At 70.4% G+C, this 111,677-nt stretch carries 109 protein-coding genes, 4 tRNA genes and 1 other RNA gene (2 of these 114 only partly in view); 45 read left to right on the top strand and 69 right to left on the bottom strand.

What is annotated here, in order from left to right:
- The 10 genes from carB to efp all read right to left on the bottom strand — a co-directional run.
- A protein-coding gene (carB, locus tag ABG090_RS06240) for a carbamoyl-phosphate synthase large subunit (RefSeq protein WP_347757401.1) crosses the window boundary here: on the bottom strand, positions 1–225 show its 5' end (the start). 3,048 nt of this gene lie to the left of the window's left edge; only the first 225 of its 3,273 coding nucleotides appear in the window; it begins with the start codon at positions 223–225; its stop codon lies off the left edge, out of view.
- On the bottom strand, positions 225–1,370 hold the full coding sequence (gene carA, locus ABG090_RS06235) for a glutamine-hydrolyzing carbamoyl-phosphate synthase small subunit (protein WP_347757399.1): 1,146 nt from the start codon (positions 1,368–1,370) through the stop codon (positions 225–227). The genes carB and carA overlap by 1 nt, the downstream gene beginning before the upstream one ends.
- Positions 1,367–1,873 carry a hypothetical protein gene (locus ABG090_RS06230; protein WP_347757397.1) on the bottom strand — a complete coding sequence of 169 codons (507 nt, stop codon included), beginning with the start codon at positions 1,871–1,873 and terminating at the stop codon, positions 1,367–1,369. Before ABG090_RS06230 ends, carA begins: the two co-directional genes overlap by 4 nt.
- Positions 1,870–3,201 (bottom strand): dihydroorotase, encoded by a 1,332-nt coding sequence (locus ABG090_RS06225; RefSeq protein ID WP_347757395.1) that lies wholly within the window; start codon positions 3,199–3,201, stop codon positions 1,870–1,872. The genes ABG090_RS06230 and ABG090_RS06225 overlap by 4 nt, the downstream gene beginning before the upstream one ends.
- Positions 3,198–4,148 carry an aspartate carbamoyltransferase catalytic subunit gene (locus tag ABG090_RS06220; protein ID WP_347757393.1) on the bottom strand — a complete coding sequence of 317 codons (951 nt, stop codon included), beginning with the start codon at positions 4,146–4,148 and terminating at the stop codon, positions 3,198–3,200. The genes ABG090_RS06225 and ABG090_RS06220 overlap by 4 nt, the downstream gene beginning before the upstream one ends.
- Positions 4,145–4,714 carry a bifunctional pyr operon transcriptional regulator/uracil phosphoribosyltransferase PyrR gene (gene pyrR, locus ABG090_RS06215; protein WP_347757519.1) on the bottom strand — a complete coding sequence of 190 codons (570 nt, stop codon included), beginning with the start codon at positions 4,712–4,714 and terminating at the stop codon, positions 4,145–4,147. The genes ABG090_RS06220 and pyrR overlap by 4 nt, the downstream gene beginning before the upstream one ends.
- Positions 4,715–4,856: 142 nt before the next feature.
- Positions 4,857–6,095: an FAD-dependent oxidoreductase gene (locus tag ABG090_RS06210; protein ID WP_347757392.1), complete on the bottom strand. Its 1,239-nt coding sequence runs from the start codon at positions 6,093–6,095 to the stop codon at positions 4,857–4,859.
- A 102-nt stretch (positions 6,096–6,197) separates the two neighbouring features.
- Complete coding sequence (locus tag ABG090_RS06205; protein ID WP_347757390.1) at positions 6,198–7,922, bottom strand: DUF222 domain-containing protein; 1,725 nt, start codon at positions 7,920–7,922, stop codon at positions 6,198–6,200.
- 194 nt (positions 7,923–8,116) lie between these two features.
- A complete protein-coding gene (gene nusB, locus ABG090_RS06200; RefSeq protein WP_347757388.1) occupies positions 8,117–8,551 on the bottom strand; it encodes a transcription antitermination factor NusB in 435 nt (144 codons plus the stop codon).
- Position 8,552: 1 nt separating this feature from the next.
- Positions 8,553–9,116 carry an elongation factor P gene (gene efp / locus ABG090_RS06195; protein ID WP_347757386.1) on the bottom strand — a complete coding sequence of 188 codons (564 nt, stop codon included), beginning with the start codon at positions 9,114–9,116 and terminating at the stop codon, positions 8,553–8,555.
- Positions 9,117–9,202: 86 nt separating this feature from the next.
- Here efp and ABG090_RS06190 point away from each other — a divergent pair, with 86 nt between their 5' ends.
- Positions 9,203–10,096 (top strand): class I SAM-dependent methyltransferase, encoded by an 894-nt coding sequence (locus ABG090_RS06190; RefSeq protein ID WP_347757384.1) that lies wholly within the window; start codon positions 9,203–9,205, stop codon positions 10,094–10,096.
- Positions 10,097–10,133: 37 nt separating this feature from the next.
- Here ABG090_RS06190 and ABG090_RS06185 read toward each other — a convergent pair whose 3' ends face one another.
- The 12 genes from ABG090_RS06185 to ABG090_RS06130 all read right to left on the bottom strand — a co-directional run bounded on the left by ABG090_RS06185 (position 10,134) and on the right by ABG090_RS06130 (position 21,779).
- Positions 10,134–10,568: a type II 3-dehydroquinate dehydratase gene (locus ABG090_RS06185; RefSeq protein WP_347757382.1), complete on the bottom strand. Its 435-nt coding sequence runs from the start codon at positions 10,566–10,568 to the stop codon at positions 10,134–10,136.
- Between the two features lie 162 nt (positions 10,569–10,730).
- On the bottom strand, positions 10,731–11,087 hold the full coding sequence (locus tag ABG090_RS06180) for a VOC family protein (protein WP_347757380.1): 357 nt from the start codon (positions 11,085–11,087) through the stop codon (positions 10,731–10,733).
- Positions 11,088–11,330: 243 nt separating this feature from the next.
- Positions 11,331–12,392, bottom strand: coding sequence for a 3-dehydroquinate synthase (gene aroB / locus ABG090_RS06175; RefSeq protein WP_347757378.1), 1,062 nt, complete (start codon positions 12,390–12,392; stop codon positions 11,331–11,333).
- 73 nt (positions 12,393–12,465) lie between these two features.
- A complete protein-coding gene (locus tag ABG090_RS06170) occupies positions 12,466–13,008 on the bottom strand; it encodes a shikimate kinase (protein ID WP_347757376.1) in 543 nt (180 codons plus the stop codon).
- A gap of 16 nt (positions 13,009–13,024) precedes the next feature.
- Complete coding sequence (gene aroC / locus ABG090_RS06165; RefSeq protein WP_347757374.1) at positions 13,025–14,221, bottom strand: chorismate synthase; 1,197 nt, start codon at positions 14,219–14,221, stop codon at positions 13,025–13,027.
- A 2-nt stretch (positions 14,222–14,223) separates the two neighbouring features.
- On the bottom strand, positions 14,224–15,054 hold the full coding sequence (locus ABG090_RS06160) for a shikimate dehydrogenase (protein ID WP_347757372.1): 831 nt from the start codon (positions 15,052–15,054) through the stop codon (positions 14,224–14,226).
- Between the two features lie 37 nt (positions 15,055–15,091).
- Positions 15,092–16,177 carry an endolytic transglycosylase MltG gene (gene mltG / locus ABG090_RS06155; protein WP_347757370.1) on the bottom strand — a complete coding sequence of 362 codons (1,086 nt, stop codon included), beginning with the start codon at positions 16,175–16,177 and terminating at the stop codon, positions 15,092–15,094.
- Position 16,178: 1 nt separating this feature from the next.
- A complete protein-coding gene (gene ruvX / locus ABG090_RS06150) occupies positions 16,179–16,655 on the bottom strand; it encodes a Holliday junction resolvase RuvX (RefSeq protein ID WP_347757368.1) in 477 nt (158 codons plus the stop codon).
- A gap of 14 nt (positions 16,656–16,669) precedes the next feature.
- The gene (gene alaS / locus ABG090_RS06145) at positions 16,670–19,327 is read right to left on the bottom strand and encodes an alanine--tRNA ligase (RefSeq protein WP_347757366.1); all 2,658 of its coding nucleotides are present in this window, start codon (positions 19,325–19,327) and stop codon (positions 16,670–16,672) included.
- A 75-nt stretch (positions 19,328–19,402) separates the two neighbouring features.
- On the bottom strand, positions 19,403–19,582 hold the full coding sequence (locus ABG090_RS06140; protein WP_347757364.1) for a hypothetical protein: 180 nt from the start codon (positions 19,580–19,582) through the stop codon (positions 19,403–19,405).
- A gap of 115 nt (positions 19,583–19,697) precedes the next feature.
- Positions 19,698–20,327 carry a 30S ribosomal protein S4 gene (rpsD, locus tag ABG090_RS06135; protein WP_092919596.1) on the bottom strand — a complete coding sequence of 210 codons (630 nt, stop codon included), beginning with the start codon at positions 20,325–20,327 and terminating at the stop codon, positions 19,698–19,700.
- Between the two features lie 123 nt (positions 20,328–20,450).
- A complete protein-coding gene (locus tag ABG090_RS06130) occupies positions 20,451–21,779 on the bottom strand; it encodes a replication-associated recombination protein A (RefSeq protein ID WP_347757362.1) in 1,329 nt (442 codons plus the stop codon).
- A 131-nt stretch (positions 21,780–21,910) separates the two neighbouring features.
- Here ABG090_RS06130 and ABG090_RS06125 point away from each other — a divergent pair, with 131 nt between their 5' ends.
- Positions 21,911–22,684: a peptidylprolyl isomerase gene (locus ABG090_RS06125; RefSeq protein ID WP_347757360.1), complete on the top strand. Its 774-nt coding sequence runs from the start codon at positions 21,911–21,913 to the stop codon at positions 22,682–22,684.
- A gap of 90 nt (positions 22,685–22,774) precedes the next feature.
- Entirely contained in the window at positions 22,775–24,259 is a 1,485-nt protein-coding gene (locus ABG090_RS06120) for a DUF349 domain-containing protein (protein WP_347757358.1), read from the top strand.
- Between the two features lie 77 nt (positions 24,260–24,336).
- Here the strand turns inward: ABG090_RS06120 and ABG090_RS06115 are convergent, their stop codons facing one another.
- From ABG090_RS06115 to ruvA, 6 genes are all read right to left on the bottom strand, one after another.
- Entirely contained in the window at positions 24,337–26,574 is a 2,238-nt protein-coding gene (locus ABG090_RS06115) for a bifunctional (p)ppGpp synthetase/guanosine-3',5'-bis(diphosphate) 3'-pyrophosphohydrolase (RefSeq protein WP_347757356.1), read from the bottom strand.
- A gap of 20 nt (positions 26,575–26,594) precedes the next feature.
- Positions 26,595–27,566, bottom strand: coding sequence for a protein translocase subunit SecF (gene secF, locus ABG090_RS06110; protein ID WP_347757354.1), 972 nt, complete (start codon positions 27,564–27,566; stop codon positions 26,595–26,597).
- Positions 27,566–29,233, bottom strand: a complete 1,668-nt coding sequence (gene secD / locus ABG090_RS06105) for a protein translocase subunit SecD (protein WP_347757352.1) — start codon at positions 29,231–29,233, stop codon at positions 27,566–27,568. Before secD ends, secF begins: the two co-directional genes overlap by 1 nt.
- A gap of 3 nt (positions 29,234–29,236) precedes the next feature.
- Positions 29,237–29,617: a preprotein translocase subunit YajC gene (locus tag ABG090_RS06100; RefSeq protein WP_347757350.1), complete on the bottom strand. Its 381-nt coding sequence runs from the start codon at positions 29,615–29,617 to the stop codon at positions 29,237–29,239.
- A 64-nt stretch (positions 29,618–29,681) separates the two neighbouring features.
- A complete protein-coding gene (gene ruvB, locus ABG090_RS06095) occupies positions 29,682–30,707 on the bottom strand; it encodes a Holliday junction branch migration DNA helicase RuvB (protein WP_347757348.1) in 1,026 nt (341 codons plus the stop codon).
- On the bottom strand, positions 30,704–31,300 hold the full coding sequence (gene ruvA, locus ABG090_RS06090; RefSeq protein ID WP_347757346.1) for a Holliday junction branch migration protein RuvA: 597 nt from the start codon (positions 31,298–31,300) through the stop codon (positions 30,704–30,706). Before ruvA ends, ruvB begins: the two co-directional genes overlap by 4 nt.
- Before the next feature lie 70 nt (positions 31,301–31,370).
- Between ruvA and ABG090_RS06085 the strand changes: the two genes are divergently transcribed.
- Positions 31,371–31,565, top strand: a complete 195-nt coding sequence (locus ABG090_RS06085; protein ID WP_347757344.1) for a hypothetical protein — start codon at positions 31,371–31,373, stop codon at positions 31,563–31,565.
- A gap of 12 nt (positions 31,566–31,577) precedes the next feature.
- Here the strand turns inward: ABG090_RS06085 and ruvC are convergent, their stop codons facing one another.
- From ruvC to thrS, 8 genes are all read right to left on the bottom strand, one after another.
- Complete coding sequence (gene ruvC, locus ABG090_RS06080) at positions 31,578–32,150, bottom strand: crossover junction endodeoxyribonuclease RuvC (RefSeq protein WP_347757342.1); 573 nt, start codon at positions 32,148–32,150, stop codon at positions 31,578–31,580.
- A gap of 5 nt (positions 32,151–32,155) precedes the next feature.
- A complete protein-coding gene (locus tag ABG090_RS06075) occupies positions 32,156–32,920 on the bottom strand; it encodes a YebC/PmpR family DNA-binding transcriptional regulator (protein ID WP_347757340.1) in 765 nt (254 codons plus the stop codon).
- A gap of 60 nt (positions 32,921–32,980) precedes the next feature.
- Entirely contained in the window at positions 32,981–33,580 is a 600-nt protein-coding gene (locus ABG090_RS06070) for a hypothetical protein (RefSeq protein WP_347757338.1), read from the bottom strand.
- A gap of 38 nt (positions 33,581–33,618) precedes the next feature.
- On the bottom strand, positions 33,619–34,554 hold the full coding sequence (locus ABG090_RS06065; protein WP_347757336.1) for a DMT family transporter: 936 nt from the start codon (positions 34,552–34,554) through the stop codon (positions 33,619–33,621).
- Between the two features lie 28 nt (positions 34,555–34,582).
- Complete coding sequence (gene pdxT / locus ABG090_RS06060) at positions 34,583–35,188, bottom strand: pyridoxal 5'-phosphate synthase glutaminase subunit PdxT (RefSeq protein WP_347757334.1); 606 nt, start codon at positions 35,186–35,188, stop codon at positions 34,583–34,585.
- 2 nt (positions 35,189–35,190) lie between these two features.
- Positions 35,191–36,081 carry a pyridoxal 5'-phosphate synthase lyase subunit PdxS gene (gene pdxS / locus ABG090_RS06055; RefSeq protein ID WP_347757332.1) on the bottom strand — a complete coding sequence of 297 codons (891 nt, stop codon included), beginning with the start codon at positions 36,079–36,081 and terminating at the stop codon, positions 35,191–35,193.
- 34 nt (positions 36,082–36,115) lie between these two features.
- Positions 36,116–36,634, bottom strand: coding sequence for an HIT domain-containing protein (locus ABG090_RS06050; protein ID WP_347757517.1), 519 nt, complete (start codon positions 36,632–36,634; stop codon positions 36,116–36,118).
- A gap of 137 nt (positions 36,635–36,771) precedes the next feature.
- Positions 36,772–38,682 carry a threonine--tRNA ligase gene (gene thrS, locus ABG090_RS06045; RefSeq protein ID WP_347757515.1) on the bottom strand — a complete coding sequence of 637 codons (1,911 nt, stop codon included), beginning with the start codon at positions 38,680–38,682 and terminating at the stop codon, positions 36,772–36,774.
- 448 nt (positions 38,683–39,130) lie between these two features.
- Here thrS and ABG090_RS06040 point away from each other — a divergent pair, with 448 nt between their 5' ends.
- The 12 genes from ABG090_RS06040 (at position 39,131) to ABG090_RS05985 (ending at position 46,149) form a co-directional block, all read left to right on the top strand.
- On the top strand, positions 39,131–40,174 hold the full coding sequence (locus ABG090_RS06040) for a site-specific integrase (protein WP_347757330.1): 1,044 nt from the start codon (positions 39,131–39,133) through the stop codon (positions 40,172–40,174).
- Positions 40,175–40,252: 78 nt separating this feature from the next.
- Complete coding sequence (locus ABG090_RS06035; protein ID WP_347757328.1) at positions 40,253–40,597, top strand: hypothetical protein; 345 nt, start codon at positions 40,253–40,255, stop codon at positions 40,595–40,597.
- Between the two features lie 518 nt (positions 40,598–41,115).
- A complete protein-coding gene (locus ABG090_RS06030) occupies positions 41,116–41,313 on the top strand; it encodes a helix-turn-helix domain-containing protein (RefSeq protein WP_347757326.1) in 198 nt (65 codons plus the stop codon).
- Positions 41,310–41,747 (top strand): hypothetical protein, encoded by a 438-nt coding sequence (locus ABG090_RS06025; RefSeq protein WP_347757324.1) that lies wholly within the window; start codon positions 41,310–41,312, stop codon positions 41,745–41,747. The genes ABG090_RS06030 and ABG090_RS06025 overlap by 4 nt, the downstream gene beginning before the upstream one ends.
- An 11-nt stretch (positions 41,748–41,758) precedes the next feature.
- Positions 41,759–42,946, top strand: coding sequence for an AAA family ATPase (locus tag ABG090_RS06020; protein WP_347757322.1), 1,188 nt, complete (start codon positions 41,759–41,761; stop codon positions 42,944–42,946).
- Complete coding sequence (locus ABG090_RS06015; protein WP_347757320.1) at positions 42,943–43,107, top strand: hypothetical protein; 165 nt, start codon at positions 42,943–42,945, stop codon at positions 43,105–43,107. Before ABG090_RS06020 ends, ABG090_RS06015 begins: the two co-directional genes overlap by 4 nt.
- A complete protein-coding gene (locus tag ABG090_RS06010; protein ID WP_347757318.1) occupies positions 43,104–43,373 on the top strand; it encodes a hypothetical protein in 270 nt (89 codons plus the stop codon). Before ABG090_RS06015 ends, ABG090_RS06010 begins: the two co-directional genes overlap by 4 nt.
- Positions 43,370–44,170, top strand: a complete 801-nt coding sequence (locus ABG090_RS06005) for a hypothetical protein (RefSeq protein ID WP_347757316.1) — start codon at positions 43,370–43,372, stop codon at positions 44,168–44,170. Before ABG090_RS06010 ends, ABG090_RS06005 begins: the two co-directional genes overlap by 4 nt.
- A gap of 1 nt (position 44,171) precedes the next feature.
- Positions 44,172–44,663: a hypothetical protein gene (locus ABG090_RS06000; RefSeq protein WP_347757314.1), complete on the top strand. Its 492-nt coding sequence runs from the start codon at positions 44,172–44,174 to the stop codon at positions 44,661–44,663.
- A gap of 15 nt (positions 44,664–44,678) precedes the next feature.
- Positions 44,679–45,509, top strand: a complete 831-nt coding sequence (locus ABG090_RS05995; protein ID WP_347757312.1) for a hypothetical protein — start codon at positions 44,679–44,681, stop codon at positions 45,507–45,509.
- On the top strand, positions 45,506–45,652 hold the full coding sequence (locus tag ABG090_RS05990; protein WP_347757310.1) for a hypothetical protein: 147 nt from the start codon (positions 45,506–45,508) through the stop codon (positions 45,650–45,652). Before ABG090_RS05995 ends, ABG090_RS05990 begins: the two co-directional genes overlap by 4 nt.
- A 164-nt stretch (positions 45,653–45,816) precedes the next feature.
- Complete coding sequence (locus ABG090_RS05985; protein WP_347757308.1) at positions 45,817–46,149, top strand: terminase; 333 nt, start codon at positions 45,817–45,819, stop codon at positions 46,147–46,149.
- Positions 46,150–46,580: 431 nt separating this feature from the next.
- On the opposite strand, the gene ABG090_RS05980 is transcribed toward ABG090_RS05985, so the two are convergent.
- The 7 genes from ABG090_RS05980 to ABG090_RS05950 form a co-directional block, all read right to left on the bottom strand.
- Complete coding sequence (locus tag ABG090_RS05980) at positions 46,581–46,817, bottom strand: hypothetical protein (RefSeq protein ID WP_347757306.1); 237 nt, start codon at positions 46,815–46,817, stop codon at positions 46,581–46,583.
- Positions 46,818–47,216: 399 nt separating this feature from the next.
- On the bottom strand, positions 47,217–47,747 hold the full coding sequence (locus ABG090_RS05975; RefSeq protein ID WP_347757304.1) for a GNAT family N-acetyltransferase: 531 nt from the start codon (positions 47,745–47,747) through the stop codon (positions 47,217–47,219).
- Positions 47,734–47,919, bottom strand: coding sequence for a hypothetical protein (locus tag ABG090_RS05970; RefSeq protein ID WP_347757302.1), 186 nt, complete (start codon positions 47,917–47,919; stop codon positions 47,734–47,736). The genes ABG090_RS05975 and ABG090_RS05970 overlap by 14 nt, the downstream gene beginning before the upstream one ends.
- Positions 47,920–48,047: 128 nt before the next feature.
- Positions 48,048–48,206: a hypothetical protein gene (locus ABG090_RS05965; protein ID WP_347757300.1), complete on the bottom strand. Its 159-nt coding sequence runs from the start codon at positions 48,204–48,206 to the stop codon at positions 48,048–48,050.
- Positions 48,207–48,340: 134 nt separating this feature from the next.
- Positions 48,341–48,415 (bottom strand) — tRNA-Val (locus ABG090_RS05960).
- Positions 48,416–48,428: 13 nt separating this feature from the next.
- A tRNA-Cys gene (locus ABG090_RS05955) sits at positions 48,429–48,499 on the bottom strand.
- 37 nt (positions 48,500–48,536) lie between these two features.
- Positions 48,537–48,608, bottom strand: a tRNA-Gly gene (locus ABG090_RS05950).
- 145 nt (positions 48,609–48,753) lie between these two features.
- On the opposite strand from ABG090_RS05950, the gene ABG090_RS05945 reads away from it, so the two are divergent.
- Positions 48,754–48,826, top strand: a tRNA-Val gene (locus ABG090_RS05945).
- A 63-nt stretch (positions 48,827–48,889) separates the two neighbouring features.
- Here the strand turns inward: ABG090_RS05945 and ABG090_RS05940 are convergent.
- On the bottom strand, positions 48,890–49,357 hold the full coding sequence (locus ABG090_RS05940; protein WP_347757298.1) for a hypothetical protein: 468 nt from the start codon (positions 49,355–49,357) through the stop codon (positions 48,890–48,892).
- Positions 49,358–49,412: 55 nt separating this feature from the next.
- Between ABG090_RS05940 and ABG090_RS05935 the strand changes: the two genes are divergently transcribed.
- Positions 49,413–50,090, top strand: coding sequence for an SDR family oxidoreductase (locus tag ABG090_RS05935; RefSeq protein ID WP_347757296.1), 678 nt, complete (start codon positions 49,413–49,415; stop codon positions 50,088–50,090).
- Positions 50,091–50,397: 307 nt separating this feature from the next.
- Here the strand turns inward: ABG090_RS05935 and ABG090_RS05930 are convergent, their stop codons facing one another.
- A complete protein-coding gene (locus ABG090_RS05930; protein ID WP_347757513.1) occupies positions 50,398–51,624 on the bottom strand; it encodes an ammonium transporter in 1,227 nt (408 codons plus the stop codon).
- Between the two features lie 176 nt (positions 51,625–51,800).
- Here ABG090_RS05930 and ABG090_RS05925 point away from each other — a divergent pair, with 176 nt between their 5' ends.
- Positions 51,801–53,009 (top strand): Na+/H+ antiporter NhaA, encoded by a 1,209-nt coding sequence (locus ABG090_RS05925; protein WP_347757294.1) that lies wholly within the window; start codon positions 51,801–51,803, stop codon positions 53,007–53,009.
- A 4-nt stretch (positions 53,010–53,013) separates the two neighbouring features.
- Here the strand turns inward: ABG090_RS05925 and zapE are convergent, their stop codons facing one another.
- Positions 53,014–54,015: a cell division protein ZapE gene (zapE, locus tag ABG090_RS05920; protein ID WP_347757292.1), complete on the bottom strand. Its 1,002-nt coding sequence runs from the start codon at positions 54,013–54,015 to the stop codon at positions 53,014–53,016.
- A gap of 118 nt (positions 54,016–54,133) precedes the next feature.
- Here zapE and ABG090_RS05915 point away from each other — a divergent pair, with 118 nt between their 5' ends.
- A complete protein-coding gene (locus ABG090_RS05915) occupies positions 54,134–55,024 on the top strand; it encodes a sulfurtransferase (RefSeq protein ID WP_347757290.1) in 891 nt (296 codons plus the stop codon).
- The gene (locus ABG090_RS05910) at positions 55,021–55,452 is read left to right on the top strand and encodes a SufE family protein (protein ID WP_347757288.1); all 432 of its coding nucleotides are present in this window, start codon (positions 55,021–55,023) and stop codon (positions 55,450–55,452) included. The genes ABG090_RS05915 and ABG090_RS05910 overlap by 4 nt, the downstream gene beginning before the upstream one ends.
- 95 nt (positions 55,453–55,547) lie before the next feature.
- On the opposite strand, the gene ABG090_RS05905 is transcribed toward ABG090_RS05910, so the two are convergent.
- A complete protein-coding gene (locus ABG090_RS05905) occupies positions 55,548–56,726 on the bottom strand; it encodes an alpha/beta fold hydrolase (protein WP_347757286.1) in 1,179 nt (392 codons plus the stop codon).
- A 22-nt stretch (positions 56,727–56,748) separates the two neighbouring features.
- Between ABG090_RS05905 and ABG090_RS05900 the strand changes: the two genes are divergently transcribed.
- The 5 genes from ABG090_RS05900 to ABG090_RS05880 all read left to right on the top strand — a co-directional run bounded on the left by ABG090_RS05900 (position 56,749) and on the right by ABG090_RS05880 (position 63,596).
- Complete coding sequence (locus tag ABG090_RS05900) at positions 56,749–57,345, top strand: DUF3000 domain-containing protein (protein ID WP_347757284.1); 597 nt, start codon at positions 56,749–56,751, stop codon at positions 57,343–57,345.
- A gap of 28 nt (positions 57,346–57,373) precedes the next feature.
- Positions 57,374–58,579: an HRDC domain-containing protein gene (locus tag ABG090_RS05895; protein ID WP_347757511.1), complete on the top strand. Its 1,206-nt coding sequence runs from the start codon at positions 57,374–57,376 to the stop codon at positions 58,577–58,579.
- Positions 58,580–58,651: 72 nt separating this feature from the next.
- Positions 58,652–59,857 (top strand): thiolase family protein, encoded by a 1,206-nt coding sequence (locus tag ABG090_RS05890; protein ID WP_347757509.1) that lies wholly within the window; start codon positions 58,652–58,654, stop codon positions 59,855–59,857.
- The gene (locus ABG090_RS05885) at positions 59,857–61,998 is read left to right on the top strand and encodes a 3-hydroxyacyl-CoA dehydrogenase NAD-binding domain-containing protein (RefSeq protein WP_347757283.1); all 2,142 of its coding nucleotides are present in this window, start codon (positions 59,857–59,859) and stop codon (positions 61,996–61,998) included. Before ABG090_RS05890 ends, ABG090_RS05885 begins: the two co-directional genes overlap by 1 nt.
- Before the next feature lie 35 nt (positions 61,999–62,033).
- A complete protein-coding gene (locus tag ABG090_RS05880; protein WP_347757281.1) occupies positions 62,034–63,596 on the top strand; it encodes a class I SAM-dependent methyltransferase in 1,563 nt (520 codons plus the stop codon).
- On the opposite strand, the gene ABG090_RS05875 is transcribed toward ABG090_RS05880, so the two are convergent.
- From ABG090_RS05875 to dut, 7 genes are all read right to left on the bottom strand, one after another.
- Positions 63,583–64,377 (bottom strand): ADP/ATP-dependent (S)-NAD(P)H-hydrate dehydratase, encoded by a 795-nt coding sequence (locus ABG090_RS05875; RefSeq protein WP_347757279.1) that lies wholly within the window; start codon positions 64,375–64,377, stop codon positions 63,583–63,585. The two genes, ABG090_RS05880 and ABG090_RS05875, sit on opposite strands and share 14 nt — an antisense overlap.
- The gene (locus ABG090_RS05870; protein WP_347757277.1) at positions 64,374–64,745 is read right to left on the bottom strand and encodes a hypothetical protein; all 372 of its coding nucleotides are present in this window, start codon (positions 64,743–64,745) and stop codon (positions 64,374–64,376) included. Before ABG090_RS05870 ends, ABG090_RS05875 begins: the two co-directional genes overlap by 4 nt.
- A gap of 75 nt (positions 64,746–64,820) precedes the next feature.
- Positions 64,821–66,827 carry a 1-deoxy-D-xylulose-5-phosphate synthase gene (dxs, locus tag ABG090_RS05865; protein WP_347757275.1) on the bottom strand — a complete coding sequence of 669 codons (2,007 nt, stop codon included), beginning with the start codon at positions 66,825–66,827 and terminating at the stop codon, positions 64,821–64,823.
- 310 nt (positions 66,828–67,137) lie between these two features.
- Complete coding sequence (locus ABG090_RS05860; RefSeq protein WP_347757273.1) at positions 67,138–69,954, bottom strand: aconitate hydratase; 2,817 nt, start codon at positions 69,952–69,954, stop codon at positions 67,138–67,140.
- A 108-nt stretch (positions 69,955–70,062) separates the two neighbouring features.
- On the bottom strand, positions 70,063–70,839 hold the full coding sequence (locus ABG090_RS05855) for a DUF3159 domain-containing protein (RefSeq protein ID WP_347757271.1): 777 nt from the start codon (positions 70,837–70,839) through the stop codon (positions 70,063–70,065).
- Entirely contained in the window at positions 70,839–71,435 is a 597-nt protein-coding gene (locus ABG090_RS05850) for a DUF3710 domain-containing protein (protein ID WP_347757270.1), read from the bottom strand. Before ABG090_RS05850 ends, ABG090_RS05855 begins: the two co-directional genes overlap by 1 nt.
- Positions 71,432–71,884 (bottom strand): dUTP diphosphatase, encoded by a 453-nt coding sequence (dut, locus tag ABG090_RS05845; RefSeq protein ID WP_347757268.1) that lies wholly within the window; start codon positions 71,882–71,884, stop codon positions 71,432–71,434. Before dut ends, ABG090_RS05850 begins: the two co-directional genes overlap by 4 nt.
- Positions 71,885–71,953: 69 nt before the next feature.
- Here dut and ABG090_RS05840 point away from each other — a divergent pair, with 69 nt between their 5' ends.
- Positions 71,954–72,409 (top strand): DUF3093 family protein, encoded by a 456-nt coding sequence (locus tag ABG090_RS05840; RefSeq protein ID WP_347757266.1) that lies wholly within the window; start codon positions 71,954–71,956, stop codon positions 72,407–72,409.
- Between the two features lie 102 nt (positions 72,410–72,511).
- Here ABG090_RS05840 and ABG090_RS05835 read toward each other — a convergent pair whose 3' ends face one another.
- Positions 72,512–72,799, bottom strand: coding sequence for a DUF4193 family protein (locus tag ABG090_RS05835; RefSeq protein WP_347757264.1), 288 nt, complete (start codon positions 72,797–72,799; stop codon positions 72,512–72,514).
- 234 nt (positions 72,800–73,033) lie between these two features.
- On the opposite strand from ABG090_RS05835, the gene sepH reads away from it, so the two are divergent.
- The 4 genes from sepH (at position 73,034) to ABG090_RS05815 (ending at position 77,883) form a co-directional block, all read left to right on the top strand.
- Complete coding sequence (gene sepH, locus ABG090_RS05830; protein WP_347757262.1) at positions 73,034–74,278, top strand: septation protein SepH; 1,245 nt, start codon at positions 73,034–73,036, stop codon at positions 74,276–74,278.
- A gap of 112 nt (positions 74,279–74,390) precedes the next feature.
- On the top strand, positions 74,391–75,758 hold the full coding sequence (locus ABG090_RS05825) for an MFS transporter (protein ID WP_347757260.1): 1,368 nt from the start codon (positions 74,391–74,393) through the stop codon (positions 75,756–75,758).
- 104 nt (positions 75,759–75,862) lie between these two features.
- The gene (locus ABG090_RS05820) at positions 75,863–76,777 is read left to right on the top strand and encodes an NAD(P)-binding domain-containing protein (protein WP_347757258.1); all 915 of its coding nucleotides are present in this window, start codon (positions 75,863–75,865) and stop codon (positions 76,775–76,777) included.
- Entirely contained in the window at positions 76,777–77,883 is a 1,107-nt protein-coding gene (locus ABG090_RS05815) for a zinc-binding dehydrogenase (protein WP_347757256.1), read from the top strand. Before ABG090_RS05820 ends, ABG090_RS05815 begins: the two co-directional genes overlap by 1 nt.
- Positions 77,884–78,007: 124 nt before the next feature.
- On the opposite strand, the gene ABG090_RS05810 is transcribed toward ABG090_RS05815, so the two are convergent.
- Positions 78,008–79,030 carry an alkaline phosphatase family protein gene (locus ABG090_RS05810; protein WP_347757254.1) on the bottom strand — a complete coding sequence of 341 codons (1,023 nt, stop codon included), beginning with the start codon at positions 79,028–79,030 and terminating at the stop codon, positions 78,008–78,010.
- Between the two features lie 77 nt (positions 79,031–79,107).
- Between ABG090_RS05810 and ABG090_RS05805 the strand changes: the two genes are divergently transcribed.
- Positions 79,108–81,540 carry a DNA topoisomerase IV subunit A gene (locus ABG090_RS05805; RefSeq protein WP_347757252.1) on the top strand — a complete coding sequence of 811 codons (2,433 nt, stop codon included), beginning with the start codon at positions 79,108–79,110 and terminating at the stop codon, positions 81,538–81,540.
- Positions 81,541–81,675: 135 nt separating this feature from the next.
- Here ABG090_RS05805 and ABG090_RS05800 read toward each other — a convergent pair whose 3' ends face one another.
- The gene (locus ABG090_RS05800) at positions 81,676–83,769 is read right to left on the bottom strand and encodes a DNA topoisomerase IV subunit B (protein WP_347757250.1); all 2,094 of its coding nucleotides are present in this window, start codon (positions 83,767–83,769) and stop codon (positions 81,676–81,678) included.
- Between the two features lie 208 nt (positions 83,770–83,977).
- Between ABG090_RS05800 and ABG090_RS05795 the strand changes: the two genes are divergently transcribed.
- On the top strand, positions 83,978–84,199 hold the full coding sequence (locus ABG090_RS05795) for a hypothetical protein (protein WP_347757248.1): 222 nt from the start codon (positions 83,978–83,980) through the stop codon (positions 84,197–84,199).
- An 80-nt stretch (positions 84,200–84,279) separates the two neighbouring features.
- Here ABG090_RS05795 and ABG090_RS05790 read toward each other — a convergent pair whose 3' ends face one another.
- From ABG090_RS05790 to ABG090_RS05765, 6 genes are all read right to left on the bottom strand, one after another.
- On the bottom strand, positions 84,280–85,077 hold the full coding sequence (locus ABG090_RS05790; RefSeq protein ID WP_347757246.1) for an amino acid ABC transporter ATP-binding protein: 798 nt from the start codon (positions 85,075–85,077) through the stop codon (positions 84,280–84,282).
- Positions 85,067–85,723 (bottom strand): amino acid ABC transporter permease, encoded by a 657-nt coding sequence (locus tag ABG090_RS05785; RefSeq protein WP_347757244.1) that lies wholly within the window; start codon positions 85,721–85,723, stop codon positions 85,067–85,069. The genes ABG090_RS05790 and ABG090_RS05785 overlap by 11 nt, the downstream gene beginning before the upstream one ends.
- 58 nt (positions 85,724–85,781) lie before the next feature.
- Positions 85,782–86,612: an amino acid ABC transporter substrate-binding protein gene (locus ABG090_RS05780; protein ID WP_347757242.1), complete on the bottom strand. Its 831-nt coding sequence runs from the start codon at positions 86,610–86,612 to the stop codon at positions 85,782–85,784.
- Between the two features lie 104 nt (positions 86,613–86,716).
- Positions 86,717–88,177 carry an RNA polymerase sigma factor gene (locus ABG090_RS05775; RefSeq protein WP_347757240.1) on the bottom strand — a complete coding sequence of 487 codons (1,461 nt, stop codon included), beginning with the start codon at positions 88,175–88,177 and terminating at the stop codon, positions 86,717–86,719.
- Between the two features lie 166 nt (positions 88,178–88,343).
- Entirely contained in the window at positions 88,344–89,672 is a 1,329-nt protein-coding gene (locus ABG090_RS05770; protein ID WP_347757238.1) for an MFS transporter, read from the bottom strand.
- Positions 89,669–90,589: a PAC2 family protein gene (locus tag ABG090_RS05765; RefSeq protein ID WP_347757236.1), complete on the bottom strand. Its 921-nt coding sequence runs from the start codon at positions 90,587–90,589 to the stop codon at positions 89,669–89,671. Before ABG090_RS05765 ends, ABG090_RS05770 begins: the two co-directional genes overlap by 4 nt.
- 45 nt (positions 90,590–90,634) lie before the next feature.
- Here ABG090_RS05765 and ABG090_RS05760 point away from each other — a divergent pair, with 45 nt between their 5' ends.
- The 3 genes from ABG090_RS05760 (at position 90,635) to sucB (ending at position 95,553) form a co-directional block, all read left to right on the top strand.
- Positions 90,635–92,086 (top strand): leucyl aminopeptidase, encoded by a 1,452-nt coding sequence (locus tag ABG090_RS05760; protein ID WP_347757234.1) that lies wholly within the window; start codon positions 90,635–90,637, stop codon positions 92,084–92,086.
- A 103-nt stretch (positions 92,087–92,189) separates the two neighbouring features.
- The gene (lpdA, locus tag ABG090_RS05755; protein WP_347757232.1) at positions 92,190–93,563 is read left to right on the top strand and encodes a dihydrolipoyl dehydrogenase; all 1,374 of its coding nucleotides are present in this window, start codon (positions 92,190–92,192) and stop codon (positions 93,561–93,563) included.
- A gap of 22 nt (positions 93,564–93,585) precedes the next feature.
- Positions 93,586–95,553: a 2-oxoglutarate dehydrogenase, E2 component, dihydrolipoamide succinyltransferase gene (gene sucB / locus ABG090_RS05750; protein WP_347757230.1), complete on the top strand. Its 1,968-nt coding sequence runs from the start codon at positions 93,586–93,588 to the stop codon at positions 95,551–95,553.
- 87 nt (positions 95,554–95,640) lie between these two features.
- On the opposite strand, the gene ABG090_RS05745 is transcribed toward sucB, so the two are convergent.
- Positions 95,641–96,960 carry a hypothetical protein gene (locus ABG090_RS05745; protein WP_347757228.1) on the bottom strand — a complete coding sequence of 440 codons (1,320 nt, stop codon included), beginning with the start codon at positions 96,958–96,960 and terminating at the stop codon, positions 95,641–95,643.
- Between the two features lie 92 nt (positions 96,961–97,052).
- Here ABG090_RS05745 and ABG090_RS05740 point away from each other — a divergent pair, with 92 nt between their 5' ends.
- Complete coding sequence (locus ABG090_RS05740; RefSeq protein ID WP_347757226.1) at positions 97,053–97,742, top strand: DUF4191 domain-containing protein; 690 nt, start codon at positions 97,053–97,055, stop codon at positions 97,740–97,742.
- 101 nt (positions 97,743–97,843) lie between these two features.
- Positions 97,844–99,268: a type I glutamate--ammonia ligase gene (gene glnA, locus ABG090_RS05735; RefSeq protein ID WP_347757507.1), complete on the top strand. Its 1,425-nt coding sequence runs from the start codon at positions 97,844–97,846 to the stop codon at positions 99,266–99,268.
- Positions 99,269–99,361: 93 nt separating this feature from the next.
- On the opposite strand, the gene ABG090_RS05730 is transcribed toward glnA, so the two are convergent.
- Positions 99,362–102,277, bottom strand: a complete 2,916-nt coding sequence (locus ABG090_RS05730; RefSeq protein ID WP_347757224.1) for a bifunctional [glutamine synthetase] adenylyltransferase/[glutamine synthetase]-adenylyl-L-tyrosine phosphorylase — start codon at positions 102,275–102,277, stop codon at positions 99,362–99,364.
- 3 nt (positions 102,278–102,280) lie between these two features.
- A complete protein-coding gene (locus ABG090_RS05725) occupies positions 102,281–103,612 on the bottom strand; it encodes a glutamine synthetase family protein (RefSeq protein WP_347757222.1) in 1,332 nt (443 codons plus the stop codon).
- A 62-nt stretch (positions 103,613–103,674) separates the two neighbouring features.
- On the opposite strand from ABG090_RS05725, the gene panB reads away from it, so the two are divergent.
- Both panB and ABG090_RS05715 read left to right on the top strand, forming a co-directional pair.
- The gene (panB, locus tag ABG090_RS05720; RefSeq protein ID WP_347757221.1) at positions 103,675–104,556 is read left to right on the top strand and encodes a 3-methyl-2-oxobutanoate hydroxymethyltransferase; all 882 of its coding nucleotides are present in this window, start codon (positions 103,675–103,677) and stop codon (positions 104,554–104,556) included.
- 4 nt (positions 104,557–104,560) lie between these two features.
- Positions 104,561–105,070: a DUF1697 domain-containing protein gene (locus tag ABG090_RS05715; RefSeq protein ID WP_347757219.1), complete on the top strand. Its 510-nt coding sequence runs from the start codon at positions 104,561–104,563 to the stop codon at positions 105,068–105,070.
- 3 nt (positions 105,071–105,073) lie between these two features.
- On the opposite strand, the gene ABG090_RS05710 is transcribed toward ABG090_RS05715, so the two are convergent.
- Positions 105,074–105,277, bottom strand: coding sequence for an SPOR domain-containing protein (locus ABG090_RS05710; protein ID WP_347757217.1), 204 nt, complete (start codon positions 105,275–105,277; stop codon positions 105,074–105,076).
- Between the two features lie 110 nt (positions 105,278–105,387).
- Here ABG090_RS05710 and map point away from each other — a divergent pair, with 110 nt between their 5' ends.
- The 5 genes from map to ABG090_RS05685 all read left to right on the top strand — a co-directional run bounded on the left by map (position 105,388) and on the right by ABG090_RS05685 (position 111,048).
- Complete coding sequence (gene map / locus ABG090_RS05705; protein WP_347757215.1) at positions 105,388–106,257, top strand: type I methionyl aminopeptidase; 870 nt, start codon at positions 105,388–105,390, stop codon at positions 106,255–106,257.
- Positions 106,258–106,334: 77 nt separating this feature from the next.
- Positions 106,335–107,090: a polyphosphate--glucose phosphotransferase gene (gene ppgK, locus ABG090_RS05700; protein ID WP_347757213.1), complete on the top strand. Its 756-nt coding sequence runs from the start codon at positions 106,335–106,337 to the stop codon at positions 107,088–107,090.
- Positions 107,091–107,303: 213 nt separating this feature from the next.
- Complete coding sequence (locus ABG090_RS05695) at positions 107,304–108,089, top strand: DeoR/GlpR family DNA-binding transcription regulator (RefSeq protein WP_347757211.1); 786 nt, start codon at positions 107,304–107,306, stop codon at positions 108,087–108,089.
- Positions 108,086–109,072, top strand: a complete 987-nt coding sequence (locus tag ABG090_RS05690) for a hexose kinase (protein ID WP_347757209.1) — start codon at positions 108,086–108,088, stop codon at positions 109,070–109,072. Before ABG090_RS05695 ends, ABG090_RS05690 begins: the two co-directional genes overlap by 4 nt.
- On the top strand, positions 109,072–111,048 hold the full coding sequence (locus tag ABG090_RS05685) for a fructose-specific PTS transporter subunit EIIC (RefSeq protein WP_347757207.1): 1,977 nt from the start codon (positions 109,072–109,074) through the stop codon (positions 111,046–111,048). Before ABG090_RS05690 ends, ABG090_RS05685 begins: the two co-directional genes overlap by 1 nt.
- Positions 111,049–111,128: 80 nt before the next feature.
- On the opposite strand, the gene rnpB is transcribed toward ABG090_RS05685, so the two are convergent.
- Both rnpB and ABG090_RS05675 read right to left on the bottom strand, forming a co-directional pair.
- Positions 111,129–111,510: RNase P RNA component class A (gene rnpB / locus ABG090_RS05680), an RNA gene on the bottom strand.
- Positions 111,511–111,542: 32 nt separating this feature from the next.
- Positions 111,543–111,677: the final stretch of a hypothetical protein gene (locus tag ABG090_RS05675; protein ID WP_347757205.1), read on the bottom strand. 606 nt of this gene lie beyond the right edge of the window; 135 of the gene's 741 nt are visible here — the last part of the coding sequence; its start codon lies beyond the right edge, outside the window — the gene reads right to left on this strand; it ends in the stop codon at positions 111,543–111,545.

The following is a 111,677-nucleotide window of genomic DNA, read 5'->3' as shown; positions in this document are numbered from 1 at the left end:
CTCGATCACCTCGGGCGTGATCGGCTCGATGTAGGTCGCGTCGGCGAAGTCGGGGTCGGTCATGATCGTCGCCGGGTTGGAGTTGACGAGGATCACGCGCACGCCCTCCTCGCGCAGCACGCGGCAGGCCTGCGTGCCGGAGTAGTCGAACTCCGCGGCCTGGCCGATCACGATCGGCCCGGAGCCGATGACGAGGACGGAGTTGATGTCGTCGCGCTTGGGCATCAGGCCCCCTTCTTCGCCAGCACCAGCTGGCGGAACTGATCGAACATGTGGCGGGCGTCGTTCGGCCCTGCCGCGGACTCCGGGTGGTACTGCACGCTGAAGGCGGGGATGTCGAGCGCGCGGAGACCCTCGACCACCCGGTCGTTGAGCGACACGTGGCTCACCTCGACGCGGCCGAAGCCGGTCGGGCTGACGAGCTCGTCGCCCGCGACGGCGTCGACCGCGAAGCCGTGGTTCTGGCTGGTGATCTCGACCCTGCCGGTCGCGATGTCGAGCACCGGCTGGTTGATGCCGCGGTGACCGAAGGGCAGCTTGTAGGTGCCGAAGCCCAGGGCGCGCCCGAGCAGCTGGTTGCCGAAGCAGATGCCGAAGAACGGCAGCTCCTCGCGCAGCAGACCCTGCAGCAGCTCGACCTGCGCGTCGGAGGCGGCCGGGTCGCCGGGACCGTTCGAGTAGAACGCGGCGACAGGCTGGTGCGAGAGCACCTCCTCGAGCGTCGAGTCCTGCGGCAGCACCACGACGTCGAAGCCCTGCTCACGCAGGTAGGTGAGCGTCGAGGCCTTCACGCCGAGGTCGAGCACCGCGAGCGTGCCGATCGAGTCGGTGAGCGCCTCCAAGCGGTAGGGCTCCCGGGTGCTGACGTCCGCGGCGAGGCTGCGACCGGCCATGGCAGGGCTCTCGCGCACGGCGGAGAGCATCGCCTCGTCGCTCGTGAGCGCGTCGCCCGAGAACACGCCGGCGCGCATCGCGCCCACGTTGCGCAGGCGGCGGGTGATGGCGCGCGTGTCGACGCCGGCGATGCCGACGACGCCGTCGCGCTCGAGCTGCGCGCCGAGCGGCTCCTCAGAGCGCCAGTTCGACGTGATCCGGCTGGCGGCGCGCAGGACGTAGCCCGTCGGCCACATGCGGCGGGACTCGTCGTCCTCCTTGTTCACGCCGGTGATGCCGATGTGCGGCGACGTCTGCACGACGATCTGGCCGGCGTAGCTCGGGTCGGTGAGCGTCTCCTGGTACCCGGTCATGCCGGTCGCGAAGACGGCCTCGCCGAGCGCCTGCCCGGTGGCGCCGTACGCGGTGCCGCGGAAGATCGTGCCGTCCTCGAGGACGAGCGCCGCGGGCCCGGCGGGTGTGGATGCTGCGGTCATGGGGTGGTCCCTTCCCCGGTCGTGGTGGTCTTGGGGCCGCGCACGAGGCTGCTGAGCGCCTCGAGCACGGGAGCGTCATCGCCGATGACGCGGAGGTAGGTGTCGACATCCGCTCCGAGCGTGTGCGCGATCACGAGGATCCCGCCAGGCTCGACGACGCGGTCGATGGTCCAGGTGGCGCGGTCGACGGCGCGGATGCTGGACGCCGGGATGCGCACCTCGCGCCGGTCGGCGAGCAGCTGCACGCCCTCGGCGTCGATCGCGAGCTGCGTGCGACCGCGGAAGCCCAGGCCGTGCGCGAAGATGCGCTCGTACGGGTCACCGGCGCGTGTCGTCGCGATGTAGAGCGCCTCGGTGACGAGCGTCGGCAGCGCCTCGATCCAGCCCTGCGGCTCGACGATGTCGCGCTGGCGGCGGCGCTTCGTCCACAGGCCGAGCACGACTAGCAGCGCCACGAGCGCCACGAACGCCGCGCTCAGCAGCGCGAAGAGCTCCTTGGTCATGCACGCACCTCCGCGGCCTGTGCGCGCTGGTCGACGATCGCTCCGCCGTCGACGGTGCGCCGGCCGCCATGCCAGACGTGCAGGACCCGACCGGGCAGCTCGGTGCCCAGGAAGGGCGAGTTGGTCGAGCGGCCATGCAGGCTGGCGATCTCGACCGTGCTGCGCGCGGCCGCGTCGACGAGCACGAGGTGCGCCGGCGAGCCGATCTCGAGCGGGGCGTCGTACCCGGGCTCGCTGCCGATCGCGGCCGGCGCGGTCGACATCACCCGTGCGACATCGGCCCAGTCCAGCAGCCCGGTCTCCACGCAGGCCTGCTGCACCACGCTCAGCGCCGTCTCGAGTCCGACCATGCCGAAGGCGGCATCCGCGAACGCCGTCTGCTTGGCCTCCGGGGTGTGCGGGGCGTGGTCGGTCGCGACGATGTCGATCGTGCCGTCGGCGAGGGCCTCGCGCAGCGCCCGCACGTCGCGGTCGGCGCGCAGCGGCGGGTTGACCTTGAAGCGGCCGTCGTAGCCGCGCACGAGCTCCTCGGTGAGCAGCAGGTGGTGCGGCGTGACCTCTGCGGTGATTGCGATGCCGCGCGCCTTGGCGGCGCGCACGACCTCGACGGTCTCGACGGTCGACACGTGGCAGACATGCAGCCGCGCGCCCGTCGCCTCGGCGAGCATTGCGTCGCGCGCCACGATCGACGCCTCCGCGACCGACGGCCACCCGGTGAGGCCGAGCTCGGCCGCCAGCGGGCTCTCATGCATCACGGAGCCGCGGGTGAGCGCGGGATCCTGCGCGTGCTGCGCGATCACGGCGCCCAGCGACGCCGCATGCTCGAGCGCGCGGCGCATGAGCTCGGCGTCGGCGACGCAGTGGCCGTCGTCGCTGAAGACCGTGACCCGTGCCGCGCTGCCCGCGAGCATGCCCATGTCGGCCAGCCGCTCCCCCGCGAGCCCGACGCTCACGGCGCCGATCGGTCGCACGGTCGCGAGACCGGCCTCCAGGCCCAGTCGGTGCACCTGCTCGACCACAGCCTGCGTGTCCGCGACGGGCGTCGTGTTCGCCATCGCGAAGACGCACGTGTAGCCGCCGGCGGCTGCGGCGCGCACGCCGGTGGCGATGGTCTCCGCCTGCTCGCCGCCGGGCTGGCGCAGGTGCGTGTGCAGGTCGACCAGGCCGGGCAGCGCGATGAGGCCGGATGCATCCACGACCTCGGCGGCATCGCGATCAATGGCCGCGGGGTCGACGAAGGCGCCGTCGACGATCGCGAGGTCGCGCACCTCCCCGCCCAGGATCGAGGCGCCCGTCAGGAGCGTGGTTCGGGGCTGCGTCGTGGTCATCGTGAGCCTCCCTGGTCGGATGCCAGCAGCGAGTAGAGCACGGCCATGCGCACCGAGACGCCGGCGGTGACCTGCTCGAGCACGGTCGACGCGTCGCTGTCGGCGGCACGGCTCGAGAGCTCGAGGCCGCGGTTCATGGGGCCGGGGTGCATGATCTGCGTCTTCGGGATGCGCGCGAGGCGCTCGTCGGTGAGCGACCAGCCGGTGATGTACTCGGCCGCGCTCGGCGCGACCTTGCCCGCCTGCCGCTCGAGCTGCACGCGCAGCAGCATCAGGGCGTCCGGCTGCTCGGCGAGCACGCGATCGAGGCTGGTCTCGGCGCGCACGCCGAGCCGCTTGCCATCTGCAGCGGGGAGCGGCAGCAGCGAGGGCGGGCCGACGAGGGTCACCTCGGCGCCGAGCGCCGGCAGCAGCAGCGCGTTGGAGCGCGCGACGCGCGAGTGGGCGATGTCGCCGACGACGGCCACCCGCACCCCGTCGAGCCCTCTGCCTCGAGCGGCGTCGCCGTGGATCCGGCGGCGCAGCGCGAAGGCGTCGAGCAGCGCCTGCGTCGGATGCTCGTGCGTGCCGTCGCCGGCATTGACGACCGGGCGCCCGATCCAGTCGGCGAGCAGCGCCGGAGCGCCGGATGAGCCGGAGCGCACCACGACGCCGTCGACGCCCATGGCCGCGATCGTCAGGCCGGTGTCGCGCAGCGACTCGCCCTTCGATGCGCTCGAGCCCTTGCCCGAGACGTTGATGACGTCGGCCGAGAGCCACTTGCCGGCGATCTCGAACGACGAGCGCGTGCGGGTCGAGTCCTCGAAGAACAGGTTCACGACCGTGCGACCTCGCAGCGCCGGCAGCTTCTTCAGCTCGCGATCCTGGATCTGATGCATGTCCTCGGCGAGGTCGAGCAGCGCGATCGCCTCGTCGCGGGGCATGCCCGCGGTCAGCAGGTGCTTCATGCGGCGCCGCTCGCGGCCGAGGCGTCCTGGATCAGCACGGCATCCCGACCGTCGACCTCGTCGAGCAGGATCGAGACGTGCTCGCTGCGCGCGCTCGGCAGGTTCTTGCCCACGGAGTCGGCGCGGATCGGCAGCTCACGGTGGCCGCGGTCGACGAGCACCGCGAGCCGCACGGCACGCGGGCGGCCGAGATCCGAGAGCGCATCGAGCGCGGCCCGGATCGTGCGGCCGGAGTAGAGCACGTCGTCGACGAGGACGACGACACGATCGTCGATGCCGTCGGCGGGGATGTGCGTGGGGTGCGACGCGCGAGTCGGGCGCGCGCGCAGATCGTCGCGGTGCATCGTGATGTCGAGCGCGCCCGTGCGTGCGGCGAAGTCCTCGCCCGTGATCTCGCTCAGCCGATCGGCGAGCCGCGCCGCGAGATGCACGCCGCGCGTGGGGATGCCGAGCAGGATGAGATCGTCTGCGCCGTGATTCGCCTCGAGGATCTCGTGGGCGATGCGGGTGAGGGCCCTGGCGATCTCATCGGGGCCGAGCACGGTTCTCGCGGGCGCGTTCGTCACAGGCTCGTCGGCGGTGGGCCCGTTGGTGTTGGGCTCGTTGTTGGTGGGCGCTGTGCGCTGAGTCACTGCGACTCCCTTCTCCGCCTCACAGGACGGTCTCCGCCTCACAGGACGGGCTTCAAGGTTGTCTGATGGCTCCACTCTATCGCGCGACGTGCTCCGGTCGGAGCCCGATGCCGATGAAGCGGCCCATCACGTGCCGCAGCGCAGGCAGGTGCTGCAGCACGCGCAGCGGCACCGGCACCGGCACGCGCTCGCCCGGCTCGGCCAGTCGCGCGAGCACCGTCTCGAGACGACGCTGGAACGCCTGCGTCATGCGGGCCGGTCGTTCTCGACGACGCTGGATGCCGCGCAGCAGCGCCGGAGTCGGTCGCGCGCGGCGCAGGCGCGGGACGAGCGCGTTCGCGGCGGCGACCGCATCCTGGATCGCGAGGTTGATGCCCACGCCGCCGGCCGGCGACATCGCGTGCGCGGCGTCGCCGATCGCGAGGAGTCCGTCGCGATACCAGCGCTCGAGACGCTCGATGCGCACGTGCAGCACCCGCACCTCGTCGAGCCGCAGCGCCGACATCCGCTGCCGGAACACCGGAGCCAGCAGCCCGACCCTGCGCCGCATCGCCTCGAGAGAGGCCTCGTCGGCGCGCCAGGCATCCTTCCGCACGATGTGGGCGCACTGGTAGAAGTCGCCGCGTGGGATCGAGAGCACCGCGCCGTCGCCGGCCAGCAGGAACGGCAGCTGCTCGTCGGCGGCTCGCGGCAGGCGGAACCACAGCACATCGATCGCGCTCCTCGCTCCCACCGGCGTCAGGCCCGCTGCGGTGCGGAGCGCGGAGTCGCGCCCGTCGGCCAGCACCGTGAGCTTCGCCCGGATCTCGACCGGCCCATCGGGGCCCTCGGCGACGACGCCCGCGATGCGTTCGCCGTCATGCAGCAGTGCTGTGCCAGCGGTGCGCATGCGGAGCGAGAAGCCGGTGTGCTCGCCGCCGGCCTCGGCGAGCAGGTCGAGGAAGTCCCACTGCGGCATGAAGGCGACTGCTTTGCGCTCGGTCGGCAGCCGCGTGAAGTCCGCGAGCACGAGGTCGCGGCCCGAGAACGACAGCCTCACTCGCGGCAGATCCGCGTGCGGGCGCGCGAGGAAGCGATCCAGCAGGCCGAGCTCGTGCAGCACCTCCTGGGTCGAGGGGTGGATCGTGTCGCCGCGGAAGTCGTGCAGGAAGTCGCCGTGCTGCTCCAGCACGGTCACGCGCACCCCGCCGCGTGCCAGCAGCAGGCCGAGCATGAGCCCGGCCGGTCCCCCGCCCACGACGACGCAGTCGCGCTCGAGCCGCTCGAGCCGCTCGGTGCGCTCGGTGCGCTCGGTGCGCTCGACAGCCTCATGCATGCTCCTATGGTGCGCGCGTTCGCGCGAAGGCACGAGGGGTCAAAGGGTGAACGACTCGCGGTGCCGTGTCGCCGGCTGCCCCGAAGAGCCGAGCAGTGGCGCTCATCGCCGCATGACGATCCGTGCCCGAGGCAGGTGATCGCATGCCGCCAGCGCGCGTCCGCGGGTGCCTCGGACGTGCAGGCGATGCCCGACTGACGCCTCGACCAGGCTGGGGATCCGTCGACGATGCCGAGCGCCCGCGACTCGCGGAGCGGCATCCCGCGGGCTCCGGCCGCCCTGCGCCCGCACGTGGTGCGGTGCCGCCGCATCGTCTACCGACCGCTCGATGATCCGCTCGTACCGCGGCACTGGGCCGTTGCTCGCGGCGGTGATCGCGCCAGCGGTGGCCGGGGCGCGTGTCGTGCGTGCGTAGCGGTCTGGTGGTCGGAGTGCTGCGACGATGCGCCAGCTGCCGGGCTGGTCTCCTGCGCGTTCGACGTGGAGGCGGCCGGCGTGGATCTCGTGGTGGTGGTAGCTGCAGACGAGAATGCCGTTGTCGATGTCGGTGTCGCCGCCGTGCTGCCACCAGATGATGTGGTGGGCTTCGGTCCAGGCGACGGGCATGCCGCAGCCCTTGACGCGGCAGCCGCGGTCGCGGATGGCGAGCGCGCGGTGCTGGGCGCGACTGAAGAGGCGTTGGGTGCGGCCGAGCGCGAGCACGTGGCCGGTCTCGTCGACGACGCTGTGCTGCACCTGCGCGGAGCACAGCAGCCGGTCGACGGTCTCGATCGGGAGGAGGTCGCCGGTGTGCTCGATGCGGAGCGTGCGCTCGGGGTGCTCGGTGCCGAGCAGGTAGGCGGTGTAGGCGGCGATGTTGCCGTGGAAGACGAGCGTGGGCGGCTCGCCGCCAGCGGTGGGCGCGGTGCCGGAGGCGGCGTGCTGCCGCACCAGCGCCATGAACGCGTCGTGCCGCCGCTGCTCGCGCGTGCGGTCATCCACCACGCCACCGTCCGCGTCACCGTCGCCTTCGCCACTGCCTGCGGCGGGGTCGGTGCCCGGGTCGGTGTCGTGGAACGCGACCTGCACGCGGGGGCTGGAGTAGGCGTCCATGAACGCTTTCAGCGCGGAACCGTCTTCCGGCGGAGACAGTAGCGTGGTCTGCCAGATGCCGTCGGGGCGCTGGCGTTGCCGCACGCTGCGCATCGCCCGCAGCCGCTCGTCGGCAGGCAGTGCACCATCGGGGTCGAGCAGCGCCGCGTAGGCGCGCGCCTGCGTCACCAGCAGCTCCGGCACCAGCGGTCCGGTCGGGTCGGTCGCCACCTCCACCAGCTGCGCCTCGGCCCACGCCAGCTGCTCCAGATCGGCGCGCGGCGCCGCCGGCTCGAGCGTGCCGACGATCGCGCGCGCCTGCGCCACCGACACTGCGCCCTCGCCGAGCGCGCCCGCGACGTGGGGATAGCGAGCCGCGAGCTCGGCGCCAGTCAGGCTCACCGACGCAGTCGTGGCGGCGGCCAGCGCGAGCAGTCCTTGCGCGTCACCGGCGCGGACGCCGAACGCGTGCGCGACCGCTTCCTTTGCGCTGCGCTGCCCGAGCCGCCGACACAGCGCCTCCTCCGCGGGCCCGGTCGAGCGTGCCGCGACCTGCTCGACCACTCGCAGCTGCAGACCACCGACCACCCGCGACAGCTCGGCCGTGCGAGCCAGCAGCGCCGCGATCTCCTCGTGCGGTGCCCGCGACAGCGAGTCGGCGTCGGCGAGCGCGGCACGCGCGGCCTCGACCGCCACCCCCACCTGCTCGATGCTCGTCACCTTCGACTCCTGCCCGTCGCCGGGGAGCGCATGCACCCCGTCTACTCGAACGTTTGTTCGAACAGGCTATCTCGCACCGCCCACATCCCGCGGCTCCCCCGCAGCGGCTGTGGAGAAGTCGCTTCGAGCTCACAGGCTGCAGCGGGGCGCACCGGAGTCGGGCGCACCGGAGTCGGGCGCACCGGAGCAGGGCGCATCGGGTCGGCAGCGCTGGGGCCGGCCCCCACAAGTCAGCCTCGCTGCGCCGCGATCTTTCCGAGCACGCCGTTGATGAACGAGCCAGAGCGGTCTGTCGAGAGCTCATTGGCGAGGTGCACGGCCTCCGAGATGACGACGCTCACCGGAGCGGTCTCGTGCTCGAGCTCCCATGCGCCGACCCGCAGGATCGCGAGGTCGGTGCGCGGCATCCGATCGATGGGCCAGTGCTCGCTGGACGACGCGATGAGCTCGTCGAGCGCCTCGGTCTCGTCGGCGACCCCAGCCACGAGCTCGTGGGCGAAGGCGAACCAGCCGTGCGAGGCCCAGCCGAGCCTGTCTGCAGTGTCGCGCAGCACCGTCGTCGGCGCCTCACCGCGCGCATTCGCCGAGTACAGCACCTCGACGGCGTGCTTGCGAGCCTTGCGGCGCGACGGATAGGACTCGGTCGCGGGGTTCGTCGCCGACACGTCAGTCGTTGATCCGGCCGAGGTAGCTGCCGTCGCGCGTGTCGACCTTGACGCGGGTGCCCTGCTCGACGAACAGCGGCACCTGGATCTCGGCGCCCGTCTCGACCGTGGCCGACTTCGTGCCGGCGCTCGAGCGGTCGCCCTGCAGGCCGGGCTCGGTGTAGGTGATCTCGAGCACGACGGATGCGGGCAGCTCGACCTGCAGCGCCTCGCCCTCGTGCATCGAGATGGTCGCGGTGCCGTTCTCGAGCAGGAACTTGGCGCCGTCGCCGACGGTCTCGGCCGGGATCGGCAGCTGCTCGTACGTGTCGTTGTCCATGAACACGAAGTCGGTGCCGTCGTTGTAGAGGAACTGGTAGTCGCGACGGTCGACTGTTGCGAACTCCATCTTCTGGCCTGCGTTGAAGGTCTTGTCGACCGTCTTCTGGCTGCGCGCGTTGCGCAGCTTGGTGCGCACGAATGCACCGCCCTTGCCGGGCTTGACGTGCTGGAACTCGATGACGGTCCAGAGCTGACCGTCGAGGTTGAGCACCGCGCCGTTCTTGATGTCGTTCGTGGTTGCCATGCCGAGATCCATTCCGTCGATTGATGACCCTGGCAGGGGCCGACAGACGAGTGTACCTGGCGCGCGAGGGCTCGTAGAGTTGCCCCGTGCAGGATCTCACCGACGCGCAGCACTCCGACGGCCATCGTGTCTCGCACGCGGACGCATCCGCGGTCAATCGAGCGAACTGGGATGACCGGGTGCCCATCCACGCCCGGCACTACGACGGGCTGCGCATCCTGCCGGGAAACCCGAGCGCACTCACCGACGTCGTGCGGCGCGATCTGCCGGTGATCGCGCGGCTGCTGGGCGCCGCCGCCGACGATCCGCGTCCGCTCGCGGGACGGTCGCTGGCGCACCTGCAGTGCCACATCGGCACCGACACCGTCTCGCTCGCGTATGCGGGCGCATCCGTCATCGGCCTCGACTTCTCCACCGTCGCCCTTGAGGTCGCGGCCGAGCTCTCGACGACCTGCGGCGTCGACGCCCGCTGGGTGCACAGCGACGTGCTCGACGCGGCCTCGGCGATCGGGACGCAAGTGGATGTCGTGTACACGTCGATCGGCACCATCTGCTGGTTCCAGGATCTCGAGCGCTGGGCAGCGCAGATCGCGCAGCTGCTCGTGCCCGGCGGGCTGCTGTACTTCCGCGACGCCCATCCCGCGATGCTCGCCCTCGACGATGCGGACGCGGATGCGCTCACCCTCGCCTACCGCTACTTCCCGAACGGCACCGCCCTCGAATGGATCGACGACACCACCTATGCGAGCGACGGCGAGCGGGTCGCGCACCCGAGGACCCTCGAGTGGCCGCACTCGGTCGCCGAGATCGTGACGGCACTGCTCGATGCGGGGCTGCGGATCGTCGCGCTCGACGAGGGCACGGTGCTCGAGTGGGACGCGCACCCGCGCATGGTCGCCGTCGACGGCGGCTACGCCCTCCCGGACGGTGAGCGGCTGCTGGTGCCCGCCTCCCTCACGGTGGCGGCCGTCCGCGACTGAGGCGCTACGCCGCAGTGCAGCGTCAGCGGCTCAGCGCTCAGCGCCCGACGATCGCCAGCGCGGCCAGGCGGTAGCCATCGATGCCGAGGCCCGCGATCACCCCGGTCGCGACCGCAGAGACGACCGACGTGTGGCGGAACGTGTCGCGCGCGTGCGGGTTCGAGATGTGCACCTCGATCAGCGGCGCGACGCCCTGCAGCTGCGCGCATGCGTCGCGGAGCGCGTAGGAGTAGTGCGTGAACGCTGCCGGGTTGAGGATCACGGGAGTGCGCGTGTCGACGGCTTCGTGCAGCCAGCCGACCAGCTCGGCCTCGTCGTCGGTCTGCCGCACATCCGGCTCGACCGGGGCGGCGTCCGTGCCGGCCGCGGCGACCAGCGGCGCGATGTCGGCGATCGTCGCCGTGCCGTAGACCTCTGGCTCGCGCGTGCCGAGCCTGCCGAGGTTCGGGCCGTTCAGGACGAGGATGCGCATGCGGTCAGTCTGCCGCATGCGCCTGGTCTCGTGACGCGCGCGGCTGCGCCGCCCGCTCCTCGACCGACGAGAGGCAGACGCGCGCGGACGAGAGCGACGCCCCACCGCAGGTCGAGGAGGCCGCGGGCGCAGCCCGTGGCCGTCACGAGACCCGCAACCGCGCTACATGTCGCCTTCGAAGACGCCGATGTGGTTGCCGTCCGGATCGGCGAAGAGCGCCCACCAGCTCGTCGGCGTGATCTCGGACTTCGCGACGACGACCGTCGCGCCCTGGGCGGTCGCCTTCTCCAGCGCCTCGTCGATCGAGTCGACCTCGACCATGTTCCTGGGCTGCGTGAAGCCGTCCTCGCGCTGCGTGAGCGCGCCGCCGGAGACGCCGTTCGGCGCCTGCCACATGGGATAGCCGGGGAACTGCTCCATCTCGGCGATCTGCCAGCCGAACACGTCGCGGTAGAAGGCTGTCGCCTTGTCGAGATCGCTGACCGGGATCTCCAGATGGGTGATGTCGCCGTGCGCCATGACGCGCTCCCTCGTCACCGCCCGTCGAGCGCGGGCGCTCGCCTGAAGCGTCTCAGATGCGCGCGCTGGGCGCCAGGGTCGCGTCACGGTCTCGTGACGCGCGCGGCTTCGCCGCACGCTCCCCGACCGACTACAGGCAGACGCGCGGCTCTGCGGCCCGCTCCCCGACCGACCCCGCAGGTCGAGGAGGCGGCGGGCGCAGCCCGCCGCCGTCACGAGACCGGTCAGCGACACCGCAGGCGGTCAGTCGGCGAGCGACTGGTACGCCATGAACAGCAGCCCCTCGTCGGGCCCCTCGAGGATCCGCGGCTTCGCCACATCGTCGAGCACGACGAAGCGCAGCATCGACCCGCGCGTCTTCTTGTCCTTGCGCATCGAGGCCAGCAGCGTCTGCCAGCGACCCACGGGATAGGTCATCGGCAGCTCCAGCGAGCCGAGGATCTCGCGGTGACGATCCACGACGCGCTCCGGCAGCCGGCCGGCGAGGCGCGAGAGCTCTGCCGCGAACACCATGCCGATCGACACCGCGGCGCCGTGGCGCCAGCGGTAGCGCTCGTTGTGCTCGATGGCGTGGCCGAGCGTGTGCCCGTAGTTGAGGAACTCGCGCTCACCCGCCTCGCGGAAGTCGTTCGCGACCACCCGCGCCTTCACCTCGATCGAGCGCGCCACGATCTCGGCGAACTGCGGCTGCGTCGGGTCGGTGGATGCGTCGAGGTCGTGCTCCAGCAGGTCGAGGATGCGCGGGTCGGCGATGAAGCCGGCTTTGACGATCTCGGCGAAGCCGGTCAGCAGCTCGTTGCGCGGCAGCGAGTCGACGAGCTCGAGGTCGGCGATCACCGCCGCCGGGTGGTGGAACGCGCCGACGAGGTTCTTTCCCTGCTCGGTGTTGATGCCGGTCTTCCCGCCCACGGCCGCGTCGACCATGCCGAGCACGCTCGTCGGCACTTGCACGACCCGCACGCCGCGCAGCCACGTCGCGGCGACGAAGCCGGCCAGATCGGTGACGGCACCGCCGCCGAGGCCTAGCACCGCATCCGTCCTGGTGAAATCGGCCTGACCCATGATCTGCCACAGGAACTGCGCGACCTCGATGCGCTTCGCCTCCTCGGCATCCGGCACCTCGGCGAGCAGCACCTCGATGCCGAGTGACGCCTTCAGGTGGTCGGCGATGCGCGACATCGACGGCTGGTGCACGACCAGCAGACGCTCCACACCTTCGAGCTGCTGCTGCAGTCGCTCGACCAGGATGCCGCGGCCGATGTGGACGTCGTAGGGGTCGGTGGTCGGAACGTGGATCGTGGTCATGCGCGTGCTCCCTGTGCGTGCGGCGTGCGGTGGCGGATCGGGCGGTGTGCGGCGGATCCGGTGGTCGAGCGGCTCACAGTCCGCGCTCCCCCAGCCAGGCCTCCAGCTGGTCGACCAGCTTGGCCAACGGGGTGCGGGAGGTGTCGACGGTGGTGTCGGCGAGCTCGCGGTAGATGGGTTCGCGCTGGGCCGCGATGCGGCGCCAGGCGTCGATGCCGTCGGCGACGAGCGGTCGTCCGCCGCCGCCGATCCGGCGCTCCGCGGCCGCTTCGTCGACGGTGACGAGCACCACGGTGGTCTGGGCACGCAGCAGCGCGCGAGTGTCCCGGTCGAGCACGGCGCCGCCGCCCAGGGCGACGACCGTGCCGGGCGTGAGCGCCCGCCGCACCGTCTCGGCCTCCCACCGCCGGAACGTCGCCTCGCCGTGCTCGGCGAAGATCGCGGGGATCGGCCCGTGCTCGAGCGCGATCAGGCGGTCGGTGTCGGCGAAGGTGCGGCCGATGCGGGAGGCGAGCTTGCGCCCGATCGAGGTCTTGCCCGCGGCCATCGGCCCGATCAGCACGATCGGAGGTGTCGCGCTCGCCTCGTCGCCGGGGCGCGGGCCGTCAGCGGTCATGCCGGCGCAGTGCGCATCAGTGCGCCTCCGGCACCGTGCGCAGCTGCTCCGGGATGGCGGCGAGGTAGGCGTCGACGTTCCTGCGGGTCTCGGCGACCGAGTCGCCGCCGAACTTCTCGACCATCGCGTCGGCGAGCACGAGCGCGACCATCGCCTCGGCGACCACGCCGGCAGCCGGCACCGCGCACACGTCGCTGCGCTGGTGGTGCGCCTGCGCGGCCTCGCCGGTGGCGGTGTCGATGGTGCGCAGCGCGCGCGGCACCGTCGCGATCGGCTTCATGCCAGCGCGCACGCGCAGCGCGTCGCCGGTCGACATGCCGCCCTCGATGCCGCCCGCCCTGCCGGTCGGCCGGTGGACGCCCGCGTCTGAGACGAGCAGCTCGTCGTGCGCGGCGCTGCCGCGGCGGCGAGTGGTCTCGAAGCCGTCGCCGACCTCGACGCCCTTGATGGCCTGGATGCCCATGAGCGCCTGCGCGAGGCGCCCGTCGAGCCTGCGATCCCAGTGCACGTAGGAGCCGATGCCCGGCGGCAGGCCGTAGGCGAGCACCTCGACGATGCCGCCGAGCGTGTCGCCAGCGCGGCGAGCATCCTCGACCTCGGCGAGCATCGCGACGCTCGTCTCCGGGTGGTTGCAGCGCAGCTCGTCGGCATCCAGTCGGTCGACGTCGTCGGGCACGGGAAGCTCGGCGTCCTCCGGCACGCGCACCGGCCCGATCGAGAGCGTGTGGCTCACCAGCCGCACGCCCAGCTCGGCGAGGAAGGCGCGAGCGACAGCTCCGAGCGCGACGCGCGCGGCGGTCTCACGAGCGCTGGCGCGCTCCAGCACCGGCCGGGCCTCGTCGAAGCCGTGCTTCTGCATGCCGACCAGATCGGCATGGCCCGGTCGCGGCCTGGTCAGCTTGGCGGCGCGGGCGCCGGTCGGCTCGCTCTCGAGGGGTGCGGCGGACATCACGTCCATCCACTTGGGCCACTCGGTGTTGCCCACCCGCAGCGCGATCGGCCCGCCCTGCGTCAAGCCGTGGCGCACGCCACCGGAGATCGAGAGCGCGTCCTGCTCGAACTTCATCCGGGCGCCGCGGCCGGCGCCGAGCTTGCGCCGCTGCAGGTCGGCCTGGATCTGCTCGGCCGTGATCGGCACTCCCGCGGGGAGCCCCTCGAGGATCGCGATCAGTTCGGGGCCATGGGATTCCCCGGCAGTCAACCAGCGCAGCATGCCTACGATTCTTCCAGATGCGCGGATGCCGCCCGGACGCGCCCCGCGTCGTGCATCGCCGCGCGCATGGCCGCCACCACCCGTGGCTCGTCCGGGAGCGGCACCTCGACGTCGCCGAGCGCGAAGATCCGCACCTGCAGCACGGCCTGGCCCAGCAGCATCTCCCGCCCGTCGATGCGCTGCTCCTCCGGCACCGAGGACGCGAAGCGAGATCCCTCTGGCCTCGCATAGTCCGCGTCCAGCAGGCGCATCGGCGGCACCTCGAAGCTCGGCAGGCTCGGCGCGGAAGCCGGGAGCGTCGACACCGCCGCGTCCGCAGCGGGCAGCGGCGCCTCGAGCGGCTGCAGCGTGATCGCGACGCCGAGCGCGGCGGCCAGCTCCTCCAGTCGCGCGCCCCGCGCTGCGGTGCGCAGGCCGACGGTGACGCGCCTGGCGCCCAGCTCGGCGAGCGCGAGCAACGCCGACAGCGCAGTGGCGCCGGCGCCGACGATCGCGCCGCTCGTGACCGCACCGACCCCGGCCTCCGTGAACGCGCGGACGATCCCGCCGACGTCGGTGTTGTAGCCGCGCGTCTCGCGGCCCAGCAGCAGCGTGTTCACCGCGCCCGTGAGCCTCGCGCGATCGTCGACGCGCACCGAGAGCACGCGCGCCTCCTCCTTCAGCGGCGCGGTGACCGACAGGCCGAGCCACGCGCCGTCGAGCACGTCGACGAAGTCGCTCAGCTCGCCCGCCGACACCGGCCGACGCTCGTAGCGCCAGTCGAGCCCGAGCGCGCGCGCGGCGGCGCTGTGGAGCGCGGGCGAGAGCGAATGCTCGATGGGCGAGCCCACCACGGCCAATCGGCGTGCGCCCGCCCCCGCGAGCGACAACTCAGCCGCCCCAGCCCGGGTTGTCGCGCAGGAACTGCTGGAACTGCGCCACGGCCTGCTGATGCTCGGCGTAGGTCTCCGAGAAGACCGTCTCCCCGGTGTTCGGGTTCACCGTCACGAAGTACAGCCACGGCCCCTCGGTCGGCTCCAGCACGGCCTGGATCGCCTGATCCCCCGGCGCACCGATCGGCCCGACGGGCAGCCCGGGATGCTGATACGTGTTGTACGGGTTGGTGGCGTCGGCGCGCTCCTCGGCGGTCGTCGTCACCACATGCAGGTTCGTGGTGCCGTAGGCGACGGTGGCATCCGACTGCATCGGCATGTTGATGTCGAGACGGTTCTGGAACACGCGCGCGACCTTGCCGAAGTCGTCGGCGAAGCGCGCCTCGCGCTGCACGAGCGACGCGAAGGTGATCACGCGCTGCGCATCCTCCTCGGCGACACCGTGCTGGTCGAGCGCCTGATGCTGGCGAGCGATCATCGCCTCCAGCACGCCCTCTGCCGTCACCCCGTCGTCGAAGGTGTAGGTGGCGGGGAAGAGCCAGCCCTCGAGGGAGATCGCATCCTCCGGCAGGTCGAACTGCGAGAAGTTGCCGGCGAGCTGCAGGAACTCCTCCTGCGGGATGCCCAGATCGCGCTCGAGGCGCTCGAACACCTGCCGCAGCACGTAGCCCTCCGGCACGGTGACGCGCAGCTCGGCCTTGTTGGCCGGGTCGAGGATCGCATCGAGCGCGCCCTGCGCCGACATCTGCTGCTGCAGGCGGTAGGCGCCGGGGTGCAGCTGGATCGACGGATCCGCGACCAGGATGTCGGTGAACGCCTCGGTGCTCGCGATCACGTCCTCCTCCAGCAGCGTGGCCGCCACGTCGTAGCCGTTCTCGCCCGACTGGATCTGGATGACGGTCTCGCCCGTGCCGGGGCCCGGGTAGTCCTCCGCGGCCGCGAAGCGCTCAGCGAGCTGGGAGGCGCCCCAGGACACCGCCCAGACGAGACCACCCAGCACGGCCAGCGCGATCACGCCGCCGATGATCCGCCTGCGAATCTGCTGCTTGCGCGCCTCGCGCGCGCGTGCTCGACGTCCGGCCATGTCAGTCCTCTTCTCGCTGCGGGGCCTGCCCGCTGTCGGTGAGCAGCGCACCCGGCGTGCGTCCGGATGCTCGCTCGCTGTCGAGCGCGTGCTGCAGGATGACGACTGCCGCCGCCTGATCGATCGTGGCGCGCTGCTGGCGCGATGACTTGCCGGATGCGCGCATGCCGGCCGACGCGGTCACGGTCGAGAGCCGCTCGTCGACGAGCCGCACCGGCATCGCGGCCGCCAGCATCGCGGCCATCTCCCGCGCGTCCTGCGTGCTCGGCGTATCGCCGCCGGAGAGCGAGATCGGCAGACCGACCACCGCCTCGATGGCACCCAGCTCCGCCGCGATCTCGCGCAGCCGCGCGACCGGCTCGACCGTGGCGCGCTGGATCGTCTCCACCGGCGTCGCGAGCAGCCCGTCCACGTCGCAGCGGGCGACGCCCACGCGGGCCCTGCCCACGTCGACCCCGATCCGCACGCCGCGTCGCATCGCGCCTGCCGCGGTCAGCGGCTCACTCCGTCGCGCACGGCCACGAGTGCGGCGGGCATCGCCTCCGCGTCCTGTCCGCCGCCCTGCGCCATGTCAGGCTTGCCGCCGCCGCCGCCGCCGAGCACCGTCGCCGCGGCCTTCGCCAGCGGACCGGCTGCGACGCCCGCGTCCCTGGCCGCCTGGTTCGTGGCGACCACGATCGCGGGGCGACCGTCGACGGCGCCGCCGATGGCGACGACTGCTGCCTCGGCACCGAGCCGCTCGCGCACCTGCGTGGCGAGCGAGCGCAGGTCGTCCTGCGACCCGACTCCGCCGAGGTCGACGCTGGCAAGGCGCACGGAGCCCAGCCGCTCGGCCGCGTCGGCGATCGGCTTGGCGCGGCCCGCGAGCTGCTTCGACTCGAAGTCGGCGATGCGCTTCTCGGCCGTCTTGAGCGACGCGACGATCTCCTGGATGCGGCCGGGGAGCTGCTCTTTGGGGGTCTTCAGCATCGAGGTCAGCTCGCTGACGAGCGTGCGCTCGGCGACCAGCTGCTCGAAGGCATCCGCGCCCACCGCCGCCTCGACGCGGCGCGCACCCGAGCCGACGCTCGACTCGCTCGTGATGGAGATGAGCCCGACCTGGCTCGACGAGCCGACGTGCGTGCCGCCGCACAGCTCGCGCGACCAGGGGCCGCCGATGTCGACCATGCGCACCGTGGAGCCGTACTTCTCGCCGAACAGCGACATCGCGCCGAGGGCCTTCGCCTCGTCGAGCGGCATGACGCGGGTCTCCACCGGCAGGTCGTCGCGGATCGCGCTGTTGGCGATGCCCTCGAGCTCCTGCCGCATGTCGCTCGAGAGCGGGCTGGTCCAGGAGAAGTCGAGCCGCATGTAGCCGGCCTTGTTGTAGGAGCCGGCCTGCACGGCATCGGGGCCGAGCAGCTGGCGCAGGGCCGCGTGCACGAGGTGCGTGGCCGAGTGCGCCGTGTTGGCGCCGCGCCGGTAGCGCGGGTCGACGACGGCGCGAGCGATGTCGCCGACGACCATCTCGCCGCTCGTGATCCGCACCGTGTGGCTGATGAGGCCCTGCACCGGGCGCTGCACGTCGAGCACCTCCGCCTCGAAGCCGTTGCCGATCAGGCGGCCCTGGTCGCTGTCCTGACCGCCCGCCTCCGCATACAGCGGCGTGGCGGTGAGGATGACCTCGACCTCCTGGTCGACGGATGCGGCGGGCACGGTCGCGCCGTCGGCGATGATGCCGATGACCTCGCCGTCGGCCTCCAGCTCGTCGTAGCCGAGGAAGGCCGTCTCGCCCTTGCCACGCAGCTCGGAGTAGACCGAGAGGTCGGCGAGCTGGCGGCGGCGGGCCTTGGCGTCGGCCTTGGCGCGCGTGCGCTGCTCGCTCATGAGCGTTTCGAACGTCGAGCGGTCGACCTCGAGGCCAGCCTCCTCGGCGATCTCCATCGTCAGGTCGATGGGGAAGCCGTAGGTGTCATGCAGCAGGAACGCGGTCTTGCCGGGCACCACCTGCCCGGAGGACGCGCGCACGTCCTGCATGGCGAGGTCGAGCACGGTCGAGCCGGACTCGAGCGTCTTCAGGAACGTCTCCTCCTCGGCGATCGCCATGCGCTCGATGCGCGGGAAGGTCTCCTGCAGATCCGGGTACGCCAGCGACATCGCGTCGTAGCTGGCGCGGAAGAGCGTGGGGAAGGTCGCCTCGTGCACGCCCAGCAGGCGCATCGCTCGCACCGAGCGGCGCATGAGGCGGCGCAGGATGTAGCCGCGCCCGTCGTTGCCCGGCGTGACGCCGTCGCCCATGAGCATGAGCGAGGAGCGCACATGGTCGGCGACCACGCGCATCCGCACGTCGTCCTCGTGGTCGGCGCCGTAGCGGCGGCCGGAGAGCTCGCTCGCGAGATCGAGGACCGGGCGCACCTGGTCGATCTCGTACATGTTCTGCACGCCCTGCTTCAAGAAGGCGATCCGCTCGAGGCCCATGCCGGTGTCGATGTTCTTCTTCGGCAGCTCGCGCACGATCGTGAACTCGGTCTTCGAGCGCACGTCGGCGATCTCGTCCTGCATGAAGACGAGGTTCCAGATCTCGACGTAGCGGTCCGATCCGGTCGCGGGGCCGCCGTCGGGCCCGTACTCGGGCCCCAGGTCGTAGAAGATCTCGGAGTCGGGTCCGGCCGGGCCCGGCTGCCCGGTCATCCAGTAGTTGTCCTCGAGGCCCAGTCGCTGGATGCGCTCGGCATCGATGTCGGTGACCTCGAGCCACAGCCGCTCGGCCTCGTCATCGGTGAGGTAGACCGTCGCCCACAGCTTCTTCGGGTCGAAGCCGTAGCCGCCGTCGGCCTCGGAGTTCGTCAGCAACTGCCAGGCGTAGTCGATCGCCTCGCGCTTGAAGTAGTCGCCGAACGACCAGTTGCCCGCCATCTGGAAGAACGTGCCGTGCCTGGGCGTGCGGCCGACCTCTTCGATGTCGTTGGTGCGAATGCACTTCTGCACGTCCGCCACCCGGGGCCACGGTGCGGGCACGCTTCCCGAGAGGTACGGGATGAACGGCACCATGCCGGCGATCGTGAACATGATCGCCGGGTCGTCGCTCACCAGCGAGGCGGAGGGGAGGATCGTGTGATCGCGCCGCTCGAAGTGGGCCAGGAAGCGGCGGTGGATCTCTGCGGTCTGCATTCGCTCAGGTCTTTCCAGCCCCATCGGGGCCTGACGAACCCGGGCGCGTCGCGCCCGGGTTCGAATCGGGTGGTGTCACTCGCCTCGCAGCTCGCGGTCGCGAGACTGGTAGCCATCCTTGACGGCATCGGTGAACTCACGGGAGCGGTCGTCGACGCCATCGAGGAACGCCTTGCCCTTCTCGGTCTCCTCGATGCGACGAGCGGCAAGGACGCCGATCACGACGCCGACGGCCAGGAGCAGGACTTTCTTCACAGCGGGTTCCCCTCGTGTGTCGCTTGCCCCGAACCGGATCGGCAACGGGGCGAAGCCCAAGTGTAACGACGAAGAGGGGCCGCCACCTGGGCGACCCCTCTCCTCGATCGCGGGATCAGCGAGCGGCGTAGTACTCGACGACGAGCTGCACGTCGGCGACGACCGGCACCTCGGCGCGCTTCGGGCGACGCACGAGGCGCGCCTGCAGGCGGTCGAGCTGCACGTCGAGGTACGGCGGCACCGGAGGCAGCACCTGGGCGTGACCGCCGGCTGCTGCGACCTGGAAGGGCTCCATGCCCTCGCTGCGCTCGTGCACGTGGATCGTCTGACCCTCCTTCACGCGGAAGGACGGGCGGTCGACGCGCTGGCCGTCGACCATGATGTGGCGGTGCACCACGAGCTGGCGAGCCTGCGAGGTGGTGCGGGCGAAGCCGGCGCGCAGCACGAGCGCGTCGAGACGCATCTCGAGCAGCTCGACCAGGTTCTCACCGGTCAGGCCGCGCTGGCGGCGAGCCTCGTTGAAGACGATGCGCAGCTGCGCCTCGCGGAGCCCGTACTGGGCCCGCAGACGCTGCTTCTCGCGCAGACGGACGGCGTAGTCGCTGTCGGCCTTGCGCTTGGTGCGGCCGTGCTGGCCGGGGCCATAGGGACGCTTCTCGAGGTAACGGGCCGCCTTCGGGGTGAGGGCGACGCCGAGGGCGCGCGACAGGCGCACCTTCGAACGGGAACGGGACTTCGTGGACATGACTTCCTTCGCTGATTCGCTGCCGCGCGAGCGGCTGTCACGGCGGAATGCCGCGACGTAAGGAGGGTTGCGGGCCAGAAACAGCAGGGCAGTGCCTGCAAGGCCGTGGAAGAGCCTACCAGATCAGCGGTCGCCGCCGAGGATCGCGCGGATGCGCTCCAGCCTCGCGGCGAGCTCGCGCTCGAAGCCGTGCTGACCGGCATCGTAGTAGCGCCGGCCGATGAGCGGATCGGGGAGGTACTGCTGCGCGGCGACGCCGTGCGGCGCGTCGTGGGCGTATCGGTAGCCCTTACCGTGCCCGAGGCGCTTCGCGCCCGGGTAGTGCCCGTCGCGCAGATGCTTGGGCACGCGGCCGAAGTCCCCCGCGCGCACGTCGGCGATCGCCGCGTCGATGCCCAGGTAGGCGCGGTTCGACTTCGGCGCGGTGGCGAGATAGACGGTGGCCTCGGCCAGGGGGATGCGACCTTCCGGCATGCCGATCATCTGCACCGCGGTGGCGGCGGCGGTCGCGATCACGAGTCCCTGCGGATCAGCCATGCCGATGTCCTCGCTCGCGAGCACGATGATGCGCCTGGCGATGAAGCGCGGATCCTCTCCGGCCTCGATCATGCGCGCCAAGTAGTGCAGCGCGGCATCCGGATCGGAGCCGCGCACCGACTTGATGAAGGCCGAGATCACGTCGTAGTGCTCGTCGCCCTGCCGGTCGTAGCGCAGCAGCGCTCGGTCGACGGCGCTCGCCAGCGCCTCGGCGGTGACGGTCGCCGGTCCGTCCGACTCCCCCGCAGCCTCCGCCGCTTGCAGCGCATGCGCCCCCGCGGCTTCGAGTGCGGTGAGCGCACGCCGCGCATCGCCGGACGAGAGCCGGATGAGCTGCGCCTTCGCGTCGTCGTCGAGCACGATCGCTGCGCCGAAGCCTCGCGGGTCGGCGATCGCGCGGTCGACGAGCGAGGCGATGTCGTGATCCTCGAGCGGCTCCAGGGTGAGCAGCAGCGAGCGGGACAGCAGCGGGCTGACGACGCTGAACGACGGGTTCTCCGTGGTCGCGGCGATGAGCGTGACCCACCCCTGCTCGACGCCCGGCAGCAGCGCATCCTGCTGTGCCTTGGAGAAGCGGTGGATCTCGTCGAGGAAGAGCACGGTCGACTGGCCGAAGAGGTCGCGCTGGTTGAGCGAGTCCTCCATCACCTGGCGCACGTCCTTCACGCCGGCGGTGACAGCGCTCAGCTCGACGAACCTGCGGTCGGAGGTGTGGGCGATCGACTGCGCGAGCGTCGTCTTGCCGGTGCCGGGCGGCCCCCAGAGGATCACGCTCTGACCGCTCGCTCCCTCACCGGGCGCGGCGAGCCGTCGCAGCGGCGAGCCGGGACCGAGCAGGTGCCGTTGGCCGACGACCTCGTCGAGGCCCGTCGGGCGCATGCGCACCGCGAGCGGCGCTGTCGTCCCCCTGGCCATACCTCCATGCTAGGTGCGGCCGCTGACGCGGTCGGTCGCAGACGGCGGTGCTCAGCCGAGCCGGTAGCCTGATCGACGGTCGCACCTGGGACGTCCCTGAGGCAGTGCGGCAGGTCCTACGAGGAGTACGTGTGGTCACGAAGCAGGAGCAGGAGCGCCGCGTGCGCGACTATCGCGCACGGCAGACGGTGCACGAGCGCAGGAAGCGTCGCCAGACGCGCGATTCGATCATCGGAGCGCTGCTCGCCGGCGTCGTGCTGCTCGGCGGCATCGGGATCATCGCGCTCGTGCAGCCCGCAGCCGATCCTGTCGACCCCGCCGCGACCGCGGCGCCGACCGCGAGCGAGTCGGCAGCTCCCGACGACACCGAGTCCACCGTGCCCGATCCCTCGCTCGCCGAGGATCGCACGTGGACGGGCACGCTGACGATCAACGGCGTGGAGCTCGGCGTCGAGCTCGACGGTGCAGCCGCGCCGCAGGCGGTCGCGGCCGTGCTCAACGACACGCTCGTCGACTACTACGACGGCAAGACCTGCCACCGCCTCACGACCAGCGAGGGCTTCAGCGTGCTGCAGTGCGGCTCCGTCGACGGCACGGGAGCCGGCGACCCGTCGTACCAGTACGGCCCGATCGAGAACGCGCCCGCCGACGACGTGTACCCCGAGGGCACGATCGCGATGGCTCGCGCCGGCGGCGACGCCGACTCCAACGGCCACCAGTTCTTCCTCGTCTACGGCGACACCACGATCCCCGCGGACGCCGCCGGCGGCTACTCGGTGATCGGTCAGGTGACCTCCGGGCTCGACCAGCTGCAGGAGCAGGTCATCGCCAAGGGCACCGTGGATGACGCGCCCGACGGTGCGCCGACCGAGCCCGTGACGATCGACGACTTCGTCCTGCAGTAGGACGGTGCTGCGGGGGCCGTGCGTGGCCCCTGCGGCGGCTTGGTCGCGGTACGCTCGTCCTGCCCGTTCCCTCGTACGAGAGACTCCGTCATGCCTGAGCCCATCCAGCCCACCGACCCCGACGCGCAGCACAGCGCCACTGAGGATGTCGCGCCCGACGTCGTCGAGGATGTCGCGCCCGGCGCCGCCGAGGCCAGCGACGACGCACAGCCCGCAGCAGACGACGCGCAGCCCGCAGCAGATGAGGCGAGCCCGGACGAGACCCCGGCAGCAGACGAGGCGAGCCCGGACGAGACGCCCGCAGCTGAGGCTGACGCCGCCGCGGCGCCGAGCGGCCCCACGATGGGCGAGCACGTGATCGAGCGCGGCGTTGGCCGCGTCGATGCCGCCGGCACCGTGGCCGTGCAGGACGGCGACGACTGGCGCGTGGTCGGTCAGTTCCCCGACGCGACCCCCGAGGAGGCGCTCGCCTACTTCGAGCGCAAGTTCGCCGACCTCGAGGGCCAGGTGCGCCTGCTCGAGCAGCGGGTGCGCGGCGGCGCGAACGCCAAGGACGTCGCCAAGGCCGCGAGCCACCTGCACAAGAACGTGCGCAGTGCGAATGCCGTCGGCGACATCGCCTCGCTGCTCGGTCGCCTCGACGCCCTCCGCGGCGAGCTGGGTGAGCTCGAGCAGCAGCAGCAGGCCGCGAGCAAGGCCGAGGTGGAGGCCGCGGTCGCCGAGCGCACGGTCGTCGTCGAGTCGATCGAGCGGCTGGCCGCCGGCGACCTCTCCGACGTGCAGTGGAAGCAGATGATGCAGAAGGTCGACGTGCTCTTCGCCGACTGGCAGCGCCTGCAGAAGGACGGCCCCCGCGTGCCGAAGCAGCAGGCGGACGCGCTCTGGAAGCGCTTTCGCGATGCGCGCAGCACGCTCGAGACCGCTCGCCGCAAGTTCTTCGCCGAGCTCGACGCCTCCAACAAGGATGTGCGCGCCCGCAAGCAGGCGCTCGTCGAGCAGGCGCAGGCGCTCGCGCCCAAGGGCGTCGACGGCATCCCGGCCTATCGCACGCTGCTCGACCAGTGGAAGGCAGCCGGACGCGCGGGTCGCAAGGTCGATGACGCGCTCTGGGCGCAGTTCAAGGACGCCGGCGACGTGCTGTTCCAGGCGAAGGCCGAGCAGGCTGCCGTCGACGACGAGGAGTTCGCCGAGAACCTCGTGAAGAAGCAGGCGCTGCTCGACGAGGCAGCACCCATCCTGGAGATGCGGGACCGCACCGCCGCGCGCGACGCCCTGATCCGCATCCAGCAGCGCTGGGACGAGATCGGACGCGTGCCGCGTGCGTCGCTGCGCGACGTCGAGGACCGGATGCGCAAGATCGAGACGCACGTGCGCGAGCTCGACGAGCAGCACTGGAAGAGCAACAACCCCGAGCGCAAGGCGCGCTCGGAGGGCGTCGCCGGGCAGCTCGAGGAGGCCATCGAGAAGCTCGAGGCCGAGCTCGCCGCGACCACCGACGCGAAGCGCAAGTCGGAGATCGAGACCGAGCTGGAGACCAAGCGCTCCTGGCTGCAGGTCGTCGCCGCCGCAGGCTGATCCACCGCGCCTTCGCGGCGAGGAGGCAGGCACGGCCGGTTCGCGGGGGTTCACCCCGCCGGACCGGCCGTGCTGCGTCAGCCGGTGGTGATGCGGTAGACGTCGTAGACGCCTTCGATGCGTCGCACGGCGTTCAGCACGCTGTCCAGGTGCGTGACATCGCCCATCTCGAACGAGAAGCGGCTGATCGCGAGGCGGTCGGTGCCGGTGGTGACGCTCGCCGACAGGATGTTGACGTGGTGCTCGCTCAGCACGCGCGTGATGTCGCTCAGCAGCGCGGCTCGGTCGAGCGCCTCGACCTGGATGTTGACCAGGAACAGGCCCTGCGACCCCGTGCCCCACTCGACCTCGATCATGCGCTCCGGCTCGGCGAGCAGGCCCTGCACGTTCGGGCAGCTGCGCTGATGGACGCTGACGCCCTGACCGCGGGTGACGAAGCCGACGATGTCGTCGCCGGGCACCGGCGTGCAGCACTTCGAGAGCTTCACCAGGATGTCGTCGGCGCCGCGCACGAGCACGCCGGAGGTGCTCGACGGCGGGCGCGGCGCACGCGTGGGCGCGAGGACGCGCGCGGGCTCGTCGTCGGTGGAGCCCTCCTCGGCACGGATGTAGGCGACGACCTTCTCGAGCACCGACTGCGTCGAGACGTGGCCCTCGCCCACCGCCGCGTAGAGGCTGGTGACGTCGTCGTACTTGAGCTGCGCGGCGACCTGCGCGAAGGCATCCCGCCCCATCAGCTTCTGCAGCGGCAGGTCGTGGCGGCGCATCGCCTTCGCGATCGCCTCCTTGCCGACCTCGACGGCCTCGTCGCGCCGCTCGCGCTGGAACCACTGGCGGATCTTGCTGCGTGCGCGGGCAGAGGTGACGAACGACAGCCAATCCTGGCTGGGGCCGGCATCCGGGTTCTTCGACGTCAGCACCTCGACGATGTCGCCGGTGGTGAGCTTGGTGTCGAGCGGCACGAGCCTGCCGTTGACCTTGCCGCCCATCGTGCGGTGCCCGACCTCGGTGTGCACGGCGTAGGCGAAGTCGATCGGGGTGGCGCCCGCGGGCAGCCCGATGACCTTGCCCTTCGGCGTGAAGACGTAGAGCTCCTTCGCGCCGATCTCGAACCGCAGCGAGTCGAGGAACTCGCCCGGGTCGGTCGTCTCCTCCTGCCAGTCGTTGATGTGCTGGAGCCACGCCATGTCGGTCGACGACACCTCGCCGCCGCCCGCGGTGCCCTGCTTGTACTTCCAGTGCGCCGCGACGCCGAACTCGGCGCGACGATGCATCTCCTCGGTGCGGATCTGCACCTCGACGTGGTGCCCGCGAGGACCGATCACGGTCGTGTGCAAGGACTGGTACAGGTTGAACTTCGGCGTGGCGATGTAGTCCTTGAGCCTGCCGGGCATCGGCTGCCAGCGCGCATGGATCGCGCCCAGCACCGCGTAGCAGTCGCGCACCGACGCGACGATCACGCGCACGCCGACGAGGTCGTAGATGTCGGCGAAGTCGTGGCCGCGCACCTGCATCTTCGTGTAGATCGAGTAGTACTGCTTCGGCCTGCCTGCGATGCGGCCACGGATCTTGCCCGCCCGCATGTCCTCGCTCAGCGCCGCAACGACCTCGTCGAGGTAGCGCTCGCGCTCGGGCGCGCGAGCATCCACCAGGTTCTTGATCTCGAGGTAGACCTTCGGCTGCAGCACCGCGAACGAGAGGTCCTCGAGCTCGACCTTGATGGTCTGGATGCCGAGCCTGTGCGCGAGCGGGGCGTAGATCTCCATCGTCTCCCGCGCCTTGCGCTGCGCGGAGTCGTCGGAGACGAAGCCCCAGGTGCGCGCATTGTGCAGGCGGTCGGCGAGCTTGATCACGAGCACGCGGATGTCCTTCGACATCGCCACGACCATCTTGCGGACCGTCTCGGCCTGCGCGCTCTGGCCGTACTTCAGCTTGTCGAGCTTGGTGACGCCGTCGACCAGCATGGCGATCTCATCCCCGAAGTCGGCGCGGCACTGCTCGAGCGTGTAGGTCGTATCCTCCACCGTGTCGTGCAGTAGCGCCGCCGCCACCGTGATCGCCCCGATGCCGAGATCGGCCAGGATCTGCGCGACCGCGACCGGATGGGTGATGTACGGCTCGCCCGACTTGCGGTACTGCCCGCGGTGCGCCTCCTCGGCGACGATGTAGGCGCGCTGGATCAGCCCGGTGTCGGCCTTCGGGTGCTGCGCCTTGACCGAGCGGATGAGCTCGTCGATGGCGCCCGCGCGGTGCGAGCGCGAGAACAGGAACGGCAGCAGCGTGCGGAAGCCTCCGCTGGGCTGCACCTCGCTCATGCTGTCGCTCCCCTACCGGCTCAGACCACGGCCCCCTGGTCGCGCTTGACCTTGACCTGCTCGGCACCGATCTCGTCGTTCTGCCTCAGCTGAGCATAGACAGGCGCGGCGACGAACATCGACGACCAGGTGCCGACGATCGTGCCGATGAACAGCGCCAGCGCGATGTCGCGGAGCGTGCCGGCGCCGAGCGCGAGCGCCCCGATGAACAGGATCGACGCGATCGGCAGCGAGGCGACGATCGAGGTGTTGATGGAGCGCACCAGGGTCTGGTTGACGGCGAGGTTGATCTGGCCGAGCATCGTGCCGCTGGAGCCGGGTGCGGTGTTCTCGCGCACCTTGTCGAACACCACGACGGTGTCGTACAGCGAGTAGCCGAGGATCGTCAGGAATCCGATCACCGCCGCGGGCGTCACCTCGAAGCCGATGACGCCGTAGATGCCGGCGGTCACCAGCAGGTCGAAGGCGAGCGACGAGAGCGCGGCGAGCGACATCTTCCAGGTGCGGAAGTAGATCGCCAGCACCATCGAGACGACCGCGAGGAACACCACGAGCGCGATGAGCGCCTGCCGCGAGATGTCCTGGCCCCAGGACGGGCCGATGAACGAGAACGCCACGTCGCCGGTCTCGACGCCGTACTGCTCGGCCAGGGCGCCGCGGATCTCCGCGGCCTGCTCCTGGGTGACCTCGTCGGTCTGCACGCGCACGGTGTCGGTGCCGAGCGTCGCGACGCGCACGGCGCTGTCGGGCACGATGCCGTCGATCGTCTCCGGCACGCCCTCCGTGGACGCCGACTCGAGGCCCGTGACCCGGAACTCGCTGCCGCCGGTGAACTCGATGCCGAAGGTGAAGCCTCCGCGCACGATGGTGCCGAGCGCCAGCACGATCAGCACGGCCGCGACGACCGTGAACCACAGCTTGCGCTTCGGCACGATCGGGATCGAGCGCTCTCCGGTGTAGAGCTGATTGCCGATGGTGGTGAGCGATGCCATCAGGACTCCTTGCCCGTCGTCGCGGCTGCGGCCTTGCGTTCCGCGATGGTCTGGCGCCGCTGCGCCTCCTTGACCGACTTCCCACCCTTGCCGGCGGCGACGGGCTCGCGGAACCTCGCACGGCCCCGGTAGACGGCCCCGAGCTCGTCCGGATTCAGGCCCGAGAGCCGGTGGCCGGAGGAGAAGAACCGGGTGCGTGAGAGCAGCCTGAGCAGCGGATGCGTGAACAGCGCGACGACGACCACGTCGATGAAGGTCGTGATGCCGAGCGTGTAGGCGAAGCCGCGCACGTTGCCCACCGACAGGAGGAACAGGATCACGGCGGCGAGGAAGCTCACCGCGTCCGAGATCAGGATGGTGCGGAACGCGCGCTTCCAGCCGGTCTCCAGCGCACTCGAGAGGTGCTTGCCCTCACGAAGCTCGTCTCGGATCCGCTCGAAGTACACGATGAACGAGTCGGCGGTGATGCCGATCGCGATCACGAGACCCGCGATGCCCGCGAGCGACAGGCGGTAGCCCTCGGTGCTGGAGAGGAAGGTCACCACGAGGTAGCTCAGCACCGCGGCGATGAGGAGCGAGAAGACGACCACCACGCCGAGCGCGCGGTACTGCAGCACCGAGTATGCGACCACGAGCAGCAGACCGATGAGGCCTGCGATGAGGCCCGCCTGCAGCTGGCTCGCGCCGAGCGTGGGTGAGATGGTCTCGTTCGACTGCACCTGGAAGCTCACCGGCAGCGCACCGAAGCGCAGCTGGTCGGCGAGCGACTGCGCGCCCTCCTGCGTGAAGCCGCCGGTGATCTGCGCGTTGCCGTCGGTGATGATGGCGTTCGAGGTGATCGGCATCAGCACCGACGCGTCCAGCACGACTGCGAACTGGTTCGTCGGCTCCGGCAATCCGGTGATGGCACGCGTGGTGGCTTCGAAGTCGGCAGGTCCCTCGCCCTTGAGCTCCAGGTTCACTGCCCAGCCGCCGGTCGCCTGACCCTGCGAGTTGACGGCAGCGGAGACCTGTGCGTCCGCGATGCTCGAGCCGTCGACGGCGACCGGCCCGAGGATGAACCTCGCCGTGCCGTCGGTCGAGCAGGTGAGGAACGGCTGCTCCGGGTCGGCGACCTCGGTCGCGTCGACGTCGGCGCACTGGAGTGCATCGAAATCGGCAAGGACCTCCGGCGTGACCCACGCCTGGTCCCACGGATCGGTGGGCTCGGTGGTCGACTCCTCAGTCGACTCCTCTGCGGCCGGTTCCGTCGGCTCCGGCGTGGAGCCGGGAGCGTTCGCCTGCGCGGAGGCGAGTACCGGGCGGAACTCCATCTTGGCGCTCGCCTGGATGCGCTGCATCGTCGCGGCATCGGGCTCGCCGGGCAGGGCCACGACGATGTTGCGCCCGCCCTGCGTGGTGATCTCGGTCTCCGAGATGCCGGATGCGTCGACGCGCTGGCGGATGATCGCCACGGCCTGGTCGAGCTGCTCCTGCGAGATGGAGTCGCCCTCAGCGAGCCGGGGCTCCAGCACGATCTGCGTGCCGCCCTCGAGGTCGAGGGCGAGCTGCGGCGTCCACGATCCGCCGGCCCACTGCACGGCCGAGAAGTTGACGCCGATCAGGCCGGCGATGAGCACGACCAGCCAGATGAGGGCGCGAGCGCCCCGGGTTCGAGCCTTGGCCACGGATCAGGCGCGGTCGCGAGGCTCGCCGGCCTCGCCAGCGTCGTCGGCAGCGTCTGCAGCGTCGTCGGCGAGCGCGGGCTCGTCCTCGACCACGCGCGCCAGCGTCTGGCGGTGCACGCGCACGATGGTGCCCGGCGCGATCTCGATGAGCGCCTCGTTGCGCTCCTCGTCGATCTCGCGCAGCTCGCCGAACAGGCCGAAGTTCGTCATGATCTCGGCGCCGGGGACCATCTGGTCCTGCAGCTCGGCAGCCTGCGCCTTGCGCTTCTTGTTGCTGCGGAACATGAAGAAGATCATCGCCGCGAGGACGACCAGCATGATCGCGGTGAGCGGGTCGAACGTGAACCCTTGCTGGGCGGTGGCGGTCGTCTGCAGGAACAGCATCGTCTGAAGGGGCCTCTCGGGGGTGGTTCGTCCCGTCGCGTCTGCGCACAGGACCAAACCCCCATCATACCCCGTCGAGCGTCGCTTCCCCGTTGCCCCGTGCCGTGTCGGCGTGCACGTGGCGCATCCCGCTCGGTGTGGCGACCCTGCCGCGCGGCGTGCGCCCGATGAGGCCCTCCCGCACCAGGAACGGCTCGACCACCGACTCGATGGTGTCGGCCTCCTCGCCGACCGCGGCGGCGAGCGTAGAGAGCCCGACCGGTCCCCCGCCGAAGCGATGCGCGATCGCGTGCAGCACGGCACGGTCGATGCGGTCGAGGCCCGCGGCATCGACGTCGTAGAGCTCGAGCGCCGCGCGCACGCCGTCCAGATCGCTCGACCCGGCGTGCACGAGCAGCCAGTCGCGCACGCGTCGCAGCAGTCGGTTGGCGATCCTGGGGGTGCCGCGCGAGCGGCCCGCGAGCTCGGCGAGCGCCGCCGGCTCGATGCCGAGATCCATCAGCCGTGACGAGCGCGCGAGCACGCGCTCCAGGTCGCTCGTCTCGTAGAACTCCAGGTGGGCGGTGAAGCCGAAGCGATCGCGCAGGGGGGCCGGCAGCATGCCCGAGCGCGTCGTCGCCCCGACGAGCGTGAAGGGTGCGAGCTCCAGCGGGATCGACGCGGCGCCCGCGCCCTTGCCCACCATGATGTCGATGCGGAAGTCCTCCATCGCGAGGTAGAGCATCTCCTCGGCGGCGCGCGACATGCGGTGGATCTCGTCGATGAAGAGCACCTCGCCGGGCACGAGCGCCGAGAGCACGGCGGCCAGATCGCCGGCGTGCTGGATCGCGGGACCGGACGAGTAGCGGATGGGTCGGCCGGTCTCCGCGCCGATGATCGTCGCGAGCGTCGTCTTGCCGAGCCCTGGCGGCCCGGCGAGCAGGATGTGGTCGGGCGCGCGGTCCTGCAGCCGAGCGGCGTGCAGCAGCACCTCGAGCTGCCCCTTGACCTTTGGCTGGCCGACGAACTCCTGCAGCGTGGTCGGGCGCAGCGCCCCCTCGAACGCGAGCTCGTCCGGGGTCGCGTCCGGGTCGACGATCGGGTCGGTCACGATCGTGCTCCCGGCCCCAGGATCGCCAGGGCTGCACGCAGCAGCGCGCCGGTCGTGCCGACCGCATCCGGCGCGGCGACCGCCGCGCGCTCGATGGCGTCGGCCGCGGTGCGCTCCGGCCAGCCGAGCCCGGTCAGCGCCGTGAGCACGTCGGCGCGCGCATCCGAGCCCTTGGCGGTCGCGCGGGCGGCGGGCGCGGCGAGCTTGCCCTGCAGCTGCAGGATCAGGAGCTTCGCCGTCTTGGGGCCGATGCCGCTGACCGCTTTGAAGGCGCGCTCGTCCTGCTCCTCGATCGCACGCGCGAGATCGTCCGGCGACAGGTGCGCGAGCACGCCGAGTGCCGACTTCGGGCCGACGCCCGACACGCCGATGAGCAGCTCGAACGCCTCGAGCTCGGCCTCGGTCTCGAAGCCGTAGAGCGAGAGCTCGTCCTCGCGGACGACCAGGTGCGTGTGCAGCGAGACCTCGCGCCCGACGGCCGCGGTCAGCGAGCTCTGCGGCGTGACCGCCACGGCGTAGCCGATGCCGCCGATGCCGACGACGAGGCGCTGCCCGCGGGCGGAGAGGACGGTGCCGTCGAGCCTGGAGATCACCACGTCAGCCTAGGCGGCGCCCGCACGATACGGTGGGTACCGACACCCCTGCACTGCGAAACGGAGCACCATGAACGTCACCACCGTGCTGACCTTCGTCCTGGCGATGGTCCTCTTCGTCGGCGGCCTGCTCGTCATGGGCTACGCGTTCGACACGCCCGGCCTGGAGCTCATCATGTTCTCCGTCGGTCTCATCATGCTCTTCATCGCCTCCGCGATCCCCGCGCTGCTCTGGCGCGCCGGCCACCGCCGCTCGCAGCAGTAGCGCCGGGGCCGCTCAGCGGCGAGCACGGCCAGAGCGCGCACTCGCCTCGGCCGCAGCCCACGCTCGCTGGGCGGGCGTGATCGCACCGGCGCCTCGCGCCACCGGTTGCGGACGCCAGCCCTCGGCGATCGCGATCGCCAGCGCATCCGCGGCATCCGCCGGCTTCGGCGCAGCCTCCAGCCGCAGCAGCCGACGGACCATCTCGCCGACCTGGCGCTTGTCGGCGGCGCCGTAGCCCGTCACCGCCGCCTTGACCTGCGTGGGCGTGAGCAACGCGATCGGGATCTCGCGCTCGGCCGCTGCCCGCAGCACGATGCCGGAGATCTGCGCGACACCCATGACGCTGCGCAGGTTCGCCTGGGCGAAGACCTGCTCGAGGGCGATCGCGTCGGGACGATGCGCGTCGATCGCCGCTTCCACGCCCCTGCCGATGCGCAGCAGCCGCTGCTCGATCGGCTCGTCAGCGACCGAGCGCAGCACCTCCACGTGCACCAGGCTCGGGGTGCGCTGCACGACGTCGATGACGCCAACGCCGCAGCGCGTGAGGCCCGGGTCGACGCCGAGCACGCGCACCGACCCCGGCACAGGCGCTACTCGTCGTCCTCGTCGAGCTGCGCCTGCACCTCGGGCGTGATGTCGACGTTGGCGTAGACGTTCTGCACGTCGTCGCTGTCCTCCAGCGCGTCGATGAGGCGGAAGATCTTCCGCGCGGTCTCGGCGTCGACCTCGACCTTGAGGTTCGGCACGAACTCGACATCCGCCGAGTCGTAGTCGATCCCGGCATCCTGCAGCGCGGTGCGCACCGCGACGAGGTCGGTCGCCTCCGAGAGGATCTCGAAGCCGCCGCCCTGATCGGTGACCTCCTCGGCGCCGGCGTCGAGCACCGCGAGCAGGATGTCATCCTCGGTCACGCCGTCGGTCTTGGTGACGGAGACGACGCCCTTGCGGTTGAAGTTGTAGGCGACCGAGCCGGGATCGGCCATCGCCCCGCCGTTGCGGGTCATGGCCGTGCGGACCTCGGCAGCCGCGCGGTTCCGGTTGTCGGTGAGGCACTCGATCATGAGCGCCACACCGCTCGCGGCGTAGCCCTCGTAGAGGATCGTGGCGTAGTCGATCGACTCGCCCGTGAGTCCCGCGCCGCGCTTGATGGCGCGGTCGATGTTGTCGTTGGGAACGCTCGTCTTCTTCGCCTTCTGCACGGCGTCCACGAGCGTCGGGTTGCCGCTCAGGTCGGCGCCGCCGATCTTCGCGGCGACCTCGATGGTCTTGATGAGCTTCGCGAACGACTTGGCACGGCGGGCGTCGATCACGGCCTTCTTGTGCTTCGTGGTCGCCCACTTGGAGTGTCCGGACATGGTGCTTCCTGATCGCGGGTCGGGGTCGCCCCATCTTATCCGCGCTGGAGCCGACGACGGTCAGGGACGCACGCCGCCCGCGCGCAGCTCCAGCGCGGCGAGCGCCTCCAGCGATCGCGCATCGGCGCTGCGGAGCGCCGCGACGGGGTCGGGCGCCGCTGCCAGCACGCGCGCCGCGGGCTGGGCGACGAGCGCGCGCAGCGCCAGCAGGTCCCGCCCCTCGCGCGACCGCGCCAGCTGTCGGGTCGAGCGCGCGCGCAGGACGAAGCGCAGCCGCGGCCACCACCAGACCACCAGTACGAGCAGCAGCGGCAGCAGCCACAGCGCGGTGCCCACGGTGCCGGCGAGCGTCTCGATGCCGCTGCGCAGGCTCGACCCGGCCGCGGCCAGGTCGTCGGCGGGCCCAGCGGCGTCCCGGAAGGGTTGGGCCACGCCGTCGCCGATGAGCGGCACCTGCGCGAGCGCGTCGCCCGCATCCGTCATCGTGGTCGAGAAGCCGCTGCCGGCATCCTCGATCTGCGTGCCGAGGGCGCCGAGCGCGGCGATCGCGTCGCGCACCTGCTGCGCGATCCAGACGGCGATGACGACGGTGGCGATCGAGACCAGGTCGCCGGTCGCCTGCCAGGTCGCGCGAAGGGGTCGGCTGGAGTAGAGCTGCACGTGCCGATTCAACCAGGCTGATGCAACCAGGCCCGGGATCAGGCGGGCGCGGCCAGCTTCGGCTTGGGCCGCTGCCCCACGAGGATGCCCGCGCCGATGACGACCGCGGCGCCCACCACCTGCCAGAGCCCGAGCTGCTCCCCCAGCACCACGACGCCGAGCGTGACCGCGACCACGGGGATCAGGTAGGTGACCGTGGCGGAGACCGTCGGGCCGACGGCGCGCACGACCTCGAACTGCAGGATGTAGGCGATCCCCGTGCCGATCGAGCCGAGGGCGATCACCGCCGACAGCGCCAGCGGCAGCGCATCCGCATCGCCGTGCACGCCGACCGGCGACCATCCCTCGACGGCGCTCCAGCCGAGCAGCGCGAGCAGCGCCATCGGGAAGCCCAGGATCATGAGCGCGGTCGGATGCGCGAGACCGGGCACCTCGCGGTGCGCGAGCAGGCGCCGGTTGAGCGTCCAGCCCACCCCGTAGGAGGCGCCGCCCAGCACCGCGATGCCGAAGCCGACGAGGTCGGGCCCCGACTCGGTCGTCCAGGGCTGGGCGATGAGCACGACACCCGCGAGCCCGAGCAGCACGGCCAGCAGCTTGCGCGTGGTGAGACGGTCGCTGGGCAGCAGCAGGAGCGCGAACAGCACGGTCGCGACGGGCGTGATGGCGTTGCCGAGCCCGGCCGCGGCGGAGGACACGCGCGTCTCGGCGACCACGAACGCCGTGAACGGCAGCGCGGTCAGGAACAGCGAGCACACGGCGAGCAGCCCCCAGGTGGTCAGATCCTTCGGCAGCCTCGCCCGCGTCGCGACCGCGAGCAGCACGAGGGTGACGGCGGCGATGCCGATGCGCAGCGTCGCGATCTGCATCGGGTGCAGCGCCTCGAGGCCGACCTTCATGAGCAGGAACGAGGAGCCCCAGATGACGGCGAGCGAGATCCACATGGCCTGCCACGGGACGCGACCGAGGGCCGTCATCGCGTGCGCCGCGCGACGCGGTCGACGGTCATGCTCGCCGGCCGGTGACGTGGTCGAGGAACCGGCGGTGGAACCGCACCTCGCCGTCGACCTCCGGGTGGAAGGCGGTCGCCAGCAGGGCGCCCTGCTCGACCGCGACCACCCGGTCGTCGACGCGCGCGAGCACCTGCACGCCGTCGCCGATGCGCTCGACCGCGGGTGCGCGGATGAAGGTCGCGTGCACGGGCGGGGCACCCAGCACCGGCACGTCCAGCTCGGCCTCGAAGGAATCGACCTGGCTGCCGAAGGCGTTGCGTCGCACATCGACGTCGAGACCGCCGAACGGCAGCTGCGTCGGCAGGCCGTCCAGGATCCGATCGGCGAGCATGATGAGGCCGGCGCAGGTGCCGTAGACGGGCATGCCCGATCCGATGCGCGCCACGATCGGCTCGCGCAGGTCGAAGAGCCTGGCGAGCTTGTCGATCACGCTCGACTCGCCACCGGGGAGCACGAGCCCCTCGACCTCGGCGAGCTGGGCGGGCGTGCGCACGAGCGACACGTCGGCGCCCAGCGACGCGAGCACGGCGACGTGCTCGCGCACGTCGCCCTGCAGCGCGAGGACGCCGACGCGGCTGACGCCGCGTCGGTCCGCCACCCCTACCAGCCGCGCTCTGCGAGCCGGTGCGGCGCGGCGAGGTCGGCCACGTTGATGCCGACCATCGCCTCGCCGAGGCCTCTGGAGGCATCAGCGATCGCCTTCGGGTCCTCGAATGCCGCGGTCGCCTTGACGATCGCCGCCGCGCGGCGCTCGGGCTCGCCCGACTTGAAGATGCCGGAGCCGACGAACACGCCGTCGGCGCCCAGCTGCATCATGAGTGCCGCGTCGGCGGGCGTCGCGACGCCGCCGGCGGTGAAGAGCACCACGGGCAGGGCGCCGCGCTCCGCCACCTCGGCGACGAGCTCGTAGGGCGCCTGCAGCTCCTTGGCGGCCACGTACAGCTCGTCCTTCGACAGCGTCTGCAGCCGACGGATCTCGCCCTTGATCGTGCGGATGTGCTTGGTGGCCTCGGAGACGTCGCCGGTGCCGGCCTCGCCCTTCGAGCGGATCATGGCCGCGCCCTCGGTGATGCGGCGGAGCGCCTCACCCAGGTTCGTCGCACCGCAGACGAACGGCACCGTGAAGGGCCACTTGTCGATGTGGTTGACGTAGTCGGCCGGGCTCAGCACCTCGGACTCGTCGATGTAGTCGACCTCGAGCGCCTCGAGCACCTGCGCCTCGACGAAGTGGCCGATGCGCGCCTTGGCCATGACGGGGATGGAGACCTCGGCCTTGATCGCGTCGATCAGATCCGGGTCGGACATGCGGGCGACGCCGCCCTGCGCGCGGATGTCGGCCGGCACGCGCTCAAGCGCCATCACGGCGACCGCCCCGGCGTCCTCGGCGATGCGCGCCTGCTCGGGCGTGACGACATCCATGATGACGCCGCCCTTCAGCATCTCGGCGAGACCCCGCTTGACGCGTGCGGAGCCGGTGGTGGATTCAGTCATGATCTGGCTTTCGTGGGGGTTGATGGCTGGCGGTTCAGGCTGGCCAAGCGGCTTGGATGTCCTGGCGCATGTCCTCCAGCAGGATGGGCAGCGCCTTCGTCTTCGCGATGATCGGGAAGAAGTTCGAGTCCAGGCTCCATCGCGGAACGATGTGCTGGTGGAGGTGGTCGGCGATGCCGGCGCCGGCGATGCGGCCCTGGTTCATGCCGATGTTGAAGCCCTGGCAGCGCGTCACCTGCGACAGCACGCGCATGGCGGTCTGCGTGAGCACGGCCATCTCGGCGACCTCGTCGGTGGTGGCCTGGTCGTACATGCCCACGTGGCGGTAAGGGCAGACCATCATGTGGCCGGTGTTGTACGGGTAGAGGTTCAGCAGCACGAAGCACGTCTCGCCGCGCGCGACGATGAGCCCCTGGTCGTCGCGCAGCTCGGGCGCGCGGCAGAAGGGGCAGGCGTGCTCGTCGGGCATCTGACCCTGCTGGATGTAGACCATCCGGTAGGGCGTCCAGAGGCGCTGGAAGTGGTCGGGCACCCCCGCCAGCTCGCTCGACATCTGCGTCGGCGCGCCCCACGCGTGCTCCGCCACGAGCGGCGGCTCCTGCGCGGGAGCCGGCTCGAACTGGGGCAGCGTGTCGCGGTGCACGGCCGCGCGCTCGGCAGGCTCGTCGAGGTGACGGGGCTGGTCGTCGCTCACACGTGCGCCTTCGTCTCGATGGCCTCCAGGATGCGCGCGATCGCCTCGTCGACGGGCACGCCGTTGTCCTGCGTGCCGTCACGGAACCGGAACGAGACGCTGCCCGCCTCCTGGTCCTTGGCGCCGGCGATGAGCTGGAAGGGCACCTTCTGGAGCGTGTGGCTGCGGATCTTCTTCTGCATGCGCTCGTCGGAGCGGTCGACCTCCACGCGCACGCCCTTGGCACGCAGCCTGCCGGCGATCTCTTCCAGGTAGTCGGCGAAGTCCTCGGCGACGGGCACGCCGACGACCTGCACGGGCGCGAGCCAGACCGGGAAGGCGCCCGCGTAGTGCTCGAGCAGGATGGCGAAGAAGCGCTCGATCGAGCCGAACAGCGCGCGGTGGATCATGATCGGTCGCTGCTTCGAGCCGTCCGAGGAGGTGAACTCCAGATCGAAGCGCTCCGGCAGGTTGAAGTCGAGCTGCACGGTCGAGAGCTGCCACGAGCGACCGATGGCGTCGGTGACCTTGAGGTCGATCTTCGGCCCGTAGAACGCCGCTTCGCCCGGCTCCTCCACGACCTCGAGCCCGGAGCTCTTGGCGACGCGCCGCAGCGCATCCGTCGCCGTCTCCCAGATTGCCTCGTCGCCGATCCACTTCCCCTTCTCGTCGTCGCGCATCGAGAGCTCGAGACGGAAGTCGGTGAGACCGAAGTCGCCCAGCAGCGACAGCACGAACTCGAGGACCTTGGTGGTCTCCTCCTCGAGCTGCTCGGGCGTGACGAACAGGTGGGCGTCGTCCTGCGTGAAGCCGCGCACACGCGTGAGGCCGTGCAGCGCGCCGGAGAGCTCGTTGCGGTAGACGGTGCCGTTCTCGGCCAGCCGCAGCGGCAGGTCGCGGTAGCTGCGAGAGCGATCCTTGTAGACGAGGATGTGCATCGGGCAGTTCATCGGCTTGAGGTAGTAGTCGACGCCCTGCTTGGTGACGTTGCCCGCCTCGTCGCGCTCCTCGTCCATGTGGATGGGCGGCCAGATGCCGTCGGCATAGGTCTCGAGGTGACCGGAGGTCGCGAAGAGATCCTGCTTCGTGATGTGCGGGGTGTAGACGTAGCTGTAGCCCTGCTCGATGTGGCGCTTGCGGGCGTGCTGCTCCATCTCGCCGCGGGCGATCGCGCCGCGCGGGTGCCAGACCGAGAGGCCGGAGCCGATCTCCTCCGGGAACGAGAACAGGTCGAGCTCGCGACCGAGCTTGCGGTGGTCGCGCTTCGCGGCCTCCTCCAACCGCTCCTGGTGGGCGCGCAGCTCGTCCTTGGTCGGCCAGGCGGTGCCGTAGATGCGCTGCAGCTGCGGCCGGTCGGTCTTGCCGCGCCAGTAGGCCCCGGCAACGCGCGTGAGCGCGAACCCGTTGCCGATCTGCCGCGTGGAGGGCAGGTGCGGGCCGCGGCAGAGATCCTTCCACTGCACCTCGCCCGTCTTCGGGTCGACGTTGTCGTAGATGGTGAGCTCGCCCGCCCCCACCTCGACCGAGGCGCCCTCCGCGGCACTGGCCGCGCCGCCCTTCAGCCCGATGAGCTCGAGCTTGTACGGCTCGTCCGCGAGCTCGGTGCGCGCCTCGTCGTCGGTCACGGCCCGGCGCACGAAGCGCTGTCCCGCCTTGACGATGCGCTGCATCTCCTTCTCGAGCGACTTCATGTCATCGCTGGAGAACGGCTCGCTCAGGTCGAAGTCGTAGTAGAAGCCGTCCTGGATGGGCGGGCCGATGCCGAGCTTCGCCTCGGGGTTCACGCGCTGCACCGCCTGCGCGAGCACGTGCGCGGCGGAGTGACGGAGGATGTCGAGTCCGTCCGGGCTGTCGATCGTGACGGGCTCGACCGTCTGCGTCTCGGTCACCTCGCGGGCGAGGTCCTGCAGCTCGCCGTCGACGCGCATAGCGACGATGGCACGGTCGGTGAAGAGATCGAATCCGGTGGTCACTCATCTATCGTAGGCGTCGCTCGTACCCCGCCGTGCTCAGCCCGGCGCACCGAACGCAAAGAACCCCCGGCATGCCGGGGGTTCTGCTGGTGGGCGATACTGGGTTCGAACCAGTATTTACGATACTGTGTGGATGCCTCATCCGCTCAGCATTTCAGCCCGATTTGCGCCTATCCATGCCGGATAGCACTCCTACCCGCTAGAGTCACTGTTGTCCGCAAATGGACAGCACTAGACACTAGATATTGCACGGGTATTGCACGACGGGGGGCGAAGCATGGCGACGAAGCGTAAGAGGCGTGAGTCCTTCGGGGCCGTCCGCAAGCTCCCCTCGGGGCGCTTCCAGGCCAGCTACATGGGGCATGACGGACAGCGTTACACCGCCCCTTCTACATTCGCCGGGGTGACCGACGCGAGAGCCTGGCTTGCGGCCCGACAGGCGGAGTTGGCATCCGGTCAATGGCAGGCTCACGCAGCCCGCAGACCGACCCCAGCGAAGCCCGCGACCGACACGCTCGACGCCTACGGACGCACTTGGATCGAGACCCGCACGAACCGCAACGGCGAACCCCTCCGCGACCGGACTCGAGTGGAGTATCTGCGCCTGCTCGACACTGCCCTTGCGCCCCTGGCTCCGCAGCGCATGTCAGCGATCACGCCCGAGTCGGTTCGCGCTTGGTACGCGGGACTTGTGAAGTCGGGCCGCAAGACGCTCGCAGCGCGCGCCTACTCATTGCTCAAGTCGATGATGTCCACTGCGGTGACAGATGGGCGACTGACCGCGAACCCATGCATCATTCGGGGCGCTCAGAACTCGAGCACTGGCCGCAAGGTCGAACCCCCCACCGCGACGGAGCTTGCCGCGATCACGGAAGCGATGCCCGACCGGCTGAGGGCCGCGGTGCTCCTAGCCGCGTGGGTAGGGGCACGGTACGGGGAACTCACGGAACTACGCCGCAAGGATGTGCGCACCGTGGACGATGCCGCCGGTCACCTCACTCTCATCAACATCGAACGTGCTGTCACTCAGGTCACTGGTGAGGGTTACAGCGTGGGGCAGCCCAAGAGCGCAGCCGGCGTGCGAGTCGTGCCTGTGCCGCCGCACATTGCACCTGCCCTCGAGGCGCACATGCGAGAGCACGTCGACCCCTCCCCTGACGCTCTGCTGTTCCCTGCTACTGACGGCATCAGCCACCTCCCGCAGTCTTCGCTCGTCAAGCACTTCTACCCTGCGCGCAAGGCGGCTGGACGGCCCGATATGCCCTGGCACGCACTGCGCCACTTCGGGGCGACGAGAGCGGCGCTCGCGGGCGCAACGCTGAAGGAACTGCAGGCACGGCTCGGGCACTCGACTGTCTCGGCTGCGATGCGTTACCAGCACACCGCTGGCCGCGACTTCGAGCTCGCGCGAAGGATGGCCGCGCTGGATAGCAGCGGCGCTCAATAGACCTCAGCAAGAGGAACGCCCCCGACGCGATAGCAGCGCGGCGAGGGCCGGCCAAGACCCACGAAAGGAACCAAGGCCATGAACAACACTATCGACAACCCCGAGGCTGACGCCCGACTCAAGAACGTGAACCTGAACATCCGCGCGTGTTTTGTTTGTTGGGACATCGCTAACTCGACCGTGCTGAGGGAGATGCTGGAAATCTCCACGCAACGCGCCCGCGACTTGTGGGCCGGCCGGAAGCGATTCACGCTCCACGAGCTTGAGTTGGTGTCCGCATTCTTTGATGTCTCGATCGTTTCCTGGTTCGAGGACTCGCGCCCCGTCGTGTCGGAGTGGCGGACAAGCGGTCGAGAGACAGCAGTGATTGGGCGTGCATGGGATCGGCTCGTCACTGAACGCGAGATGAGCCGACACATTTAGACGGGACACGCCACGGCGTGCTAAACTAGTGGCGTGCTCTACTAGTGCGTCCAGACGGGCACCAGAGCGAAGAGCCTTCCGAGCGGAGGCTCTTTCGTTTTGTCGTGCCGACTTGCACTGACGGACGTAGTAGGGCATACTTGGACTACGCAGTACATCTGTGCCCTCAGCTAGACCCAACCCCCGAGCTTGACGCCGGGGGTTTTTCTATGCCCTCGAGTCGACCACGACTTCCTGCGATGACGCAGCACTGACCACTCACCCCGCGTGAGTTGAGCCCGAACGGTAATCCCGTCCGGGCTTTTTTTATGCCCGCTTGTCGGCAGGCATGACCCGCGTTTAGCGGACAACCGCACGACGACGCACGCCCCGAAGTGGAACCGGGACACGTCGCCGCGCACCAACAGCCACCAGCGAGGTGGCGCTCTTGTACGCCCGTCCTACGGGCTCCACCACGGACACAAGTTTGCGCCCCCTCTTGGCGGAGCTGTGTCCGTTTCCGAATAAAGGGGAACGCGATGAACACCACTGCCGAAACCTGGCCGACGATCCGAAACGCAGCCATGCAGTACGGAATGAGCGAAAAGACGATTAGGCGCCGCATCTCAGACGGAACACTCGACGCCCGACGCTTCGGGCCGCGACTCATCCGCATCAACCCAGCAAGCCTCGAACGCTGGGGTCAGTCGCTGCAGTACGTCGGTGGTGCCGCATGACCCATCACGAAAAGGGGAACGGCCCCAAGCCGTCAAACTCTGGGGCCGCTCACAAGTTCACGCACCTCCAGTCTAGCGCCGATCGACCCGACCACGCGACCCGTTTGCGCGAAATCGACGACACTCTCGAAGCCGTCTGGACGGGCCTCGTGTCGGGAACACTGCGGCTCGATCGACTCCGCCAGATGTCGCCGCACGCAGGCGCAATTTACCTGGCCGGATTCGACGCCGGAATCGCGGCACAGGTCGAGCGCGTGAAGCAAGCCGAGTGGACAAGCAACCGCCTGTGGGCCAAGGCATTCCCCGACGAGAACGCCGCCCGCGTGCAGGCACGCCTCGACAAAGCAATCGACGCGATGCCTGCCGGCGTTCTCGAACACTCCCCCGAATATTTTGCGCTGGCGCTCGCCGGTTCGATTGGAGGTGCCGCATGAGTCGGCAACTAATGAGCACGACGCTCGCGCACGTTCCGATCGAGCGGCAGAAATGGGCAGTGCGGGATCAGGTGCCGCTGGGAGTCATCACGATCTTGGCCGGTACGGCGGGCATCGCGAAGTCGACGATTCTCGCTTGGTACGTATCCGGGCTGACGCGTGGAACCCTCGAGGGCGACTACCACGGGCAGCCTGTGAACGTCGCGATGATCGCGGGCGAGGACGACCTGTCGAAGATGCTCGCCCCTCGCCTCACGGTCGCAGACGCGAACCTCAGCAGGGTTATCGCGATTACCGGCATCAGAGTGCAAGGCGAAGAGAACCGAGACTGGATCACGTCACCGACGCTGGCCGAGGATCTAGCGGCGATCCGCGACGAGATCGTGTCAACGGGCGCGCGCGTGCTCATCATCGACCCAATCATCAGCCTCATGCATGGCGACAGCCACCGGCTCGAGGACGTGCGCAGGAACCTTGACCCGCTCGCATCTATGGCAGCGGAGCTTGAGGTAGCCGTCATTTGCGTTATGCACTTCAACAAAAGCGCAGGGCAGGCCGGCGACAAGGTATCGGGCTCCCACGGCTTCCGCGACATTGCGCGGTCGCTCATGGTGCTCGCGGTAGACGACCAAACCGATAACCGAATCCTCACGATCGAGAAGTCGAACTACTCCGCCGTAAAGCCATCATTGGCGTTCCGCGTGGACAGCGTCGACGTTCCCGTTGGCGGCGGCGAGTTCACCACGATTGGCAAGGCCGTGTGCCTGGGCGACTCGACACTGACCGTGCAGGACATCCTGAACCGTGACCCGCGCAACCTGGGCGACCGCTCGACCGCCGTGCTCGAGTTCGTCGACAATGCGCCAGGCGCGGTGACAGCTCAGGACGTGGAAGCGGATGAGGCACTGAGTGTGCCAAAGGGCCAGGGGCGCGTCTACCTCAACCGGCTCGCAGACAGTGGGCGCATCTCGAGAGCAACCCGAGGCGCGTTCCAATCCATCCGTAACGCCGAAGTAACGCACACACCCCCCGTTACGAGTGTTACGAGTGTCACGAACGCGGCGGAAAACGATACACACGTAACACAAGTAGCAATGGGTGTGGGCGTTACACGCGCCGTTACGGACGACCCCGGCTACTGCACCGCGTGCGGCATGACCGGTAAGCACACTCGCTCGTGCAAGGAGATGGCCGCATGAGCATCCGCTTCGACGACTACCTCGAAACGCGCATGGACGGCGGCTGCGACGACTGCCTCGCCTACCAGCGACTCATCCGTGACGGCGACGGCATCTACACGCTCCGCATCTACCACGACGACACCTGCCCAGTGCTCGCCAGGAAGCGGGGCCGAGCATGACCGAGTGGAGCCGGTGTCGGTGCCTTCGCGGCGAGCATGCCACCAATCGCGGTTTCATCCGCTGTAAGTACCCGCCCGCGAAGTGGATCACCGGCACCGGCGACTGGGCGCTCGTCGCCTGGTGCGGCCGAGCTGCGACATTCACGCTCTGGGCCACCGAGACCGAAGCACGCGACCGGGACTCGCTGCTCTTCGCGTCCGGCTGCGGCACCTACTGCCGCGGCAAGCACGAACTCATCTACATCAACCGGAAGGCAACCTCATGACCGGAATGCACGACCGCGAAGACTTCGGGCGCGTCATCCGCCGACTCGAAGAGCGCGTGCGCATGCTCGAGACCGCATCGCCGCTCAACAACGCATCCATCTCCCACGGCAGCGGCATCGCTGTCCGCATCCCCGCAGGCGTGCACATCGAGGACGCTGGATCAGTCACTGCAGGCGCAGCCTCGATGTCTGCAGCGAACGGCGGCAGGGTCGGAGCAGGAAGCACCTACATCCGGCCCGAAGGCATCTGGGACGCTGACGGCACAGTCAAGTTCCTCACGAACGTCACCGGCATCGCGAACGCCACCTTCGACGGGGTGACGCGCGGCAAGCTCGGCGTCGAAGCCCCCATCGATGGCGTGATGACGTCGCTAGGGCCGGCTGTGAAGGAGGCTGACCGTAAGGGGCAGTCTGGGTATGACAATGCGATGGCGGCGCGGTCGGAGGCTGCGGCGGCGAAGTCGCGCGCGGATCTTGGTGTGACGAAGGCTGATGATGCTGACGCTAAGGGTCAGTCGGCGTGGAACCTCGCGGATGCTGCGTGGGATAGGGCCGGGACTGCGCAGGCTGCGGCTAACGCGGCGCAGTCGACCGCGAACGGGCGCGCGACCGTCTCATCCGTCAACGCCGTCCAGGCCGACCTCAACAACGTCAAGAACGGCAACACGGCCCTCCAGTCGCCAACTCTCGTCGCCCCCAAGGTCACCGGCATCACATCCGGCTCAACCGGCAACGGCTGGTCAGTGCTGCTCGTGAACAACGCCACCGGCGCGCTCCGCTTCCTGAACCAGGCCTGACATGGACACGATGACGATCACGAAGCACACGCCCGTCGTCCCATCGAAGGCGATCCTCGCAGAGCTCGACAAGCTCACCACCCGCGGACTCCTCGACCTGCGACGGCCCAACCCGCCCCGCTGGCTCGACGAGTGGATCGACCTCGGCCTCTACCGGCAGTCGACGCCCGCGGAACGCCGCCAGATCGCCGCAGACGGCCTCGAGCGGGAAGCGCAAGCGGAACGCGGGCAAGGCGACGAACACGCGCCTGACGAGCCCGCAGACACGCTCGACGGCGAACCCGACACGGCACGAACCAGCACGGCCCGCCCCGCAGTCATCAACTCCGGCAGGCGCGTCCGACCCGGCACCCCCTACGTCGCATGCGCCGGCGGCTGCAACCACATGCTGCTCCGCTCCAAACCCGCAGTCGCTTACTGCAAAGACTGCACCCCGGCACCGCGCCGCAAGCGCGCCAAGGCCGACGACCTCAACCCCATCAACTACCTCTAGCCCGAAAGGCACACCATGACCGCTCGCATCCTCCCCGACATCGCAACCAACGTCCTCAAAGCCGCAGACGACCACCGCGCGACCATCCCCGCCGCGCTCCGCAAGCGCATCGAACAGCAGATCCAGCTCATCGACGACGCAAGCAGCATCGACCTCGGCAGCGTCAGCGTCGGAGAAGCACTCGCCGACGCGATCACCGAAGGCCGCGACCCGCTCACCGACCCCGCCGTGCAGCGCGCCGCACTCGCCAAGCAACTGTCGAACATGACCGCATTCGAAGGCCTCTCCAACGCCGCACGCGACCGCCTCACCGCGACCCTGCGAGAGAACATCGACCAGCTCGTCACCGTCTTCCAGAAGCCCTACGCCGACGCAGGACAGGCACTCACCGACGCGTACGCCACGCTCACCGCAGCAGGCATCCACGACCTCGCAAGCCCCGACATCCAGCGGGCGTCCCTCGAAGTCGCAGCAGCCAACGTCACCGCGCGCACCGCCATCACAGCCCTCGAGCAGATCGATCTCTCAATCGGGCAGCTGATCTACGCCCTCGGACTCAGCAACGCCGCACGCACCGGCAAGACGCACGCGCGCTTCGACACCGGCGACCTCTCACGCGCCGAAGTCGAAGCCGGCCAGACGACCCGCACCAAGGTCACCCACTGGGAAGGCGTCAGGCGCGGCTACACGATCAGCCTCGCAACGCCCGCCGAAACCGAAGAACGCGTCGAAAAGGCAAACGCGGCACAGACACGAGCCGACCTCAGCAGCCAGGAATCCGACCAGGCCGCCATGGGCTCCGCATACCGGTTCAAGACCCCCAGTGCCGCGGGCTCACTCGCATGAACGACGACGACATGCGCGCATTCGTCCGCTCACTCTTCCCCGACTCGGAAGCCGAGGCTGGCGCTGAGGACAACGGACACACGACAGCCGCAGACGACGACATGACCGCCTTCGTCCGCGGACTGTTCCGCACCACTCCGTAACAACCACGGTCGGGCCGGTCAACACGACGGCCCGACCATCACCAACCGCTATGACCACCAGGCGGGGGACCCCCTTGAAACGTCCCATAGCGCCTCCGGTGCTAGGCCGTGTCTCTCTCTGGATCTCAAACGATCGACCCTTGAAACTGCGATAGGAGCAGGTAATGAACGGAATGCGCACCCCTGTAGGGCTGGATGCCCAGGGTCGGAAGCTGTGGAAAGCCGTCACAGACGAGTTTGAACTACCCGAACACGAGGCCGCGCAACTCGAGGAAGCGTGCCGGATGCGGGACACGATCACGTCGCTTCGGAAGCAGGTGGAGAAGGACGGGCAGATGCTCGCGTCTCCTCAGGGGAAGCGTCTGCATCCGGCTATCGCGGAGATCCGTCAGCAGCGACTGGCGCTCGCTCGAATGCTCGCCACGCTGAAGGTGCCTGGGCTCGAGGAGGACGGCCTGCCGGCCTCGCGTGGCGTCCGTGGCGTGTACCAGCCATGAGGCGCAGAAAGCCGATCGGCAGCAACGTCCCAGACGCGCTGTCGCCGGACAGCTTGCCGGGGTGGGCGGATGACACGTCGAAGCCGATCCGGGCTCGTGTGCGGGCGTGGGAGGGCTGGATGGAGGAGTTCGAGGCGTGGCGTGCGGCACGTCTCGTCTGGGCTGCACGGCGGGGCATTGATCCTGAGAAGTTGTCTACGAGCTCCGAACTGATCCCTGATGCCCCATTCGATCCGACGAGCCTCTGATGCCGATTCGCAGTGCGAAAGCGCGTGTGTGAAAGCGGTTTCGTACCTCGTTGGCCGCTCTCTCAGCCGCAGCAAGGCACTGGCTTGATCGACCTCAGGTGTGGATTTCACCCCGTGTGTGAAAACGGGCAAGCCCCGGAGGTCCCGGCGAAGAGGCTTTGAGCGGACTCCCCCCTGGTTGCCTTAGTTGTTGTGCGTCGGGGCTTCCCACATGTGGAAACTGATTGGCGCTCCGAACGTCCAAAAGAGGAAGTCGGGGCCGTTGCCGTCATCGACTGAGAACATCCGCGACGATCCGGGCTGGGCGGTCTTCATGTCTTGAATCACTGCTTCGATTTCTCGGGCGGGCGCGTTGTAATTGCGGCCCCCATATCGAATGTGACCGGTCGCCTCGGCGGGTTGCTTATCGTCGGATGTCATGGTTCAAGAGTAGGCCGTAGCAGCCGCGCCGCGTCAGCCGTCGCGCCTAGATTTGCGGCTGTGACGTTGAGGCCTGTCGAGTGGGATGTGTTGCACCCGCTCGATGGGCAGCCGCTCGCTGTCGTCCGGCTAGTGTGGCTTGGCGTCCGTCAGGAGCCGTTCTACAGGGCTGTGACGGCGAATCCGGACAGGGCGCGACGGAGGCTGCTGGGCTACTGGTCGAGTCTCGATGAAGCGCATACGGCGTGCCTGGCCTTGTATGAGCGTGCGACCGGGCGTGCGTTGGCTGGTGGTGATCGTGGGCCGGCGCTCGTGGTGCCTCCGCAGAAGCCTCCGCCTGTCGCGTTTGAGCGTGGAAGGCCCGCGCGTCCTCGGCTACACGCGTCGAGGGCGTAGCGCCTACCAGCCGCGCGTGCTTGGCCCGTTCGTGCTGTCTTGCTCTTCAACATCTGGCCCGACGAGGCCGAACACGTCGAGTGAACCGCCGCCTTCGAAGGGCTCCACGTACTCGAAGCCGAAGGCGCGGAACAATTTTCGGCTGGGCTCGTTGCGCGAGTGGATGCGAGCGATGACGTCTACCCCAGGGCGCGTCGCTTGGATCTCGTCGAGTACCTCGCCGAGCAAAGCAGCACCGCGCCCTTCGCAACGCGCGAAGTGTGACACCGCGATGCTGGCAATGAGCACAGCGCCGTCGTCAGTCGGGCGGGTTCTGCACAACCCTGCGATTACGCCATCTTCCTCGAGGACGTACAGTTGCGAGCCATCCCGCATTGGCGGGCGCAACTCTCTGAACGCTGACTGGGTAACCAACTCCCACGGTCGTGGGTGCGGCACACCGAAACTCTGCTTTGCAGGCTGTGTGCAAACGAACTCCATCAAAGCCGCGCGGTCGTCGTGGACCGCTATGCGGACTCTGCTAGGCGTGGGCACGCCGCGCGGCGCGACGTGCAGCGAGCTTCTGCATGACGGACGCGCCTGCGTGCGGACGAGCCTCGCGCGACTCGTGGAGATTGGCAAGCCTCTTGCGCTCACCCGAGGTCAGGCCGTCGCTACCGCGCTGGGCAGAGGTCGCCTGCGAACGCACGGTGGAGAGAAGGTCCATGGCTTTAGTGTACTGGTTTACTACGAGTTCGTCACTAGCGGTGGCATGTTCGCGTATTTCTCCCGCGCTTTGATGCTTCCGTTTCTGACTCTAGATGGCGCCAGCGTTGCCGGTGCGCTTCGCGGGCATCACTGCCAGCCGCCGATGCTTGGCACTTCGCCGTCGTCGGGCTTGTCGGCGTGTGCTGGGAACTCGTGGACGTGTCCGCAGTTCTGGCAGGTGTCTCGGTAGATGAGGACGCCGCACGCTTCGCAGCGGTCGTCGAGCTCGTCGAGCGGGTCAGGCATGGTGTGACGGTACCGCGACACGCCGGTGCGGGATCAAGCCCCTAGCCTCGTTCGTGACAGCCGCGGAGATGTTGCACGGGTATTGCACGCGCCCTCCCGGGCAAGCGAAAACCCCCGGAAAACCGGGGGTTTCGTGGTGGGCGATACTGGGTTCGAACCAGTGACCTCTTCCGTGTCAGGGAAGCGCGCTACCGCTGCGCCAATCGCCCTCTTGAGTGCTCGAGGTGGAGACGGGATTCGAACCCGCGTAGACGGCTTTGCAGGCCGCTGCCTCACCACTCGGCCACCCCACCAGGTGGTGTGAGATTGACTCTCATGACATTGCTGTCGAGCGGATGACGAGATTCGAACTCGCGACCCTCACCTTGGCAAGGTGATGCGCTACCACTGCGCCACATCCGCGGGGCTCATCGCTGAGCACTTGGAAAACTATACCCACCGATCGGGTGCGTGCCAAATCGGGCCGTGCGGGGCCGCCTCGGCCGCAGGGCGTCATGACTGGGTCGCGGAATGTGGCAGACTTATCCGGTCCGCGTCATCGCGGCACGGGCGATTGGCGCAGTTGGTAGCGCGCTTCGTTCACACCGAAGAGGTCGTGGGTTCGAGTCCCGCATCGCCCACCGACAGGGGCCGGCATCGCGAGATGCCGGCCCCTGCTGCATGCTGTGCGGCTGCGGCCCTGACTACGGCGTCGCGGCAGCGCGGCTCAGAGCGACCGCCGCCGCATCCTCGAGCAGTGCCACCGCCGGGTCGGCCAGACCGCCGCCCTCCACCAGGCCGCGCCGTGCCCAGTAGCCGCCGACCGCGCCGAGCACGGCTGCCGCTGCGGCGATGCCGGCTCCGCTGGAGGCAGCGCCGCGCCGACCGGTGCCTGCGCCGAGCGCCGCGCCCGCGAGCGCAGCGGAGCCGACGCGGCCCAGCAGCGCGGGAGGCGAGAGCCGCGACGGCGTCATCGGCAGCTTGTCGCCGACCAGCTCCCCGATCGCGAGCGTCAGCAGCGCCGCCTTGCCCCACGGCCGCTGCAGGAGCGGCCACGGCGGCGAGGCGCCCGCTGTGAGCGCGATCACCGCCATCGGCGTGAGCGAGCGCATGCCGCCGGCGATGCCGAGCATGAGCGACCGACGAGAGAGTGATCGGTTGGTGCGTGACATCCAGCCACCTTCGCACCGCTCAGCCATGCGCGCCAAGGCGGAATATGGTTGGCGCATGGATCTGCAGCTGACCGATCACGTCATCCTGGTCGTGGGTGGCACCGGCCTCATCGGCAGCGCCGTCGCCGCCACCGCCCGCGCAGAGGGCGCGACCGTCATCACGGCGGCGCGCGGCGAGGGCGCCGACGTGCGGATGGACGGTGGCGACGACGGCTCCGTCGCATCGGCGATCGCTCGCGTGCTCGAGCAGCACGACCGCATCGACGCGCTCGTGGTCGCCGCGGCTCCCGCGGCCCAGACCCTGGATCCGGCGCGCGCGAGCGACCCCGAGCAGGTCGGGCGGGCGATCGACGACAAGGCGCTGACCTTCCTGCGCATCGCCAATGCCGTCATCCCCCACATGCGGGAGGCCGGCTCCGGCCGCATCGTGGGGCTGAGCGGTCAGAACGCGCTCATGACCGGCAACATCACCGGCGCGGTGCGCAATGCGGCGCTCATCATCGCGGCGGAGAGCCTCGCGGATGAGCTCGCCGGCACCGGGGTCAGCGTCAACGTCGTCAACCCCGGCCCCGTCACCGAATCCGCCACCCGTGAGGTCGCGCCCGGCAAGCCCGGCGAATCGACCCCGCAGCAGGTCGCCGATCTGGTCGTCATGCTGCTCTCGCCCAGGCTCGCGGTCTCGAGCGAGTCGATCGCCAGCGGCCACCGCATCCGCGGCGCCGTCATCCTCTAGCGCCCCGTCGCCTCGTAGGTCGAGGAGCCACCGCGCCGCAGGCGCGACCCTGCCTCGTAGGTCGAGGAGCCACCGCGCCGCAGGCGCGACCCTGCCTCGTAGGTCGAGGAGCCACCGCGCCGCAGGCGCGCTGGCGTCACGAGACCGAACGCGACCGACATCCGGTCTCGTGACGCGGACGGCTCCGCCGACCGCTCCTCGACCTACGGAGTGCGGGCGCGGGGCGCCGCCGAACTGCGGGGGCGGACGCGCGAGACGGGGAGGGCGGCTCTCGCCGACCCTCCCCGTCTGCTGCGATCAGTGACGCTCAGGCGCGCTCGAGCTCGTACTCGTACGCCTCTTCGCCGTGCACGATCTGGTCGACGCCCGCGAGCTCGTCCTCGCTCGTGAGGCGGAAGCCGATCGTCTTCTCGATCGCGAGGCCGATCAGGAAGGCGACGACGAACGCGAACACCATCACGCCGAGCGATGCGATCAGCTGCACGACCAGCTGGCCGATGCCGCCGCCGAGGAAGAGGCCCGTGCCGGTGGCGAAGAAGCCGAGGTAGACGGTGCCGAGCATGCCGCCGACCAGGTGGATGCCGACCACGTCGAGCGAGTCGTCGTAGCCGAAGCGGTACTTCAGCTCGATCGCGAGTGCGCACAGCGCACCGGAGAGCGCTCCCAGCAGCAGCGCCCACCCGGGCGTCACGTTCGCGCAGGCCGGCGTGATCGCGACGAGACCGGCGACGGCACCCGACGCGGCGCCGACCGACGTGGGCTTGCCGTCCTTGAGCTTCTCGACCAGCAGCCAGGCGCAGATCGAGGCGGCGGTGGCGCCGATGGTGTTCAGCGCGATGAGTCCGGCGTTCTCGAGGCCGTTCAGCCACTCGGCTCCGACGTTGAAGCCGAACCAGCCGAACCACAGGATGCTCGCGCCGAGGATGACGAACGGCACGTTGTGGGGCTTGTGCGCGCCCTTGCTGAAGCCGATCCGCTTGCCCAGCACGAACGTCAGCGCCAGCGCCGCGGCGCCCGCGTTGATGTGCACGGCGGTGCCGCCCGCGTAGTCGATCACGGCGGGCAGGCCGAGCAGGTCACCGAGCGAGAAGACCCAGCCGCCGCCCCACACCCAGGCCGCGATCGGGAAGTAGCCGAGCGTGGCGAAGGCGCCGGCGAACAGCATCCAGGCGCCGAACTTCGCGCGGTCAGCGATGGAGCCGGAGATGAGCGCGATCGTGATGATCGCGAAGGTCGAGCCGAAGGCGACGCCGATGAGGTCGGTGTTGGCGCTCTCGCCCGCTGCCATGGCCGCGAGGCCGATGTCGGCGAACGGGTTGCCGGAGAACGCGAAGGGCGAGTCGACGGCCGACATGCTGTAGCCGTACAGGATCCAGAGCGTGCCGACCAGACCGATGGCGCCGAAGGACATCATCATCATGCTGATCACGCTCTTCGAGCGGACCAGCCCGCCGTAGAAGAAGGCGAGTCCTGGCGTCATGAACAGCACGAGTGCCGTGGCGATGACGCCGAACGACATGCTGCCTGCATCGATATCGGGCATTGGGGGTTCTCCTTGATGTGCATGAGAGGGGACGCTTCGAGCATGCTCCGCGCTCGTTTCGAGACGCGTGCCTGCCAGGTTTCGAGCCGGTTACAGATCCGCGCGGCATGTTTCGGCCGTGTTGCCCGCTGTGCGGCCGGACGCCGACCGGATGGAAAGATGGACGCATGAAGCTGTCCTGGATCCGGAACCCGCAAGTCTCGGCGATGCTGCTGCTGGCGGCCGCGGTCCTCGGTCTGGTCATCGCGAACACGGGTCTCGGCCCCGGTCTCGACGAGCTGAAGCACGCGCATCTGCCGTTCACCATCTTCGGCCTCGACCTCTCGGCGGCGCACTGGGTGACCGACGGACTCCTCGTGGTCTTCTTCTTCGTGGTCGCGATCGAGCTGCGCTACGAGTTCACGCAGGGCGATCTCAACTCGGTGTCCAAGGCCGCCGTGCCGACGATCGCTGCGCTCGGCGGCGTCGCCATCCCGGCGCTCGTCTACATCAACCTCGCCGGCGCCGACGGTGCGCAGGGCTGGCCGATCCCCACCGCCACCGACATCACCTTCGCCCTCGGCGTGCTGGCCCTGTTCGGGCGCCGGCTCCCCTCGAGCGTGCGCGCGCTGCTGCTCGCCCTGGCCGTCATCGACGACCTCATCGGCATCTTCTTCATCGCGGTCTTCTTCACCGAGTCCGTCTCCCTGCCGCACCTGGGCCTGGGCGCCCTCGGCGTCGCGCTGTTCTGGCTGCTCGGGCGCGCCTACCGGGGCAAGCGCGGCAGCTGGCCGCTGCGCATCGCGCTGCTCGCGGTCGCGCTCATCACCTGGTGGCTTATCGCGATGAGCGGCATCCACGCCACCATCGCCGGCGTGCTGCTCGGGCTCGTGCTCTCCCCCGCGCCTGCGGAATCGGCGCGAGAGCGGCTCGAGCCGTTCACCAACGGCATCGTGCTGCCGCTGTTCGCGTTCACGAGCGCATCCGTCGCGATCCCGCAGGTGCCGCTGAACGAGCTGAGCCCGGTCTTCTGGGCGATCGTCGTGGCGCTGCCGTTCGGCAAGCTCTTCGGCATCACGATCGCGGGGCTGATCGGTCAGGCGGCGCTGCGGGTGCCGAAGCCCGAGCGCGTCAAGCTCTCGGAGCTCATCGGCATCAGCCTGCTGGGCGGCATCGGCTTCACCGTCTCGATGCTGATGAACGAGCTCGCGCACCGCAGCGCCGAGGATCTCATCGTCGAGGGCACGCTCGGCGTGCTGGCCGGCTCGCTGATCGCGGTCGTGCTCGGCGCGTTCTACCTCGGCTTCCTGAGCAGAAGCTACCCGCCGGTCGACGAGGCCGCCGTCACCACCAGGGACGAGCAGGAGTACTCGCGCCGCACCGACTCGGAGGCGTGAGGCTTCAGCCCGCGTGGGCGAGCGCGAGCAGCCTCGAGATCGCCCGCAGGTACTTCTTGCGGTAGCCGCCGCCCAGCATCTCCTCGCTGAAGACCTCGGAGAGCGAGGTGCCGCTGGCGCGCAGCACGACCTGGGCGTCGTAGAGCCGGTCGACCAGCGCGACGAAGCGCAGTGCGTCGTTCTGGTCGGTCAGCGTGCGCACCTCCCGCAGGCCGAGCGCATCCACGCCCTCCACCAGCCCCACGTACCGCGACGGGTGCACTCTGGCGAGGTGCGCCACGAGCGCGTCGAAGTCGTCGACCGCTGCCGTGCCGCCGATCGTCGCGAGCGCGGACTCCAGATCGGCGGACTCCACCGTCGGCGCGCTGCCCGTGATGTCTCGCTGCCGGTAGTCGTCGCCGTCGATCCGCATGATCTGGAACCGATCGGCGATCGCCTGGATCTCGCGCAGGAAGTCGGATGCGGCGAAGCGGCCCTCGCCCAGCGCATTCGGCGGCGTGTTGCTCGTGGCCGCGAGCTTCGTGCCGCCGGCGACCAGCTCGCCCAGCAGGCGCGTCATCACCATCGTGTCGCCCGGGTCGTCGAGCTCGAACTCGTCGATGCAGATCAGGCGGGATCCCTGCAGCTGCTGCACCGCCTCCGCGTAGCCGAGCGCGCCCACGAGCGCCGTGTACTCGATGAAGGTGCCGAACCGCTTCGGGCCGGGCATCGCCTTCCACAGCGCGGCCAGCAGGTGGGTCTTCCCGACGCCGAAGCCTCCGTCGAGATAGATGCCGGGCTTGACCTCCGGCGCCTTCTTCTTGAACAGGCCGCTGCGCTTCGGCGCAGTCCACGCGGTGACGAGCTCCTGCATCCGCTCGAGCGCCTCGGCCTGCGACGGATGCGCAGGGTCGGGCCGATAGGACTCGAACGTCGCGGCGTCGAACTGCGGCGGGGGCACGAGGCTCCCCACGATCTGCTCAGCGCTCACCTGCGGGCTGCGCTCGACGAGCGAGATCGATGGCATGCGGGCTCCTTGGCTGCGCGATAGGGCCGCGCGGAAGTTTCGATGGGAGAATGGCGTTTGCCTCACAGGAGCCTACTTCAGGCCGAATCCCCACCGCCGCCGCGCAGAAGGAGCCACCGTGTCAGAGACCGAGTCCCGATTCGAGCAGTACGCCGCGCCCGAGCGCGTGGTGTCGACCGAGTGGGTTGCCGCGCACCTGCACGACCCGGATGTGGTGATCGTCGAGTCGGATGAGGATGTGCTGCTCTACGAGATGGGCCACATCCCCTCCGCGGTGAAGATCGACTGGCACACCGACCTCAACGACCCGGTGCTGCGCGACTACCTCGCACCCGCAGCGTTCGCCGAGCTGCTGGGCAGCAAGGGCATCGGCCGCGACACCACGGTGGTCTTCTACGGCGACAAGGCGAACTGGTGGGCCACCTACGCGCTGTGGGTGTTCGCGCTCTACGGCCACGACAACACCCGCATCATGGACGGCGGTCGCGATCTGTGGATCGCCGAGGGGCGCGAGCTCACGCGCGCGCCGTCGACGCGCGAGCGCGTCGAGTACCCGGTGGTGGAGCGCGACGACGCGACCCTGCGCGCGTTCCGCGAAGATGTGCTCACGCACTTCGGCAACCCGCTCATCGATGTGCGGAGCCCCGAGGAGTACTCCGGCGAGCGCACCACGGCGCCCGCCTACCCCGAGGAGGGTGCGCTGCGCGCCGGCCACATCCCCACCGCCGCGAGCGTGCCGTGGGGCACGGCGGTCCGCGAGGACGGCACCTTCCGCTCGCGCGCAGAGCTCGAGGCGATCTACCTCGACGGCGCGGGGCTGCGCGATGCCGACGAGGTGATCGCCTACTGCCGCATCGGTGAGCGCTCGAGCCACACGTGGTTCGTGCTGACGCACCTGCTGGGCCTGCCGAACGTGCGCAACTACGACGGCTCCTGGACCGAGTGGGGCTCGCTCGTGGGTGTGCCGATCACGGTCGGCACGGAGCCCGGGGAGGTGCCCGCCCGATGACGGCCACGCCCGCGCTGCAGCAGACGGCCGAGGACTTCCACGCCATGGAGGAGACGGATCGTCTGCAGCTGCTGCTGGAGTTCTCCGACGAGCTGCCAGAGCTGCCGCAGCGCTACGCCGACCACCCCGACCTGCTCGAGCGGGTCACGGAGTGCCAGTCGCCGGTCTTCCTCTTCGTCGAGGTCGACGACGGCAGGGTGCACGTGCACGCGACGGCGCCGGCGGAAGCACCGACGACCCGCGGCTTCGCATCGATCCTCGCGCAGGGCCTCGAAGGCGCGAGCGTCGAGGATGCGCTCGCGGTGCCGATCGACTTCCCGCGCGAGCTGGGCCTCGACCGGGTCGTCTCGCCGCTCCGGCTGCGCGGCATGGTGGGCATGCTCGGCCGCATCCAGCGTCAGATCCGGGAGCGCGCGCTGGAGCACTAGAGCGTCGACCCTTTCGGGTCGACGCGGCGACGCCAGCGCCGAGGCCCGTCCCGGGCCGAGGAACACCGCGCATCGGCGCCACGCTCGAAGCCGGGTCAGCCGAACGCCGTGATGCCCCGGTGATCCAGCCAGCTGCCGATCTCGTGGTCGTACCTCGCTCGATCGAGGTTCCAGAGCTTCGTGTGCCGAGCGCGGCGCCATTCGTGATACTCGACCAGGTCGGGCCGCGCCTGCGCGAGCGCGCGCGACGCGTCCGGTGGCACGTACCCGTCGTCGGCCGAGTGCAGCAGCAGGATCGGCTGCGAGAAGGCATCTGCGTGCAGCACGTTGTCGAGCTCGTCGAAGTCCAGGCTGCGGCTGCCGCTGAGCACCGAGGCTGGTGACTCCAGCAGCCCGACCGCGGTGTCGACGAGCCACGCCGGGCGCTTCGCCAGCGCCACCTGCAGCTGCAGCGTGGGACGCCAGCCGACCACGGGCGAGTCGAGCACGAGCCCGACGATGCGACGACGGTGCCGCGAGCGCCGGGCGACCTGCAGCGCGATCTGGCCCCCCATCGACCAGCCCTGCAGCACGATGCGCTCCGCACCGCGCGCGACCGCGAAGCCGATCGCGTCGTCGACGTCGCGCCATTCGTCCAGGCCCAGGCGGTACTTGTTCTGCCGGCTGGGCGGCGCCTCCGTATCGTTGCGGTACGAGACCGCCATCACGGGGATCCCGCGGCGCAGATAGATCGGCGCCGCGCGGATCGTCTCGCGTCGGGTCACGCCGCGACCGTGCACCTGCAGGCACCAGGTGGTCGCCTCCTGGTCGCCCATGATCCAGGCGGGCGCCGCACCGCACTCGGTCTGCACCTGGGCGTGCTCGACCCGCTCCGCCACCTGCTGCGGGCGCGAGAGCGCGTAGCCGGACCAGCGGGCGGAGGTCACGCCCTCGAGCAGGGCGCGCGAGCGCTCGTCGACCGTGCGCACCACCCCGGTGTCGTCCCGCGCGACAACGCCGCCCAGCACCGCGAGCTCCTCACCGATCGCCAGGGCGTAGGTCCCCGGCAGCACCGTGTCGGGTGTGAGCCCGAGGCGCACGCCCCGCGCGTCGAGTCCCAGCACGCGGATGTCGTCGATCTGGGTCCTCGGCGGGGTGACCAGCATCGAGGCGAGCACCGCGGATGCGCCCGTGACCGCCAGCGCCGCTCCCCCGACGACGACGCCGCCGGACAGCAGCGCGAGCCTGGTCAGTCGCCGCTCGGCTGCGGCGGCGCGCCTCGCTTGCAGGGTCACACCGGAATCGTAGTCTTTCCCGGTGGACACGAGCAGTGCAGCACCCGCCCCTGAGCCCGAGGCGTTCCGCGCTGCCGTCGATCAGCTGCGGCGGGCGGAGCTCCGCAGCGAGCTGTCGGTGCGCGAGATCCCGGCGCCGGGTCGCATCGCGCCGCACTCCTTCGCGATCGCGGCCGATGTCGGAGTCCCGGCGCACGGGCGCGACTCCGATCTCGGCACCGGACGCTTCATCCTCATGCACGATCCCGAGGAGCCGGAGGCCTGGGGCGGCGACTTCCGCGTCGTGAGCTTCACCCAGGCGTCGCAGGATCCAGAGATCGCGATGGACCAGTTCCTCGCTGAGGTGACCTGGACCTACCTGCTCGAGGCGCTCGACCAGCGCGGTGCCGAGTACCACTCGGAGTCGGGCACCGCCACCAAGATCCTCTCCAGCGGCTTCGGCGAGCTGGCGGCGCAGGGCGACGGCGCACAGATCGAGCTGCGCGCCTCCTGGACCCCGACAGGGCACGACTTCGGCGCCCATCTCACCGCCTGGACCGACATGCTCTGCGCGATCGCGGGGCTGCCGGTGCAACCGGGCACCACGGGTCTCGACGCACATCGGCGCGCGCGTGACTGACGCGGTCGACCCGCAGCCCGAGCTGCCGATGGCGCGCGCGGCCGGCCCGCTCGACGTGATCGCCGACGCGGACTCGCTCGCCCGCGCGGCCGAGCGCCTCTTCGATGGCCGCGGCCCGGTCGCGGTGGACGCGGAGCGCGCGAATGGCTTCCGGTACTCGGCGCGGGCCTACCTGGTGCAGCTCCACCGACGCGGGGCCGGCACGGTGCTGGTCGACCCGACCTCGATCGAGGACTTCTCGGTGCTGCAGCAGGCGATCGGCGAGGAGGAGTGGATCATCCACGCCGCGAGCCAGGATCTGCCCTGCCTGCGCGAGGTGGGCCTCGAGCCGACGAGGCTGTTCGACACCGAGCTCGGTGCGCGCCTGGCCGGCTTCGAGCGCGTCGGCCTCGCGGCGGTGACGGAGCGGCTCGTGGGCCTACGACTGCGCAAGGAGCACGGCGCCAGCGACTGGTCCGCGCGGCCGATCCCGGCGTCGTGGCTGGAGTACGCCGCGCTCGATGTCGAGGTGCTCCCGGAGGCGCGCGACCGGCTGGCCGCCGAGCTGCTCGAGCAGGGCAAGGCGGAGCTCGCCGAGCAGGAGTTCGCGTATGCGCTGGAGCGGCAGCCGAAGCCGCCGGCTGCGGAGCCATGGCGCCGCCTCTCGGGCATCCACGCGATCCGCGATCGGCGCCAGCTCGCCGTCGCCCGCGAGCTCTGGCTGGCGCGCGACGCGCTCGCCCGCGCCACCGACACCGCGCCTGGGCGGCTGGTGCCGGACCGGTCGCTGCTCGCGGCCGCGACCGCCGATGTCGAGACGAAGAGCAGGCTCGCCGCCCGCAAGGACTTCTCAGGCCGCGCGAGCCGCAGCGAGCTCGACCGCTGGTGGTCGGCCATCGAGCGCGGTCGCACGAGCGACGATCTGCCGGACCTGCGGGTGCGTTCCGACGAGCCACCGCCCCCGCGCTTCTGGAGCAACCGTCGTCCGCAGGCCGACGCTCGACTGAAGGCAGCGCGTGCCGCCGTGCAGGAGGTCGCCGATTCCCTGTCGATCCCGGCCGAGAATCTGCTCATGCCCGACACGCTGCGGCGGGTCGCCTGGGAGCCGACCGAGCCGACGCCGGACGCCGTCGCCGAGGTGCTGCGCGGGCGCGACGCGAGGCCGTGGCAGATTGCCGCGACCGCACAGAGGATTGCCGCTGCATTTGTAGAGGCTGACCAAGCCCCCACCGAGGCGTCCGACCCCGAATCGTAGGAAGCGGCAACCGCGGAGCGCCCGCTCCGCCGCGCTTCCTACACTGGTGCCGCAACCACCCCACTAGGAGGCATCGTGGCTAACGACGACGTCGTGTTCGTGGACGGCGTCCGCACCCCCTTCGGGCGTGCGGGCGAGAAGGGCATGTACTGGAGCACGCGCGCAGACGACCTTGCGGTCAAGGCGCTGACCGGACTGCTCGAGCGGAACCCGAGCCTGCCGCTCGACCGCGTCGACGAAGTGGCCATCGCGGCCACCACCCAGACCGGCGACCAGGGCCTGACGCTCGGCCGCACGGTCGGCATGCTGGCGGGCCTGCCCATCACCGTGCCCGGGTATGCACTGGACCGCATGTGCGCGGGCGCCATGACCGCGGTCACGGCCGTCGGCGGCGGCATCGCGTTCGGCGCCTATGACGTCGCCATCGCCGGCGGCGTCGAGCACATGGGCCGTCACCCCATGGGCCAGGACGCGGACCCCAACCCCCGGTTCGTCGCCGAGAAGCTCGTCTCGATGGACGCGCTCAACATGGGCAAGACGGCCGAGCGCATCCACGACCGGTTCCCGCACCTCACGAAGGAGCGCGCCGACCGCTACGCCATGCGCTCGCAGCAGAAGTATGCCGCTGCGCTCGAAGCCGGCAACATCCAGCCCGACCTCATCCCCGTGGCGACGCAGTCCGACGCGGGCTGGGGCCTGGCAACCGCCGACGAGGCGCCCCGCCCGGAGACGACGATGGAGGGGCTCGCCGGACTGAAGACGCCGTTCCGCGACCACGGCCGCGTCACCGCGGGCAACGCATCCGGACTCAACGACGGCGCGACCATGTCGATCGTGGCATCGGCGTCGGCGGCGAAGGAGCTTGGGCTGTCGACCAAGATGCGCATGGTCTCCTATGCCTTCGTCGGCGTCGAGCCGGACATCATGGGCATCGGTCCCATCACCTCGACCGAGAAGGCGCTGCGCAAGGCGGGCCTGCAGATCGACGACATCGGGCTGTTCGAGCTCAACGAGGCCTTCGCGGTGCAGGTGCTGTCGTTCACCGATCACTTCGGTCTCGACGATGACGACGCGCGCGTCAACCCCTGGGGCGGCGCCATCGCCATCGGTCACCCGCTGGCCTCCTCGGGCGTGCGGCTCATGTTGCAGCTGGCTCGCCAGTTCGAGCAGCGCCCGGACGTGCGCTACGGCGTGACCGCGCTCTGCGTCGGTCTCGGCCAGGGCGGCACCGTGATCTGGGAGAACCCGCACCACAAGCGCTACGGAAAGGGCAAGTGATGGCCATCCGCGAAGAGTTCCCGCTGCTGGCGGCAGCCGAGTTCGACGAGGTGGTCTCGCACAGCTACGTGCGCGACATCACCCTCGCCTCGGGCAAGACGCTCGCGCTCGTGACCCTCGACAACGGGCGCGACCACACGCGTCCCACGACGCTCGGACCGGCGACGCTGTTCGAGCTCGGCGACACGCTCGAGGCGCAGCGCGCCCGTGGCGCGAACGGCGAGATCGACGCCATCGCCGTGACCGGCAAGCCCTACTTCCTCGCCGCCGGCGCGGACCTGTCGAACGTCACCGCGCTCCCCGACCGCGCCACCGCCGCCGAGCTGCCGAAGCTCGGCCACCGGGTGCTCGGCCTGCTCCACAAGGCTCCGGTCCCGACGTTCGTGTTCATCAACGGCCTCGCCCTCGGCGGCGGGCTCGAGATCGGGCTCAACGCCGACTACCGCACCATCAACGCCGCGGCGCCGGCCGTCGCGCTGCCCGAGACGTTCCTCGGCCTCGTGCCCGGCTGGGGCGGGGCGACGATCCTGCCGAACCTCATCGGCATCGAGCGCGCGCTCAAGGTGGTCATCGAGAACCCGCTGAAGCAGAACCGGGTGCTGAAGCCGCAGGAGGCGTTCGAGCTCGGCATCGCCGACGCCATCTTCGGGCCCGCCAACTACCTGGAGGCCTCGCTCGCCTGGGCCGACGCGGTGCTGCATGGCAAGAAGGTCGAGCGCAAGCACGCGCCCGGCACGCTCGAGCGCACCGTCAAGTGGCCGATCGCGCTGAAGATCGCACGGGAGACGCTCGAGAAGAAGCTCGGCACCGTGCCGCTCGCGCCCTACCGCGCGCTCGACATCATGGAGCTGGCGAAGAAGAACGACCGCGAAGCGGGCTTCGCCGCAGAGGACGAGGCGCTCGCCGAGCTCATCCCCGGCGATCAGTTCGTGGCCTCGATCTATGCCTTCGACCTGGTGCAGAAGCGGGCCAAGCGGCCGGCGGGCGCGCCGGACAAGGCGCTCGCGAAGCCGGTCACCAAGGTCGGCATCATCGGTGCGGGCCTGATGGCCAGCCAGTTCGCGCTGCTGTTCGTGCGCCGCCTGCAGGTGCCGGTGATCATCACCGACCTCGACCAGGCGCGCGTCGACAAGGCGGTCGCTGGCATCCACGACGAGATCGATGCGCTCGCATCGAAGGGTCGCATCTCCGCCGACGATCGGCACCGTCTGCGTGCGCTCATCACCGGCACGGTCGACAAGGCCGACTTCGCCGACTGCGACTGGGTGATCGAGGCCGTCTTCGAGGAGCTGAGCGTCAAGCAGCAGGTCTTCGCCGAGGTCGAGCCGCACCTGTCCGAGACCGCGGTCATGGCGACGAACACCTCGAGCCTCTCGGTCGAGCAGATCGGGGCCAACCTCGCGAACCCCGAGCGGCTCGTCGGCTTCCACTTCTTCAACCCGGTCGCGGTCATGCCGCTCATCGAGGTCGTCAAGACCCCGTCGACCGACGACGCGACGCTCGCCACGGCGATGCGCGTCGCGAAGGACCTGAAGAAGAACGCCGTCATCACGCGCGACACCCCCGGCTTCGTCGTCAACCGCGTGCTGGCGAAGCTGCTCGGTGAAGCCATGCACGCGGTCGAGCAGGGGTCGTCGTTCGAGGACGTCGTCGAGGCGCAGCGCGCCTTCGGCTTCCCCATGGACCCCTTCGTGCTGCTCGACCTCGTGGGCCTCAAGGTGGGCGCGCACGTGCTGGACACCCACCACGGCGCGTTCCCGGACCGCTTCTTCGAGTCGCGGGCCCTGCACGAGCTCGCTGAGCAGGGCATCCTGCTCGAGAAGGACTCGAAGGGCGAGGTCAAGGGCATCGACAAGCGTGCGCGCAAGATCGTCGCGAAGCACACGCCGGCCGATGCCGAGCCGCTCTCCGTCGAGGAACTCCGGCTGCGCATCGAGGACGGGCTGGCGGACGAGATCAAGCGGATGCTCGACGATCAGGTCGTCGAGGCGGCCCAGGACATCGACCTGTGCATGATCCTCGGCGCCGGCTGGCCCTTCCAGATGGGTGGCATCACGCCGTTCCTCGACCGCTCGGGTGCATCGCAGCGCGCGTTCGGCGGCACGTTCCACGACCCGCAGACCGCCGGCCCGAAGGGCTGACGCTCGACACCGTCGCGCTCCGGCAGACTGGTGCGGTGCTCCACCGCGACCTGACCGACGCCCTCGCCCGTGACCTCGCAGCTGCGAGCTTCACGGACGAGGGCGTCGCTGCGCTGGTCGGCGAAGCGGCGCACGCCGCGCTCGGCCGCATGGTGGCCGAGCCCGCGCGCAGAGCGTCATTGCAGCAGCCAGGCCCGCTCTCCACGCTGCTGCGCGCGTTCTGGCTCGGGGATCCCGTGGCGCCTGAGGCGCTCGCGCACGCGCTGCCCTCGCTCGGCGTCGCCGGCGCGGCCTCGCTCGAGATCCTCGAGCATCGCGGCGCCGCGGTCGCTCCCCGAGTGGCGATCCGCCCGCACGCCTATGGCGACGATCGCGGTGCCGGCACGTGGTGGATCGCGAGCGACCTCGACGAGCTCGCCGGGGTCTGGCCGCTGCGGCCCGATCATGTGCTGGGCGTCGGCGGCGCCGCGCGCACGCTCACGGCGCTCCTGCCGCACGGCCGAGTCGCCTCCGCGCTCGATCTCGGCACCGGCTGCGGCGTCATCGCGCTGCACCTGCGCCGCATCGCCGATCGGGTGGTGGCGACCGACATCTCGCCCCGCGCGCTCTGGTTCACCGAGCTGACCGCAGCCATCAATGCCGTCGACGGCATCGAGGTGAGGCTGGGATCCCTGTTCGAGCCGGTGGCCGGTGAGCGATTCGATCTGATCGCGTCGAACCCGCCCTTCGTCATCACGCCGCGGGCTCCCCACGTGCCCGCCTACGAGTACCGCGACGGCGGCGCCGCGGGCGACGCGCTGATGGCCGCCGTGGTCGGCGGTCTTGCCGAGCACCTGCAGCCAGGCGGGCAGGCGCGCCTGCTGGGCAACTGGGAGACGCTCGACGGTCGCGCGGGCCTGGACCGGGTGCGCGGCTGGGCGAGCGACCCCGGTCTCGACGTCTGGGCCATCGAGCGCGATGCGCTCGACCCGGTGCAGTACGCGGAGCTGTGGCTGCGCGACGGCGGCATGGTGCCCCGCGACGATGAGCACGCCCGGTTGCTGGACGCCTGGTTGGACGACTTCGACGCGCGCGGCGTCGCCGCGATCGGGATGGGGTGGCTGGCGCTGCGTCGACCGGACGATGGCACACCCCACGAGCACGTCGGCGGCGCAGCTCGTCCGGAGCCCCTCCGGCGCTTCGAGCGCATCGCGCAACCGGTGCAGCTCGCCCACGTCGGCGCGCATCTCGCGTCCGCGCTCCGGCTCGCCGAGTGGGTCTCGGGCCTCGACGATGCGGCACTGGAGGATGCACACCTGCTGACGGCCGCGGACGTCACCGAGGCACGGCACCAGCTGCCCGGCGCCGCGGGGCCGAACGTGATCGAGCTGCGCCAGGGCGGCGGGCTCGCGCGCACGCTGTCGGTCGACACGGCGCTCGCCGCGCTCGTGGGCGCCTGCGACGGCGACCTGTCCGTCGGTCAGCTGATCGGCGCGATCGCGGGTCTGCTCGAGGTGGACGAGCCGGTCCTGACGGCCGACCTCCTCCCCCGCGTGCGGGAGCTGCTCGTCACCGGCTTCCTGCTGCCGGCGGACGCAGCGCTGCTCACTGATCCCTGAGCTGCGTCGCGACCGCTCGCGGCAGCTGCGCCGCCACGTCGAGGGCGGTGATGGGGCGATCGTCGGCGGCGGCGAGCGCGGCCGCCGCGCCATGCAGCTCGACCGCTTCCGTGGCCATGGAGGCGAGCGAGGCTCCGTCGGCAGCGAACGCGGCGCTGCCCGCCAGCAGCGCACCGAGCACCCCCGCGAGCACGTCGCCGGTGCCAGCGGTCGCGAGCCGGTGCGTGGTGGCCGCCACGGACCGGATCGAGCCGTCGGGAGCGACGACGTGCGTCGGCGCACCCTTCGCCACCACCACGACATCCAGCTCGGCTGCGACGCGCGCCGCTGCCTCTGCGCGACTCGGTCGCTCCGAGCCGCCCAGCAGTCGCCGAAGCTCCCCCTCGTGCGGTGTGAGCACCGTCGGGCCCGCGTGGCCACGCACCAGATCGAGCGCGCCCGCATCGACCACGCACGGCGCACCGCTGCCGAGCGCCTCGAGCAGCAGCGCACGGAGCGCCGGATCGCGCTCCCGCGCATCCTGTCCCGACCCGAGCAGCCAGGCGTCCACGCTGCCGGACGCCTCACCGAGGGCGTGGCAGACCGTCTCAGGCCTGCGTGCGAGCACCAGATCCTGCACCCGGCGGGGCGCCCACAGGCGCACGTAGCCGATGCCGGTGCGCCACGCGGCCTCGACGCCGAGCACCGCCGCGCCCGGGTAGCTCGTGGATCCGGTGACCACGCCCAGCACGCCCATCGAGCGCTTGTCATCGTCGGCACCGGGGCTGCGCAACCATGTCATGCCGCCAGCGTACGTGGCTCCAGCACGTCGACACCCTCGCGATGCGCGAGCAGCACGCCGCGCAGCGGCACCGGGACGCCGCGCGCCGCTCCGCGGATGGCGTCGTGCCACGCCCAGTCGTCGGGGCTCGGTGGCGGCGCCGCCGGGCGCTCGATCACCGCCACGATCGCCGCGTCGCCGTCCAGCACGTGCACCATGAGGCCACGCAGCGCTCCCACCGCGGCGGCATCCGGTGACACGGGGATGCCGTCGATCTGCTGCACCGCGCGCCGCAGCGTGCCATCGGCGGCGATGGTGAAGAGCCACAGGCGTGCGACGAATCCCTGCTGCACGAGCGCGGCGACCTGCTCGAGCGGGTCGGTGGGCATGTTCTGATCCATGCGCGGCAGACAACCCCATCGGGCGCCCGGTCCGTGCCGCCGCACGGCGCTGCTGTGGAGAACCTAGTCGTTGCCCTGGGAGGAGGCGGAGGGGCGCGGCGCAGAGCCGCTCGAGGCGGCGTCTCCGTCGGCGTCCGGCAGCACCAGTCGCAGCTCGTCGTCGTCCGGCAGCGAGCGCGCCACCGGCAGGCGGCCGGTGCCGACCACCTGCTGCACGATGTTGCGCGCGATCGTCTGCGCGGAGAGGCCCGCGTCCTCGAGGATCTCGCCGCGCTCGGAGTGATCGATGAACGCATCGGGCAGGCCCAGCTCGTCGACGGGCGTGTCCACCCCCGCGGCACGCAGCTCCTGGCGCACGCGCGTACCGATGCCGCCGACGCGCACACCGTCCTCGAGCGTGATCACGATGCGGTGGTCTCGCGCCAGCTCGACGATCGAGGGGGCGACCGGCACGACCCAGCGCGGGTCGACGACCGTCACGCCGATGCCCTGCGCCTGCACCCGCTGCGCGACATCCATCGCGAGCTGCGCGAAGGGGCCGATGGCGATGATCAGCACGTCGCGGTGCGGTGCCTCGAGCAGCACATCGACGCCGTCGCTCGTGCGGCGCACCGCGTCGAGCTGGTTGGGCACCGAGCCCTTCGGGTAGCGGATCACCGTGGGCGCGTCATCGACGGCGACCGCCTCGCGCAGCGCCTCCTCGAGTCGTGCGGCGTCGCGCGGAGCGGCCAGCCGGATCCCCGGCACGAACTGCAGCAGCGCGAGATCCCACATGCCGTGGTGGCTGGGGCCGTCGGGGCCGGTGACCCCGGCGCGGTCGAGCACGAACGTCACGCCCGCCTTGTGGAGCGCGACATCCATCAGCACCTGATCGAAGGCGCGGTTGATGAAGGTGGCGTAGATGGCGACCACGGGGTGCAGCCCGCCGTAGGCGAGGCCGGCGGCCGTCGTCACCGCGTGCTGCTCGGCGATGCCGACATCCAGCACGCGTGCTGGGTCCAGCGCGGCGAGGCGATCGAGTCCGGTGGGCCGCAGCATGGCGGCGGTGATGCCGACGACGTGCTCGTCCTCGCGTGCGATGCGCACCAGCTCGTCGGCGAACACCGACGTCCACGATGGGCGGCCCGCGCTCGCGATGGCCTCGCCCGTCTCCGGGTCGATCTGCCCGACGGCGTGGAACTGATCCGCCTCATCGTTGATCGCCGGGTCGAAGCCCTGACCCTTCTGCGTGATGACGTGCACGATGACGGGCGAGCCGTAGTCGCGCGCCTGCGTCAGCACCTCCTGCAGCGCCTCGAGGTCGTGCCCGTCGACCGGCCCGAGGTACTTGATGTCGAGGTTCGAGTAGAGCGCCTCGTTGTTCACGAAGCGCGACAGGAAGCCGTGCGTCGCGCCGCGCACGCCGCGGTAGACCGCCCGCCCGGGGTGGCCGAGCTTCGAGAAGACCCGCTCGGAGGTGCCGCGCAGCGTGCGATACGAGCGCTGCGTCCGCACGCCGTTCAGGAAGCGCGCCATGCCGCCGATCGTGGGTGCGTAGGAGCGGCCGTTGTCGTTGACGACGATCACCAGCCGGCGCCGGTTGTCGTCGGAGATGTTGTTGAGCGCCTCCCAGGTCATGCCACCGGTCAGCGCTCCATCGCCCACCACAGCGACCACGGAGCGGTCGTGCTGCCCGGTGATGTCGAACGCGCGGCTGATGCCGTCGGCCCACGACAGCGACGAGGAGGCGTGGCTCGACTCGACGATGTCGTGCTCGCTCTCGGAGCGCTGCGGATAGCCGGCGAGCCCGCCGCGCTGGCGCAGGCGAGAGAAGTCCTGCCGGCCGGTCAGGAGCTTGTGCACGTAGGACTGGTGACCGGTGTCGAACACGAAGGCGTCGCGCGGCGAGTCGAAGACGCGGTGCATCGCCATCGTCAGCTCGACCACGCCGAGGTTCGGGCCGAGGTGCCCGCCGGTGCGGGACACTTCGCGGATCAGGAACGAGCGGATCTCGGCAGCCAGTTGCACGAACTCGGCCTGGGTGAGCCGGTCGAGGTCCCGCGGGCCGGTGATCTGGTCGAGGATCGTCATGGTCCCACCATCGTAGTGCCGCCTCCCATGGATGCCCCGTGTGCTGTCCGCGCCGAACTTCCCCGCGACAGAAGTGTCACGTTCGGCGCGCATGCCGCTCGATTGGGAGCCGATAGCGACACATCTGCGCTGCCGCCAGCGCGGAGGGGCAGCGCGGAGGGCAGCGCGGAGGGCAGCGCGGAGGGCAGCGCGGAGGGCAGCGCGGAGGGCAGCGGCGAGGGCAGCGCGGAGGGCAGCGCGGAGGGCGCGACGCGGGCAAGCGAACGGCCCCGGCCTCACGGGGAGGTCGGGGCCGTGCGCGCGCGCCGGATCAGACCAGCGAGCGGAGGACGTACTGCAGGATGCCGCCGTTGCGGTAGTAGTCGGCCTCACCCGGGGTGTCGATGCGGACGACCGCGTCGAACTCCACCGTCTGCTTGCCCTCGGGGCTGTGCGCGGTCGGCTCGGCGACGACGTGCACCGTCTTCGGCGTGCGGCCCTCGTTGAGCTCCGTCAGGCCGGTGATCGAGATCGACTCCGTGCCGTCCAGACCCAGCGACGCCCACGACTCGCCCTCGGGGAACTGCAGCGGCACCACACCCATGCCGATGAGGTTGGAGCGGTGGATGCGCTCGAACGACTCGGTGATGACCGCCTTGACGCCCAGCAGGTTCGTGCCCTTGGCAGCCCAGTCACGGCTCGAGCCCGAGCCGTACTCCTTGCCGCCCAGCACGACGAGCGGGATGCCCTGCTCCTGGTAGTGCTCGGAGGCGTCGTAGATCGCGGCCTGCGGTGCATCCGGCTGCGTGAAGTCGCGCGTGAAGCCGCCCTCGACGCCGTCCAGCAACTGGTTCTTCAGTCGGATGTTCGCGAACGTGCCGCGGATCATCACCTCGTGGTTGCCGCGGCGCGAGCCGTAGGAGTTGAAGTCCGCCCGCGCGACGCCGTGCTCGCTCAGGTAGCGACCGGCGGGGCTGTCCGCCTTGATCGCGCCTGCCGGCGAGATGTGGTCAGTGGTGACCGAGTCGCCGAGCGCAGCCAGCACGCGTGCGTCCTGGATGTCGCTGACGGGCGTGAGCTCCATCGTCATGCCGTCGAAGTACGGGGGCTTCCGCACGTAGGTCGAGTCGGCATCCCACTCGAACACGTCGCCGTCCGGCGTCGGGAGGCTCTGCCAGCGCTCGTCGCCGTCGAACACGGCGGCGTACTGGCGGGTGAACATCTCGGTGTCGATCGACGAGTCGATGCTCGACTGGACCTCGTCGGCGGTGGGCCAGATGTCGGCGAGGAACACGTCCTGACCGTCCTTGCCCTTGCCCAGCGGCTGCGCGTCGAAGTCGAAGTCCATCGTGCCCGCGAGGGAGTACGCGATGACGAGCGGCGGCGACGCGAGGTAGTTCATCTTCACGTCGGGGTTGATGCGCCCCTCGAAGTTGCGGTTGCCGGAGAGCACCGCGGTGACCGCGAGGTCGTGCTCGTTGATCGCCTCGGAGACCTCTTCGATGAGCGGCCCGGAGTTGCCGATGCAGGTGGTGCAGCCGTAGCCGACGGTGTAGAAGCCCAGCTCGTCGAGGTCCTTCGTGAGACCCGACTTGTCGTAGTAGTCGGTGACCACCTTCGAGCCCGGAGCCAGGGTCGTCTTCACCCAGGGCTTCGCCTTCAGGCCCAGCTCGACGGCCTTGCGCGCCAGCAGGCCGGCGGCGAGCATGACGGACGGGTTCGACGTGTTGGTGCAGGAGGTGATCGCCGCGATCGTGACCGCGCCGTTGTCGAGCGTGTAGCTCTCACCGTCGGCGCTCGTCACCGTGACGGGCGACGAGAGGTCGGAGGGAAGGCCGCTGCTGATGTGCACGTCGCGCGTGTCGTCATCCTCGTCGCCGGGCGCGTTGCCCGGATCGGAGGCCGGGAACGAGTGCTTCGACTCGAGGTCGACGATGTCGTTCGAGGTGGTGGCCGAGGCGTAGTCCAGCACGTCCTTCGCGAACTGCGACTTCGCCTTCGTGAGCTCGATGCGGTCCTGCGGGCGCTTCGGCCCGGCGATCGAGGGCACCACGGTGCTGAGGTCGAGCTCGAGGTACTCCGAGAAGGAGGGCTCGACGGCCGGGTCGTGCCAGAGGCCCTGCTCCTTCGCGTACGCCTCCACGAGCGCGACCTGCTGCTCGTCGCGGCCGGTGAAGCGCAGGTAGTCGAGCGTGACGTCGTCGATCGGGAAGATCGCTGCGGTGGAGCCGAACTCCGGGCTCATGTTGCCGATCGTGGCGCGGTTCGCCAGCGGCACGGCGCCGACGCCGGTGCCGTAGAACTCGACGAACTTGCCGACCACGCCGTGCTTGCGGAGCATGTCGGTGATCGTGAGCACCACATCCGTCGCCGTCACGCCGGTGGCGATCTCGCCCGTGAGCTTGAAGCCGACCACGCGCGGGATGAGCATCGACACGGGCTGGCCGAGCATGGCGGCCTCCGCCTCGATGCCGCCGACGCCCCAGCCCAGCACACCCAGGCCGTTGACCATGGTGGTGTGCGAGTCGGTGCCGACCACGGTGTCGGGGTATGCCGTCAGCTCACCGTCGAACTCGCGGGCGTAGGTGACCTTCGCCAGGTTCTCGATGTTCACCTGGTGCACGATGCCAGTGCCCGGCGGGACGACCTTGAAGTCGTCGAACGCGGTCTGGCCCCAGCGCAGGAACTGGTAGCGCTCGCCGTTGCGCTGGTACTCGATCTCGACGTTGCGCTCGAAGGCGTCGGGCGTGCCGAAGAGGTCGGCGATGACCGAGTGGTCGATGACCAGCTCGGCGGGCGCGAGCGGGTTGATCTTGGTGGGGTCGCCGCCCAGCTCTGCGACCGCCTCGCGCATGGTGGCGAGGTCGACGATGCAGGGCACGCCGGTGAAGTCCTGCATGACCACGCGAGCGGGCGTGAACTGGATCTCGACGGTGGGGCTGGCGTCGGCATCCCAGGAGCCGAGCGCCTCGATCTGCTGCTTCGTGACGTTCGCGCCGTCCTCGGTGCGCAGCAGGTTCTCGAGCAGCACCTTCAGGCTGAACGGCAGGCGCTCGTGACCCGGGACCTTGTCGATTCGATAGAGCGTGTAGTCGGTGCCACGCACCGACAGCGAGCTCTTGCTGTCAAAGCTGTTCGGATTCGCCATCGTGACTCCTTCGGGGTCTCACGGGATGCGCTGACTGCGCCCCGAGTCTATGCCTCGAGCCGACGCGATGGGCGGGATCGAAGCGATATATCTTGACGTCAAGATATCTTACCGGATCGTCGGCCGCTCCGGATCGGCAGGCGTGTCGGCGTCGGGCTGCTGCAGCACCGTGCGCACCATCAGCCACGTCACCCACAGGGTCGCGAGATAGAGCGGCACGCCCATCACCACCTTGGTCGCCGCGAGCAGCTCGACCGCGCCGGCGACACCCTGATCGGCTGCGAGGTACATCGGCACCTGGAACGCCAGGCGGGCGCCGATGACGATCAGCCACAGCACGGTGGAGCGCCACGCCACGGCGCGCTTCGCACGCTCGGTCCGCCACGCGTGGGGCGTTCCGGTCAGCGCCCCGGCGATGACGCCGACGAGCGGTCGGCGCGCGAGCATGCTGGCGAGCAGCACGATCACGATGACGCTGTTGACGATGAAGCCCCAGAGGAAGTTGTCCTCCCCCTGGCCGGTGATCAGCGCGACGACCGCCGAGATCCCGACGCCAATCAGGCCCGCGAAGGCGAGCATCGGCTGCCCACGCTGGAGCACGCGCCACGCGACGAAGCCGAGCGAGACCGCCAGCGGCACGAGCACCGCGATCCAGACGTTTCGCGTGGCTGTGTACAGGATCAGGAAGAGGATGCCGGGCAGCAGCGACTCCACGATGCCGCGCACCCCGCCCATCGCCGCGAGCAGCGCGTGCGCCGAGGGCTTCGCGGTGGGATCGAGCTGGCCGAGCTTCGAGCCGCGGATCGCCGCGCCCACCTGCTCAGAGAACGAGGCCTCCGGCTCTGGCTGCGATTCCGCGTCCGGCTGCGATCCGGCCGGCACCATCAGACCGACTTCGGCGCGCGCAGCGGGATGAGCTCCCGCGGCGGCATCGGCTCGGCGCCGCGGCACACGACCGTGGAGCGGAACAGCTCGATCGCCGCTGCCGCCTGCTGCTCGTCGATCGCCGCCGGGCCGCCGATGAGGCCCTGCAGCATCCAGCGCGGACCGTCGACACCGACGATGCGCACGGCGCGAGGCGCGCCATCGGGGCCGACCTGCAGCCGTGCGCGCAGCTCGGGGCCGAGCGGCCCCTCCGCCTCGTCGACCGCGGCGCCCTGCCGCTCGAGCTGGGCGCGCAGCACCTCGCGCACGGGCGCCCAGATGCCCTCGCTGCGTGGCGCCGCGAACGGCTGCAGCTGCACGGTCGACCCGTCGTGCTCGAGCGTGACGGCGACGATGCGCTTGGTCTTCTCCTCGACCTCGAGCCGCATCTGCATGCCGGGGCGCGGCACGATGCGCAAGCCCCCGAGATCGACATAGGGCCGCACGGGCGCCTCTGCCTCGTCGAGCGGCCCCACGGCCGCGCGATCCTCCGGAGCGCTCTTCTCGACCAGCTCCTCGTCGTCCGGCAGCTGCTGGTCGTCGGTGGTGTCCGTCATCGTGTGATCCCCTCTGGCGCGGCGCTGAAGCCGGTGGACCCGTGCCCGCGCTCGCCTCGATCCGATCCCGGCAGCCGCTCCACCTCGATGAAGCGCACCTGCTCGACGCGCTGCACGATGAGCTGCGCGATGCGATCGCCCACCTCGATGCGGTGCGGCTCGCTGCCGGTGTTGAGCAGGTTGACCTTGATCTCGCCGCGGTAGCCGGCGTCGACGGTGCCCGGTGCGTTCACGATCGTGATGCCGTGCTTGGCGGCGAGGCCGCTGCGCGGGTGGATGAATCCGGCGAATCCGTCCGGCAGTGCGATCGCGATCCCGGTCGCGACCAGCGCGCGCTGGCCCGGCTCGAGCGTCAGCGGCTCGGCGGCATGGAGGTCGGCACCGGCGTCACCCGGGTGCGCATAGCGAGGCACCGGTGACCCGGTCATGAGGACTTCGACCTGGTTCATCGCACACGAGGCTAGCCGAGCGGGCCGTGCCCGGCGAACCGACATCGTCGGAGGCGGGATGATGGAGGCATGGATTTCGCCCCCTCGTACCGCGAGCGACTCGTGCCGCCGTGGTGGCTGCTGCTGCTCCTGCTGCTCATCGTTCCCGCATCCCTGCTGGTGTTCCTGCCGGTGAGCATCGAGATGGGGATCGCCGTGGCCGCGGTGCTCTATGGCGCGATCGCGCTCGCGCTGTGGCTCGCTGCGCCGACGATCGAGCTGCGAGACGGCTCCCTGCGCGCCGGTCGAGCGCGCATCCCGGTGTCGGAGCTCGGCACTGCCGAGGCCCTGGAGGGCGCCGACGCACAGGCCGCCATGCGCGCGGCATGGGATCCGGCCGACCACCACGTGATCTCGCCGTGGACCAAGTCGCTGGTGCGCGTGCCCGTCACCGACCCCGCGGATGCCACCCCCGCGTGGCTCGTGAGCAGCCGCCGGCCGAAGGCACTCGCGGCGGCGATCGCGGCGGCGCAGGCACGCCAGTGACGAGCGAACGGGCCCGCGTACTCGCGGGCCCGTTCGGAGCCGCTCAGTGCACTCTGCACTCTGCACACTGCGCTCTGCGCACTGCTCAGCGGCAGGGATCGATCAGGAGGCGCACTCCTGGCAGATCGGGCCGAGCTTGGTCTCGTGGTCGAACTGCAGCCGGTCCTTGACCAGGAAGCAGTTGACGCAGGTGAATTCGTGCTCCTGCGGCGGCAGCACGACGACGTCGAGCTCGACGTCGGCGAGGTCTGCGGCGGAGAGGTCGAAGCTGCCGGGGTTGTCGGCGTCGTCGTCCGTCGCGACGCTCTTCGCCGGCACGCGCTCCTTCAGCGCATCGAGCGACTCGTTCTCGTCGTCGGTCTTGCGCGGTGCGTCGTAATCGGTGGCCATCAGGGCTTCCTTGCTGGGAGGGGTTGAGCGTCGTCGGCGCACAGTCTGCACGAAAGCCCGATCTGAGGCAAATCAGATAACCACGTGCACGCACGGTGTCACCGCCCGCGTTCGCACCGGGATCGGTGCTCCGTACGGAACGCACGGCGCGCCCGGCCCATTCCCGGCCCGCGCAGCGCCTCCGTGCGATGCTGACGACGCCCGAAACCACCCGCCAGGAAGGACCGGCGAATCATGCAGCAGCTGAGCGTCATCGGCGTCGAGGACGACGTGCTCATCCTCGAGTCCGACTCCGGCGAGCGCTTCCGCGTGCCCGTCGATGCCCTGCCAGAGCACCGCAAGCCGGCAGCGGCGATCCCCCACCGGGAGCGCAAGGCCCGCCCGCGCGACATCCAGGCGCTCATCCGCGGCGGCATGACGGCCGAGGAGGTCGCCTCCTCGACCGGCGAGGAGCTCGCCTACATCGAGCGATTCGAGGGGCCCGTCGTGGCCGAGCGCAACCACGTGCTCGACTCGGCGCTGTCGATCCCGGTCGCGTCCGGCGACATCGACCCGCTCGCGGGCGAGACCACCTTCGGTGCCGCGATCGATGAGCGCCTCGACGACCTGCGCGCCTCGGATCGTTCCTGGGCCGCCTGGAAGGACGGCGAGGGCGGCGTCTGGACCGTGCGCCTGCGCTTCACCACCGAGGCGATCCAGCACGAGGCCACGTGGGGCTACGAGCCCAAGAAGGCGACGCTGACGCCGCGCGGCAAGGAGGCGACCTCGCTGAGCCAGACGGGCGATGCCTCAAGCGTGCTCGTGCCCCGACTGCGCGCCATCGACCGCCAGCAGCGTCCCGCAGGCCCGGATGCCGCCGCGACGGCGCCGACGCCCGCACCCGCCCCGGTCGAGGACGGCGGCGCGCCGCCGATCGCGCAGCGTGCTGCGACGCCGGACGCGGCGCGAACCGAGTCGGGCCGCGGCGACACGGGCCGATTCGACTCCGACGCCTTCCGCATCCAGCGCGGCGTGACCCGATCCACGCCCGCTCCGGTCGAGCCCGGCGTCGGCCTGGAGGACGCCATCGAGCCCGCCGATGCTGCCGACTCACCGCTCGGGTCCCGACCCAAGGAGCCCACGAAGGCCGACAACCCGTGGCTGCGCGTGCGCGGCGGCGAGGTCGGCAGCCAGCCGGAGAACGTGCAGGCCGCCGCGATCAACCGTCCGGCCGCGTCGTCGCAGCCCAACCACACCGCCGAGCTCCTCGACGCGCTCCGGCGCCGTCGCAGCGAGCGAGAGGCCGCCCTCCGCACCGCCGAGTCTGCACCGAGCCTCTTCGAGCCCGAAGCCGCGGCACCGCCCGCGGAGCCCGAGATCCAGGAACAGCGGAGCCAGCGAGCGACCGGCACGGGCCCGGTCGGCAATCGCAAGCGCGGCTCTCGGGCCGCGATGCCGAGCTGGGACGAGATCGTCTTCGGCTCACGCACTGACGACTGACAGCACTGCTGCACCCCGCATCGGTGTGTCGTGACGCTCCGATGCGGTAACTGAACCGATCGTCATATACCTTTCTCCCGGCACAGCCCCGTGCACCTACGAGGAGGTAGGCATGACACAGTCCGTCCACGACACGTCCAGAGACAATGACCGCAAGGGTCTCGGCAAGGTCGTCACCGCAGCAATGGCTGGGACGGTGGTCGAGTGGTACGAGTTCTTCCTGTACGCCACTGCAGCGACCATCGTCTTCAACCTGATCATGTTCCCGCAGAGCGATGATCCGTACTTCCCCATCATCAGCGCCTTCCTGACCTACGCGGTCGGGTTCGTCGCGCGTCCCCTCGGCGGCATCGTCTTCGGCCACTTCGGCGACAAGTACGGCCGCAAGAAGCTCCTGCAGGTCGCCATCATCCTGGTCGGTGTCGCCACCTTCCTGATGGGCTGCCTGCCGACCTTCGACCAGATCGGCTACTGGGCTCCCGCACTGCTCGTGCTGCTGCGCTTCGCGCAGGGCTTCGCCGTCGGCGGCGAGTGGGGCGGCGGCGTGCTGCTCGTCGCGGAGCACGCTCCGAACAAGGAGCGCGGCTTCTGGTCCTCGTTCCCGCAGGCGGCGGTGCCGGCCGGCAACCTCATTGCCACGGTCGTGCTGCTCGTGCTGCAGTGGACCCTCTCGGATGAGGCTTTCCTCAGCTGGGGCTGGCGCGTGGCCTTCTGGCTGTCGGTCGTGATCGTCGCCGTCGGCTACTACATCCGCACCCGCATCGAGGATGCACCCATCTTCCAGCAGGTCAAGGAGGAGGTCGCGGAGTCGAACGCCCAGGGCTACGGCGTGATGGAAGTCATCAAGCGCTACCCGAAGGGTGTGCTGACGGCCATGGGCCTGCGCTTCGCGGAGAACATCCTGTACTACCTGGTGGTGACGTTCTCGATCGTCTACCTGCGCACCTACCTCGAGTACGACGTCTCGCGAATCCTGGGTCTGATGGCGATCGCGCACGTCGCGCACTTCATCTTCGTGCCGATCGTGGGCCGCTTCGTCGACACCGTGGGCCGTCGGCCCATGTACATGATCGGCACCATCCTGGGCGCTTCGTGGGGCTTCATCGCCTTCCCGATGTTCGACACCGGTGTGGACGTCGTGATCCTGGGCGGCATCATCCTGGGTCTGCTCTTCCACGCGCTCATGTACGCCGGGCAGCCGGCGATCATGGCCGAGATCTTCCCGACGCGCATGCGCTACTCGGGTGTCTCGCTCGGCTACCAGGTGACCTCGATCGTGGCGGGCTCGCTCGCGCCGATCATCGCCACGGCGCTGCTCGGCCAGTTCGGCAGCCACATCCCGGTCGCGATCTACCTGGTCGTCGCCTGCGGCATCACGCTCATCGCGGTGCTCGCGCTCAAGGAGACGAAGGGCATCTCGCTGCACGACGTCGACGACGAGGATCGTCGCCGGCTGCGCGAGGAGCAGGGCACGGTCTGATCGACTGACCGGCACTGCTGACGGCGGGCGGCGAGGGTGTTCCTCGCCGCCCGCTGCCTCGTTCGCAGATATCGTGGATCGCACAACCTCGGAAGGAATCGACGATGACGTCAATCGCCTGGATCGGCCTCGGCAACATGGGCAGCCGGATGTCCGCGCACCTCGTCTCTGCTGGGCACGACGTGCAGGGCTACGACGTCGTCGACGCGCTCCTCGAGGGTGCTGCGGCGCGCGGCATCACGCCAGTCGGGTCGGTCGGCGAAGCGGTGGATGGCGCTGCCGTGGTGATCCTCAGCCTCCCCAAGGGCGAGCACGTGCGCTCGGTGCTGGCCGGCGATGACGGCGTCTTCGCGCACGCGGCCCCTGGCACGCTCATCCTCGACACCTCGACCGTGGACCTCGAGACGTCGGCCTGGTGCCACAGCGAAGCGACCGCGCGCGGATTCCGCTTCGTCGACTCCCCCGTCTCCGGCGGCATCCAGGGCGCGGAGGCCGGGAGCCTGGCGTTCATGCTCGGAGGCAGCGACGAGGATGTCGCCGCGGCGAAGGAGATCGTCGCGCCGATGGCAGGCAACGTGCTGGCGGTCGGCGAGGCGACGCACGGCATCGCCGCGAAGCTCGTCAACAACATGATGCTCGGCGTCTCGATCCTGGGGATGTCGGAGGGCGCGCAACTGGCGAAGGAGCTCGGCCTCGACGCGCAGTCCTTCTTCGAGGTGGCGCGCGTCTCCTCCGGTGACTCCTGGGCGGTGCGCACCTGGTACCCGGTGCCGGGCGTCGTGCCCGGTGCGGCCGCGAACCACAACTTCGACGCGTCCTTCTCGGCGATGCTCTGCCACAAGGACGTCACGCTGGCCGTCGACGGCGCCGAGGCAGCGGGCGTGCACGTGCCGGCCGCGACGCTCATCCGCGATCAGCTGCAGCGGCTGCTCGACGACGGCTTCGGCGGCAAGGACTGCACGCTCGTGATCCGCGAGACGAGCCCCGACGGTTCGGTCGCCGGCTGGGACGGGCGCTGATGCGCATCCGCGGTGCGGTGCTGCGGGCGATCGGCGCCGAGCGCCCCTTCTCCCAGTCGCAGCCGCTCGAGCTCGTCGAGCTCGAGCTCGATCAGCCCGGCCCCGGCGAGCTGCTCGTGCGCATCGAGGCCGCGGGCCTGTGTCACAGCGACCTCTCGGTCGTCGACGGCGCCCGGCCGCGGCCGGTGCCGATGCTGCTGGGGCACGAGGCTGCCGGCATCGTGGAGGCGATCGGCGAGGGCGTCGACGATATCGCCGTCGGCACCCGCATCGTGACGACGTTCCTGCCGCGCTGCGGCGAGTGCGCCGCGTGCGCCACCGACGGCAGACTCCCGTGCGAGCGCGGCTCCGCCTCGAACGCGGCCGGCGAGCTGCTCGGCGGCGGCCGACGGCTGCACGAGGGCGATACCGAGGTGCACCACCACCTGGGCGTATCCGCCTTCGCGACGCACGCCGTGGTCGACCGCCGCTCCGTCGTGCCGGTCGGTGACGACGTCCCGCCGCAGGTCGCCGCGGTGCTCGGCTGCGCGATGCTCACGGGCGGGGGCGCCGTGATCAACGCCGGCAAGCCCGTCGAGGGCGACGACATCGTGATCGTGGGCCTCGGCGGCGTCGGGATGGCGGCGCTGCTCGCCGCCGCATCCCTGGGCCTGGGTCGCGTGATCGGTGTGGATGGCGTGCCGTCGAAGCTCGAGACCGCGAAGCAGCTGGGCGCGGACCTCGCGCTCACGCCCGATGAGGCCCTCGAGCAGGGGCTTCGTGCCGCCGTGGTGATCGAGGCGGCCGGGCACCCGAAGGCCTTCGAGACCGCATTCGCGCTCACGGCGCCCGGCGGCACGACCGTCACGGTCGGGCTCCCCCATCCGGACGCTCGCTCCTCCCTGTCGCCGCTGACCTTCACCGCCGAGGCGCGCACGGTCATCGGCTCGTACCTGGGCTCTGCTGTGCCGACCCGGGACATCCCTCGCTACGAGCAGCTCTGGCGCGAGGGGAAGCTCGCGGTGGAGGCGCTCGTGACGAGCGAGATCGAGCTCGAGGGGCTCAACGAGGCGCTCGACACGCTCGCCGACGGCAAGGCGATCCGGCAGGTCGTGCGCTTGAGCTGAGATCCTGCGTCAGGTCGCAGCTCGCCCCCCAATCGGGCGGCACCGCGACCGGGAGCAGCGAGGGCGCGGCGCCGGCGGTGCTGGTGCCTCCCCTGGTGCGTGCGGCCGTGTGTCGAACCCGAGGTCACGCTGAAGCGAACGCGCCGAAGCGGCGCAGCGGCACGCGCAGCTCGTCGGGGGTGAGCGAGCCGTGCTGGCCGATCATGCCGCGCGCGGTGTCCGCTTCGTCCGCGTAGATGGCCCGGCGTCCGCGAGCGGCGACGAACACGTCACCGAGCCGCGGCGCGACATCAGGATGCACGTCGCCGAACCAGCCGCTCGCGATGACCTCCTGGCGCGTGGCGACCCACGCGGCGTCGCCGAGCCAGGCGCGCCAGGCCGCAGCCAGCGCATCCGCCGTGGTGCCGTCGTCCGCGTGCAGCTGCAGGCAGCGCGGCTCCCCCGCGACATGCGCGACGGGCTCCAGCAGCTCCGGCGGCACGATCAGGTGCCCGGATGCCGCGACGTCGACCATGCCGTGATCGGCGGTGGCGACGAGACCGACATCACGCGGCAGACCACCGATCAGCGCCGCGAGCTGGCCGTCGAGCTGCTCGAGTGCATCCACCCAAGCGGTGCTCTGCCATCCGTGGTCGTGGCCGAGCCGGTCGAGCTCCGGCACGTACAGGTAGACGAGTGAGCGCTCGCGCGCTGCCTGCTCGGCGATGGCGAACCGGTCGGCCATCGTGCGCCCGCCGCGGAACTCCGCGCCGCGCAGCACCGCCTGGGTGAAGCCGCTCGTCGCGTGCTTCGGCTCGCCGATCACGATCGAGGGCTCCTGCTCGAAGATCGTCGGGACTCGCTGCCACGTGGCCGGGTCCATGGCCCCGCCCCAGTCGCGCAGCTGGTTGCGCACACCCACGCCCGGCACCAGCGCGTCGTATCCGACCACGCCGTGCGCCCCCGCGAGCACGCCCGTGGTGAGGCTCGCCAGCGCCGCAGCGGTGGTCGAGGGGAACCCCGCGTCCAGGGAGCCACCCGAAGCATTGGCGAGCGTGCGCGCGTGCCCAGCGCGCTGGCCCAATTGCGCCGCGCCGAGGCCGTCGACGAGCAGCACCACGGCCCCGCGCACCGGCGGCAGGGCGAGTTCGTTGCGCTCGCCCCGCATCGCGAGCGAAGCGCCGCGCAGAACGTCGGCAAGGCTCCGAGATCCGGGCGCCCTGGTCGGTAGCATTCCCTCAGCCTATGACTGCCACACCCGCCTCCGACTCCGCCGAGCGCATCGACGACATCGACGTCGCTGCCGAGATGCAGGACTCGTTCCTCGAGTACGCCTACTCGGTGATCTACGCTCGAGCCCTGCCCGACGCCCGCGACGGGCTGAAGCCCGTGCAGCGCCGCATCCTGTTCCAGATGGCCGAGATGGGGCTGCGGCCCGAGAAGAGCCACGTCAAGAGCGCGCGCGTCGTCGGCGACGTGATGGGCAAGCTGCATCCGCACGGCGACACCGCCATCTATGACGCGCTCGTGCGCCTCGCCCAGGGCTTCAGCCTGCGGCTGCCGCTCATCGACGGGCACGGCAACTTCGGCTCGCTCGACGACGGGCCAGCCGCGGCCCGCTACACGGAGGCCCGCCTCGACGCCGCCGGGCTGTCGCTCACGGAGGGGCTCGACGAGGACGTCGTCGACTTCGTGCCGAACTACGACAACTCGTACCAGCAGCCCGACGTGCTGCCGGCCTCCTACCCAAACCTGCTCGTCAACGGCGCGAGCGGCATCGCCGTCGGCATGGCGACGAACATGGCACCGCACAACCTCGTCGAGGTCGTGCAGGCGGCCAAGCACCTGCTCGCGCACCCCGACGCATCCACCGCCGACCTCATGCGGCACGTGCCGGGTCCGGATCTGCCCGGCGGCGGCGTGATCGTGGGCCTCGACGGCATCCGGGATGCGTACGAATCCGGCCGTGGCTCGTTCAAGACGCGCGCTCGCACCTCCATCGAGCGCAGCGGGCGGAAGACCCAGATCATCGTCACCGAGCTGCCCTACCAGGTGGGCCCGGAGCGCCTGATGGAGAAGATCAAGGACGGCGTGCTGTCGAAGAAGCTGCAGGGCCTCTCCGACGTGCAGGATCTCACCGACCGCACGCACGGCCTGCGGCTCGAGATCGGCATCAAGACCGGCTTCGATCCCGAGGCGGTGCTGCAGCAGCTCTACCGCGTCACGCCGCTCGAGGACGGGTTCTCGATCAACAACGTCGCCCTCGTCGAGGGCAAGCCGCAGACGCTCGGGCTCAAGGATCTGCTGCGCGTCTACCTCGACCACCGGGTCTCGGTCGTGCGCCGCCGCAGCGAGTTCAGGCTCGGCAAGAAGCGCGACCGGCTGCACCTGGTGGAGGGGCTGCTGATCGCGATCCTCGACATCGACGAGGTCATCCAGGTCATCCGCTCCTCCGACGACGGCGAGCAGGCTCGCGGCCGACTGCAGGGCATCTTCGACCTGTCGGAGGCGCAGGCGGAGTACATCCTGGAGCTGCGGCTGCGCCGGCTGACGAAGTTCAGCCGCATCGAGCTCGAGGCCGAGCGCGACGAGCTCAAGGCGCAGATCGCCGAGCTCGAGCGCATCCTCGGCAGCGAAGCGGCACTGCACGCCGTCGTCACCGACGAGCTCGACGAGGTGGCCGAGCGCTTCGGCACGCCGCGGCGCACGCTGCTGACCGAAGGCAACGGGCAGGCCACGACCGGGAGGGCCTCCGCCGCCAAGGCTGCCGCCAACCTCGAGATCGTCGACGCACCCACCCGCGTGCTCCTCTCCGCCACCGGCCGGGTCGTGCGGGTCGACGGCGACGAGCCGATCACGCCGCCGGCGCGGCGCAACCGTCACGACGCCATCCGGTCGACGATCGAGACCACGACGCGCGGCACCTTCGGCCTCGTGACCTCAGCAGGGGTCGTGCTGCGGCTCACGCCCGTCGACCTGCCGTCGGTGCCTCCCGCTTCGATCGGGCTGACCGCGGGCATCAAGGTGAAGGAGCTCGGCGTCTTCGAGCGCGGCGAGGAGCCGGTCGGCTTCATCGACCTCGCGAGCGACGCGCCGTGGCTCATCGCCACCGCCCGCGGCACGGTCAAGCGCGTCACACCGAGCGAGCTGCGCGACCGCGACCGCGAGGCGGTGATCTCGCTGAAGCCCGGCGATCACGTCGTCGGCATCGCCCCCGCGCCCGACGATGCCTGGATCGTGCTGGTCACGAGCGACGCGCAGCTGCTGCGCTTCCCCGCCGAGCAGGTCAACCCGCAGGGGCCCGGTGCCGCGGGCATGAAGGGCATCGGCCTGAAGGCGGATGCGACGGTGCGGTTCGCCGGCGCCGTCGACGAGAGCGCAGAGGTCGTCACCGTCACCGAGGCTGCGGAGACGCTCGCGGGGCTCGACGAGCCGCGCGTGAAGGTGTCTGCGATCGCGGAGTTCCCGCCGAAGGGGCGCGGCACCGGCGGCGTGCAGGCGCACCGGCTGCTGAAGGGCGAGGTCGGGCTCTCGCTCGCGTGGGTCGGGAGCTCCCCGCTCGCGGTCGGCAGCGACGGCTCGCAGCGCACGCTGCCGCCGGGTGGCGCGGCTCGCGCCGGCTCCGGCGTCGCCATCGACGGCACGATCGGCGCGATCGGCGCGCGACTCGGCAGCTAGGCGGGCGCCGCACCGCACGCCTGCCCGCCGCACGCACGCCGGGCGGCTGCTCGCGCTGGCGAGTGGTGCGCTTGCGCCCGAGCGGTGCTGGCGCGCCGGCCCCAGTGGGGCGCAAACGCACCGTTCGGCGCCGGCTCAGGCGTCGATGCGGTCGCGGTCCACCTGGCTCGTCACGATGAGCTCGCGGCGGGGCGCGACCTCGTTGCCCATCAGCAGCTCGAAGATCTCGCTCGCGCGCTCCGCGTCGCTGATCTGCACGCGGCGCAGCGTGCGGCGGGAGCGATCCATGGTGGTCTCGGCCAGCTGATCCGCATCCATCTCGCCCAGACCCTTGTAGCGCTGCGGCGGCTCGTGCCAGGACTTGCCAGCCTTCTTCAGCCGCGTGAGCGTGCGGTGCAGCTCGGCGTCGGAGTAGGTGTAGATCGCCTCGTCGGGCTTGCCGCGGTGCTTCACGAGCACCCGGTGCAGCGGCGGCACGGCCGCGTAGACGCGCCCGTCCTCGATGAGCGGGCGCATGTAGCGGTGGATGAGGGTGAGCAGCAGCGTGCGGATGTGCGCGCCGTCGACATCGGCGTCCGAGAGCATGATGATCTTGCCGTAGCGCGCCTGGCTCAGATCGAACGAGCGGCCCGAGCCCGCGCCGATCGACTGGATGATCGCCGCGCACTCGGCGTTGCCGAGCATGTCGCCCACCGACGCCTTCTGCACGTTCAGGATCTTGCCGCGGATCGGCAGGATGGCCTGGAACTCGCTGTTGCGCGCGGGCTTCGCGGTGCCGAGCGCGCTGTCGCCCTCGACGATGAAGAGCTCGGTCTGCTCCACGTCGTTCGAGCGGCAGTCGACGAGCTTCACCGGCAGGGAGGACGATTCCAGCGCGCTCTTGCGGCGCGCGGTCTCCTTGAGCGAGCGCGCCGAGATGCGCGACTTCATCTCGCTCACGACCTTCTCGAGCAGCTGCGCCGCCTGCGCCTTCTCATCCCGCTTGTTCGACGTGAGGATGGCGCTGAGCTCGCGCTGCACGACCTGCGCGACGATCTGGCGCACGGCGGGCGTGCCGAGCACCTCCTTGGTCTGACCCTCGAACTGCGGCTCCGGCAGGCGCACCGTCACGACCGCCGACAGGCCCGCGAGCGCGTCGTCCTTCTCGATCTTGTCGTTGCCAGCCTTCAGCTTGCGCGCGTTCGCCGCCACCTGATCGCGGATGAGCTTCAGCAGCGACTGCTCGAAGCCCGCCAGGTGTGAACCGCCCTTGGGCGTCGCGATGATGTTGACGAAGGTCTGCACGACGGTGTCGTAGCCGGTACCCCACCGCAGCGCGATGTCGACCTCGCAGGTGCGGTCGACCTCGCGGGTGACCATGTGCCCGGTGGTCTCGTCGAGCACCGGGATGGTCTCCTTGAAGTCGCCGGCGCCGGTGAGCCTCCAGGTGGCGGTGAGCGCGGGGTCGGGCGCGAGGTATTCGACGAACTCGCTGATGCCGCCGTCGTAGCGGAAGTCGTGCACGACCGGCTCATCACCGCGCTCGTCGATGATCTGGATGCCGAGGCCGGGCACGAGGAACGCCGTCTGCCGAGCGCGCCGGGCGAGCTCATCCGCGAGGAACTCCGCACCCTTCGTGAAGACCTGCGGGTCCGCCCAGTAGCGCACCCGGGTGCCGGTGAGCCCCTTGGCGACCTTGCCGACCTTGCGCAGCTTGGACGCGTCGGTGAAGGGCACGAACGTGGCGCTCGGCGACGGCTCGCCGTCGTCGAGGAAGTCGCCCGGCTCGCCGCGGTGGAACGACATGGCCCAGGTGGCGCCGTCGCGGTCGACCTCGACGTCGAGTCGCTCGGAGAGCGCGTTGACCACGGATGCGCCCACGCCGTGCAGACCGCCGGAGGACTGGTAGGCGCCGCCGCCGAACTTGCCGCCGGCGTGCAGCTTCGTGAAGATCACCTCGACGCCCGTGAGACCGGTGCGGGGCTCGACGTCGATCGGCAGGCCGCGGGCGCGGTCGCGCACCTCGACGGAGCCGTCGTCATGCAGGACCACGGTGATCTCGTCGCCGTGGCCGCCGAGCGCCTCGTCGACGGAGTTGTCGATGATCTCCCACAGGCAGTGCATGAGCCCGCGCGAGTCGGTCGAGCCGATGTACATGCCGGGGCGCTTGCGCACCGCCTCGAGTCCTTCGAGCACGGTGAGGTGCCGTGCCGAGTAGTCGGATGCCGCGCGTGCCAACCGATCCCCCATCTCGTGCGTCGATGCGCCTTCCCGTCGAGACCCGTGTCGACGACCGGTGCGGGCGCGCCCGCCAGCCTATGGCCGCTCCGGGCCGCTCCCACGCAGGCTGCCCGGCTCGTCCCCGGGTTGCGCCACGGGCGAACCGCCTTCGAATTGACGGTGATCTGTCGGCGAGGCGTGCGACGATAGAGGCAACCTACGCAGTGAGGAGGGCACCGTGAACGACATTCAGACCACGACGCTCGAGGTGGACGAGGCGCACGCGCCGCTGACCGGCCTCGACCGCTGCGACAGCTGCGGCGCGCAGGCATACATCCGCGCCACCATGGAGAGCGGCACGCTGCTCTTCTGCGCGCACCACGCAGCCAAGCACCGCGAGGCGCTGCAGCCGCTCGCGCTCGTGTGGCACGACGAGTCCGAGAAGCTCAACGAGCGCTGACCCTCCGATCGACCGCTGCGGCCCGCCCCCATGCAGGGGCGGGCCGCATTGCGTTGCGGGCGCCGCATTGCGTTGCCGGGTCAGGCACCGAAGGGCCCGCGCATGCGCTGCAGGAAGCGCTTGGTGCGCTCGTGCTGCGGATCGCCGAAGATGCGCTCCGGCGACCCGTGCTCGACGACGGCGCCGTCCGCGAAGAACGACACCTCGTCGGCCACCTCCTGCGCGAAGCCGAGCTCGTGGGTCACCACGGCCATCGTCCAGCCCTCGCGGGCGAGCTCGATCATGACCGCGAGCACCTCGCCGACGAGCTCGGGGTCGAGCGACGACGTCGGCTCGTCGAACAGCAGCATGCTGGGTGCCAGCGCGAGCGCGCGCACGATCCCCACCCGCTGCTGCTGACCGCCCGAGAGCGACGATGGGTACGCATCCGCCTTCTCCCTGAGGCCCACGCGGTCGAGCAGCGCCAGCGCCTCCTCGGTCACCTCGTCGCGCGGCCGGCCCTGCACCCGGATCGGCCCGATGGTGACGTTGCCGAGCACCGTGAGGTGCGGGAAGAGCTGGTACTGCTGGAAGACCATGGCGGATGCTCGGTGCAGCGCGGCGCGCTCCCGGCGCTGCAGCGGTGCGGCGAAGTCGAGCGACAGGTCACCGATGCGGAGCGTGCCCGCATCCGGAGACTCGAGGCCGTTCAGGCAGCGCAGCACGGTGGTCTTGCCGGATCCCGACGGGCCGATCAGCGCGTGCACCGTGCCGGGCGCGACCGTGAGGTCGATGCCCCGCAGCACGTGGTTGTCGCCGAAGCGCTTGTGCAGCCCCCGCGCGGCGAGCAGCGGTCCGTCTCCCGCCAGCTCGGGCGGTGCAGCGATCTCAGACGGCATAGCGATCAAGCTTCCTCTCGAGCGCGTCCTGGCCGAGCGCCAGCACGAAGCAGATGACCCAGTAGACGGCCGCCGCGACGATGTAGATGGTGAGGAACTCGCCGCTCGGGGCCGCGATGCGCTGCGCGACCTTGAAGAGCTCGGTGACCAGGATCACCGACGCCAGCGAGGTGTCCTTGACGAGCGAGATGAACGTGTTCGACAGCGGCGGCACCGAGACGCGAGCCGCCTGCGGCAGCACGATGCGCAGCAGCGTCTGGCCGCGCGACATGCCGATCATCGCGCCCGCCTCCCACTGGCCCTTCGGGATCGACAGGATCGCCGCCCGGATGATCTCGGCCGCGTAGCCGCCCACGTTGAGCGAGAGCGCGATGATCGCGCTCGGCCAGGGATCGAGGGTGATCCCGATCTGCGGCATGCCGTAGAAGATCACGAACAGCTGCACGAGCATCGGCGTGCCGCGGATGATCGAGACGTAGACGCGGGCGATGCCCGCCAGCAGCCGGTTGCCCGAGATCCGCATCATCGCGACACCGATTGCGATCAGCAGACCCGCCGAGAACGACGCCAGGGTGAGCGGGATCGTCCCCAGCAGCCCGCCGAGCGCGATCGGACCGAGCGAGTCCAGCACCAGCTGCCAGTTCACGGCGCGAGCCCGATCCGGTCAGTCCGGAGCGGGCAGCGCGGCGCAGCGCGGCGCCGCCTCACGGGCGCGACACGTCCTCGCCGAAGTACCGGTTGGAGATCTCGGCGAGCGTGCCGTCCTCCGCGAGCGACGCGAGCGCCTCGTCGACGGCGGCGACGAGCGAGTCGCTGCCAGCGCGGAAGGCGACCGCCGTCTCGGCGACCTCCTCGGTGTCGGCGACGATCCGCAGCCCGGTCTCACCGCCCTGCGCCTGCTCGTAGTCGAGGAACGTCAGTCGGTCGTTGATCGTGGCATCCACCCGCGCCTGCCGCAGCAGCTCGGCGGCCTGCGCGAACCCCTCGACCTCGATGACCTCGGCGCCCGACTCGCGGGCCACGTCGGCCCAGTTGCTCGTGAGCGACTGCGCGCTCGACCGCCCCTCGAGCGCGTCGAAGCCGGTGATCTCGCTGTCCTCGGCGACGATCAGCACACCCGGCGAGTACGTGTAGGGGGTCGAGAAGGCATAGCGCTCGAGGCGATCCGGCGTGACGGTGACCTGGTTGGCGATGACATCGAAGCGGCCCGCATCGAGCCCGGCGAAGATGCCGTCCCACTGCGTCTCCTGGAACTCCGCCTCCACCCCGAGGCGCTCCGCGACGGCCGTGATCACGTCGACGTCGTAGCCCGTCAAGTCGCCTGCTCCCCCCTCGTGGAAGCTGAAGGGCGCGTAGGTGCCCTCGGTCCCCACCACGAGCGTGCCGCGCTCCTGCACCTGCTCCAGGGTGACGCCGTTCGCCTCGGCATCGCCGGCGCCCGGGGTGTCGGCGGACGAGCAGCCGACGAGCGCGAGGGCGCTGGCGGCGATGCCCGCCAGGAGGGCGAGACGGGTGGTGCTGCGGGCGTGAGGCATGCGTTCTCCTTTTCGGGGGTAGTACGCCATCTTAGAACGACGCGAGGCCGCCCCAGTATTCCGGGACGGCCTCGTGGCTCTGTGCAGCGCTCACGCGATGCGGATCACTCCAGGTAGTCGCGCAGCTGCTGCGACCGCGACGGGTGGCGCAGCTTCGCCATCGTCTTCGACTCGATCTGACGGATGCGCTCGCGCGTGACGCCGAACGTGTCGCCGATCTGATCCAGCGTCTTCGGCATGCCGTCGCCCAGGCCGAAGCGCATCCGGATGACACCGGCCTCGCGCTCCGAGAGCGAGTCCAGCAGCGACTCGAGCTGCCGCTGCAGCATCGTGAAGCCGACCGCATCCGCGGGCACCACGGCCTCGGTGTCCTCGATCAGGTCGCCGAACTCGCTGTCGCCGTCCTCGCCGAGGGGCGTGTGCAGCGAGATGGGCTCGCGGCCGTACTTCTGCACCTCGATGACCTTCTCGGGGGTCATGTCGAGCTCGCGCGCGAGCTCCTCGGGGCTCGGCTCGCGGCCGAGGTCCTGCAGCATCTGGCGCTGGACGCGGGCGAGCTTGTTGATGACCTCGACCATGTGCACCGGGATGCGGATGGTGCGGGCCTGGTCGGCCATCGCGCGGGTGATCGCCTGGCGGATCCACCACGTCGCGTAGGTCGAGAACTTGAAGCCCTTCGTGTAGTCGAACTTCTCGACGGCACGGATGAGGCCCAGGTTGCCCTCCTGGATGAGGTCGAGGAACTGCATGCCGCGGCCGGTGTAGCGCTTGGCGAGCGAGACGACGAGGCGCAGGTTGGCGCCCAGCAGGTGGCTCTTGGCGCGCTGGCCATCGCGGGCGATGCGCGTCAGATCGCGCTTGAGCTGCCACTCCATGCCGTCGCCCTCGAGCGAGAGCTTCTCCTCGGCGAACAGACCGGCCTCGATGCGCATGGCGAGGTCGACCTCCTGCTCGGCGTTGAGGAGCGCGACCTTGCCGATCTGCTTCAGGTAGTCCTTGACCGGGTCGGCGGTCGCACCGGTGATCTGGGTGGGCGCGGGCTCGTCATCGTCACCCGAGAGGCGCAGCGCGCCGGTGGGCAGCTTCTCGACGTGGACCTTCTCCTCGTCCTCCTCGGTCTCCGCCTCCTCGGGCGCCTCGGCGAGCGCCTCCTCCACGGGATCCGCAGCCTTCTTGCGCGTCGTGGTGCGCTTCGCGGGCGCCTTCTTGGCGGCGGGAGCCTCGGCCGACTCGCCGGCGGCTGCCTTCGCGGCTGCCGCCTTCGTCTTGGCCGCGGTGGTCTTCGCTGCCGTGGTCTTGGCGGCGGGGGTCTTCGCTGCCGTGGTCTTCGCAGCGGGGGTCTTCGCAGCGGCCGTCTTGGCGGGTGCGGCCTTCGACGCGGCCGCCTTCTTGGCGGGCGCCTTGGCGTCGGCCTTCGCAGGCGCGGCCTTCGTGGTCGCGGCCTTAGCGGGCGACTTCGCGGCAGCCGCCTGCTTCGCAGGAGCCTTGGCGGCGGCCTGCTCGGTGTCGTTCGCAGCCTTGGCAGCGCTGCGGCTTGAGGTCGTGGTCGTGTCCTTGGCTGGCATGCGGCCTCCGGTCTGTCTCGGGCGCCCAGACCCAGTGCAATCGGACTGAGGGCAGTCGAAGGACCCAAGTCAAGTCCTGCGTCTGGCGCCGGTCTCGACTGGGTCGGTCTTGACAGTATAGCGCCGGATGTGGCATAGGCATTCCCAGGCGCGCAGAGTCGCTCCTTCAGCCCCTGCGGCGGCGCATCCGGTTCGCCACCGCCTGCCAGAGCGGACCGACCTCGATGCCCTCCTCACGGAGCCTCGATCGGGTGATGCGGCGCATCCGCACGACCATCAGGAAGCCGAGCAGGAGCACGAGCAGCTGGAAGGCGAACGCGATCCGGAAGCCCTCCCAGTCGTAGAGGTCGACGGACGCGCCCGCCTGCGTGCGCAGCGTGTGCACCAGGTCGAGCACGAGGCCGACCACCGGCATGATCACGAAGCCGGCGATGAAGCCGCCGATGTTCACGATGCCGTTGGCCGAGCCGAGCAGACGCAGCGGGTTGAAGGTGCGCGCGAAGTCGAACCCCACGGTGGAGCCGGGCCCGGCGATGCCGAGCACCACCACGAGCGCGACGACCAGCCAGGTGGGCGGCTGGCCGGGCCACAGCAGCACGGTCGCCCAGGTCGCGGCGAGCATGGCGACCAGGAACAGCACGAGGGTGGAGCGGCGCAGTGGGAAGCGCGCGGTGGTGATGCCGAGGATCGGTCCGACGATCATGCCGGTGAACACGACGATCGACATGAAGCCGGCGGCCGCTCCGGGGGCGTACCCGAGCCCGTCGACCAGCATCGGGAAGCCCCACATGAGCAGGAACACGTTCGTGGTCGACAGCAGCGAGAAGTGCGTCCAGAAGCCCAGCCGGGTGCCCGGCTGCCGGAACGCGGTCTGCAGGCGCGGCCACCATCCCTCCGGCACGTCGATCGACCCGGTCGGCGGCGTGCCGCCCGGCGGGGCGTCGTACACCACGAGCAGCACGACCACCAGCGCGACGACACCCAGGGCCGCGAGCGAGCCGAACGAGAGCGTCCACCCGAGCTGCCCCAGCAGCCACACGAACGGCACGGTCGACAGGAGCTGCCCGAACTGCCCCGAGACCGCCGTCCACTGCGACATCTGGGCCAGGATCGGGCCGGAGAACCATCCGGCCTGCAGCCGGATCACCGAGATGAAAGTGGCGGCGTCGCCGATGCCGAGCAGCAGGCGCCCGACGACCGCGACCGGCAGATCCTCGGCGATCGCGACCACCGCCTGGCCCACGACCATGATCGCGGCACCGGAGGCGATGAGGATGCGCGGGCCGTACTTGTCGAGCAGCACGCCGACCGGGATCTGCATCGCCGCGTACACGCCGATCTGCACCGCACCGAGCGTCGAGAGCAGCGTGGCCTGCACCTCGAAGCGCTCGGCCGCATCAGGCCCGGCGACGCCGAGTGACGAGCGGTGCAGGACCGCGACGATGTAGGCCAGCGCGGCAACACCCCAGACGAGCCATGACCGCGCGCTGTTCATCCGAGCGGGTCCGCGCCCGGCCGACCCCGCTGCTTCAGGTAGCGCTCCAGCTCCTCAGCGATCTCGTCGGCGCTCGGCAGCGTGCCATCCTCATCCGTGAGCGGCGAGCGCACGGGCGACTGCGCCATGTAGGCGTCGTAGCGAGCCTCGAGCGTGTGCACGATGCGCTGGAGCTCTTCGTTCGTCTCCATCTGCTGAGCGACGAGCTGCTGGAACTCCCGGTCGGCCTGTCGCAGTTCCTCGGTGCGGAACGCGAGCGATGTCGCGCTCGTGACGCCCTCGAGCGCGGCCAGCGCCGGCCCCGCCGAGCCCGACTCGCCGACGTAGTGCGGCACGAGCACCGTGAACGTCGTCACCGGCGCGGCCTCCTGCAGCCGGTGCTCGATGCGATGGATCACGGAGGCGGGCACCGACGAGACGGGCCGCCATGCCGAGTACTGCTCGATCAGCTCGGCGCGGTTGCCCGACACGGTGGAGACGAGCGGACGCGTGTGCGGCACGGGCATGCCGATCGACGTCATGATCGTGGTCGTCTCGATCTCGAGTTCCTCGTGCAGCTCGAGCAGCGCATCCGTGAACCGCTCCCACATCCAGTCGGGCTCCGGTCCCGTCAGCAGCAGGAACGGCGCACCCGCGTCGTCCTCCACCTGCAGCAGCGTCAGCGAGTGCGGCAGATACTCGTCGATGCGGTCCTCGTTGAAGAGGATGCGCGGTCGGCGCGAGCGGTGATCGATGAGCAGGTCGGTGTCGAACTCGACGATCGGCCGGTACGGCAGCGTGTCGAGGATCGCGGCAGCGGCCGACTCGGCCGCCGATCCGGCGTCGACGAAGCCGTGGATGGCGATCACCAGGTCGAGGCCGTGCGGCACCGTCTCGAGATCCTCGAGGGGCAGCATCAGCTCGCGGGGTTCGAACACCCTCCCAGCCTAGTGAGCCTCCGGACGCCGCTATCCTCGTGACCCATGCCCTTCCCTGTGCTCTCCATCATCGCCCGCCGAGAAGACGCGACCGCCGAGCTGATCGTCCACGGCGTGCTCGCCGGCGACACCCCCAGCGCCGCCGGATTCGACAGCGACCTGCTCGACGCGCTCGGTGTCACCGGCAAGCGCGAGCAGGTCACGCGTGCTGTGGTCGACGGCCGCAAGATCGCCTTCGTCGGTCTCGGCGACACCGTCACCTCGGCCCGCTTGCGCGAGGCCGCGGGCGCCGCGGTGCGCGCATTGCGCACTGTGCCGTCGCTCGCGCTCGCACTGCCGGTCACGACCGGCGACGACGTCCAGGCCGTGCTCGAGGGCGCCGCGCTCGGCGCCTACCGCTACGAGCACCGCGCCGTCGACGAGTCGGAGTCGGTCGTCGTCGAGATCTCGGTCGTCGCGGGCGAGGCCGAGTGCTCCGCCTACTCCGTGCAGAGCGCCGGTGTCGCCGCGCAGGCCGTGTGGACCACGCGCGACCTCTCCAACACTCCCCCGAACCTGCTGAGCCCCGTCGACTTCGCCGATCGCGTCGTCGCGGAGGCCGCGTCCAACGGCCTGAGCGTCGTGGTGCGCGACGAGGAGCGCCTGCGCCGGGAGGGCTTCGGCGGCATCGTGGGCGTCGGTCAGGGCTCCAGCCGCCCCCCGCGCCTGGTCACCGTCGAGCACGCGCCCGAGAACGCGAGCCGTCACGTCGTGCTGGTCGGCAAGGGCATCACCTTCGACTCCGGCGGTCTCTCGCTGAAGCCCGCCGCCTCGATGCAGCACATGAAGTACGACATGACCGGCGCCGCCACCGTCTATGCCGTCACGGTCGCGGCGGCCGAGCTGCAGCTGCCGATCCGCATCACCGCGCACCTGTGCCTGGCCGAGAACCTGGTCTCGTCGACCGCGACACGCCCGGACGACGTGCTCACGATGCGCGGCGGCAAGACCGTCGAGGTCACGAACACCGACGCGGAGGGCCGCCTCGTCATGGCCGACGGCTTGGTGCTCGCGAGCGAGGCGCAGCCCGACGCGATCATCGACGTCGCAACGCTCACCGGCGCGCAGCAGATCGCGCTCGGCGACCGCGTGAGCGGGGTCATGGGCAACGACGACGCCTTCGTCGACGCGGTCATCCGCGCATCGCGCGAGGTCGGCGAGCAGCTCTGGCCCATGCCGATCCCGGAGGAGATGATCGGGATGCTCGACTCCAACGTCGCCGACCTCATGAACGCCAAGGTCGGCAATCGAGCTGGTGGGATGCTCCTCGCCGCCGCCTTCCTGAACGAGTTCATCGGAGAGCGCGACGGTGCTCCGATCCCCTGGGCGCACATCGACATCGCCGGCCCGTCGACGAACAACGGCTCGCCGTTCGGCTTCACGCCCGTCGGCTCGACCGGTGTTGCGGTGCGCGGTCTGCTGCGCACCCTGTCGAAGATGTCGCGATCGGCAGAGTGAAGCCAATTGTCAGCAGTGCCCGACTAGGCTGGTGCGGGCAGGAACTGCCGTGCACCGCTGCGCCCACCGGCGCGGCAAACGAAGACTCATAAGGAGCAAGTGCGTGTCCGATCAGAGCTTTGACATCGTCGTCCTGGGTGGAGGCAGCGCGGGTTACGCCGTGGCGCTGCGCGCCGTGCAGCTCGGCAAGACCGTCGCGATCGTCGAGAAGGACAAGCTCGGTGGCACCTGTCTGCACCGAGGCTGCGTCCCGACGAAGGCGATGCTCCACTCCGCAGAGGTCGCCGACGAGGTGCGCGACTCCGGCCACGTCGGCGTCGACGCCGAGCTCAAGGGCATCGACATCGAGCGCGTGAGCGCCTTCCGCGACGGCATCGTCTCGAAGAAGTTCAAGGGCCTGCAGGGGCTCCTCAAGGCGAAGAACATCGAAGTCATCGCCGGCGAGGGCAAGCTGACGTCGGCCACCACCGTGCAGGTCGGCGAGCAGACGCTCACGGGCAAGAACATCGTGCTGGCGACCGGCTCCTACGCGCGCACGCTGCCCGGCCTCGAGATCACCGGCAACGTCATCACGAGCGAGCAGGCACTGCAGCTCGACTGGATCCCGAAGCGCGTCGCCGTGCTCGGCGGCGGGGTCATCGGCGTCGAGTTCGCGAGCGTCTGGCGCGCCTTCGGCGCCGAGGTCACGATCATCGAGGGCCTGCCCCACCTGGTCGCGAACGAGGAGGAGTCGGTCTCGAAGCAGTTCGAGCGCGCCTACAAGAAGCGCGGCATCCAGTTCAAGCTGGGTGCGCGCTTCTCGGGCGTCACGCAGGACGACTCCGGCGTGCACGTCTCGCTCGAGACCGGCGAGACGATCGACGCAGACCTGCTGCTCGTCGCGGTCGGCCGCGGACCGAACACCACGGGCGTCGGCTACGAGGAGGTCGGCGTCGAGATGGATCGCGGCTTCGTGACCGTCAACGACCGCCTCGAGACCAGCGTGCCCGGCGTCTACGCCGTCGGCGACATCGTTCCCGGCCTGCAGCTCGCGCATCGCGGCTACCAGCAGGGCATCTTCGTCGCCGAGGAGATCGGCGGCCTCAGCCCCCGCAAGGTCGAGGACCTCAACATCCCCAAGGTCACCTACTCCGACCCCGAGGTCGCCTCGGTCGGGTACTCCGAGGCGAAGGCCAAGGAGCAGTTCGGCGAGGACAAGATCGAGACCTACGAGTACTCGCTCGGCGGCAATGCGAAGAGCGAGATCGTCGGCACGACCGGCTCGGTCAAGGCCGTGCGCGTCAAGGACGGCCCCGTGGTCGGTGTGCACATGATCGGCCGCCGCGTGAGCGAGCTCGTCGGCGAAGCACAGCTGATCGTCAACTGGGAGGCCTACCCGGAGGACGTCTCGCAGCTGATCCACGCGCACCCGACCCAGCACGAGGCGCTCGGCGAGACGATGCTGAAGCTCGCCGGCACGCCGCTGCACGCCATCTGACCAACGCCACAGGAGACAACCCATGACTGACATCAAGCTCCCAGAGCTCGGCGAGAGCGTCACCGAGGGAACGATCACCCGCTGGCTGAAGGCCGTCGGTGACGAGATCGCGGTCGACGAGCCGATCGTCGAGATCTCGACCGACAAGGTCGACACCGAGGTGCCGTCGCCGATCGCCGGCACCATCACCGAGCTGCTCGTCGGCGAGGACGACACGGTCGAGGTCGGCGCGGTCATCGCACGCGTCGGCGATGCGGGCGACGGGCCGGCAGAGGATGCTCCGGCGGAGGAGGCTCCGGCTGAGGAGGCTCCGGCTGAGGAGGCCGCTGCCGAGGAAGCTCCGGCCGAGGAGGCTGCTGCCGAGGAAGCTCCGGCTGAGGAAGCTCCGGCTGCCCAGGCATCGGCATCCGAGATCGCTGCCGACGACACGGAACCTGAGCAGGAGGCCGACGAGGAGTCGGCGGCCGAGGCGCAGGAATCCCCCTCGAAGGATGCGGACGAGCAGGCTGAGGCGGCTCCCGCGAGCGGTGGCGAGGGTCAGGACATCACTCTGCCCGAGCTCGGTGAGAGCGTCACCGAGGGCACCATCACGCGACTGCTGAAGTCCGTCGGCGACGAGATCGCCGTCGACGAGCCGATCGTCGAGATCTCCACGGACAAGGTCGACACCGAGGTGCCGTCGCCGATCGCGGGCACGATCTCGGAGATCCTCGTCAGCGAGGACGACACAATCGAGGTCGGCGCCGTCATCGCACGCGTCGGCGGGGCAGCCTCGACTGGCGCTGACGCGCCGGCATCGGATGCCGAGCAGCAGGCCGACGAGCCGACGACGGACCCCGCTGGCTCGGCCGAGGCCCAGGACGCCACTCCGGCGGAGCAGCCCAAGCCGGCGGCGCCGTCGACCGAGCAGCCCGAGGCCGCCAAGGCTCCCGAGGCTGAGGCGCCGAAGGACGAGGCGCCCAAGGATGAGGCACCGAAGGACGAGGCGCCCAAGGATGAGGCACCGAAGGACGAGCCGGCCAAGGCAGCGGCTCCCGCGGCACCGGCCGCTCCGAAGGCGCCGGCTGCTCCGTCCGCTCCCGCGGCGTCGGGCGCAGCCTCGAGCTACGTCACGCCGATCGTCCGCAAGCTCGCCAACGAGCGCGGCGTCGACCTGAGCTCGCTCACCGGCACCGGTGTCGGCGGCCGCATCCGCAAGGAGGACGTGCTGAGCGCCGCCGAGGCGGCACCGGCCGCGGCCGAGACGAACGAGTCCGGCTCCGCGCCGGCCGAGGTCGAGGTCTCGGAGCTGCGCGGCACGACCGCGCCGATGTCGCGCCTGCGCAAGGTCGTCGCCAAGCGCGCCGTCGAGTCGATGCAGACGCTCGCCCAGCTCACCACCGTCGTCGAGGTCGATGTGACGAAGGTGGCACAGCTGCGGGAGTCGAAGAAGGCGTCGTTCCAGGAGGAGACGGGCAACAAGCTGACGTTCCTCCCCTTCTTCACGCAGGCGGCCGTGCAGGCGCTCAAGTCGCACCCGCTGATCAACGCGACCGACGACGGCGAGACGATCACCTACCCCGAGACCGAGAATCTCGCGATGGCGGTCGACACCGAGCGCGGCCTGCTCACGCCCGTCATCCGGGATGCCGGTTCCAAGAGCATCAAGGAGCTCACGGCGTCGATCGCTGACCTCGCGCAGCGCACCCGCGACAACCAGTTGAAGCCCGACGAGCTCGCGGGCGGCACGTTCACGCTGACCAACACCGGTTCGCGGGGCGCGCTGTTCGACACGCCCGTGGTCTTCCAGCCGCAGCGCGCCATCCTCGGCGTCGGCACGGTCGTGAAGCGCCCCGTGGTGGTCTCGGTCGACGGCCAGGACTCGATCGCCATCCGCTCGATGGTGTTCCTCGCACTGTCCTACGACCACCGGATCATCGACGGCGCCGACGCGGCTCGCTACCTCGGCCAGGTCAAGGCGCAGCTCGAGTCGGGCCAGTTCGAGGTTTGATGCCGGAGGGCTCACGCTCGTGAGCCGGTAGGCAGCAAGGTCGAGGAGGCTCCGGCCCGCAGGGCCGCAGCCGTCACGAGACCCGGCTCAATCCGACCAGGCGTCGCGCAGAACCCAACCGGCCTCGGTGCTCATCGCGAGCACCGAGGCCGGTTCGCGTTCGGAGACCACGCGCAGCAGCCAGGCGTCGCCGAGCCGCTGCACCGGCTCGAGCCTGCCGTCCTCGGGCATCCGCCAGGGCACCGCGGCGACCAGCTGCGGGCTGTCGGGAGCATGCAGGCCGACGAGGCACGCGGCATCGCCCGCGTCGAGGCAGGCCTCGCGCTCTGCGAGCAGCGCCGCGACGGCAGTGAGCGGATCCTCTCCGTCCCCCGTCTGACCGCCGAACACTGCCGGGTCTTCCGCTGCGTCGGCCGTGGCCGTAGCGAGTGCCGCCGCGTCCACCGCGCTAGGGCTCGGCACCACCTCGCCCGTCGCGAGTTCGTCGGCACCGGTCGGCGTGGCCGGCCAGAGGGCCGCCCCTGCCAGCAGCAGCATCGCGGCACCGACGGCGGCGATCGCCCAGAAGCGCGGACGGACCGCGGCGAGCGACCGCGCGAGGCGCGCTGCGCTCGGACCGCCCCGATCGACCAGCACCTCGAGCAGCAGCGCGATGCGCGCCCAGATCGCGGCGGGGCCGTCGGCTCGGTCCCGTCGCCGCATGGGCGCCGGGGCCGGGGATGCGATCGAGGACGGCGCATCCTCTGGCGCGAGCGGCAGTGCGGGCCACGCGGCGAGCATGGCATCGGCGGCCGCAGCCAGATCGCGCTGCGCCAGCGCACGGTCGACAGCTGCCGGCACCGCGGCGCCCCCGGCCTCCAGCACCGCGACGGCGAGCAGACGCCAGCCCTCCGCGTCGTCGGCGACGCCGGTGCTGGCCTCCCGCCAGGCATCCGTGGGGCGGTCGGTCTCGATGTGCGCGCCCTCGCCCAGCAGCAGCGGTGCGCCGTCCGCGTCGAGCCGCACGGCCTGCGCTGCGCAGCCGCCTGCGCAGGCGCCACGTCGATGGAGGGCGGCCAGCGCTGCGGCGATCGGGGCCAGCGCGGTCACGGCCTCGCCCGGCGACGGCGCCTGCCGCCGCACCAGCCACTCGGCGAGACTGCGCGGCAGCAGCGGTCGCACGAGCACCACCCCCTCGTCGGTCGCGACGTCGAGGATCGGCACGATGTGCGGATGATCGGCGGCCAGCAGCGCCTCAGCCTCCCCGGCGAGCACGCCGTCAGCGCCGCCGAGGCTCCTGTGGATCTCCACGGCTCCACCGGTCTCGGTCTCCGATGCGCTCGCTGCCACCCACACCATCCGCTCGGCATCGCGCCGCAGCTCTCGCACGAGCCGGTAGCCCGCGATCTGCGCGTGTTCTTCGTCCACGAGCGCGACCATGCCAGGGCGCGCGACCGCGCGGCGGTGGCGTGAGACGAGCTGTGGAGAGCGACGGCATCCGGCCCCGGTATCCTGGTGCCATGGCACGCAACACCGAGAAGGAGCCCGGCAGGCTCAAGACGATGTGGTCGATCTTCAAGATGACCCGCGAGAACGACAAGAAGGCGCTGCCGCTGATGCTGCTGGCCTTCTTCGGCCCCATCATCGTCATCACGGTGCTGGCCATCGTCTTCCGGCAGGACACGCTCTTCCTGATCCTGTGGATCGTCTCCGGCGTGCTCATCGGCCTGATGCTCGCGATGATGACGCTCACGTGGCGTGCCGAGAAGATCGCCTTCGGCCAGATCGAGGGCCGCCCCGGCGCCGTCGGCGCCGTGCTCAAGAACGGCCTGCGCGGCAACTGGACCACGAGCGAGATGCCCACGGGCGTGAACCCCAAGACGCAGGACGCGGTCTACCGCGCGGTCGGCAAGCCGGGCGTCGTGCTGATCGCGGAGGGCCCGAAGGAACGCGTCGCTCGCATCCTCGGCGACGAGCAGCGCAAGGTGAAGCGCATCGTGCCGAACGTGCCGATCCACGTGATCGAGATCGGCCCCGACTCGCCGCTCGAGCTGCGCAAGCTCACGAAGTCGATGCGCCGCCTGAAGAAGACGCTCTCGCGAGCCGAGGTGATGGCCGTCGCGAACCGCCTCACCTCGCTCGGCCAGGCCAATCTGCCCATCCCCAAGGGCATCGATCCGCGCCGGATCCGACCCGGACGCCCTCGCTGACGTAACATCGCCGAAACATCGGCGTCACGGACGAGCAACGGCTCCCGCGTAGCGTCGAGGTCACGGCATCTGCCTACCGCCAACGCATGTCAAGGAGCACAATGTTCAAGGATTCCTCCGAGGTCCTCGCCTTCATCAAGGACGAGGGGGTGCAGTTCCTCGACATCCGCTTCACGGACCTCCCCGGCGTGCAGCAGCACTTCAACATCCCCGCGTCGACCGTGGATGAGGAGTTCTTCAGCGTCGGCCAGCTCTTCGACGGTTCGTCGATCCGCGGCTTCGCGAGCATCCACGAGTCGGACATGCAGCTGATCCCCGACGTCACCACCGCGTATCTCGACCCGTTCCGCGACGCGAAGACGCTCGTGATGATCTTCGACATCTACAACCCGCGCACGGGCGAGATCTACCACCGCGACCCGCGCCAGGTGGCGCACAAGGCCGAGCAGTACCTGTCGTCGAGCGGCATCGCGGACACCGCGTTCTTCGCGCCGGAGGCCGAGTTCTACGTCTTCGACGACGTGCGCTACAGCGTGCAGCCGCAGGGCTCGTTCTATGCGATCGACTCCGAGGAGGCGGCCTGGAACTCGGGCCGCGCCGAGGAGGGTGGCAACCTCGCCAACAAGACCCCCTTCAAGGGCGGCTACTTCCCGGTCTCCCCCGTCGACAAGCAGGCCGACCTGCGCGACGACATCGTGCTGAAGCTCGAGGAGATCGGCCTGCAGGTCGAGCGCAGCCACCACGAGGTGGGCGCCGCTGGTCAGGCGGAGATCAACTACCGCTTCAACACGATGGTCAAGGCCGCGGATGAGATCCTCGCCTTCAAGTACATCGTCAAGAACACGGCGGAGCAGTGGGGCCAGACGGTCACGTTCATGCCGAAGCCGGTCGCCGGCGACAACGGCTCCGGCATGCACACCCACCAGTCGCTGTGGCTCGACGGCAAGCCGCTGTTCTTCGACGAGAACGGCTACGGCAACCTCTCCGACACCGCGCGCTGGTACATCGGCGGCCTGCTCGCGCACGCTCCTGCGGTGCTCGCCTTCACCAACCCGTCGATCAACTCGTACCGCCGCCTGGTCAAGGGCTTCGAGGCGCCGGTCAATCTGGCCTACTCGGCCGGCAACCGCTCCGCAGCGGTCCGCATCCCGATCACGGGCTCCAACCCGAAGGCGAAGCGCATCGAGTTCCGCGTTCCTGACGCCGCCTCGAACCCGTACCTCGCGTTCGCGGCGCAGCTGATGGCGGGCCTGGACGGCATCAAGAACCGCATCGAGCCGCTGGACCCGATCGACAAGGACCTCTACGAGCTGCCGCCCGAGGAGGCCAAGAACATCCCGCAGGTGCCCGGCACGCTCGAGGAGGCGCTCGTCGCGCTCGAGAACGACCACGAGTTCCTGCTCGAGGGCAACGTCTTCACGAAGGACCTGATCGAGACCTGGATCTCCTACAAGCGCGAGAACGAGATCCTGCCGATGGCCCTGCGGCCCCACCCGTACGAGTTCGAGCTCTACTACGGCGTCTGATCGGCTGACGCTCGAGGCACCAGGCGGGGCCGGATTCCTCTGGGGATCCGGCCCCGCCCGCGTGCGGCGAACCGAGGGTCCGGGCGAGCGCCGTCAGTCGTAGAAGACGCGCTCGAACACGCGGCGCGAGCGGCGCGTCGCAGCGAGGTACTGCTCCTCGAGCGCGGCCGCGGATCCCGCGGGCAGGCCGACGAGACGAGCCACCGCCTCGAGCTCACCCCGATCCTCCGGCAGCCGGTCGATCGATCGTGCCCGGGCGAGCGCGAGCGCATTGCGGATGCGCGTGGCGAGCAGCCACGCCTCGCGCAGCACCGCGGCGTCAGCTTCGGCGAGCAGCTCGGCACGGACAGCCGCGGCGAGAGCCTCCAGCGTTGACGGGGTTCGCAGGCTCTCGTGCTGGCCCGCGTATCGCAGCTGCAGCAGCTGCACGAGCCACTCCACGTCGCTGAGCGCGCCGTCACCGAGCTTCAGATGTCGGCTGCGATCCGTGGCCTGCGGCAGCCGCTCCCCCTCGACGCGCGCCTTGATGCGGCGCACCTCACGCACGGACGACGCCGGGAACGAGTCGGGATACCGGCGCTCGTCGATGACGTCCATGAGCTCGCCTGCCAGCTGCGCGTCGCCGGCGAAGGGGCGCGCCCGCAGCAGCGCCTGCGCCTCCCACGGCTCCGACCAGCGCTCGTAGTAGGCCCGGTAGCTGTCGAGCGTGCGCACGAGCGGGCCCTGGCGCCCCTCGGGCCGCAGTCCCGCATCCATCTCGAACGGCAACGAGGGGTCGGCGAGCGTCTCCTGCACCTTGCGCACCACGACGGTCGCCGCCGCGACGGGATCGTCGCCGCCGCGAGCGACATGCATCACGTCGATGTCGCTGCCGAACCCGATCTCGCGACCGCCGGTGCGCCCCATCGTGATGATCGCGAGCTCGAGGCCGTCCGGCTTGTGCAGCGTCACCGCCGCGTCTACGAGCGCCGCCGCGATGGCGGAGAGCGCTGCGCCGACACCGGCCACGTCGATGCGCTGCAGCGCGCTCGCGGTCGCCACCCGCAGGTGCTCGCGCCGCCGCAGGTTGCGCAGCGCCCGCTGCACCGCCTCGGCGTCGCCACGATGCCGCGAGAGGATCGCGGCCGTCTCCTCCCGCAGCGCCTCCTCGGAGCGCGGTCGCAGCTGCTCGTCGCTGTCGAGCCACGAGGCCGACTCGGAGATGCGCTCCATGAGCGAGCCGATGAGACGGGAGGAGGAGAGCAGGCTGGTCAGGCGCCGAGCGGCGACCGGCGAGTCGCGCAGCATGCGCAGGAACCACGGCGTCTCCCCCAGCGACTCGCTCAGCCGCCGGAACGCCAGCAGGCCCATGTCGGGATCGGCCCCCTCGGCGAACCAGCCGAGCAGCACCGGCAGCAGCAGCCGCTGGATCTGGGACCGCCGCGAGACGCCCTCGGTGAGCTCCGCGATGTGCCCGAGCGCCCCCTTCGGGTCGACGTAGCCGGATGCTCGCAGGCGCCGCTGGGCAGCCTCGGGACTGAGCTGCACGTCGTCGCGCTCGAGCGAGGCGACCGCGCTCAGCAGCGGGCGGTAGAAGATGCGCTCGTGCAGCGTGCGCACCGCCCGGCGCACCGCCTGCCACTGCTGCGTCAGCTCCTCAGCGCTGTCCAGCCGCGCAGTGCGCGCAAGCCTGCGCAGCTCCTCCGGCTCGGTCGGCATCAGGTGCGTGCGCCGCATGCGCCAGAACTGGATCCGGTGCTCCAGCACGCGCAGGAACCGGTAGTGGTCGCTGAACTCGTCCCGGTCGGCGCGGCCGACGATGCCGCGCGCCGCCAGGGCGTCGAGCGCGTCGAGGGTGCCGCGCTGCCGCAGCGAGTCGTCGTCGGCGCCGTGCACGAGCTGCAGCAGCTGCACCGTGAACTCGATGTCGCGCAGCCCACCCGGCCCGAGCTTCAGCTGCCGGTCGACCTCGTCGGCGGGGATGTGCTCGGTGACGCGCTCGCGCATCCGCTGCACCGAGTCGACGAAGCCGTCGCGGCCGGAGGACTCCCACACGAGCGAGCGGATCGCGTCGTCGTAGGCGGCCCCCAACTCGGCGTCGCCCGCGATCGGGCGTGCCTTCAGCAGCGCCTGGAACTCCCACGACTTCGCCCAGCGGTCGTAGTAGGCGATGTGCGACGCGAGCGTCCGCGTCAGCGCGCCGTCCTTGCCCTCGGGCCGCAGGTTGGCATCCACCTCCCACAGCGGCGGCGAGCCCTGGTACGCGCCGCAGGCCGCACTCGTCTCCCGTGCCAGCAGGGTCGCGATCTGCGTTGCCCTGGCGTCGTCGAGCTCGCTGCCCGGCGTGGTGCCATGCACCCAGATCACGTCGACGTCGCTGACGTAGTTGAGCTCGCGCGCCCCGGTCTTGCCCATGCCGATCACAGCGAGCGTCACCTGGTCGACGTCGTCGCCGAACCGCTCCCGGGCCGCGCGCCGGGCGACCGCGAGCCCGGCGTCGAGCGCTGCGGAGGCGAGATCTGCGAGCGCGGCCGAGACCGTGTCGACGCGATCCTTCGGCTGCTCCAGCGCGAGGTCCCAGGCCACCAGCGCCGCGACGTGGTTGCGATAGCGATCGCGCAGCGCGGCCACGCCCTCCTGCTGCGGCAATGTCGACACGCCGTCCTCAGCGGCCACCGCATCGAGCAGGCTCTCGCGATACTGCGCGGGCCCCATCGGCGACGGCGGGTGCATGACGGTGTCGAGCTGCGTGGGGTGGCGCTCCACGTGCTCGGCCATGCCGAGCGACCCGCCCAGCACGCGCAGCAGCGAGGCGAGTCCCGATTCGTCATCGAGCGCATCCGTCAGGTCGATGCCGCCGCGCACGAAGCGCACGACCATCTGGAGCGCCTGATCGGGATCGGCGCTGCGAGCGCACGCCGCGACCAGGCTGTGCAGCTCCTCCGGCAGCTCCTGCACGTACGCTTCAGCCAGGCTCGGCTCGCGATAGCCGAGCCGCGCCAGGCGCGATCGCGGCGACGGGATGCGCATGCGCTAGAGCGAGAGCAGGTTCGACTCGAGCTCGACGCGCGTGACCTGGTCGCGGTAGCGGCGCCAGTCCTCCCGCTTGTTGCGCAGCACGAACGAGAAGACCTGCTCGCCGAGCGTCTCGGCGACCAGCTCCGACTCCTCCATCGCGCCAATGGCCGCGTCGAGGCTCGTGGGCAGCGGCGCGTAGCCGAGCGCCCTGCGCTCCTTGTCGGAGAGCTGCCAGATGTCTTCGATCGCCTCGTCGGGCAGCTCGTAGCCCTCCTCGATGCCCTTGAGTCCCGCGGCCAGCAGCACGGAGAACGCCAGGTACGGGTTCGCGGCGGAGTCCAGCCCGCGATACTCCACCCGCGCGGACTGCGCCTTGTTCGGCTTCGAGAGCGGCACGCGAACGAGCGCGGAGCGGTTGTTGTGACCCCAGCTCACGAAGCTGGGCGCCTCGTCGCCGGCCCAGAGCCGCTTGTAGGAGTTGACGAACTGATTCGTGACGGCCGTGAACTCCGGCGCGTGGTGCAGCAGTCCGGCGACGAACTGCCGCCCGACCTTCGAGAGCTGGTACTTGCCGGAGGGGTCGTGGAACGCGTTCTGGTCGCCTTCGAACAGCGACATGTGCGTGTGCATGCCGCTGCCGGGGTGGCCCTCGAAGGGCTTCGGCATGAAGGTCGCGAAGACGCCCTCCGAGATGGCGACCTCCTTCACGATCGTGCGGAAGGTCATGATGTTGTCGGCGGTCGAGAGCGCGTCGGCGTAGCGCAGGTCGATCTCGTTCTGCCCCGGACCCGCCTCGTGGTGGCTGAACTCCACCGAGATGCCGATGTCCTCGAGCATCCGCACGCTCGCGCGCCGGAAGTCATGCGCCGTGCCGCCGGGCACGTTGTCGAAGTAGCCGGCGCGGTCGACGGGCTCCGGGTTGAGCACGTCCGCCGACTTCAGCAGGTAGAACTCGCACTCGGGATGGGTGTAGAAGCTGAAGCCGCGGTCGGCGGCCTTTGCCAGCGTGCGCTTGAGCACGTGGCGCGGGTCTGCCGCGGCCGGCTCGCCGTCGGGCGTGAAGATGTCGCAGAACATGCGAGCGGTCGGGTCGACCTCGCCGCGCCACGGCAGCACCTGGAAGGTCGACGGGTCGGCCTTCGCGAGCACGTCCGCCTCGGACGACCGCGACAGCCCCTCGATCGAGGAGCCGTCGATGCCCATCCCCTCGGTGAAGGCGGCCTCGACCTCCGCCGGCGCGATCGCCACCGACTTCAGCGAGCCCAGCACGTCCGTGAACCACAGCCGAACGAACTTGACCCCGCGCTCCTCGATCGTGCGAAGCACGAAGTCCTGCTGCTTGTCCATCCCGGCCCCTCTCTCGTCTGCCTTCAGGCTAGTGGTCGCGCACTGCGGGTTAGGCTCGGGCCATGGCATTCAACGACAGCGGATCGGCCCAGACCGGCGATCCCCAGGAGGTGGCGGCGCCCTACGGCGGTGCTTCCGCAGGTCCGAAGCGGGTTCGCATCCGGCACTTCGAGCGCGCCAAGCGCGACGGGGTGAAGATCGTCGGGCTGACGAGCTACGACTACCTCTCCGCGCAGATCTTCGACGCGGCGGGCATCGACTTCCTGCTGGTCGGCGACTCCGCAGGCAACACGGTGTTCGGCTACGACACGACGCTGCCGGTCACGGTCGACGAGCTGATCCCCCTCACCCGCGCCGTGGCGCGCGCCGCGAAGCGCGCGCTCGTCGTCGCCGACATGCCCTTCGGCTCCTACGAGGTCAACGCGCGCGAGGCGCTGCACACCGCCATCCGCTTCATGAAGGAGACGGGAGCGCACGCCGTGAAGCTCGAGGGCGGCGAGCGCTCGGCCGAGCAGATCCGACGGGTCGTCGAGGCCGGCATCCCCGTCATGGGTCATGTCGGCTACACGCCGCAGTCGGAGCACGGCTTGGGCGGCCACGTCATCCAGGGCCGCGGCGACGACGGCGCCGACCAGCTGCTGCGCGACGCCCTCGCCGTGCAGGAGGCGGGCGCCTTCGCGGTCGTGCTCGAGATGGTGCCCTCGGCGGCGGCGAAGGCCGTGACCGAGGCGCTCGACATCCCGACCCTCTCGGTCGGGGCCGGACCGCACTGCGACGGCCAGCTGCTGGTGTGGAGCGACTGGGCGGGCATGACGACCGGCCGCATCCCGAAGTTCGTGAAGCAGTACGCGCAGCTCGGCAAGACGCTCGAGGCGGCCGCGACCGCGTTCCGCGAGGATGTCGCGAACGGCGTCTACCCCGCGCCCGAGCACGAGTACGAGTAGCCGGATGCGCGTTGCGCTGCTGTTGCGGGGCGTGAACGTGGGCGGCGTGACCGTGCGGTCGGCCGACCTGCGGGCGCTGCTGGGCGACGCCGGGCTGGGCGACGTCGTGACGGTGCTCGCGAGCGGCAACGCCGTGGTCACGGCTCCGGACGCGGCTGCGGCGGCAGCGGCAGCGGAGTCGGCGCTGGAAGCGCGCTACGGGAGGCGCATCCGGGTGCTCGGCATCGCGATCGAGGCGCTCGCCGCCGTCGTCGCCGACTACCCCCACGCCGAGGACGACGAGCACACGCCCTACGTGGTGTTCGAGCTGAAACCGGGCGTCGCGAGTGAGCTCGCTGCCACCGCACCGGGCGAGGGCGAGCTCACTGCCTACGGTGTCGGCGTCATCCACTGGTCGAACCCGAAGGGCACGACCCTGACGAGCCCGTTCGCGAAGGCGCTCGAGCGACGCGCGAAGGATCGCGTCACGACGCGCAACCTCCGGACGCTGCGCAAGGTGCTCGCCGCGGCGTGAGGGTCAGGCGTCATCCTTCGACGCGGAGCCCCAGCTGTCGTCGGCGGCCTCTTCGGCAGCCCACGCGCGCGACCGCTCCTTGATGATCTCGGGAGCGCGCTCCGCCTCCTCGCGAGTCGCGAACGGTCCCGCGCGGTCGTAGCCCGGCGACACCATGCCCTCCTCGACGACACCGGTCTCGAGGTTGTACCAGAAGTCTGCGCTCATGACGCCACAGTGTAGGCCGAGATCCGCAATGGTGGCCGAGATGGAGCGAGCGGTCGCAGGGATCCGCTGCTCGACGGTCGCCCGGGCGTGCCGCTCCTAGGATGGAGACCATGCCAAGAGACGCCGATGGACGCCTCATCGCGGGCCGGATCGGGCCGCCGCGCGCGGTGAGCGGCGCCATCGCGCGCCCCGAGTACGTCGGCAAGCCGGCGCCCGCCGAGCACGTCGGCGGCGACGTCTACGACGACGCGACGATCGAGCGGATCAGGGCGGCGGGCCGGATCGCCGCCGACGCGATCGCCGCGGTCGGCGCTGCCGCGCAGCCCGGCGTCACCACCGACGAGCTCGACCGCATCGGGCACGAGTTCGTCACCGGTCACGGCGCCTACCCCTCGACACTCGGCTACCGCGGCTTCCCGAAGTCGGTCTGCTCGAGCGTCAATGAGGTCGTGTGCCACGGCATCCCCGACACCACGGTGCTCGAGGCCGGCGACATCGTGAACATCGACATCACCGCCTACAAGGACCGTGTGCACGGCGACTCGAACCGCACGTTCATCGTCGGCCAGACGAGCGAAGAGGTGCGCCTGCTGGTCGAGCGCACCGAGGAGGCGCTGCGCCGCGCGATCAGGGCTGCCATGCCCGGTCGCCGCGTGAACGTCATCGGTCGCACGATCGAGATGTACGCGAAGCGCTTCGGCTACGGCGTGCTGCGCGACTTCACCGGTCACGGCGTCGGCACGTCGTTCCACTCCGGCCTGATCATCCCCCACTACGACACCGACCGCTTCGACACCGAGATCGTGCCCGGCATGGTGTTCACCATCGAGCCGATGCTGACGCTCGGCACGCACGAGTGGGAGATGTGGGATGACGACTGGACGGTCGTGACGAAGGATCGCTCCATCACCGCCCAGTTCGAGCACACGATCGTGGTGCGCGAGACGGGTGCCGAGATCCTGACGCTACCCTCGGCCTGAGCCGTCGCCGCGCTGCGGCGGCCGCGGATCGGGCGCGCGCACCCGGCAGCGGCGCGATCCATGGCAGGATCGTCGCCGTGGCGAAGACGAAGCAGCTGGCAGTCGGTGTGGACATCGGCGGGACGGGCGTGAAGGCTGCGCTCGTCGACGTCGCGGCGGGCGAGCTCCGCAGCGACCGGGTGAAGGTGCCGACCCCGGAGGGCGGCGAGCCGGATGCGATCCGCGACGCGGTGATCGACCTCGTCGAGCGCCTCGACATCGATGACGACACCCCGATCGGCGTGACCTTCCCGGCGATCGTGCGACACGGCCGCACGATGAGCGCCTCGAACGTCTCGAAGGCGTGGATCGGGCTCGAGGCCGAGCGCCTGTTCGAGGATGCGCTGGGTCGCGACATCCACTTCGTCAACGACGCGGATGCGGCGGGCTTCGCCGAGGACCACTACGGAGCGGCCAAGGACGCCTCGGGCCTCGTGATCATGACGACGCTCGGCACGGGCATCGGCGGCGCGCTCATCTACAACGGCGTGCTGATCCCGAACGCCGAGCTGGGGCACCTGGAGCTCGACGGCGTGTCCGCCGAGGTACGGGCGTCGAACAAGGCGCGCGAGCGCGAGGAGCTCAGCTGGGAGGCATGGGCCCAGAGGCTGCAGCGCTACTACAGCCACCTGGAGTTCCTGTTCTCCCCCGACCTGTTCGTCGTCGGCGGTGGCGTCTCGAAGTCGTCGGAGCTGTTCCTGCCCCTGCTCGACCTGGCAACGCCGATCGTGCCCGCGACGCTGCGCAACAACGCCGGCATCATCGGCGCCGCCGCTCTCGCCCGCGGCGTCTAGCAACCCGGCGCCGCCCCGCTCCGCCAGTCGCCTGCCGTCTCGGGCGCCGCGGGACTCATCCTGCATGCGTGCGCTGCGCACTGCAGCACCCGACACGCGCACGTCCGCATGTGCGCGTGATCGACCTTCCGTCACGGCAACCGCTCTGTGGTTTTCTTTCTTTGCTTGCGTTTGTCTTCGTTTCACCGCTACGGTGTTCGCGAGGAGGTGGCCATGCTCGCAACACAGCGCAGGGACGAGATCGCCGCGCGCATCCAGACAGAGGGCCGCGTGCTCGTTGCGGAGATCGCACGTACCCTCGGCATCACCGCCGAGACAGCGCGTCGAGATCTCGACGCACTGGAGAGCGCAGGGATCGCGCGACGCGTGCACGGCGGCGCGGTGAGCGCCAGCCGCACCAGCCTCATCGAGACTGCGGTCGCGGTGCGCGCCGACGCGAACGCCGACGGCAAGCGCCGCATCGCCCGCCTGGCTTGCGAGCGGCTGCTGGCCTCCGGCGCGACCAGCATGCTGCTCGACGCGGGGACCACCACTGCGGCGATGGCGAGCGAACTGGTCGCGACCTGGCCGCACGGAGCGGGGCCGCGGCTCATCGTGGCAACGCACTCCCCCGCGATCGCACAGCAGCTCGCCCCGCATCCGTCGATCGAGGTCCATGCGCTGGGGGGTCGTATTCGCGCCGTCACCGGCGCGGCAGTCGGCGCACAGACCGTGCTTGCCATCGCGCAGCTCCGCCCCGACGTCGTCGTGCTCGGCACGAACGGCCTCGACAGCAGCGGCGTCAGCACGCCCGACCCGGACGAAGCAGCGGTGAAGTCGGCCATCGTTGCGGCTGGGCGCAGGGTGGCGCTGGTGGCGGATTCCACGAAGCTGGGAACGGCGTCGCTGTGCCGGTTCGCAACACTGCAGCAGGTCGACGTCGTGCTCACGGACGCCTCACCCGACTCGGCGACGAGCCAAGCCCTTGCTGACGCAGGTTGCGAGGTGCTGGTCGCATGATCCTCACCCTGACGCTCAACCCGTCCATAGATCAGACCGTCGTGCTGCCCGCACCTCTCGAGCGCGGCGCAGTGCAGCGCGCATCCGCGCCAGCGAGCCAAGTGGCCGCAGGCAAAGGGGTGAATGTTGCACGCGTGCTCGCGGGTGCGGGCATCGCCGTTCGCGCGATCGTGATGGCGCGACCCGATGATCGGTTCTCGATGATGCTCGCGGCCGACGGCGTCGATGCGCTCTGCGTGCCGGTCGGTGCCGCCGTGCGCACCAACCTCGCGATCACGGAGCTCGACGGGACGACGACGAAGATCAACGAGCCTGGCGCACCGCTGGAAGCGCACGCGGTGGCGTCCATGCTCGATGCAGTTCGCGCAAGCGCTCCGCGTGCCGAATGGCTGGTCATTGCCGGCTCGCTGCCAGCGGCAACTCGACCCGACATCATCGTCGACGTCATTCGCGCGGCCCGGGAGGCGCACGCGGGGATCCGAGTCGCCGTCGACACGTCCGGGCCACCACTCGCTGCCGCGATCGCCGACGGAGGCATCGACCTCGCAAAGCCCAATGACGAGGAGCTGGAAGAACTGCTGGGACTTGCAACCGGCGCCATCGGCAGCCTCGATGAGGCCGTGGGCGCGGCGCAAGCGCTCGTCGCCCTGGGTGTTGGCACCGTGCTGCTGACCCTCGGCGGCGATGGTGCGATCAGCGCTGATGCTGGTGTGACGCTGCAAGCGGCGGCGCCGCCGACCGTCGTCCGCTCGACGGTGGGCGCCGGCGACGCGAGTCTCGCCGGATGGCTCATCGCCCAGGTGCGAGGCGACGATGCCCGCGGCCGGCTCGGCCAAGCGGTCGCCCATGGCTCTGCGGCCGCAGCGATGCCTGGCACCGGCTTTCCCACCCCTGCCGAGGCCGACGCGTCGCGCGTCGCCGTCACAACCGTCACGACCACCCACACCCACGCGGCTGCCGCCGCCGACCTACAGGAGCACTGATGCCCCACATCCTCATCCCCGAACTGGTCGTGCTCGACGCCGACCTGGGCGCCGACAAGCACGCGGTGATCCAGTCGCTCGCCGCTCGCGCAGCCGGGACCGACCGCGTCGTCAACAGCGGCGATCTCGCGCGGGCGGTGCTCGAGCGCGAAGCGCTGACCCCGACCGGCATGGGTGCGGGCATCGCCATCCCCCACTGCAAGTCGTCCGCGGTTCGCGAGCCCACCCTCGCCTTCGCCAGGCTCGATCCCCCGGTCGACTTCGGAGCTCCCGACGGCCCTGCGGATCTGGTGTTCATGATCATGGCGCCAGAAGGTGCCGCCGAGACGCATCTCGCCGTGCTGTCACGGCTAGCAGGTTCGCTCATCGATGAGGAGTTCACGGGTGCGCTGCGCGCCGCGAAGACCGAGGACGAGGTCGTCGGACTCGTCGCCGGAGTCGTGGCTGACCGGGAGGAGGTCGATGATGAGCCGGTCGCCGAGGGCACTCGCAGCATCGTTGCCGTGACCGCCTGCCCGACCGGGATCGCACACACATACATGGCGGCGGATGCGCTCAAGGCGGCCGGCGAGCGCGCGGGCGTGCGGGTCACCGTGGAGACGCAGGGCTCGAGCGGCACGAAGCGACTCGATCCTGCGCTGATCGCGGCCGCCGACGCCGTCGTGTTCGCGGTCGATGTCGATGTGCGCGAGCGCGGCCGCTTCGCTGGGAAGCCCTTCGTGCAGGTTCCGGTCAAGCGCGGCATCCACGCTGCCGACGAGCTCATCGCCGAGGCGCTCGGGCACGCGGACGACCCGCAGGGCCCGCGTCTCGCGGGCGACGCTGCGAGCGAGCCGACGCCGGAGCAGCGCTCTCGAGGGTCCCTGGGTGGCACCGTGAAGCGCGCCCTCCTCACGGGCGTGAGCTACATGATCCCGTTCGTCGCCGGTGGCGGCCTGCTCATCGCGCTGGGCTTCCTGCTCGGCGGCTTCGACATCACCGATGTGGCGGGCGACGTCATCCTGCAGAACACGCTGTGGAACCTGCCCGACGGTGGCGTCGGCGAGTATCTCGGCGCGGTGCTGTTCTCCATCGGAGCAGCCTCCATGGGGTTCCTGGTGCCTGCGCTGTCCGGATTCATCGCGTATGCCCTGGCGGATCGTCCGGGCATCGCGCCGGGCTTCGTCGCTGGTGCCGTCGCACTGCTCATGAGCGCGGGCTTCATCGGCGGCCTGGCCGGTGGCCTCCTCGCCGGCCTCGCGGCGTGGTGGATCGGCACCTGGCGGGTGCCGCAGTGGATGCGTGGACTCATGCCGGTCGTCATCATCCCCCTGCTTGCATCGATCTTCGCCTCCGGCTTGATGGTCGCACTGCTCGGCGGCCCGATCGCGGCACTCATGGCCGCACTGACCGCATGGCTCAGCTCGCTGACCGGCACCGGCGTGATCTTCCTCGGGCTGCTGCTCGGCACGATGATGGCGTTCGACCTCGGCGGCCCGATCAACAAGGTCGCCTACGGGTTCGCGGTCGCGGGCCTGAGCGCCGGAACGCCGGAGAATCCCGCGCCCTGGATGATCATGGCCGCGGTGATGGCGGCGGGCATGGTGCCGCCATTGGGCATGGCGCTCGCCACCGTGATCGATCGGAAGCTCTTCTCGCCGGCTGAGCAGCAGAATGGGAAGGCAGCCTGGCTCCTCGGTGCCTCCTTCATCTCCGAAGGCGCGATCCCGTTCGCCGCTGCCGACCCGCTGCGCGTCATCCCAGCATCGATCCTCGGTGCTGCGACGACCGGTGCGATCTCGATGGCAGCCGGAGTCACGAGCCAGGCGCCCCACGGCGGCTTCTTCGTGTTCTTCGCGATCGGCAACCTGCTGATGTTCACGATCGCGATCGTCGCTGGCGCCATCGTCACTGGCCTCGCGGTGATCGCCCTCAAGCGCTGGGCGCGACGCGCACCTGCGGCCGCCGCCGCCGAGCCCGCCCTCGCAGCAGCCTGACGGGTCCATCCGTCGAGCTTCCCGAAGTCGTGCGATGCGCGCGACGAACGCGCGAACTCGGGAAGCTCGACGGATGGGGGCGAATCGGCCGGCCGATACGCCGGGTTCTGTCGTGGACGGTCATCTCTCTACGGGATGCATTGCTGCAGCCCTCTAGCGACCTACCCGCGGATGGGACGAGCAGCCCCGTGATCCGCTGTCTGGTCTTGCTCCGGGCGAGGTTTACCTAGCCGCGACGCTCACACGCCACGCTGGTGGGCTCTTACCCCACCGTTTCACTCCTGGCCGGTCCGGATCCGAGGATCCCGACCGGTGGATCTGCTCTCTGTTGCACTTGCTCGCGGGTTGCCCCGGGTGGACGTTATCCACCGCCCTGCTCTGCGGAGCCCGGACGTTCCTCGGCACGGCTCGCCCCGACCAACAGGTCCGAGCTCACCGCGACGCGACCGCCTAGCCGACCGATTCGCTCCGACTAGGCTACCGCGCCAGGCGGATCAGATGCCGCTGTCCTCCGTGCGCACCAGGATCGCCGACGAGCCCGGATCGAGGATCACGTCGTCGTCGGCCGCCTGCCGGATCTCGTGCATCTCGGACGCGGTGAACTCGACGCCGGATGCGGTCGACGAGCG

The organism is Agrococcus sp. ProA11, assembly GCF_039880525.1.
In the GTDB taxonomy this organism is placed as follows: Bacteria; Actinomycetota; Actinomycetes; order Actinomycetales; family Microbacteriaceae; genus Agrococcus; species Agrococcus chionoecetis.
This window is presented reverse-complemented; position numbering and strand designations above follow the sequence as displayed.

Excerpts from the sequence above, each read along its gene's own strand:
- carA (WP_347757399.1), bottom strand. The coding sequence starts at position 1,370 with ATGACCGCAGCATCCACACCCGCCGGGCCCGCGGCGCTCGTCCTCGAG.
- ABG090_RS06230 (WP_347757397.1), bottom strand. The coding sequence starts at position 1,873 with ATGACCAAGGAGCTCTTCGCGCTGCTGAGCGCGGCGTTCGTGGCGCTC.
- ABG090_RS06225 (WP_347757395.1), bottom strand. The coding sequence starts at position 3,201 with ATGACCACGACGCAGCCCCGAACCACGCTCCTGACGGGCGCCTCGATC.
- ABG090_RS06220 (WP_347757393.1), bottom strand. The coding sequence starts at position 4,148 with ATGAAGCACCTGCTGACCGCGGGCATGCCCCGCGACGAGGCGATCGCG.
- ABG090_RS06210 (WP_347757392.1), bottom strand. The coding sequence starts at position 6,095 with ATGCATGAGGCTGTCGAGCGCACCGAGCGCACCGAGCGCACCGAGCGG.
- efp (WP_347757386.1), bottom strand. The coding sequence starts at position 9,116 with ATGGCAACCACGAACGACATCAAGAACGGCGCGGTGCTCAACCTCGAC.
- ABG090_RS06185 (WP_347757382.1), bottom strand. The coding sequence starts at position 10,568 with ATGCGCATCCTCGTCCTGAACGGCCCGAACCTCGGCAGGCTCGGCACG.
- ABG090_RS06180 (WP_347757380.1), bottom strand. The coding sequence starts at position 11,087 with ATGGCGCACGGCGACATCACCCATCTGGAGATCCCGGTCAGCGATCTC.
- aroB (WP_347757378.1), bottom strand. The coding sequence starts at position 12,392 with ATGACCACGATCCACGTTCCGACCACCGACCCCTACGACGTCCACATC.
- ABG090_RS06170 (WP_347757376.1), bottom strand. The coding sequence starts at position 13,008 with ATGACCGCTGACGGCCCGCGCCCCGGCGACGAGGCGAGCGCGACACCT.
- aroC (WP_347757374.1), bottom strand. The coding sequence starts at position 14,221 with ATGCTGCGCTGGTTGACTGCCGGGGAATCCCATGGCCCCGAACTGATC.
- mltG (WP_347757370.1), bottom strand. The coding sequence starts at position 16,177 with ATGGCCGGACGTCGAGCACGCGCGCGCGAGGCGCGCAAGCAGCAGATT.
- ruvX (WP_347757368.1), bottom strand. The coding sequence starts at position 16,655 with ATGCGACGCGGCGTGCGGATCGGGGTCGACGTGGGCAGGGCCCGCGTG.
- alaS (WP_347757366.1), bottom strand. The coding sequence starts at position 19,327 with ATGCAGACCGCAGAGATCCACCGCCGCTTCCTGGCCCACTTCGAGCGG.
- rpsD (WP_092919596.1), bottom strand. The coding sequence starts at position 20,327 with ATGTCCACGAAGTCCCGTTCCCGTTCGAAGGTGCGCCTGTCGCGCGCC.
- ABG090_RS06130 (WP_347757362.1), bottom strand. The coding sequence starts at position 21,779 with ATGGCCAGGGGGACGACAGCGCCGCTCGCGGTGCGCATGCGCCCGACG.
- ABG090_RS06120 (WP_347757358.1), top strand. The coding sequence starts at position 22,775 with ATGCCTGAGCCCATCCAGCCCACCGACCCCGACGCGCAGCACAGCGCC.
- ABG090_RS06115 (WP_347757356.1), bottom strand. The coding sequence starts at position 26,574 with ATGAGCGAGGTGCAGCCCAGCGGAGGCTTCCGCACGCTGCTGCCGTTC.
- secF (WP_347757354.1), bottom strand. The coding sequence starts at position 27,566 with ATGGCATCGCTCACCACCATCGGCAATCAGCTCTACACCGGAGAGCGC.
- ABG090_RS06100 (WP_347757350.1), bottom strand. The coding sequence starts at position 29,617 with ATGCTGTTCCTGCAGACGACCGCCACCGCCCAGCAAGGGTTCACGTTC.
- ABG090_RS06085 (WP_347757344.1), top strand. The coding sequence starts at position 31,371 with ATGAACGTCACCACCGTGCTGACCTTCGTCCTGGCGATGGTCCTCTTC.
- ABG090_RS06075 (WP_347757340.1), bottom strand. The coding sequence starts at position 32,920 with ATGTCCGGACACTCCAAGTGGGCGACCACGAAGCACAAGAAGGCCGTG.
- ABG090_RS06065 (WP_347757336.1), bottom strand. The coding sequence starts at position 34,554 with ATGACGGCCCTCGGTCGCGTCCCGTGGCAGGCCATGTGGATCTCGCTC.
- pdxS (WP_347757332.1), bottom strand. The coding sequence starts at position 36,081 with ATGACTGAATCCACCACCGGCTCCGCACGCGTCAAGCGGGGTCTCGCC.
- ABG090_RS06050 (WP_347757517.1), bottom strand. The coding sequence starts at position 36,634 with ATGTCGAGCGAGCTGGCGGGGGTGCCCGACCACTTCCAGCGCCTCTGG.
- thrS (WP_347757515.1), bottom strand. The coding sequence starts at position 38,682 with ATGCGCGTCGACGGCGAGCTGCAGGACCTCGCCCGCGAGGTGACCGAG.
- ABG090_RS06035 (WP_347757328.1), top strand. The coding sequence starts at position 40,253 with ATGAACAACACTATCGACAACCCCGAGGCTGACGCCCGACTCAAGAAC.
- ABG090_RS06030 (WP_347757326.1), top strand. The coding sequence starts at position 41,116 with ATGAACACCACTGCCGAAACCTGGCCGACGATCCGAAACGCAGCCATG.
- ABG090_RS06025 (WP_347757324.1), top strand. The coding sequence starts at position 41,310 with ATGACCCATCACGAAAAGGGGAACGGCCCCAAGCCGTCAAACTCTGGG.
- ABG090_RS06020 (WP_347757322.1), top strand. The coding sequence starts at position 41,759 with ATGAGCACGACGCTCGCGCACGTTCCGATCGAGCGGCAGAAATGGGCA.
- ABG090_RS06015 (WP_347757320.1), top strand. The coding sequence starts at position 42,943 with ATGAGCATCCGCTTCGACGACTACCTCGAAACGCGCATGGACGGCGGC.
- ABG090_RS06010 (WP_347757318.1), top strand. The coding sequence starts at position 43,104 with ATGACCGAGTGGAGCCGGTGTCGGTGCCTTCGCGGCGAGCATGCCACC.
- ABG090_RS06005 (WP_347757316.1), top strand. The coding sequence starts at position 43,370 with ATGACCGGAATGCACGACCGCGAAGACTTCGGGCGCGTCATCCGCCGA.
- ABG090_RS06000 (WP_347757314.1), top strand. The coding sequence starts at position 44,172 with ATGGACACGATGACGATCACGAAGCACACGCCCGTCGTCCCATCGAAG.
- ABG090_RS05995 (WP_347757312.1), top strand. The coding sequence starts at position 44,679 with ATGACCGCTCGCATCCTCCCCGACATCGCAACCAACGTCCTCAAAGCC.
- ABG090_RS05990 (WP_347757310.1), top strand. The coding sequence starts at position 45,506 with ATGAACGACGACGACATGCGCGCATTCGTCCGCTCACTCTTCCCCGAC.
- ABG090_RS05985 (WP_347757308.1), top strand. The coding sequence starts at position 45,817 with ATGAACGGAATGCGCACCCCTGTAGGGCTGGATGCCCAGGGTCGGAAG.
- ABG090_RS05980 (WP_347757306.1), bottom strand. The coding sequence starts at position 46,817 with ATGACATCCGACGATAAGCAACCCGCCGAGGCGACCGGTCACATTCGA.
- ABG090_RS05970 (WP_347757302.1), bottom strand. The coding sequence starts at position 47,919 with ATGGACCTTCTCTCCACCGTGCGTTCGCAGGCGACCTCTGCCCAGCGC.
- ABG090_RS05965 (WP_347757300.1), bottom strand. The coding sequence starts at position 48,206 with ATGCCTGACCCGCTCGACGAGCTCGACGACCGCTGCGAAGCGTGCGGC.
- ABG090_RS05940 (WP_347757298.1), bottom strand. The coding sequence starts at position 49,357 with ATGTCACGCACCAACCGATCACTCTCTCGTCGGTCGCTCATGCTCGGC.
- ABG090_RS05935 (WP_347757296.1), top strand. The coding sequence starts at position 49,413 with ATGGATCTGCAGCTGACCGATCACGTCATCCTGGTCGTGGGTGGCACC.
- ABG090_RS05925 (WP_347757294.1), top strand. The coding sequence starts at position 51,801 with ATGAAGCTGTCCTGGATCCGGAACCCGCAAGTCTCGGCGATGCTGCTG.
- zapE (WP_347757292.1), bottom strand. The coding sequence starts at position 54,015 with ATGCCATCGATCTCGCTCGTCGAGCGCAGCCCGCAGGTGAGCGCTGAG.
- ABG090_RS05910 (WP_347757288.1), top strand. The coding sequence starts at position 55,021 with ATGACGGCCACGCCCGCGCTGCAGCAGACGGCCGAGGACTTCCACGCC.
- ABG090_RS05895 (WP_347757511.1), top strand. The coding sequence starts at position 57,374 with ATGGCGCGCGCGGCCGGCCCGCTCGACGTGATCGCCGACGCGGACTCG.
- ABG090_RS05885 (WP_347757283.1), top strand. The coding sequence starts at position 59,857 with ATGGCCATCCGCGAAGAGTTCCCGCTGCTGGCGGCAGCCGAGTTCGAC.
- ABG090_RS05875 (WP_347757279.1), bottom strand. The coding sequence starts at position 64,377 with ATGACATGGTTGCGCAGCCCCGGTGCCGACGATGACAAGCGCTCGATG.
- ABG090_RS05870 (WP_347757277.1), bottom strand. The coding sequence starts at position 64,745 with ATGCCCACCGACCCGCTCGAGCAGGTCGCCGCGCTCGTGCAGCAGGGA.
- dxs (WP_347757275.1), bottom strand. The coding sequence starts at position 66,827 with ATGACGATCCTCGACCAGATCACCGGCCCGCGGGACCTCGACCGGCTC.
- ABG090_RS05860 (WP_347757273.1), bottom strand. The coding sequence starts at position 69,954 with ATGGCGAATCCGAACAGCTTTGACAGCAAGAGCTCGCTGTCGGTGCGT.
- ABG090_RS05855 (WP_347757271.1), bottom strand. The coding sequence starts at position 70,839 with ATGGTGCCGGCCGGATCGCAGCCGGACGCGGAATCGCAGCCAGAGCCG.
- ABG090_RS05850 (WP_347757270.1), bottom strand. The coding sequence starts at position 71,435 with ATGACGGACACCACCGACGACCAGCAGCTGCCGGACGACGAGGAGCTG.
- dut (WP_347757268.1), bottom strand. The coding sequence starts at position 71,884 with ATGAACCAGGTCGAAGTCCTCATGACCGGGTCACCGGTGCCTCGCTAT.
- ABG090_RS05840 (WP_347757266.1), top strand. The coding sequence starts at position 71,954 with ATGGATTTCGCCCCCTCGTACCGCGAGCGACTCGTGCCGCCGTGGTGG.
- ABG090_RS05835 (WP_347757264.1), bottom strand. The coding sequence starts at position 72,799 with ATGGCCACCGATTACGACGCACCGCGCAAGACCGACGACGAGAACGAG.
- sepH (WP_347757262.1), top strand. The coding sequence starts at position 73,034 with ATGCAGCAGCTGAGCGTCATCGGCGTCGAGGACGACGTGCTCATCCTC.
- ABG090_RS05825 (WP_347757260.1), top strand. The coding sequence starts at position 74,391 with ATGACACAGTCCGTCCACGACACGTCCAGAGACAATGACCGCAAGGGT.
- ABG090_RS05820 (WP_347757258.1), top strand. The coding sequence starts at position 75,863 with ATGACGTCAATCGCCTGGATCGGCCTCGGCAACATGGGCAGCCGGATG.
- ABG090_RS05815 (WP_347757256.1), top strand. The coding sequence starts at position 76,777 with ATGCGCATCCGCGGTGCGGTGCTGCGGGCGATCGGCGCCGAGCGCCCC.
- ABG090_RS05810 (WP_347757254.1), bottom strand. The coding sequence starts at position 79,030 with ATGCGGGGCGAGCGCAACGAACTCGCCCTGCCGCCGGTGCGCGGGGCC.
- ABG090_RS05805 (WP_347757252.1), top strand. The coding sequence starts at position 79,108 with ATGACTGCCACACCCGCCTCCGACTCCGCCGAGCGCATCGACGACATC.
- ABG090_RS05800 (WP_347757250.1), bottom strand. The coding sequence starts at position 83,769 with ATGGGGGATCGGTTGGCACGCGCGGCATCCGACTACTCGGCACGGCAC.
- ABG090_RS05790 (WP_347757246.1), bottom strand. The coding sequence starts at position 85,077 with ATGCCGTCTGAGATCGCTGCACCGCCCGAGCTGGCGGGAGACGGACCG.
- ABG090_RS05780 (WP_347757242.1), bottom strand. The coding sequence starts at position 86,612 with ATGCCTCACGCCCGCAGCACCACCCGTCTCGCCCTCCTGGCGGGCATC.
- ABG090_RS05775 (WP_347757240.1), bottom strand. The coding sequence starts at position 88,177 with ATGCCAGCCAAGGACACGACCACGACCTCAAGCCGCAGCGCTGCCAAG.
- ABG090_RS05770 (WP_347757238.1), bottom strand. The coding sequence starts at position 89,672 with ATGAACAGCGCGCGGTCATGGCTCGTCTGGGGTGTTGCCGCGCTGGCC.
- ABG090_RS05760 (WP_347757234.1), top strand. The coding sequence starts at position 90,635 with ATGCCCTTCCCTGTGCTCTCCATCATCGCCCGCCGAGAAGACGCGACC.
- sucB (WP_347757230.1), top strand. The coding sequence starts at position 93,586 with ATGACTGACATCAAGCTCCCAGAGCTCGGCGAGAGCGTCACCGAGGGA.
- ABG090_RS05740 (WP_347757226.1), top strand. The coding sequence starts at position 97,053 with ATGGCACGCAACACCGAGAAGGAGCCCGGCAGGCTCAAGACGATGTGG.
- glnA (WP_347757507.1), top strand. The coding sequence starts at position 97,844 with ATGTTCAAGGATTCCTCCGAGGTCCTCGCCTTCATCAAGGACGAGGGG.
- ABG090_RS05730 (WP_347757224.1), bottom strand. The coding sequence starts at position 102,277 with ATGCGCATCCCGTCGCCGCGATCGCGCCTGGCGCGGCTCGGCTATCGC.
- ABG090_RS05725 (WP_347757222.1), bottom strand. The coding sequence starts at position 103,612 with ATGGACAAGCAGCAGGACTTCGTGCTTCGCACGATCGAGGAGCGCGGG.
- panB (WP_347757221.1), top strand. The coding sequence starts at position 103,675 with ATGGCATTCAACGACAGCGGATCGGCCCAGACCGGCGATCCCCAGGAG.
- ABG090_RS05715 (WP_347757219.1), top strand. The coding sequence starts at position 104,561 with ATGCGCGTTGCGCTGCTGTTGCGGGGCGTGAACGTGGGCGGCGTGACC.
- ABG090_RS05710 (WP_347757217.1), bottom strand. The coding sequence starts at position 105,277 with ATGAGCGCAGACTTCTGGTACAACCTCGAGACCGGTGTCGTCGAGGAG.
- map (WP_347757215.1), top strand. The coding sequence starts at position 105,388 with ATGCCAAGAGACGCCGATGGACGCCTCATCGCGGGCCGGATCGGGCCG.
- ABG090_RS05695 (WP_347757211.1), top strand. The coding sequence starts at position 107,304 with ATGCTCGCAACACAGCGCAGGGACGAGATCGCCGCGCGCATCCAGACA.
- ABG090_RS05690 (WP_347757209.1), top strand. The coding sequence starts at position 108,086 with ATGATCCTCACCCTGACGCTCAACCCGTCCATAGATCAGACCGTCGTG.
- ABG090_RS05685 (WP_347757207.1), top strand. The coding sequence starts at position 109,072 with ATGCCCCACATCCTCATCCCCGAACTGGTCGTGCTCGACGCCGACCTG.